The sequence below is a fragment of the Streptomyces sp. H39-C1 genome (genome assembly GCF_027158125.1).
GTDB classification, from domain to species: Bacteria; Actinomycetota; Actinomycetes; order Streptomycetales; family Streptomycetaceae; genus Actinacidiphila; species Actinacidiphila fildesensis.
Genome location: NZ_JAPVLS010000039.1, coordinates 1 through 86,800 on the forward strand (window position 1 = coordinate 1; position 86,800 = coordinate 86,800).

Here is an 86,800-nt window from a genome sequence, read left to right on the forward strand (position 1 = left end):
TGTTTCGGTGGTCATAGCGTTAGGGAAACGCCCGGTTACATTCCGAACCCGGAAGCTAAGCCTTTCAGCGCCGATGGTACTGCAGGGGGGACCCTGTGGGAGAGTAGGACGCCGCCGAACAATCATTGGCCTCAGGCCCGGGATCTCTGATCCCGGGCCTGAGGTTTTTTTGCGTTGCGATGCTGCCCGGACGGCTGACACGATCGCCCTATGGGATACGAGATACGTGCCACCCAGCCGCACGAGTGGCAGCAGCGGAGGCAGCTGAGGCTGGCCGCGCTTCTGGATCCGGCGAGCAGCGTGGCCTTCGTCAACACCTACGAGACGGAAGCGGCCTTCCCCGAGGAGACGTGGCAGCGCAGAGGGACCACCCCCGGGTTCGTGGCCGTCAACGAGGCCGGCGAATGGGTGGGTTCCGCAACCGTGCTGGTGGAGGTCGGAGCGGCGTTCCCGGTCCCGCAGACCCATATCGTCGGCGTCTACATGGCGCCGGAGGGCCGCGGCAACGGGCTGTCCGAGCGGATGCTGCGGGCCGCGATCGACTGGTCCTGGGAACTGCCCGAGAAGATCGGCCGGGTCCGGCTGTGGGTGCACGAGGACAACGCGCGGGCGCAGGCGTTCTACGCGCGGCTGGGGTTCACGAGGACCGGCGAGACGATGGCGTTCCCGCTCGACGAGTCGCAGACCGAGTACGAGATGGAGCTCCCCCGCCCTTCCTGAGCACGAGCCCACGCAACCGTGGGGCTACGCGATGCGCTCCAGGTCGGCCGCGCTGACCTCGCCCAACAGACGCTCGCCCCGGGTCCAGCGCCGTACTTCGTCGACGGCGTAGGCGCCGAGCCGGCGGACCTCGCTGCCCTGGCAGCCGGCGATGTGCGGCGTGACCAGGACGTTGGGGAGGCCGAACAGCGGGTGGCCGTGAGGAAGTGGCTCCGGTTCCGAGACGTCGAGGTAGGCCTCCAGGCGGCCGGTGGAGCATGCGCGGACCAGGGCGTCGGTGTCGATGAGCCGGCCGCGGGCGGTGTTGATGAGTGCGGCGCCGTCGCGGAGCAGGGCCAGCCGCCGGGCGTCGAGCAGATGGTGCGTCTCGGGCAGATCCGGGGCATGGACGGTGACGACGTCGGAGGACCGGCACAGGTCGTCCAACTCCACGAGCTGGACGCCGAGTTCGGCGGCCGTCTGCGCCGATACATACGGGTCGGCGAGCAGCACGCGATAGCCGGCGCTCGCGGTCGTGAGGCGGTCGATGACGCCTCGGCCGATACGGGAAGCCCCGATGACGCCGATGGTCGCACCGTCGCCCCCCTGACGTTCGCCGAAGCCCGGCAGGTCGCCGCGGGCGTACTGGGTTGCGGTGCCCAGGGTGCGGCGGGCGGCCAGCACGATGGTGGCCAGAGCGAACTCGATGACCGGGCCCGCGTTGGCGTCGGCCGCGGAGGAGACGGAGATTCCGCGCTGCCAGACGGCCGGGTGCACATGGTCCTTGACGGTGCCGGCGGCGTGGATGACGGCGCCCAGCCGGGGGGCCGCGGCGAGGGTGTCCGGGCCGATGAGGTGGCAGCCCCAGCCGGTGATGAGCAGGTCCGCGGCGCGGAGCGCCGTGCGGGCCGCGAGGGTGTCGAAGCCGCTGGTGATGACGTCGGGATGGAGTCGTACGCAGCTCTCGAGCCGGGCCCGCAGATCGGCGGGGAGTACCGCGTCGACCACGTCCGCGCGCATGGCCAGGACTGCGGTCGGTCGGTCCGGCATGACAACCCCCACAATGTAAACGGTTACTTGATGTTGATCGGAGGCTAGAACGGCCAGCCCCTCAGGTCAAGAACGACACTGGTTCAAGGTCTTGACCCTGCGTAGTAACCGGTTTAGTTTCCTCCCACCTTGACCGTCAGGGAGGACGCGATGGCGATAGCCAATCCGGGCGCCACCGACCGCAGTCATGCGGTCGTTGCGCCCTTCGAGGAGCAGGAACGGGAGGGGCGGGCGGCCGAGCCGGGTGGGCCGCCCCGCCGGGACTCGCGGTGGAAGCGGTTTCGCAAGGACAGGGTCCTGCTGCTGCTGATGCTGCCGGGACTGGCGTACTTCCTGCTGTTCCACTACGGCGCGATGGCCGGCAACGTCATCGCGTTCAAGGACTACGTGCCGTTCGACGGGCTGTGGGCCAGCCAGTGGATCGGGCCGGAGAACTTCCAGCGGATGGTCGAGGACACCGACTTCTGGGCGTCCGTTGTCAACACCCTGTGGATAGCGCTGCTGCAGCTGACGTTCTACTTCCCCGTCCCGCTCGCGCTCGCCATGCTCCTGCACAGCCTGACGAGGGACAGCGTCCGGCGTTTCGTCCAGAGCGTCGCGTATCTCCCGCACTTCCTGTCCTGGGTGATCGTCGTCGCGCTCTTCCAGCAACTGCTGGGCGACACCGGCCTGCTGAACAGCGCGCTCGGCGACGCCGGGCTGCACAGCGTCGACATCATCGGGAACCCCGACGCCTTCAAACCGCTGGTCGTGGCGCAGGTGATCTGGAAGGACGCCGGCTGGGGGACGATCATCTTCCTCGCCGCGCTCGCCCAGGTCGACGAGCAGCAGTACGAGGCGGCCGCGATCGACGGCGCCGGACCGTGGCGGCGCTTCTGGCACGTCACGCTGCCCGCCGTGCGGCCCATTGTCGTGCTGCTGCTGATCATGCGGCTCGGCGACGTGCTGTCCGTCGGCTTCGAGCAGATGCTGCTGCAGCGCCCGGCCGTGGGGCCGGAGGCGGCGGAGATCATCGACACCTTCGTCTACTACAAGGGCATCATCGGCGGCGACTTCGGGTTCGCCGCCGCCGCGGGGCTGTTCAAGGGCCTGGTCGGTGCCGCGCTGGTCTACACGGCGAACAAGATCGCCCATCGTCTCGGGGAGCAGGGGGTGTACCGATGAGCGCCGTCCGACCCAGCTGGATGGAGAAGCCGCGGCCCGTTACGCGGGCGGCGAAGGCCGTGGCGCTGACGGCGGTCGTGGCGCTGGTCCTCGTCCCGTTCCTGATCATCGTCTCGACCAGTCTGGCCTCCCACCAGGAGGTCGTGGACACCGGCGGCTGGGTGCTGTGGCCGCAGCACCCGACCCTGCGCGCCTACCACCAGATCTTCGACGGCGGGATCGTCGGCCATGCGCTGATGGTGAGCGCCGGGGTGACGATCGTCGGTACGGCTGTGAGCCTCGCGTGCACCATCGGACTGGCCTACGCGCTGAGCCGCCCCGGGGTCTTCGGCGGCCGCCCGGTGCTGCTGCTGATCCTCTTCACGTTTCTCTTCCCGCCCGGCATGATCCCCGGCTTCCTGCTGGTCAAGGGGCTGGGCATGCTGGACAGCTACTCCTCGCTGGTCGCTCCCGTGCTGATCAACGTCTTCAGTCTGATCGTGCTGCGCGGCTTCTTCCAGTCGGTGCCCGAGGAACTGTACGAGGCGGCCCGGCTCGACGGGGCGGGGGACTGGACGGTGCTACGGAAGATCGTCCTTCCGCTCTCCAAAGCGGCACTGGCCGTCGTCGGGCTCTTCTACGCGGTCTCCTACTGGAACGCCTGGTTCTACGCCTCGATCTATCTCAACTCCGACCACTGGCCGCTGCAGCAGGTGCTGCGGACGTATGTGATCAACGGCGCGCAGATCGCCGACACCGGGGTGAGCGAGGCGGGCATGGTGTCGGCGCCGCAGACGATCCAGATGGCGGTGCTCGTCGTGGCCACGGTGCCGATCCTCGTCGTCTACCCCTTCCTGCAGAAGTACTTCACCAAGGGCGTGCTCACCGGCGCCATCAAGAGCTGAGCTCCCCGCCCACCTTCGCGAGTCCTCCGTTGCGAGTCTTCCTTCCGAAAGGACACCTCCGTTGAGTTCCTCGTCGTACTCGCGGCGTACCCTGCTGCGCTCGATCGCCGCCGGTGGCGCCGCCCTCGCGGTCCCGTCCGTCCTCACCGCCTGTTCGTCCTCCGCGGGCGGGCACGACGTCTCCAACGCCGGCAAGAAGCTGGCCGCCTGGCCGACGCATCTGCCCTTCCAGGGGCCGGTGCCTGACCTGCCGGGTTCGGCGAACGGTGTGCAGGCCGGCTTCACCTCCTACCCGAAGAACCTGGTGCGGGCGGTGGCCGCCAAGCCGGGTGACGGCAGCACGATCAAGGTGCTGACGATCACGTACGGGACGCCGCCCAAGGCGGCCGCGCAGAATAAGTTCTGGACGGCCGTCAACGAGGCGCTGGGCGTGAAGATCGAGTACACGGTCGTCCCGGACTCGGACTACCCCAACAAGATGGCGACGCTGATGGCCGGCGACGACCTGCCGGACATCATCAACATCGGCGGCGGGTACGTGCTGCCGCGCGAGGCCGAGTTCGTGCAGTCCAAGTGCGCCGACCTGTCGGAGTTGCTGTCGGGCGACGCCGTCAAGCAGTACCCGAACCTGGCGAACATCCCCAGGTACGCCTGGCAGGACATGGGCCGTATCGGCGGCCGGATCTTCGGGGTGCCGGTGGAGCGCTCCAAGCCCGGCAACCAGCTGTGGATCAACCGGAACCTGTTCGCCGGGGCCGGGATGAAGGACGGCTGGACCGCGGACGACTTCCTGGCCGTGTCGAAGGCCGCGACCAAGGGCAGGACGTACGCGCTGGGTGCCTCGCAGCAGGGCGTGTTCGGGCTCAACGTGCACGCGATGGCGTTCGGTGCGCCCTACGAGTGGAAGGTGGAGGGCGGCACGTTCACCGACGCGTACGCCACCTCCGAATTCCGGGCGGCCATCGAGTACATGGCGAAGCTGCGGTCGGCCGGGGTGTTCGAGCCGAACGCCTCGGCGACCTCGCAGGTGGATCTCAAGACGCAGTTCTACAACGGCACCGTCGGCTCGATGACGGACGGTTTCGGCGCGCTGATCAGCAACGTCCAGGGCATCAAGGGGAAGTTCGACCTGGACGTCGCGCTGCCGTACGACGCGAGCGGCTCGGGCGGTGCGAAGCCGGCGATCCAGCAGGCGCGCAACATCTTCGGCTACACCGTGCTGAAGAAGGCGTCGAACGACCGGATCAAGCTCATGCTGCGGGTGCTGGACTATCTCGCCTCGCCGTTCGGCAGCAAGGAGTACGAGCTGCTGCACTTCGGCATCGAGGGCACCCACTTCAGCCGCGGTGCCGACGGGTCGCCCAAGCTGAACGACCTGGGGCTGCTGGAGGGCAACACCAACCTGCCGTTCAAGTACCTGTGCGACGCGCCGCAGGTGCTCTTCATCCCCGGCCGGCCGGAGGCGGTCCGGATCAACCACGCGTGGCAGGTCAAGGCCATGCCGATGATGGTCCGCAATCCGCGCTTCGGACTGCAGTCGGCGACGCTGAGCCGGGTCGGCGCCACTATCGACCAGTATCTGAAGGACAGCGTGATGAGCATCGTGGCCGGACGGAAGCCGATCGGCGAATGGGACGCGGCGGTCAAGAAGATGCGCAACGACGGCCGCGCGAAGATGGCCGACGAGCTGGCCAAGGACTACGCCGCCAACACCTGAGCGGGCGCCTGAGCGGGCGGGGATCCGCTCTGCGGATCAGTGGGTGTGGAGGGCGCTGCCGCCGGGCGTGGCACGACTACGCTGGGTGGCAGCGTGGGGTGGGGCGCACGGAATCGGACGGCAGGCATGCGGGCATGACGGAAGCAGCATCACGGGCCGGCGGTCAGCGTCGGGTGACCATCCGGGACGTCGCCGAGCGGGCGGGCGTATCGGTCGCGACGGTCTCGCGGGTCCTGGCCGGGAACTATCCGACGTCCGCCGCGGCGCGCGCGAAGGTGCTGCGGGCGGTGAAGGACCTGGACTACGTCATCGACGCGCGGGCGCGGGCGCTGGCCGGGACCGGTCCGAAGACCGTCGCGGTGATCGTGCAGGCCGTCGACAGCCCGTTCTACGCCGAGGTCGCCCAGGGCGTCGAGCAGGAGGCCGCGGCCCGCGGCCGGCTGTGCCTGGTGTGCAGCCACGGCGGGGACATCGCGCGGGAGCTGGCGCTCGTGCAGATGATGCGCGAGCAGCGCGCCGAGGTGGTGGTGCTGGTCGGCGGCGCCGTCGAGGACGAACCGTACCGGGCCCGGCTGAACGAGTACGCGCACGCGCTGTCGGCGGCCGGGTCCCGGCTGGTGCTGTGCGGCCGCCCGGCGCCCACCCCGGACATGCCGGTGCTCGTCGTCGAGTACGACAACGAGGCGGGCGCCTATGCGATCACCAGCCATCTGCTGTCGGCCGGGCACCGGCGGATCCTGTTCCTCGGCGGGATCCCGGGCCACAGCACCTTCGAGCCGCGCCTCTCCGGGTACCGCCGGGCGCTCGCCGACCACGGTCTGGACCCGGAGCCGGCGCAGGTCTCCGGATCGGGCATGGGGCGGGACAACGCCTATGCGGCGGTCCGGTCCATGATCGCGGTGTCGGGCGGCAGACCGGAGTTCACGGCGGTCTTCGCGGGCGACGACCTGGTCGCGGCGGGTGCGATGTCCGCGCTGCGCGACGCCGGACTGCGGACTCCCGAGGACGTGTCGGTCGTCGGCTACAACAACGAGCATTTCGCGCAGGACCTCAACCCGCCCCTGACGACCGTGCACATCCCCTCGTACGAGCTGGGGCGCGAGGCGGTCAGGATCGCGCTGTCCGAGGACGTGTCGGGCGGGCCGGCGCAGCGCCGCCATCTGCTGGGCACGCACATCGTGGTGCGCGATTCGGTGGGACGGGCGCCGCGGGGCTGATGGTCCTGCCGGCCCATCAGGAACGGTGACGGCAGGAACGGTGACGGTTCGGGTTAGCCGAGCCGGACGGCGTCCGGGATCTCGTCGGCGATCGCGCCGACCGGATCGCCCAACGACAGGCGCACGTCCGCCTGTTGCCAGAGCGCCGTCCGCCAGCGGTCCCTGGCCTGTTCCGGCGAACGGAACACCGCGAGCACCGGAAGCCCGTCGGCCTGTCCGGTGGCCAGCAGCGCGGGCAGCTCCGGGATCGGAGCAAGCGCCGCGATGTCGTCGAGGACCAGTGTGATTGGTGGGTCGAGCCGACCGGCAGATGACCTCGCAGCCATGGACCGGCCGTGCTCGACCACGCTCGATACGAGTGCGGTCAGCAGTGGCATCGCACCCGGGCGGGCTCGTGGATCCTCGATCGCTTCACCCACCACGTAGAGCGTTCCCCTCTCGGAGACGAACGACTCCCAATCGGGTGCACCGGCTCGACCGGGATTACAGGCGTCCCTGATATGGATGGAGTTGAGGCACTCCAGCCCCCGGTGTATCAGCGCTTGCGCGGCATCCCGGCGCTCGGGGTGGGCGTGGAGTATCGACTCCAACTCGCCGCTCCAGCCGGGAGCGGCCGTTCGCGCCGTACGCAGGATCCGTACCGCCTCGCCGCCCGCGGCGCCGCCCGCCGCCCAGCGGTGCACCTGACGGAACGGCAGTCCGTCGACGGCCGCCGCGTGCAGCCAGCAGCGCAGCAGCGTCTCCGCCGCCGCGAACGTCAGGGAGTCCAGGCTGCTGGTGGGCCGCAGCGGTGCGAGGAGTGCGGCGGCGCGGGTCGCCGCCTTCGGCGCGTCCTCGCAGCCGGTGTGCGGGGCCCAACGGAGGCGGCCCGGAAGGTCGATCAGATGCGCCGGATCGTAGACGGTGACCGGGCCCAGCTTGCTGCGGTTGCCGACGGTCCTGCGGTACGTCTCGGCGTCGGCGGTCGTGACGATCACCGCGCCGGCGGCGTTCAGGATCGCGGGCTCCACGGCCCGCTTGGCCTTGTCGCCGCGCGGGGCCGCGAACAGGGCGTACGTACGGGTCAGTTCACCGCCGGCGAGCGGGTCGGCCGCGGGCGGGGCGAGCGGCGGTATCCCGTGTCCCGTGGGGACGGCGGCGTTCTGCTGGCCGGGAGCGCCCTGGCCGCCCGGTACCGGGGCGAACTCCGGCTGGACGGGGGTGCCGTGGCCCTGCGGCGGCGCGGGGGCGGTGACCGGGGGCTGCGCCTCGTAGGCCGTGGGTACGGCGGGCGTCGGCTCCGGCCGCCGCTCGGGTTCGGGCTCCGGCTGACGTTCCCGCTCGCGGTCGGACTCGCGGTCGGGCTCACGTCGCCGGGGGCGGGGTACGGCGCCGATGTCCTCGGACTGTTCTCCTCCGGCGGTGTCCTGGGCGGCTTTCGCCGCCGCGCGGGCCTCGCGGCGGTTGGCGCGCACCACGCGGTACCGGGTGAGGACACCGATCAGGAAGACCGTCAGGACGAAGAGAACCATCAACTGGCCGATGAAGATGCCCCAGAAGAGCCCGGAGCCGGGGAGCTCGGGCGGCGGGGACTCCGGCCAGGCGCCGGGGATGTCGTGCGGGTCGCCGATGAGGTGGCGCATGGCCAGCGGGGTGCGGGTGAAGTGCACCGCGGTGGGCCACTGGCCGTGGGCGAACAGCCCCGCGATGCCGGTGGCCGTCCAGACCATGATGGTCATGCCCAGCAGAAAGCCGAGGATCCCGAGGATCAGCCCGTCGGGGACACCGCCCTCGGCCCGCCGCTCGGCGGTCCCGCGTCGCTCCGCCGCCACGTCAGGCCACCGCGTCGTCGGCCAACTGCTTCGCGAGCGAGACCTCCGCGGCCGCGGCCGCGTCGGCCACCGCCTCCGCCTCGACCTGGGCCGTGTGGTCGACGGACGACTGGGTCATCGCGCTGTCCGTGAAGACCAGCGGGCGTTCGGACTCGGTGATCAGGTGCTTGACGACCTGGACGTTGCCGTTGACGTCCCAGACCGCGATACCCGGGGTGAGCGTCGGGATGATCTCCACCGCCCACCGGGGCAGGCCGAGGACCAGACCCGTCGCGCGAGCCTCGTCGGCCTTCTGGGCATAGATCGTCCGCGTCGAAGCCATCTTCAGGATGGCGGCGGCCTCCTTGGCCGCTGCGCCGTCCACGACGTCCGACAGGTGGTGGACGACGGCGACGAAGGACAGGCCGAGGCGGCGGCCGAACTTCAGCAGCCGCTGGAAGAGCTGGGCCACGAACGGGCTGTTGATGATGTGCCAGGCCTCTTCGACCAGGAAGACGCGCTTGACCCGGTCGGGCCGGATCCAGGTGTGCTCCAGCCACACGCCGACGATGGCCATCAGGATGGGCATGGCGATCGAGTTGCGGTCGATGTGGGAGAGGTCGAAGACGATCAGTGGCGCGTCCAGGTCGATGCCGTTGGTCGTCGGGCCGTCGAACATGCCGCGCAGGTCACCGTCGACCAGCCGGTCCAGCACGAGGGCCACGTCCAGGCCCCATGCCCGGACGTCGTCGACGTCGACGTTCATCGCCTCGGCGGAGTCCGGCCTGGGATGTCGGAGCCGCTCGACGATGTCGGTGAGGATCGGCTGCCGCTCGGTGGTGGTCTCCGTGACATACGCGTGGGCGACCTTGAGGGCGAAGCCGGACCGCTCGTCCAGGGCGCGCCCCATCGCGACCTCGATGATCGTGCGGAGCAGCGCGAGCTGCCCGGTCGCGGCGATCGCCGGGTCCAGCGGGTTGAGCTTGATGCCGCCGTTGAGGGCGGCCATCGGGTCCAGGCGGATGGGAGTTATTCCGAGCGCCTTCGCGATCAGGTTCCACTCGCCGACGCCGTCCTCGCCCTGGGCGTCGAGCACGACGACCTGGCGGTCGCGGAAGCGCAGCTGGCGCAGCACGTACGTCTTCTCCAGCGCGGACTTGCCGTTGCCGGACTCACCGAGCACCAGCCAGTGCGGGGCGGGCAGCTGCTGGCCGTAGAGCTGGAACGGGTCGTAGATGTAGCCCTTGCCGGAGTACACCTCGCGGCCGATGATCACGCCGGAGTCGCCGAGGCCGGGGGCCGCGGTGGGCAGGTACACGGCCTGCGCCTGTCCGGTGGAGGTGCGGACGGGCAGCCGCGTCGACTCCACCTTCCCGAACAGGAAGCCGGTGAACGCGTCGGTGAGCGCGGCGAGGGGGTCCAGCATGGGCATGATGGGCCTCCTGTTAGCGGCGGATTCCGGTCGCGAACGGCAGCGTGTTCACGAACGCACGGTGGTGCTCGCGGTCGCACCACTCCAGTTTCAGATACGACTTACCCGCTGAGGCGCGGATCGTGCGCTTGTCACGCGCAAGGGCTTCGGGCGAGCGGGAGGAAACGGTGATGTAGCCGACGAGGTTCACTCCGGCGGCCCCGCTGGCGAGGTCCTCGCCGCGCTGGTCGACGCGGCCGTGGTGGGCGACGTCGCGCGGGTCGATCACCCGGTTCATCTTGGCGGCGCGGCTGGCGTCCGCGTCGTCGTTCGTCTTCTCGGTCAGCATCCGCTCGATGGCGACATCGGTCGGCTCCAGGTCCATGCAGACCGCGACCGTGCGGATCACGTCCGGGGTGTGGACGAGCAGCGGGGCGAGGAAGTTGACGCCGACGGGCGTCATCGGCCATTCCTTCACCCAGGCCGTGGAGTGGTGCCAGGGCGCGCGGGTGGACGATTCGCGGGTCTTGGCCTGCAGATACGTCGGCTCCGTCGCATCCAGCTCGGCCGGCCAGGCGTTGCGCCGGGTCATCGCCTGGATGTGGTCGATGGGGTGGTCCGGGTCGTACATCGAGTGGACGAGGGACGACAGCCGGGCCTGGCCGAGCGGCTGGCGGACCCGGATGTCCGCCTCGGCGAGCCGGGCGCAGATGTCGGTGAGCTCACGGGCCATGACGGCGGCGAGCCCCGCGTCCTTGTCGACCTCGGAGCGGCGGGTGACGGTCGCGCGGGCCAGCGCGTGGCCCTCGGCGGCCAGCTCGCGGGTGAAGTGCATACAGGCGACGAGATAGGCCCGGTGCTGCTCGGAGGAGGTCGACACCATCGACTGCAGCTGCTCGTAGGAGTCCTTGAGCCAGGACTCGGCCTGTGGGTCACCGCGCAGCGAGACGTCCTTCGCGTGCGCGTCCGGGTCGGCGGGCAGCGTACGGGCCAGCATCTGGAGGCGGGTGACGTAGCCGTCGCCGTTCGCCACGTGCTTGAGCAGCGTGCCGAACCGTTCCACCAGGGCTTCCTGGTCCTCGCTGTCGCGCAGCCCGACGCCGGGGCCCTCGATCTCGATCGCGGCGGTCACGGTCCTGCGGTCGATGTGCAGCAGTACGGCGATCTCGTCGGGGCCGAACGGCGCCGACAGCCAGTTGATCCGGCCGATGCCGGGCGGCGGCCCGACCTCGACCTCACGCCCGTCGAGCCCGATACCGGCCTCGGAGACCGCGGACCGGTAGGCGGGGGAGCGGCGCAGCGTACGGCGGTAGGTGCGGTTGATCTCGAACCAGCGGTAGAACGTCCGCCGCCGGTACGGCATGTAGACGGCGGCGAACGCCAGCAGCGGCCACCCGACGAGGGTGAGGATGCGCAACGGGAGTATCGGGACCAGCAGGCCGCACATCATGCCCAGGAACGCGCCGACGACGATCAGCGCGATCTCCCCGGTCTCCCGGTTCTTGCCGACGATCGCGTTCGGGCGGGCCTTGCCGATCAGATATGTGCGGCGCGGCTGGGTGAAGGGCTGGGACGTCACCGGCGATCACCTCCGTGCTTGTTTCCGTTGCCGTTGCTGTTGTTCCCGCGGTCCGGTGTGGTGCGGGGCGCGGGCGCCGCCGGGACACCGTTCGAACCTCCGCCACCGCCTCCGCCGCCGCTCGGGCCGGGGTTGCCGTTGCGGCTGCCGTGGGCGGCCACGCCGCCGGACACCGGGTTGGACGGCTGGCCGCCCCCACTGGTTGCCTGCTCCTGCGGACCACCGCGCGCGCTGTGCGTCTTGATGCCCTGCTTCACCAGCGCGGCGGGCGAGGAGATCACGGCCGCGGCCTGGGCGCCGCCGGCTTCCTTGCGGTTGTTCTTCAGGCTCACGACGTCATCGCCGAAGCCCGGCACGAAGCGGTAGATCATGAAGCTCGCGAAGATCGCCAGCAGGATGATCGCCAGTCCCGAGACGACGGCGGAGAACGAGTTCGGCCCGTCGGACGCGCTCAGCGCCCCCGCCAGGCCCAGCACGATCACGATCACCGGTTTGACGAGGATGACCGCGATCATGATGCCCGCCCAGCGGCGGACATGGCCCCACATGTTCTTGTCGACCAGCCCGGAGTACACCGCGGTGCCGAGCAGCGCGCCGACGTAGAGCAGCGCGGCCCTGATCACCAGCTCCAGCCACAGCACGCCGGCGGCCAGCACCGACACCATGGACACGACGATCAGCATGATCGGGCCGCCGCCGATGTCCTGGCCCTTGGCGAGGGCGGCGGAGAAGTTGCCGAAGAACGTGTTGGTGTTCGACGACGTGCCGGCCGCGATCACATCCGTCACGGCGTCCGTCGCCGACACCACCGTGTAGAGCACCAGCGGCGTGAACGCCGAGGCCAGCACCGTCAGCCACAGGAACCCCACGGCCTCCGTCAACGCTTCCGTCAGCGGCACACCGCGCACGGCCCGCTTGGCGACGGCCAGCAGCCAGAGGACGAGCGTGAGGATCGTGGAGGCGGCGAACACGACGGCGTACTGGCGCAGGAAGGTGGTGTTGGTGAAGTCCACCTGTGTGGTGGACGTGATCGCCTTGGAGAGCTTGGTGATCACCCAGGAGGCGGCGTCGGCACAGCCCTTCGCGAGGGCGCTGAGGGGGTCGAGGGTGTCGGGGAGGGGGTTGGAGGGGCCGCCTCCGCCGCCTTTGCCCTTCTCGCAGTACTCCTTGGCGGGACCCGAGATGAGCGCGCAGGGGTCGCTGCTCGCCGTGGGGGCCGGCGTCGGAGTAGGGGTCGGGGCCGCGGCGGCGCGGGTCGCCAGGAGAACGGCGGCGGTCTGGATGCCCGCCACGACTCCTGTGAGCGAAAGGGCACGTAGACGTCGGCTACCGCGCATACGTGAACCCTCCGAAACCCTTGACCGCGTCCGCGATCTCGCCAGCACCGGACACCGGATTGTCGCCGCTCACTGGGGTCGGGCCCTTCTTCTGTCCGGTATCGAGGACCTTCCAGTCCGAACCGTTCCACTTCAGCGTGAAAGTGACGGTGAACCAGTTGTTCGTCACCGGTTTGGTCGAGGCGTTGCCCGCCAGGCCGAACATGCCGGCGCACCATACCGAGACGTTCGCCGTGTCACCGTCGAACTTGTCGATCTTCGTGCCGGCCGGGATGGTGCGGTCGACGAAGGTCAGACCGGCCGGGGCGGCACCGTCGGCGCTCAGCCCGATGCCGGCCAGGAAGGCCTTCGAATAGTTGGTGTCGAAGCCTGCCTGCATCGTGCCGACCGTGCTCCTGTCCGCGATCGCGTCGATGATCGCGTGGCGGCGGTCCGTGTTGAACATCCCGTCACCCCCCAGCGCCACCGCGTAGTTCGCCGCCGCGGACTGTGCCCCCTGCTCCGACTTCGCGAAGCCCGCCGCGATCCCCGCGTTGTTGCCCGTGACCGGTTTGTCGCCGGTCGGGGCGGTGGGGTTGGCGTTGGTGCCCTTGGTGCCGCCGGAGGACGCGCCGTCGGAGGCGGTGTTGCCACCGCCCCGGTTGGCGAGGACGATCACGGCGACGAGGAGGACGACGACGCCGAGGACCGTCACCAGGGCGCGGCTCGGCTTGGTGCGGCGTGGCGCGGCGCCGTGCCCGCCGTGCCCTTCGGGCATGCGGGTGCGCGTCGGTGGGCCGTCCTGGCCGGTATCGCTGCTGGGGTGAGTGGGCATCAGCACGCAGCCTCAGGTGGGGGAGGGGGCCTGGGACGGGCTCCCGGGGACATGGGACAGGCTGGCTCTGGGCTACACGACTACACGGCCATGCCGTAGACGATGGTGAACAGCGTGCCGAGGGATCCGATGATGAACACGCCGGTCAGGCCGGCGATGATCAGACCCTTGCCCTGTTCGGCGCTGAAGGTGTCGCGGAGGGCTGTCGCGCCGATCCGCTGTTTGGCCGCGCCCCAGATCGCGATGGCGAGGCAGAGCAGGATCGCTACCGCCATGACCACTTCGATCATCACGCGTGCTTCGTTCCCGAGGGACCCGAAGGGCCCCCAGTTGGGGGCGATGCCACCGATAATGGTGTTGATGTCGCCCTTTGTGGCTGCCAAGAACATATGGAACTCACCACCCCGCTCGGTCAGTTGGAGCCCTCGCCGGGGCGCAAGGGTCCAGGGTCTATCTTGGCCGATGTGTCAACCGGTTCTTGTCGACTCGGCGACTTTCTCGACGGATCCCCCGTGTGATCCGGACCGCAGCGTCCAGAATGTTGCACGGACCGGTGTTCGATGGGACGTAGACGACTACTCTGTGTATCACGAGCGTCACCGTAGGGCAACGATTGGAACGAAGGCGCGGACGAATGCTGCGGAAAGTCTGGCGCACCGTCACCATCGGTGCCCCGCAGCCCGTGCATCACTCCTGAGAGGGCATGGCTGATGGCGAAGAAGGTCTGGCTCACCGTCACTCTCGGCTTCGGGCTGTGCCTTTCGTTCATGGCGCTGCTGGTGATCGGAACGTTCTCGGCCGCCGCCGGGCTGGCCGGCGGGAGCGGCGGGTCGGTCACGCTCGCCAAGGGTTCGGTGCCCGCGATGTACCAGTCGATCGTGCAGAAGTGGGGCAACCTCTGCCCGGAGATCAATCCGGCGCTGCTGGCCGCACAGCTGTACCAGGAGAGCGGCTGGAACCCGCGGGCGCAGAGCGCCGCCGCCGCGCAAGGTATCGCGCAGTTCATCCCGGGTACCTGGGCGTCCCACGGAGTGGACGGGAACGGGGACGGGAAGCGGGATGTGTGGGACCCGCAGGACGCGATCCCGTCGGCCGCCTCGTACGACTGCGAGCTGGCCAAGTACGTGAAGGACGTGCCGGGGGACCACAGCGACAACATGCTCGCGGCGTACAACGCGGGTGCGTACGCGGTGATCCACGCGGGCGGGATCCCGCCGTACCGCGAGACGCAGAACTACGTGAAGACGATCAGGACGCTGGAGAAGAGCTTCGCCGCGCCCGTGGGCCGCGTGGCGCCGTCCCAGCAGGCCGCGGCGGCGATCTACTACGCGCAGGGCAAGCTCGGCACGCCGTATCTGTGGGGCGGCAACGGGACGGCCGACCAGGGCGGGCGGTTCGACTGTTCCGGGCTGACGAAGGCGGCCTACGAATCGGTAGGCATCGAACTGCCGCGGGTGGCCAACGACCAGTGGAACGCGGGGCCGCACCCGAAGCGGGACGAACTGCTGCCGGGCGATCTGGTCTTCTTCGCCACCGACCTCAACGACCCCCGGTCGATCCACCACGTCGGACTGTACGTCGGGGGTGGGTACATGATTAACGCCCCGTACACCGGCGCGGTCATTCGCTTCGACAAGATCGACACACCGGACTTCATCGGCGGGACCCGCGTGACGAAGGACGGAGCGCAGGCGCTGCCGACTACGGGCGCTGCGTGAGGCTTTGGCCTGGGGATGCGCTTTCCGATCTCTCTTGGATAACTTCCTGGTGATCATCCGGTAGAGACCGGAACGCTACGTACCGTGTCCGCCGTTGCACAGGGACAATGGCGCGAAGAAACGGCGTTCATGGCCTGGAGGCCAGCAGCGGGGCCGGAGTATGGACCAGGTAAGGGGCACCACCACATGGCAGAGCACGCAACCGACGGCTCGAACCCTGACGTGGGCCTGCTGCGCGACATCAACGGCCTTGCCAAGGACTCCCCGCACTGGGTCGACCGCTCCGTGGAGTTCATCGGCGAGTACGGGCTGATCGTGCTCATGCTGCTGCTGGCCGGCTGGTGCTGGTGGCGGGTCGCGCGGCGCAGCGAGCAGGCGCCCGCCGCGGTCGCCGGGGTGGTGTGGTCCGGCCTCGCCGCCGGCATCGCGCTGCTGCTGAACATCCCGGTGCGCGGTCTCGTGGAGCGGCCCCGGCCCTTCGTGGACCATGAGGGGCTCGACGTCCTGATCAAGGGGAAGTCCGACTTCTCGTTCGTGAGCGATCACGCGACGCTCACGATGGCCATGGCCGTCGGGCTGTTCATGGTCAGCCGCAAGGTGGGTGTCGTCGCCATACTGATCGCGCTCGCCGAGGGTTTCTGCCGGGTCTTCATGGGCGTGCACTACCCGACCGACGTGATCGGCGGCTTCGCCCTCGGTACCGCCACGGCGCTGCTGCTCGCACCGCTCGCGATGGCGCTGCTGACGCCCGTCACGGCGGCGATGGGCCGGTCCCGGATGCGCGTGCTCGTCCGGTCCCCGGCGCGGCGGGGTGGGGCGTACCCGATGCCCACCGCGTACGACAAGGACCTGGCGGCCTGAGCCCGTCGGCACCGGGGCCCGCAGCGGGCCTACACGGCCTGCGGGTAGTCGAAGAGCCGGTCCGGGTCGTACTTCTTCTTCACCTCCGTCAGACGGGCCGCGGCGCTGCCGTAGTAGGCCTGGCGCCAGTCCTTCAGGGCCGGGTCGGCGTAGTTCTGGTAGGCGGCGCCCGAGGCGTAGCGGCGCATCGCCCCGTACAGCGTGTCCAGCCAGCTCGTCCGGCTGAGGGCGTCCGAGGCGATGTACTGCGCCAGGAAACGGGAACGGCGGTGCACGAACGCCGTCGCGCCGGGGTCGACCCGGTTGACCGCGCCGCCCAGGGCGGTCAGCGCCACGCTGCCGGCGCCGCCGCCGGAGAGCGAGCCGAGCCGCTCGACCTGGCCGAGCAGGGCCTGGATGCCCGCGGGCGACAGCGAGTGGTCGTAGAAGTCCGAACGGGCGGTGTACGTCTCGCGCTGCAGCCGGCCCTTGGGCGGCAGATGGCACTCGGCGGTGGTCAGGCCCGAGCAGCCGGCGTACGAGAACATCGCCTCCATGTAGGAGCGCGGGTGCGTCGAGAAGGAGGGTGATCCGCCTCCCGCGGTCCCGGCGAGCCGGTCGACGGCGTTGGCCAGATCGCTCCGCGAGCCGGTCGACAGGGTGGCGAGCGAGACCGTCGGAGAGCCGCCCGCCGGCCCCTCCAGGTGGAGCGCCGACCAGATGTGGTCCGGCTGGTCGGGTCCCCACTCCTGCCAGGCCCGGACGACGGCCGCCGCCCGGCTCCACGGCCAGGTGGCGTACCCCGTCACGACGGACGGCGCGGGGTGGGTCGCGAAGCGGAGCTCGGTGACGACCCCGAAGTTGCCGCAGCCCGCGCCGCGCAGCGCCCAGAAGAGGTCGGAGTTCGTGGTCGCGTCGCAGTCCAACTGCTTGCCGTCGGCGGTGATGATGGTGGCGCCCGTGAGGCTGTCGCAGGTCAGACCGTACGAGCGGCTGAGTACGCCATGGCCGCCGCCGAGGGTGAGACCGGAAACGCCGACCGAGGGGCAGGAGCCTGCGGGGACGGTCCTGCCGTGCTCGCCGAGGCGGGAGTACACATCGATGAGTTTCGCGCCGGCGCCGACGGTGGCGGCCGTTCCGCCGGTGCTGATCGCGTTGAGCCGGGACACGTCCAGGACGAGGTGGTCCTGGCCGCCGCCGGACCAGCCGCCGTACGAATGGCCGCCGCTCCTTACCGACAGCCGGACCGACCGGGAACGGCGTGCGAAGTCCAGGCACTCGCGGATGTCGTCCGGGCCCGAGGCGTAGGCGATGGCGGCGGGGCGCAGCCCGTCGAAGCGGGTGTTGTAGAGCCGGCGGGACGCGTCGTACGCGCTGTCGTCCGGGCGGATCAGCGCGCCGCCCAGGCCCTTGGCCAGGGCCGGCCAGTCCGGCGGTGAACCGGGGGTGGCGGAGGTGCCGGTCCCGCTCGGGGTGGTGGGGGCCGGGGTGCCGGAAGGACCCGGCGGCTTCGCGTCGGCGCTGTCGCCCGTGCTGCAGCCGGCCAGCCACGTCGACGCGGCGACGCCGTATCCGGCGCGGAGCGCATCTCGTCGGTTCACGGCCGCAGCCTCCTGCCCGGGGCCCGCCGTCGGCGGGCGACTGCTCACCCTCCTACCCGCCGCATGCGGTACGCAAGGGGCAGCAGGTGCCGGAAACGCCGCGAGTGGTGCGGGGCCGGGGAGTTCAGGTCGGGAAGATCGGGAAGATCGAGAAGATCGGGCCGGGGGACGCCGGGGGCGTCAGCCGCCGGTGTGCGCCTCGGCGTCCCGGCGGGCGCGGTCGCGGGCGCGGCGGGCGGGGCCTTTCCAACCGCAGGAACAGCGGGCGCTGGCGAAGGAGCCCTGGTCGGTGACCGTGGTGTGGTGGGTTCCGGACGGGGCGGCGGCGGACTGGATGAGCACACAACCACGGTACGGGACGGGGGAGCGGGTCGTGGAGGGGTTGCTTCCCTGCGCTCGCGGCCGGTGGCCGCTCCCCCGCGCGCTCCCGTGCGACCGGGGCGTCACCCGCGGTTCGCGGCGGGCGCCGTTACGGGGGCGGGCGGCCCGTCGTTAGTCGGGCGAGGCCGGTGGCGGGATTCCCAGGGGGTAGCGGGCGATGGTGATGCAGCGCAGGCGGATGGTGACGGCCGCCGCCGCGGCGGGGTTCGTGTGCGGGGTGACGGTGCTGACCGGCTGTGCCGGGGACGGCGCGGCGGCCGACGGACCGGGCGCGGACTCCGGCGAATCCGTGCGCCGGTCGGCCGACGCCCTGATCCGGGCCGGGAGTTCGAAGGTCAGCACGTCGATGGAGATGGCGAGCGGCGGGACCCGGGTGGTGATCACCGGGTCCGGCGGGTTCGACTACGGCAAGGGCCAGGGTGAGCTGCGGGTCACCCTCCCCAAGGACGCCGCCGGGGCCGAGGAGCACCGCCCGGTCACCGAGCTGATGACGCCGGGTTCGCTGTACATGAAGGACCGCGGCGCCGGCGTGCCCGTCGACAAGTGGGTGCGGGTGGACACCACGCAGCTGTCCGACGGCAACCTCGTGACCGGCGGTGCGACCGATCCGCTGGCGGCGGCCGAACTCCTGCGCGGGGCGCAGCAGGTGGAGCTGGTCGGCGACGAGATGTTCCACGGGGTGAGGGTGCGGCACTTCCGGGGAGTGACGGACATCGCCCGCGCGGCCCGCGGTGCCTCGCCGGCCACCCGGCAGCCGCTCGCGGCGGCGGCCAAGGGATTCTCCGTGACGCAGGTGCCGTTCGATGTGTACCTGGACGCGCAGGGGCGGCCGCGGAAGGTCAGCCAGCGCTTCACCTTCAGCGGGACGGCGGGTGCGGCGGGTGCGGCCAAGCCGTCCGCGCCGAGCGATGTGACGGTGACGTCGATCACGCTGTTCGACGCGTTCGGTACGCCGGTGACCGTCGTTCTGCCGAAACCGGCCGATATTTACAACGGGAAGATCGTTACTGCACCTCCGAAATGACGGTGGGCGAAATGGTCCTTCCGTGCCATGCGCGGACCGTGTGCGGGTGCCTACTCTGACCAGTGGCCGATGAAACCGGCCACTGCTCGAGGACGAGGAGGTGGTGCACGTGGCTTTGTCTCGCGAAACGCACATGTCTACGCATAACGGGTCGAGTCAGGACTTCGTGGCCCTCGCGGAGATCGAGCTGTGCGGCGAGCTGATGATCGCGGCTTCCGCCGCCGGTGAGGAGCGGTTGAGCTTCGCCCGGATCGACGAGGTGCTCGAAGTGGACCGGACGACGGAGCTTCAGTCGGTGCGGATCCCCGCACAGGCGGCCCGGCGCCCGAACTGAACCACCGAACGACCGCATCACCGAAGAACCGCAGCACTGAACAAGCTCAGTACCGCATGACCGCAGCACCGGACCACCGTGGAGATATTCGTCTCGGTCGCCGGCCGGGTCCGTGGGAACGCTACGGGCCCGGCTGCCGGCCGGGGCTCAGGTGCGCAGCAGCCGGGCTATGGCCGCGGTCGCTTCGGCGACCTTGTCGTCGATCTGCGGCCCGCCCTCGGCGGCGGCCGCGGCGACACAGTGCCGCAGGTGCTCCTCCAGCAGCTGGAGGGCGAACGACTGCAGGCCCTTGGTACTGGCCGAAACCTGTGTGAGGACATCGATGCAGTAGACGTCCTCCTCCACCATGCGCTGGAGCCCGCGGATCTGACCCTCGATCCGGCGGAGCCGCTTGAGGTGGGCGTCCTTGTGGTCGCTGTAGCCGTGCGGGCCGGGCGGGCTGTGCGGTGCCGAAGCGCTCGGCGCGGCCTCCGCGGTCTCGTCGGCCTGGTCGGTCTCGGTGGTCGTCATCCCGTTCTCCCTGCCCGAAAATACCCCTGGTGGGTATATCTTACCGATCGGTGCCTTATGGGGGCACCTCCCAGCGTTAGCTGGGGGAGTGGCCCCGGTGAGGGGCAGTCTGTCCGATGGGCGACACTGGGTGACGCCGGTTAGCCGTGGCCGGATGATGCGCCTAGCATCAACGAGACCTGACGAGACCGAATCCGATGCACCCCGAGGACCTCACGTGCGCTTTCGTCTGACCCCCAGGGAGACGAGCTTCTATGACATGTTCGCCGCATCCGCGGACAACATCGTCACAGGTTCGAAGCTCCTCATGGAACTGCTCGGGGCCGATTCGGCCACGCGTATCGAGATCGCCGAACGGATGCGGGCGGCGGAGCACGCGGGGGACGACGCGACCCACGCGATCTTCCACCAGCTGAACTCCTCCTTCATCACCCCGTTCGACCGTGAGGACATCTACAACCTCGCGTCGTGTCTCGACGACATCATGGATTACATGGAAGAGGCCGTCGACCTCGTCGTTCTCTACCAGGTGGACGAGCTGCCGAAGGGTGTCGAGCAGCAGATCGAGGTGCTGGCGCGGGCAGCGGTGCTGACCGCCGAGGCGATGCCGAACCTGCGGACGATGTCCAACCTCACCGAGTACTGGATCGAGATCAACCGCCTGGAGAACCAGGCGGACCAGGTCCACCGCAAGCTGCTCGCACACCTGTTCAACGGCAAGTACGACGCCATGGACGTGCTGAAGCTCAAGCAGATCGTGGACGTACTGGAAGAGGCCGCGGACGCGTTCGAGCATGTCGCGAACACCGTGGAGACCATCGCGGTCAAGGAGTCCTGACCTTCTGTGGACACCTTTGCACTGATCGTGACCATTGGCGTCGCGCTCGGATTCACGTACACGAACGGGTTCCACGACTCGGCGAACGCCATCGCCACGTCGGTGTCGACGCGCGCGCTGACGCCGAAGGCGGCGCTCGCCATGGCCGCCGTCATGAACCTGGCCGGTGCCTTCCTCGGCAGCGGCGTGGCCAAGACGGTCAGCAAGGGGCTCATCGAGACGCCGCAGGGGCGGTCCGGGATGGCCGTCCTGTTCGCGGCCCTGGTGGGCGCGATCGTATGGAACCTGGTCACCTGGTACTTCGGACTACCGTCGAGTTCCAGCCACGCGCTGTTCGGCGGGATGGTCGGCGCGGCCCTCGCGGGCGGCATCACCGTCATCTGGTCGGGTGTGGTCGAGAAGGTCGTCATCCCGATGTTCCTGTCGCCGGTGGTCGGCCTGGTGGTCGGCTATCTGGTGATGCTCGCCATCCTGTGGATGTTCCGTAAGTCCAACCCGCACAAGGCCAAGCGCGGTTTCCGGATCGCGCAGACGGTCTCGGCGGCGGCGATGGCGCTCGGCCACGGTCTGCAGGACGCGCAGAAGACGATGGGCGTCGTGGTGATGGCCCTGACCATCGCTGATGTGCAGAACGGCGACTCGATCCCGACCTGGGTGAAGTTCGCGTGCGCGGCGATGCTCTCGCTCGGCACCTACGCCGGCGGCTGGCGGATCATGCGGACGCTGGGGCGCCGCATCATCGAACTGGACCCGCCGCAGGGCTTCGCGGCCGAGACGACCGCCGCCTCGATCCTCTACACGACGTCGTACGTCTTCCAGGCCCCGGTCTCGACGACGCATGTGATCACCTCGGCGATCATGGGTGTCGGCGCGACGAAGCGGGTCAAGGCCGTGCGCTGGGGTGTCGCCAAGAACATCGTGGCCGGCTGGTTCATCACGATGCCGGCCGCGGCCGTCGTCGCCGCGGTCAGCTACTGGATCGTCGCACTGATCTTCTGAGCACTGGTCTTCTGAGTACGGGTCTTCTGACCTGCACAACCCGGAACGGCAAAAGGAATGGGCCCGCCCCCCTCACGGGGGCGGGCCCTTCGCCTTGCGGTGGCACCGCCATGCAGCACCGCAGGACGGCTCAGGTACCGGCCTAGCCGAAGCGGCCGGAGATGTAGTCCTCCGTGGCCTGGACCGACGGGTTGGAGAAGATCCGCTCGGTGTCGTCCAGCTCGATGAGCTTGCCGGGCTGGCCGATGGCCGACAGGTTGAAGAAGGCCGTGCGGTCGGAGACGCGCGCCGCCTGCTGCATGTTGTGCGTCACGATCACGATCGTGAAGCGGGCCTTCAGCTCGCCGATCAGGTCCTCGATCGCGAGGGTGGAGATCGGGTCGAGCGCCGAGCAGGGCTCGTCCATCAGCAGGACCTGCGGTTCGACCGCGATGGCGCGGGCGATGCAGAGTCGCTGCTGCTGGCCGCCGGAGAGGCCGGAGCCGGGCTTGTTGAGCCGGTCCTTGACCTCGTTCCAGAGGTTGGCGCCCTTGAGGGACTTCTCGACGACGTTCTCCAGCTCGCTCTTGCGGCGCATGCCGTTGAGCTTGAGGCCGGCCGCCACGTTGTCGAAGATCGACATGGTGGGGAACGGGTTCGGGCGCTGGAAGACCATGCCGACGGTCCGGCGGACCGCGACCGGGTCGACGCCCGACGCGTAGAGGTTCTCGTCGTCCAGCATGACCTTGCCCTCGACGCGGCCACCGGGGGTGACCTCGTGCATCCGGTTCAAGGTCCGCAGGAAGGTGGACTTGCCGCAGCCGGACGGGCCGATGAAGGCCGTCACGGAACGGGGCTCGACGGTCATCGAGATGTCGTCGATCGCTTTGTGGTTGCTGTAGTAAGCGGAGAGGCCGCTTACGTCGATGCGCTTCGCCATGGTGGGGTCTCCATCAGAGGTCGCTGGGTTGGTCGCGTCAGCGACCGGTCTTGGGGGCCTTCCAGCGGGCGATGCCGCGAGCCACCACGTTCAGGATCATGACGAAGGCGATCAGCACCAGGGCCGCGGCCCAGGCTCGGTCGTACGACGCGTCGTTGCCGTTCTGGAACTGCTCGAACACGTAGTACGACAGGGAGGACTGACCACCCTCGAAGGGGTTGTTGTTGATGATCTGGCTGCCGAAGACCAGCAGCATGATCGGCGCGGTCTCGCCGGTGATGCGGGCGACGGCCAGCATGACGCCGGTCGTGATGCCGCCGATGGCCGTGGGCAGGACCACCTTGAGGATGGTGCGCCACTTCGGGACGCCCAGCGCGAGGGACGCCTCGCGCAGCTCGTTCGGAACGAGCTTGAGCATCTCCTCGGTCGAGCGGACCACGACCGGCAGCATCAGGATCGTCAGGGCCATCGAGCCGGCGAAGCCGGACGGGCCGTTGCCGAGCATCAGGACCCACACGGTCAGGATGAACAGACCGGCGACGATCGACGGGATGCCGGTCATGACGTCCACGAAGAACGTGACGGCCTTGGCGAGCTTGCCCTTGCCGTACTCGACCAGGTAGACCGCCGTCAGCAGACCGATCGGGGTGGCGATCAGCGTCGCGATGCCGACCTGCTCGATGGTACCGATGATCGCGTGGTAGATGCCGCCGCCGGGCTGGATCGTGATGACCCCGCCCATCGAGTGGCTCAGGAAGTCGCCGTTCAGGACCTTGAGGCCCTTGGAGATCGTCGTCGCGATCAGCGAGTACAGCGGCACGATGGCCACGATGAAGCAGGCCCAGACGATGCTGGTGACGACGCGGTCCTTGGCCTGCCGGCGGCCCTCGACGGCCGTGGTCACCGCGTAGGTGCCGGCCACGAAGAGCAGCAGCGCGATCATGCCCCACTGGATCCGGCTCTCCAGCCCGGCCGCGAGGCCGATGCCGATACCGAGCAGGATCGCGGCGGCGGCGATGGCGGCCGGTGCCCAGCGGGGCATCCGGCGCTGCGACAGCCGGCGGGTCGCCGGGACCGCGGCGGGCGCCTTGTCGGCGATGGTGTGGCTCATGCGTTGGCCCCCGAGTACTCCTTGCGGCGGGCGATGATCAGGCGGGCCGCGCCGTTCACCAGCAGCGTGATGACGAACAGGACGAGGCCGGAGGCGATCAGCGCGTCACGTCCGAACGGTGACGCCTCGCCGAACTTGGCGGCGATGTTCTGCGCGAAGGTCCCGCCGACCGGGTCGAGGAGCTTCGCGGACAGCACCGGGGAGGCCGACAGGACCGTGGCCACGGCCATCGTCTCGCCCAGTGCGCGGCCGAGGCCGAGCATCGAGGCGCTGATGATTCCGGAGCGGGCGAACGGCAGCACCGACATCCGGATGACTTCCCAGCGGGTCGCGCCGAGCGCGAGCGCCGCTTCCTCGTGCATCTTCGGCACCTGCCGGAAGACTTCACGGCTGACGTTGGTGATGATCGGCAGGATCATGATCGCCAGCAGGATGCCGACGGTGAAGAGCGAACGGGCCGCGCCCTCGGGGTCGGTCTTGTCGAAGACTCCGGTCCAGCCGAGGTACTCGTCGAGCCAGAGGTTCAGGCCCTTCAGGTGCGGCACGAGGTAGATCGCGCCCCACAGGCCGTAGATGATGCTCGGGATCGCGGCGAGCAGGTCGACGACGTAGGCGAGCGGGGTGGCCAGCCGGCGCGGCGCGTAGTGCGAGATGAACAGCGCGATGCCGACCGCGATCGGGACCGCGAGGGCCATCGCGATCACGGAGCTGACGATCGTGCCGTAGATCAGGACGCCGATGCCGAAGACCGGCGGGGTCGCGTTGGCGTCCCATTCGAAGCTGGTGAAGAAGTTCGCGTGGTCCTGGGAGATGGCGTGCGTCGCGCGGATCGTGAGGAAGACCGCGATCGAGGCCATGACGACCAGGAGGAAGATGCCGGACCCGCGGGCGAGACCGCTGAACACGCGGTCCCCGATGCGGGTGACAGAACCCCGGGAGGGGGGAGGCAGTGCGCTGTCCGTCGGTGTTATGTCCATGAGGTTCTCCGGTCTGGGTGGGGGATGGCTCCCCCGGCGGCGGTGCACCGGATGTGCGGCCGGCCCCGTGGGGGACGGGGCCGGCCGCGCGTACTAGGAGAGGGTCGCGATCTGGGCGCGGACCTTGGTGGCGATCTCCGTCGGCAGCGGGGCGTAGCCGATGGAGGAGAGGCCCTTCTGGCCGTCCTCGCTCGCGATGTAGGTGAGGAAGGACTTCGCGAGCTCGAGCGTGTCGGCCTTGTTGCCCTTGTCGCAGGCGATCTCGTAGGTGACGAGGGCCAGCGGGTAGGCGCCCTCGGCCTTCGTGTCGTAGGCGAGCTTCAGCGACAGGTCGGTGCCGGTGCCGGTGACCTTGGCCTCGGCGATGGCCTTGGAGGCGTTCTCCGAGCTGGCCGCGACGGGGGCAGCGGCGCCGGTGGCGAGCTTGACCGTCTGCAGGTTGTTCGCGGTGGCGAACGACAGCTCGAAGTAGCCGATGGTGCCCTCGGCCTGCTTCACGTTCGAGGCGATGTCGGCGGAGCCGGGGGCGGACTGGCCGCCCTTGCCCTTCCAGGCCTTCGCGTGCTCGTAGGGCCACTCGGCCTTGGCCGTCGCGTTGAAGTACTTGGTCAGGTTGTCCGTGGTGCCCGAGTCCGTCGAGCGGTGGAACGCCTGGATGTTGCTGCTGGGGAGCTTGGCGGTCGGGTTGAGCTTCTTGATCGCCTCGTCGTCCCACTTGGTGATCGTCGAGTTGAAGATCTTCGCGAGGGTCGGCGCGTCCAGGACCAGGTTGTCGACGCCCGGCAGGTGGTAGCCGATCGCGATCGGGCCGCCGACCATCGGGAGGTCGATGCCCTGGCCGCCCTTGCAGATGGTCTTCGAGGCGGTGATCTCCTCGGGCTTCAGCGGGGAGTCGGAACCCGCGATGCTGACGGCACCCTGGTTGAACTGGGTGACACCCTCGCCCGAGGACGAGCTCTTGTAGTTGATGTTCGTGCCGGGGCAGGCCGCCATGTAGTTCTTGACCCACACGTCCATCGCGTTCTTCTGCGCGCTGGAGCCGGAGGCGAGCAGCTGACCGCCCTTGGCGCACGCGATGGAGCTCTTCGCGGCACCCGAGGTCTTGGTGTCGCCAGGCGAAGCGTTGTTGTCGGAACCACAGGCGGTCAGGACCAACGCGCTGGAAACCGCGACCGCGCCGACGGTCAGGGCGCGCAGTCCGCTGTTACGGGAAAGCTTCACCTTCTGTGTTCCTTCCAGGAGCCCGCCGGTGGACGGCGAAGCAGAGGTATGGAGGTCTGCATCCACCCGGCACAGCGTGATGCTCACCGGTAAGGCCGAAATTATGCAGAGGAAGTGAATCGACCAACGGGAGAGGGTGAACGCAAGGTGAACCTCGTCTATCAGTGCGGGGCGGCCTGTCGCCGACGGCGCTCCGAGGGGCGCGTGGGAGTCCTGGGACGCGTGGTGCCGGTCCGGGAAAGCCCTGGTCAGGGTGGGTCGGGCTGCCGGGTCGGCCAGGGCGTGTTGCGAAAGTCCCGCCTGGCCCACGACGCCTGGCACGCGCCCTAGCGCCGCCGGGCGGCGCCGGGCCGTACGGTCCGCAGCATGGCGTCGACGAGCGGGCGGTCGCGCTCGTGCGTGAGGCGGTTGCGCGCCGCCGCCGGGGGGAGCCAGACCAGCCGGTCGACCTCGTCGTTGACGGCGAAGGTGCCGCTGACGGCCTCGGCGGCCCAGTAGCGGACCTCCTTGGGGCGTCCGTCGGCGAGATAGCGGGCGGTCGGCAACGGCGCGCCGAGCACGCACTCCATGCCGGTCTCCTCGCGGATCTCCCGCAGCGCGGCGGCCACCGGGTCCTCACCGCGTTTGAGCTTGCCCTTCGGGTGCGACCAGTCGTCGTACTTGGGGCGGTGGATCAGCGCGATCTCCACGCCGTCGTCATGGGGCGAACGGCGCCAGAGGACCGCGCCCGCGGCCAGGACGGGGGGTTGTTCCCCCGGGGAACGCAGCATCGTGGCTCACCTCGAACCGGGGACGGCGGGGGTAACGGGGACAGCTGGGACGGTGGTGGCGGACGGTACGGAGGTGCGCTGCCAGAGCCGGGCGAAGGCGAAGCGGGCCGCCTCGACCTCCTGCCGCTGGTCGGCGTGGAGCACGCCCAGCGCGTACGCGGTCGCCGGGGCGATCCGCGGGGTGCGGGCGGCGGTCGCCACGGCATTGGCGGACTCGGCGGCCTCCCGGTGCCCCTCCAGCAGCCGGGCCGCGTCCTTGAGCCGGTCGTGCAGGCTCTCACCGGCACGGGTACCGGCGCCGGCGTCCTGATCGTCCGGGCCCTGACCGCCGTCGGAGCCGTCGGAGCCGCGGGCGCCGGGTTCGTCCGGCGGGCAGACCTCGGCGGCGTAGCGGCTGAGCCGCAGCAGGGTGCGGGCCTGGTGCCACGGTGCGTCCTGCAGGTCGCTGGACAGCTCCGGGCCGAGCGCGGCGCGCACGGCGTCGGCGTTGTACGGGTGCCCGGCCCGCGCCAGCGGCAGCGCGGCCGCCGCCTCGGCGAGCCGCTGGTGCGCCAGCCCCGCGAGCGGGGGCAGCCGCACGGTGGCGGGTGCGTCCGCCGCCGCGGACAGCGGCACCTCGGAGGCCAGTACGGCGACGGCGTCGGCCACCGCGTGGAACCGCGACGAGCCCAGCGCCTGCAGTGCGGCGGAGTGCGCCCGGGTGCGCGCCAGCGTCAGCTGCCGTTCCAGCAGCGCGCCCGCGCGGGCCGCCCCGATGGCCAGCGGCCCCTGCGAGCCGAGGGCGGGCTCCTCGGGCAGGGCGGGGTCGTCGGGGTTGCCGGGGTTGCCGGGGTCGCCGGTGTCGAGGGCCGGCCGGTCGGGCTCCGAGGCCAGCCGGTGCAGGGCGGACAGCAGCCGCGCGAGCCGGGCGGCGTACTGGTGCTCGTGGGCCAGGGACGTCGAGACCCAGCCGAGCTCGGTGCGCAGCGGATCGGCCCAGCCGGGGTCGGTGAGCGTGCCGTACGTGTGCAGGGTCGCGGCGATCCGGCGGGCGGACCGGCGCAGCAGCAGGCTGGCGGCGGCACCTTCGTCGTCGGCCTGGGCACTCTGGCTGAGCGCGCGCAGGAACGTGGACGCCTGCTCATGGAGGTAGCCGGAGACCACCTCCCCGGCGCTCAGCGCGCCGAGGGCGGCCCCGCCGGCCGGTTTCCCGTCGAGGACGATTGCCGGCTGGCCGGCCTGGGCGTACGCGGTGTCACGGTGTCGCTGGGCCACGCCGGCGCCTCCGGGCGTCGATGAGCATCTCCTGGACATTGCGCAGCGGCTGCCCGTCGGGGCCGGTGCTGTGCCGGGTCCAGTTCCCGTCCGCCGCGAGGTGCCAGGACGCGGTGTCGTCCGCGGTCCCGGTCTCCAGCAGGCGGTTGAGGGTGGCGCGGTGGGCCGGGTCGGCGACCCTGACCAGCGCCTCGATGCGGCGGTCGAGGTTACGGTGCATCATGTCGGCGCTGCCGAACCAGACTTCGGGTTCGCCACCGTTGCCGAAGATGAACACCCTGGAGTGTTCGAGGAACCGGCCCAGGGTGCTGCGGACCCGGATGTTCTCCGAGAGCCCGGCGACACCCGGCCGGACCGCGCAGATACCGCGTACCCATATGTCGACGGGCACACCGGCCTGCGAGGCGCGGTAGAGGGCGTCGATGATTCCTTCGTCGACGATGGAGTTGAGCTTCATCCGGATGTACGCCGGGCGGCCGGCCCGGTGGTGGGTGATCTCCTCCATGATCCGGGAGACCAGACCGTCGCGGAGGTTGCGGGGCGCGACGAGCAGCCGGTTGTAGACCTCGCGGCGCGAGTAGCCCGACAGCCGGTTGAACAGGTGCGAGAGGTCCGCGCCGACCTGCGGGTCGGCGGTGAGCAGCCCCAGGTCCTCGTAGAGCCGTGCGGTCTTGGGGTGGTAGTTGCCGGTGCCGATGTGGCTGTAGCGGCGCAGCGTGTCGCCCTCCTGGCGGACCACGAGCGACAGCTTGCAGTGCGTCTTCAGCCCCACCAGGCCGTAGACGACGTGGCAGCCCGCCTCCTCCAGCTTGCGGGCCCACTTGATGTTGGCCTGTTCGTCGAAGCGGGCCTTGATCTCGACGAGGACGAGGACCTGCTTGCCCGCCTCGGCAGCGTCGATGAGCGCGTCCACGATCGGGGAGTCGCCGGAGGTGCGGTACAGCGTCTGCTTGATCGCCAGTACGTCCGGGTCGGCCGCCGCCTGGTCCAGGAAGGTCTGGACGGAGGTCGAGAAGGAGTCGTACGGGTGGTGCAGCAGCACATCGCGTTCGCGCAGCGCCGCGAAGATGTCGGGCGCCGACGCCGATTCGACCTCGGCCAGGTCGCGGTGGGTGCCGGCGATGTACTTGGGGTACTTCAGCTCCGGCCGGTCCAGGCCCGCTATCGCGAACAGCCCGGTCAGGTCGAGCGGGCCGGGCAGCGGATAGACCTCGGTGTGCTTCATCTTCAGCTCGTGCACGAGCAGGTCGAGCACCCGCGGAGCAATCGATTCTTCCACTTCGAGGCGCACCGGCGGCCCGAAGCGGCGCCGCATCAGCTCCCGCTCCAGCGCCTGGAGCAGGTTCTCGGTGTCGTCCTCCTCCACCTCCAGGTCCTCGTTGCGGGTGACCCGGAACATGTGGTGGTCCAGGACCTCCATACCGGGGAAGAGCTCCTCCAGGTGCGCGGCGATGACGTCCTCCAGCGGGACGTAGCGCTGCGGGCTCGCCTCGAGGAAGCGGGAGAGGATCGGCGGCACCTTCACCCGGGCGAAGTGCTCGTGCCCGGAGACCGGGTTCCGTACGACGACGGCCAGGTTCAGGGACAGGCCGGAGATGTACGGGAACGGGTGCGCCGGGTCGACGGCCAGCGGGGTCAGCACGGGGAAGATCTGCTGCCGGAAGAGGGTGAACAGGCGGGCCTGCTCCTTCTCCGTCAGCTCCGCCCAGCGGATGACGTGTATGCCCTCGTCGGCCAGCTGCGGTGCGATGTCGTTCTGGAAGCAGGCGGCGTGCCGGGCCATGAGCTCGCGGGACCGGGTGAGGATCAGGTCCAGTACGTCGCGGGGCTGCAGGCCGGAGGCCGAACGGGTGGCGACACCGGTCGCCATGCGGCGCTTGAGGCCGGCGACCCGGACCATGAAGAACTCGTCGAGATTGCTCGCGAAGATCGCGAGGAAGTTAGCCCGTTCGAGGAGCGGCGTGGCCGGATCCTCGGCGAGTTCCAGCACGCGTTCGTTGAACGCGAGCCAGCTGCGCTCGCGGTCCAGGAAGCGGCCCTGGGGGAGATCACCGTCGGCTTCGCCCTCGGAGGCGGGGCCGACAGCGGCCTCCACGTCGGGGACGAACTGGGGTCGGAAAGCGGTGCTGACCGTGCCTGTCCCCTTGGGCTGACCGGGGACACCGGCTTGATTCATCGAGGCCATGGAGTACGAGCCCTCCTCCGGTTCCGGCACGTCGAACACGTCGTACGGCTTGCCGGGAGCCCTCGGGGAGCGCCCTGGGGCCGTCCGTTCATTGTCCCGTGCCGAACGGGAAAGCGGCAGGTCGGGCGGTGGGGGGTGCTGCGGGTTGGGGGGAGGGGCAGCGGGCTGCATTCCGTGATGCTCGCAAGCCAGTCTGAATCAGCGGTAACGAGAACATGACGGGCCGGACAGCGGGGGGCGACTCCGTGGTGCACAAAGTCTCAGTACCGGCTCGGAACGATTCCGGTCCGGTGTCGGGCGGGCCGCGTCCCCCGCGGTGAGGTACATCGGGGACGGCGTACGGTCCTTCGCGATCAGCTCTCCGTGCGGTACATCAGGTCGGTCTCGTGGGTCGTGAAGCCCAGCCGCTCGTAGACGGTGACGGCCGGGATGTTGTCCGCGTCCACGTAGAGCATCGCGGTGGGCAGCTTCTCCTGGTCCGCGAGGTGCCGCAGGCCGATCGCGGTGAGCGCCTTGCCCAGGCCGCTGCCCTGCTCGTCCGGGTGGACACCGACGACGTAGACCTCGCCGAGCCGGTCCGCGCGGTGCACCTTCGTCCAGTGGAAGCCGACGACGTCGTCCCCGCGGACGGCGAGGAAGAAGCCCGCCGGGTCGAACCACCGCTCGGCCTCGCGGTCGTCCAGGTCACGCTGGGTGAGCGAGCCCTGCTCGGGGTGGTGGGCGAACGCGGCCGCGTTCACCGCCAGCCAGGCGGCGTCGTCCTGCCCGGGGACGAAGGTCCGTACGGTGATGCCCGCCGGGATCACCGGCTCCGGCAGCGCGGGGCCGCCGTCGAGCGGGCGGCGCAGCTGCCGCAGCTCCCGGAACAGGCTCAGCCCGAGCTGTACGGCCAGGTGCCGGGCGGCCGGGTGGCCGCCGTGCGCCCACACCCGCAGCCGCTTGCCGCTGGCGTCGAGCAGCGCCCGGCCGAGCGCGTGGCCGTGGCCGTGCGCGCGGCGGGCGGCGCTGATGAGGAACTCGGCGGCGGGCGGCTCGACCGGGTCGGTGTCCTCGAGCTGCCCGTAGCCGGCCAGCTCGTCGCCCACGTACAGCAGCAGGTGCCGCACCCCGGGGCGCGCCCCGCCGCGCAGATTGAGCCGGCCCTGCTCGGAGACCGCCCACTGCCCGTCGGCCGCCGCCGCCTCGCCGAGGAGCGCGAGGACGTCCCGCGCGGTGTCGGGCGCGAGCGCGTCCACGGTCTCGATCCGGCGGGTGGGCGTGCTGGGCTGCGCGGCGTCGGTCATGAACCCGAGCGTAGAGCCTGTCCGGCGGATAGTGGGGCCCAGGCATCGCCTGGTGGACGGGCGCCCCCGCCGAAGGCGGGGAAGGCTTGCGAGGCTCCCCCGTTACCGCTGGGAGGTGTCCCCGGCACCTGCGAACGCGGTGGTATGCGCCGTGGACAGGTCCGCTCCGCCGGCCACCGGATCACGGGAGGGAACGAGGACGGCCGCGAGGCAGGCCGCGGCTCCGGCGACGGCGAAGCCGGGCCAGTAGCCGGCGCCGGTGATCAGGGCGCCGATGACGGGCGGGACCAGGGCGGCCGTCAGGTTCTGGCCGGTGTTGTGGATGCCCAGCGCGCGTCCGGACCAGGCGGGCCCGGCGCCCTCGGCGGTGGCGGTGAAGGACAGCCCGTTGGTGCTGGCCGTGATGCCGATGGCCAGGACCAGGGCGACGTCGGTGAGGGGGGACGGGAAGGCCGCGGTCAGCGCGGTGGCCCCGATGACCGCGGCGGTGATCAGGGCGAGCTGCCGCATCGGCCGCATCCGGCTGCCCACCCGGTCCGACCAGCGGCCCACGACGATCCGCGAGACCGCGCCCAGCCCCTGGCCCAGCGCCACCAGCTGCCCGGCCGCGACCGGCGACCAGCCGCGTGCGTCGACCAGCAGCACCAGCGCGAAGGCACCCGCCGTGAACTGCGGGACGACCAGCAGTGCGCCGGAGCCGTGGATGCGCCACAGCACCTTCGAACCGCGGTACGGATTGGCGGTACGGACGGCCGTCCCCGCGCTCCTCGCGGCGCGGGCCGGGTCGGCGGCGAACGCGGCGATCAGGACCGCGATCACCCCGCAGAGCGCGGCGAGGAACGCGATCGCGCCCCGCACCCCGTACGCGGCGGCGATCGGCGGCATCGTCAGCGCCGCCATGGCCATCCCGAGCGGGGTGGAGGTCTGCCGGATGCCCATGGCCAGCCCGCGCTCCCCGGCGCCGAACCAGCCCATCACCAGCCGGCCGCTCGCCGAGTAGACGGAGGCCGAGGCCGCGCCCGCCAAGGCGAGGACCAGGCCGAACGCGGTCATCGAGCCGATCGTCGTGGCCACCCCGAGCAGCACGGCCGCCAGCCCCAGCCCCGAGGAGATGACGATGCGCTCGCCCCAGCGGTCGGCGGCGGCGCCCCAGGCGATCAGGGCCAGCACCAGCCCCGCCGTCGGGCAGGCGGCCAGCAGGCCGACCTGCGTGAGGGTGAGGTGCTCCGCGGAGCGCAGCTCGTCGGCGAGGGACGGGATCGCGTAGACGAACGCGCAGGCCGAGGTCTGCGCGGCGGTTCCCAGGGCGAGCATCAGCCAGCGCTTCGCCTGCGGGGGCGTCAGCGGGGACGTCGGCGGGAGCGTCCGGGCCGGTGGCTGAGGGGAGTTGGGCGTCTGCATCGCTGGGTGCGCCTCCTCGGTCGGTGGTGGACACAACTATGCCGCCGTACTGCATGGTGAGACAGGGTGTTTCGCATTCTGGGACGGTGCGTCGGCGGGACGGTCGGCCGGCCGCTGGAGCTCCGCGGAGTTCCGCGAGTCGAAATCAGCTTTTAACCCTCGAACGCCTGTCGCGCTACGCGCGTTGACCCTAGGCTCCCCGAATCGGCCACACCTGGACGGCTCTTTACCTTGAGGACTCAGAGGGAACCCATGTCTCTGGCACGTAGATTGACCGCCGCGGCCGCGGGGCTCGCGGCCATCGGCGCGCTCGCCGCCGCCGCGCCCGCGCACAGCGGCCACGGTGGCTACGGTGGCGGTCACGGCGGCAACGGCCACGGTGGCGGCGGCCACGACAGCCGCACCGTCGACCTCCAGCTGCTCGCGCTGAACGACTTCCACGGCAACCTGGAGCCGCCCGCCGGTTCGTCCGGCCGGGTCACCGAACTCCAGGCCGACGGCACCACGAAGACCGTCGACGCGGGTGGCGTCGAGTACCTGGCGTCGAGCCTGCGCACCGCCCGCAAGGGCCACGACCGCTCGATCACCGTCGCCGCCGGTGACATCGTCGGGGCCAGCCCGCTGATCTCGGGGCTCTTCCACGACGAGCCGACCGTCGAGGCGATGAACAAGCTCGGCCTGGACGTCACCAGCGTCGGCAACCACGAGTTCGACGAGGGCAGGACCGAGCTGCTGCGCCTGCAGAGCGGCGGCTGCCACCCGACCGACGGCTGCTACGAGAAGGGCCGGAAGTTCAAGGGAGCGGACTACCCGATCCTCTCGGCGAACGTCGTCAACGAGAAGACCGGCAAGCCGCTGCTCGCGCCCTACTCGATCCAGAACGTGAACGGCGTGCGCGTCGGGTTCATCGGCGTCACGCTCAAGGGCACCCCGAACATCGTCTCCGCCGACGGCGTCAAGGGCCTCAAGTTCCTCGACGAGGCCGAGACGATCAACAAGTACACGAAGGAACTGAAGCGCAAGGGCGTCAACGCCGTCGTCGCGCTCATCCACGAGGGCGGCTTCCCCGCGTCGCCCGCGTACAACTACAACTGCGATGCGGGCGGCGCCGGTTCCGGGCTGTCCGGGCCCATCGTCGACATCGCCAAGACGACCTCGGCCGACGTGGACGCCCTCGTCACCGGCCACACCCACAACGCCTACGTCTGCACCATCCCCGACCCGGCCGGCAACCCGCGGCTGGTGACGAGCGCGTCCTCGTTCGGCCGGCTCTTCACCGAGCTGGACATGAAGTACGACCGCAGGACCCAGGACATCGTCCGCACGTCGGTCAAGGGCTCCAACCACGTCGTGGACCGCGTCCAGCCGAAGGCCGCGGACCTCACCAAGCTCGTCGACCACTGGCGCGCGCTGGCCGCCCCGGTCGCGAACCGCACGGTCGGCTACATCAGCGCGGACGTCAAGGCGAACGACGCCGACGGCAACGAGTCGCCGCTCGGCGACGTCATCGCCGACGCGCAGTTCGCCTACGGCAAGACCCGCGACCCCAAGACATCGATCGCGCTCATGAACCCCGGTGGCATCCGCACCGACCTCGTCTACGCGCCCTCGGGTACCGAGGGCCCCGGCGTCGTCACGTACGGGGAGGGCTTCGCCGTCCAGCCGTTCAGCAACACGGTGAACCTCGCGGATCTCACCGGCGCTCAGGTCATCACCGCTCTGCAGCAGCAGGTCAGCGGGGCGAACCAGGCTTCGCCGAAGATCCTGCAGGTTTCGTCGGGGCTGACGTACACGCTCGACCTGACGAAGACGGGCGCGGACCGCGTCGTCGCGGACACCGTGAAGCTCGGTGGGGTTCCGATCGATCCGGCCGGTGTCTACCGCGTCGCCATGAACTCGTTCCTGGCGGGTGGCGGGGACGGGTTCGCTGCTCTTGGCGCTGGGAAGAACCCGCTCGTCGGGGGGGACGACCTCGCCGCGCTCAATGCTTACCTGACGGCGAACTCGTCGGCTGCGGCGCCGCTTGTGCCTCCGGCGGCTGACCGGATCACGGTCGTCAAGTAGCACCGCCCAACGTGGAGTTGGGAGACGCGGGCTTAGCCGCGACAGGGGCCCGGGTCGCGGAAGGACATCCTTCCGCGACCCGGGCCTTCTGCTGCTCGGGGTCGCAGGGTTCGCGCATGGGTCAGTAAGGTCATATGACTGCAGAGTGACGTGCGCGCAACGGGACTTCGATGCACGGGGGGCATGGCATGACGAATCGTCCGACGGATTGGCACGTCCTGGATCTGGACGCCGCGCAGAACTCCCCCTTCACACTCTTCTGGTCCAGAGAGGACTGACAAGCACGTGAGCCGGTACATCGATGTGATCGAGCCGATGAGGCAAGCCTCGGATCAATCGATCGTGGCCTTCTGCGCCTCCTGCGCGGAGCAGGCGGCGTCGCTCTACAGGGGTTTGGGGAACGCCGAATTCCAGGAGAGGTTCGAGGAACTGCTCGAACTGTGCTGGGAGGCTGCCGGTGGCCGGGCGGACGAGGACGACTGCGTGGAAGCGCTGGAGGAGCTGGAGGTCGCACCGGAGCTGGATGAGGACGACTCCGACCGGCAGGAGTTCTATGCCGGACACTCCCTGGCCCTCATCGCCGGAACTCTCGCCGCCTCCATGAGACCTGACCCGGGCAAGGGCGAACTCTCAGGGCAGACGGTGGAGACGGTGCTCTCCGAATTCGACTGGGTGCTCGCCGGTAGCGTGCCGCGCGTCGTCAGAGCCGGTGACCCGCTGCCGGAAGCGGGCTCGCTGCACACCGCCGCCCTGGACGCTCAGCGCACGGTCCTCGAAGCGATCCGCGACAACGGGTCGGGAGGCACGGGCGATCTCGATCTGACCCGGCTGCGTGAGGTCAGCCGTGAGCTGGCCGCTGAGATCACCCGTGCGCTCCCCGATGTTGCCGCGCATCGGAGCTGGGATGTGGCGGAGGCCTGACGACGCCAGTGGTCGTCCCGGTTCATGTCAGGCCGGGCGGGGCCATGGGGGCGCCCGGGAGGCGGACGGTGGCCACGGTGCCGCCGCCGCCGGCCGGGCGGAGGCTCACCTCGCCGCCGGACTGCTGGACGGTGCGGGCCACGATGGACAGTCCCAGGCCGCTGCCGGGCAGGCTGCGGGCGGACGGGGAGCGCCAGAAGCGCTCGAAGACGTGCGGGAGTTCGTCCTCGGGGATACCGGGGCCGTGGTCGCGGACCGTCAGCACGCCGTGGTCCAGCCGTACTTCGACCGAGCCGGCCGGCGGGCTGAACTTCACCGCGTTGTCCAGCAGGTTCACCACCGCGCGTTCCAGAGCGACCGGCTCCGCGCGGACGTACCAGGGCGCCAGCTCGGCCCGGATCGCCAGATCGGGCCCTCGCAGCCTGGCCCGTTCCAGCGCGGCTTCCGCGATCTCGTGCAGGGCCACCACCTGGAGCGTGGGCTCCCCGTCAGGGCGGGAGAGCTCCTGAAGGTCGCCGATCAGCGCCGCCAGCTCCGTCATCTGCGCCTTCACGCTCGCCAGCAGCGCCTTACGGTCCGCCGGGGGGATGGGCCGCCCGGCGGCCTCGCTGCGCTCCAGCAGTTCGATGTTGGTGCGGAGGGAGGTGAGCGGGGTGCGGAGCTCGTGCCCCGCGTCCGCGATCAACTGCTGCTGCCGGTCGCGGGACGATGCCAGTGCGGCCGTCATCGCGTTGAACGATTCTGAGAGCCGTGCGATCTCGTCCTCCCCTTCGACGGGGATCCGGACGCTGAGGTCTTCGGTCCGTGCGATGTGCTCGACGGTCTCGGTGAGGCGGTCGACCGGCTTCAGCCCGGCCCGGGCGATCAGCAATCCGGCGGCGCCGGCCCCGAGGACGCCGATGCCGGCGACCGCGAGCAGGACCCAGGCGAGGGTGTTCAGGGGGTCGGTGATCTCGGACAGCGGGCGGGCCACGGACAGGGCGAGCGGCTGTCGGCCGAGGGCCAGGTTGGTGCCCATGGTGTAGACGCGCAGCTCGGTACCGTCCGCGGTCGTCACGTTGTGGGTGACGGCATGCGGAGTGCCATCGGGCTTGAGGGGATCAGCGGCGATGGCCTGGTCGACCTTCGTCACGGGGAAGGCTGCGGTGCCCTCGACCCAGCACGATTTGCCGTTGGGCTGGACCACTTGGGCGGATGTGTTGTTCGTGTTGATGAACGGATATCGCCCCGGGCCGACGTCCTGCACCGGCGGGGTGGCCAAGCATCCGTTCTGGTTGATCGATCGCGAGATCTGAGGAACCGCGTCGGCCTGGCGCAGCGACCGGTCCAGCTGCTCGGTGAGCTGCTGCTTCGTGATCAGCCAGCAGGAGAGTGCCACCGCGGCCACCGCCACCGCCACCGCGGCCGCCGTGAGGATCGCCAACCGCGAACGGAGTGGCAACCGCTTCATGACTTGCCGTCCGGCGCCCGCAGCGCGTAGCCGACGCCGCGGACGGTGTGGACGAGTCGGGGGAGGCCGTCGATCTCGGTCTTGCGGCGGAGGTACATGACGTAGACGTCGAGGGAGTTGGAGGAGGGCTCGAAGTCGAAGCCCCAGACGGACTTGAGGATCTGCTCGCGGGTCAGGACCTGGCGGGGGTGGGCGAGGAACATCTCCAGCAGGGTGTATTCGGTGCGGGTGAGTTCGACGGGGCGGCCGGCGCGGGTGACCTCGCGGGTGGAGGTGTCCATGCGGAGGTCGGCGAAGGTGAGGGCGTTGTCCTCGTCGGCTGCGGCCGCCGCGGCCGCGTAGGAGCTGCGGCGCAGCAGGGCGCGGAGGCGGGCGAGGAGTTCGTCGAGTTCGAAGGGCTTGACGAGGTAGTCGTCGGCGCCCGCGTCGAGGCCGGTGACGCGGTCGCCGACGGTGTCGCGGGCGGTGAGCATCAGGATGGGCACGGTCACACCCGTGGCGCGGAGCCGGCGGGCGGTGGTGAGGCCGTCCATGCGGGGCATCAGGACGTCCAGGATGATCGCGTCCGGCCGGTAGCCGTCGACCTGGTCGAGGGCCGCCATGCCGTCGGCGGCGATGGCGGTGTCGTAGCCCTCGAAGGCGAGGCTGCGCTGCAGCGCCTCGCGTACGGCGGGCTCGTCGTCGACGATCAGGATGCGGGCGGGGGCCTCGCCGTTCTCGCCGGGGCTCATGGGGGTCGCGACCTCGTGGTGGTGAAGGGGGGTGGGGACGGTTATCAGCCTCGCACGGCGGCGGGGCGGTGGCGTGCGGAGCCGCGTCGGACGGGTGCCGGGGTGGCGACTTCGGCGGCGCGGGGCGGCTGCGGGGCGGCTGCGGCGGCCGGTGTGACCGGCATTCCGTGCAGCAGGTCGAGGTCGGCGGGGCCGGTGCGGACGGCGGCGTCGGGTGCGGGGCCGCCCGCTCCCCAGGAGACGGCGGCGGCGAGGGCGTGCCGGGCACGGTTGACGTTGACGGTGATGGCGTTGGTGGTCATGGGACTGCCTCCCCTGAGGTGGAGCTCGGGTGCGGACCGCAGGTCAGTTGGTGCCGCCGCTGCGCAGTGAGTCGAGGTCGGCCTTCACGGTGTTGATCGGGATGGAGAAGCCGAGGCCGACACTGCCGGCGCCGCTGCCCGAGGAGCCGGACGAAGCGGCCGAGTACATCGCGGAGTTGATGCCGATGATCTCGCCGTTCATGTTGATCAGCGCGCCGCCGGAGTTGCCGGGGTTGAGGGACGCGTCGGTCTGGATGGCCTTGTAGGTGGTCGTGGAGTTGCCGGTGTCGCCGTTGTACTGGTTGCCGCCGAAGCTGAACGGCCACTGGTCGGAGCCGCCGCTGCCGCCCTGGCCCTGGCCCCGGCCCTGGCTCTCGTCGGTGGAGACGGTCACGTCGCGGTTGAGCGCGGAGACGATGCCGCTGGTGACGGTGCCGGTCAGGCCCTCGGGCGAACCGATGGCCACGACCTGGTCGCCGACGGCGATGCCGTCGGAGTTGCCGAGCTTGGCGGCGGTGAGGCCGCTGGCGTTGTCGACCTTGATGAGGGCGAGGTCCTTCTTGGCGTCGGTGCCGACGACCTTGGCGGTGGCCGTCCTGCCGTCGCTGTAGGTGACCTTGATGCTGGTGGCGCCGGCGATGACGTGGTTGTTGGTGATGATCTCGCCGTTGCTGGTGATGATCACGCCGGCGCCGGTGGACCGGCCGGCGTTCGAGGTCGCGCCGATCTCGACGATGCTCGGGCTGACCGCGGAGGCGACGCCGGCCACGCCGGTCTTGCTGGAGCTGGCGTTGACGGCGGCTGCCGCGGTGCTGACGGTGGGGTGCGAGGTGGTGTTGCCGATCAGCGCCACCGTTCCGCCGCCGACGACGCCCGAAGCGATCGCCACGGCGGCGAACAGGGCGATCGGCTTGCGGACCTTGCGCCGGGAGGTGGGGACGGGGGAGGGACCGGGTGAGGGCTGTGCACCGGGGGGCGGCGGCGGGTACATGCCGTCGGAACCGCTGCCCGCCGGGGGCGTCTGGTGGGTGGTGTGCGGTCCGCTGGGCCACACGGTGACCCCGGAGGGGGTCGTCACGGGCTGCTCCGGCTCGTACGCCGGCGGGGGCGGATAGGCCGCGTTCGGGTCGTAGTCGCTGTTGCTGCGCTGCGTGTGATCGGTCATGTCACTGACTTTGCGGCGGCAACATGAGAGCTTCCTGAGCGTCCGCTGAGAAGCCCGACAGAAGTAGGTATGCCCGATATAAAGGTCAGCGGCCCCAAGGGGGGCGGGCCTTTAGCGGGGCCTTACTGGCAGCCGCAGGAGGCCCGTACGACGAGCCGGGACGGGAACTGCCGCAGCCGGTCGCGACGGGTGCCGTTGACGCGCAGCGAGTCGTCCAGGACGAGGTCCACCGCGGCGCGGGCCATCGCCTCACGGTCCGAGGCGACCGTGGTGAGCGGCGGGTCGGTGAGGGCCGCTTCCTTCACGTCGTCGAAGCCGGCGACGGCCAGCCCGCCCGGTACGTCGATCCGCAGCTCGCGGGCAGCGCGCAGCACGCCGATCGCCTGGTCGTCGGTGGCGCAGAAGATGGCGGGCGGCCGGTCCGGGCCCGCGAGCAGGCCGAGGGCGACCTGGTAGGCGTCGTAGCGGTTGTAGGGGGCCTGGAAGAGCCGGCCCTCGATGGAACGGCCGGACTCCCGCATCGCGCGCCGCCAGCCTTCGACGTGGTCGGTGACGGGGTCACCCAGGACCGGGGTCTTCTCGGTGCCACCCAGGCACGCCACGTACTCGTGGCCGTGCTCCAGCAGGTGGCGGGTGGCGAGCTGCGCTCCGCCGATGTCGTCCGTGACGACCGCGTACTCGTCGATCGCCTCCGGCCGCTCGTGCAACAGGACGATCCGGGCGTCCCACGCCTCTATCTCGGCGGCGGCGTTCGCGCTCGGGCCCTGGCTGATCAGGATCAGCCCGGAGACCCGCATGCCGAGGAACGCGCGGAGGTAGTGGATCTCGCGGTCGTCCAGATAGTCGGAGTTGCCGACGAGGACCATTTTTCCGCGGTCGGACGCCGCCTGCTCGACCGCGTGCGCCATCTCGCCGAAGAACGGCTGACGGGCATCGGGGACGATCAGGCCTATGAGGTCCGTGCGGCGGCTGGCCATCGCCTGGGCCACACGGTCCGGGCGATAACCGAGCTGCGCGATGGCCGCCTGCACCCGCTCGCGGGTGGCCGGGGCGACCGGCCGGGGTCCGTTGTTGATGACATAGCTGACGACGGCGGTGGACGTACCCGCCAGCCTGGCCACATCGTCACGCGTCACCTTTGCCACGGGCCGCAGTCTACGCGGGTCCACCCCGTCCGTTACGCGGATCTGTCGGCGCTCGCACGCGCTCGGGCCTGAGCCTGGGCCTCGGCTTGCGCCTGGGCCTGGGCCTGGGCCTTCGCGGCTTCCTCGGCGGCCCGCTCGACCTTTTCCGGGGTGACGAAGCGGTAGCCGACGTTCCGGACGGTACCGATCAGGGACTCGTGCTCAGGGCCGAGCTTCGCGCGCAGTCGCCGTACGTGGACATCCACCGTCCGGGTGCCGCCGAAGTAGTCGTATCCCCAGACCTCCTGCAGCAGCTGCGCGCGGGTGAAGACCCGGCCCGGGTGCTGCGCGAGGTATTTGATCAGCTCGAATTCCTTGAAGGTCAGATCCAGCACCCGGCCCTTGAGCTTCGCGCTGTACGTCGCCTCGTCGACCGACAGGTCGCCGTTGCGGATCTCCATCGGGCTGTCGTCGACGCCGATCTGCTGGCGGCCCATCGCGAGCCGCAGCCGCGCCTCGACCTCGGCGGGACCCGCGGTGTCGAGCAGGACGTCGTCGATGCCCCAGTCGGCGGTGACGGCGGCGAGGCCGCCCTCGGTGACGACCAGGACCAGCGGACAGCCGGGGCCGGTGGAGCGGAGCAGCTGGCACAGCGAGCGGACCTGGGGCAGGTCACGGCGGCCGTCGATCAGAATGACGTCGGCGCCGGGGGTGTCCACCAGGGCCGGTCCTTCGGCCGGTGCCACGCGGACGCTGTGGAGCAGCAGTCCGAGCGCGGGAAGTACTTCGGTGGACGGCTGGAGCGCGTTCGTCAGGAGCAGGAGAGAGCTCACTTGTCGCTCCCATCGGTCGTCCGGTACTGCTGCTGCACACTTTGCTTGCCCATTTGCGAACCCTCCTCGGTCCCTGCGAGGACGTACCTGGTGAAGCGGTGTTTCAGAAAGCGGTGTCTCAACATGTGGTCGGAAAACCTGGTTCAGAAAGCACGAAAGGACCCGGGGGCGACGCTGCCCGGATCCTCTTCCCCAGGAGAATAGCCCACATGGAGAGCCTCGGTGAGTCCCTGAACGGGCCTTTGTGTGTTTCATCGATCACTTCGGGTGGTCGGCGTGCGGTTCTGTTGACGGAGGACGGCGTACGAATCGAGGCCGAACACCGGCCGTCGGACGGCGGAACTTCCGGCGCGGGGAACCCGGCGTACGAGGGCTGCGCGATCGTGGTGGCGCACGGTTTCACGGGGGCGCTGGAGCGGCCCGCGATCCGCCGGGCGGCGGAGGTGTTCGCCGAGTTCGCGGGCGTGATCACCTTCTCCTTCCGGGGCCACGGTGGCTCCGGCGGCCGGTCCACCGTCGGCGATCTGGAGGTGCTCGACCTCGACGCGGCCGTGGGGTGGGCGCGACGCCTGGGGTACCGGCGGGTGGTCACGGTCGGCTTCTCGATGGGCGGCTCCGTCGTGCTCCGGCACGCGGCGCGGTCGCCGGAGGCGCTCGCGGGGCGCACGGAGGCACCGGCCGCCGGACGGCTGGGCGGCGTCCCGGACGCGGTCGTCTCGGTGAGCGCACCGGCCCGCTGGTACTACCGGGGGACGGCGCCGATGCGGCGGCTGCACTGGGTGGTCACCCGGCCCGCGGGCCGGCTCGTCTCACGCCTCGGACTGGGGACCCGGATCCACCCGCGCGAGTGGGACCCGGTCCCGCTCTCGCCGATCGAGTCCGCGGCGCTGATCGCCCCGACGCCGCTGCTGATCGTGCACGGCGACCAGGACGCGTACTTCCCGCTCGACCACCCCAGGTCGCTGGCGGGCGCCGCAGGGGACGCGGCCGAGCTGTGGATCGAGCCCGGGTTCGGCCACGCGGAGAACGCGGCCGACGACGCTCTGCTGCGCCGGGTCGGGGCCTGGCTCGGCACGGTCTGACCGGCTCGCGCCGGGGCTCACATCCCGGCCCCCGGACGGGTGTCATCATGGACGGCGGCTGTACCTCGCAGGAGCCGCAGGGAACCCGTGAGACCGCAAAGACAACGACAAGGAGCCGCTATGGCGGCAAGCGACATTCCGGTGACGCCCGCCCCAGGCGCCGGCACGATCCGCTACTGGGCCGCGGCCAAGGCAGCGGCCGGCACGGCCGAGGAGCCGTACCGCGCCGCCACGCTGGCCGAGGCGCTCACCGCCGCGCGCGAACGGCACGCGCGGCAGCCGGAGTTCGCGCGCGTGCTCCTGAGGTGCTCGTTCCTGGTCGACGGCAACCCCGTCGGCACGCGGGACCACGCGGGCGTGGCCCTGGCCGACGGCGGCACCGTCGAGGTCCTTCCGCCGTTCGCGGGTGGGTGACATGACCTCCTCCGACTGGGACGAGAACCCGCAGCAGAACCCGCATCAGAACCATCAGCAGAACCCGAACGCGTACGAGCCGTACGACCCGTACGCGGCCGGGCAGCCGCAGGCGCACCCCGGGCCGATGCCGCCCGCCGAGCCGGTGTGGCAGAACCAGGCCCCCGGCGATCAGTACGGCCGGCAGAGCCAGCAGCAGGGCCAGCAGCAGGGCCAGCAGCAGGGCCGGCCGCAGGGGCAGCAGTACGGCGACGGTTACGCGACGCCCGGCTACGACGCTCCCGCGCAGCAGCCGTACGGCGACCAGCAGCACGACCAGAACAGCGCCCCGCAGGCTCAGTACGACCAGTACGGGCAGTACCCGCCCTACGACCCGGCGGCGGAGGGCGACCACACCGCCGTACTGCCGGCCATCGACGACTTCCCGTCCCAGCCCGCGCAGACCGTCCCGGAACCGGCGTCCGCGGAGCCGCGGGCCGGTGGCAGGCGTGCCGCCCGTGGCCGGGCCGCGGCGCCCGCCGCCGGGCAGCGCACCGGTTCGCCGATCATCGCGCCCGGGATGCAGCCGGCCGCGCTGACCGCCGTTCTCGCCCTGCTGATCGCGGGCGGGGCCGTCGTCGGCCGTCCGGGGCTCGCGCTCGTGGTGGCGGTCCTGCAGGCCGTCACCGCCGCCGGCTGGTTCCGGCTGAACGGCATGTGGCCGGCCCGGCAGGGCATCGTGCTGGCCTTCCTGGCGGGCGTCACGGCGGACGTCGCGCTGCTCGCGACGGACGGCGACAACGTGCCGGCCGTGGTCGTCGGCACGCTGGGGACCTGGCTGCTGCTGGTCCTCGTGCTGCAGATGCGCCACCGGGGGACGACGGACGAGCGGCTGTCCTCGCTGACGGCCACTTCGGCGTCGACGCTGATGACCGTCCTGGCCACCGGCTTCCTCGCGGTCGCCTGGACACCCGGCGGCAGCGATCCGGTGGTGGTCGGCGCGGTGGCGGTCGCCGTCGCGACGCTCGCCCGCGCTCTGCCGCTGCCCGGCGCCGCCTCCGTCGTGGTGGCCGTGCTCGCCGCCGCGGGCAGCGGCATCGTCACCGGCCGGCTGACCGACCTCGGCACCCAGGGCGCGCTGCTGGGCCTGGCCGCCGGTGCCTGCGCCGTCATCGGGCTGCGGGTCGCCAGCTACGACTTCCCGTCGCGCTTCGTCCACTTCACCGCGGGCGTCGCACTCCCCCTGACGGCCGCGGCTCCGGTCGTGTACGTACTGGGCCGGGTCCTCACCGGCTGACGGAAGGCCGAACGCCCCGGTGCCGGAACCCCGTTGCCCCGAGTGGGCCGCTGTCACAACCTCACGACAAACGACAGCGGTCCACCCGGGTGCCGGGGGAAGGCGGGTTAGGGTCGGTCGATCACGCCTGAACCCGGGGAGCGCCATGCGAGCCGCACGAATACTGCTGATCGTCCTCGTCGTTCTCGGCGGGCTGTTCGTCGCGGCCGACCGCATCGCCGTCTCGGTGGCCCAGGACAAGGCGGCCGAGCGCGCCCAGCTGACCCAGGGCCTGAGCTCGAAGCCCGACATCTCGATCAAGGGTTTCCCGTTCCTCACGCAGGTCGCCTCGGACAAGCTCGATGACGTCAAGATCACCGCGCACGACATCCAGGCGGGCACCGGCGCCGAGCGGCTGCGGATCGACAGCTTCACCGCCGACCTACGCGGCGTGAACCTCTCCGGCGACTACCAGCGGGCGGTCGCCGACACGGCGGACGGCTCGGCGTTCATCACCTACGCGGACCTGTCGGCCGCCGCGCCTCCCGGAGTGACGGTGGCGTACGGGGGCGAGAGCAAGGACGGCAAGGGCCGGGTCAAGGTGACCGGCAGTGTGACGATGCCGCTGATCGGGACGGTCAAGCGCAGTGTCACCAGCGTGATCAGCGTCGAGCACGGCGACACGGTGCGACTGCACGCCGACGCGATACCGGGCGCCGACTCCATCCCCGGCCTCGACAAGCTGATCCGCGAGAAGATCGACTTCACCCGGAGCCTGGTGGGACTGCCCACGGGCATCAAGGTCCAGTCGGTCGTGACGACCCCGAGCGGCATATCGGTGGCCGCGTCCGGGACGAACGTCGTTCTCGCGGGCTGAGACGGCGGCGTCCGCACCTCAGTCGGAATCGGCGGCAGAATCGCTCCCGGGCCCGCCGCGTAAGGGCCGACCCTTCCCACGTCCCAATATCCGGACAATCTTGTCTCGGTATATGACACGCTGGTGACACTTTCGGGGAGGTTTCCCTACGATCGGGGTCATGAAGCGACAGGCGGATCTTACGAAGCGGCGGGCAGTCGACCTGTGCCGCGTCGCCGCCAGTCTCTGTCGCATGCCCTAGGGGCGGCAGCCTTCTACGTACCGGACCAGGCCCGACGGCCGTTCGTGTGCGCCTGCCTCCCCGGCGTTTCTCTCACATTCTGCGCAATGTCGCGCCCCCGTTCTGGCGCATCCGTACTGCCCCGGAGGAGAACAAAATGAGCCGCAGTGACGTCCTCGTGGACGCCGATTGGGTCCAGAGCCACATCGACGACCCCAAGGTGGTGATCGTCGAGGTAGACGAGGACACCTCGGCCTACGAGAAGAACCACATCCGTAACGCCGTGCGCATCGACTGGAAGTCCGACCTGCAGGACCCGGTCCGCCGCGACTTCGTCGACCAGGCCGGCTTCGAGGCCCTGCTGTCGGCCAAGGGCATCGGCAACGACGACACCGTGGTCCTCTACGGCGGCAACAACAACTGGTTCGCCTCGTACGCGTACTGGTACTTCAAGCTCTACGGCCACGACAGCGTCAAGCTGCTCGACGGCGGCCGCAAGAAGTGGGAGCTCGACTCCCGCGACCTGGTCGTCGAGGTCCCCGAGCGGGCCGCGACCACCTACAAGGCCAAGGAGCAGGACACCTCGATCCGCGCGTACCGTGACGACGCCGTCGCCGCGATCAACACGCTGAACCTGGTCGACGTCCGCTCGCCCGACGAGTTCTCGGGCAAGCTGCTCGCCCCGGCCCACCTCCCGCAGGAGCAGTCGCAGCGCCCGGGCCACATCCCGAGCGCCCGCAACATCCCGTGGTCGAAGAACGCCAACGACGACGGCACGTTCAAGTCCGACGAAGAGCTGACCAAGCTCTACCAGGACGAGAACGTCGACCTGGCGAAGGACACCATCGCGTACTGCCGCATCGGTGAGCGCTCCGCGCTCACCTGGTTCGTGCTGCACGAGCTGCTCGACCAGCCGAACGTCAAGAACTACGACGGCTCGTGGACCGAGTACGGCTCCCTCGTCGGCGTCCCGATCGAGCTCGGCGCCAACGCCTGAGTCCGGTTCCAGACCCGTTCAAGACCACCCCTCAAAGGATCAGACATGTGTGGAGCAAAGGCCGGCGGCCCGGACTTGGCAGGAGTTGACGTGGCGAGCGAGACGATCATTCAGGGTTCGGTAACCCGTGACGGCGAGCCGATCAGCGGCTACGTCCGGCTGCTCGACGGCGGGGGCGAGTTCACCGCGGAGGTCCCGACCTCGGCGACCGGACAGTTCCGCTTCTTCGCCGCACCCGGCACCTGGACCCTGCGCGCCCTCGTCCCGGGCGCCACGGTGGACCGTACGGTCGTGGCCCAGCAGGGCGCGGCGGCCGATGTGGCCATCGCGGTCTGAGGCACTGGGTCACTGCGTCTCCGAAGCATTGAGTCACCGCCGTCGAGCCGTTCCTCGACGGCGGTGACTCAAGCACTGAACGGCCGAAGGGCCGCACCCCTGGGTTGGAGCTTTATGGGGTGCGGCCCTTCGTGCTGCCTGTTTGCGCTGCTCGGAAGTACCGTGGAGCTATGTACGCGCGCCGGCGTCGCCACTGGTATTTCGCCATGATGGGCAGCTGCATCCTGCTGTTCGTCCTGGCGTGGGCCGTGGTGCGCCTGTGGTCGGTGCCGGCCGCCGTCGCGATGTGCGTGGTCGCGATGGTGATCCCGCCCTTCGCCGCCATCGTGGGAAACCGGCGCGAGCCCGGCGACTTCTGGGACGACCCCGCCGACAGCTGGCTGGAGGACGAACCGGCGGACGACTCCTGGATCAGGGACGAGGAGGCGGCGCGGGCGAGGGCGGCCGGAAAGCGGCCGGACGACGGGGACTTCGACGACAGGGCCCGGTAGACGATCCGGCCTAGTAGACGAGGGCCTGGACGCCGTCGGCCATGACTTCCTGCACGAAGACCTGCGCACCCGCGATCCGTACGCCCTCGATGACGTCCTTCTCCCCGATGTCCCGGCGGGCCGCGCACTGCGTGCACAGCGTGATGCCGCCGCCGGCGAGGATCCCGTCGATCAGGTCCGGCAGTGGTGCGGCGTGCGGGAGTTCGAACTCCGCGGCGCGGCCCGGGAGCGCGAACCACGCGGACTCACCGGTGAGCCACAGCGAGACCTCCACACCGCTGGCCACCGCGACCGCCGCCACCGTGAACGCCTGCGAGCAGCGCTCGGGCGCGTCCGCGCCCGCTGTCACCTTGATCACGAGCTTCTTCGCCATGGGCTCAGGCTAGCGGCTCTCCCACCAGCACCGTTGGCCCCACCTGTGTCCCATGTCACGGCAAAAGGATGGGGGCGCCGACGTGTCGGCTGGACATAATGCGATTCCACTCACACTGCGACACGCGTGCGAGTGCGAGTGCGAGTGCTGAGTTTGTGCCCGGGGGGGGCTTCCTGTGGAACCTGTACGCCGTCGAGGCGCTGTCATCGCGGTGTCCGCCGGGATCGGAATGCTCGCGCTGGCCGGCGTGACCGCCGGAGTCGTGGTGGCGCTGGGCTCCTCGTCCGGCCATGCCGACGAGGCCGCTCCGTCGTCCCCGGCGCCCACCGTTTCGGTGACGGGCTCCCCGAGCGTCGATCCGTCCGCGTCGGCCACGCCCTTCCCCTCCGGCACGTCCACCGTCAAGGGCCAGGTCAGCCAGGGCACGCACACCGGTGACCTGCGCTTCTTCCTGCTGGCGCCGCCGAAGGACGCCGAGGTCTACGGCGACGAGGCGGGCAGCCCGCTCTCCGCGGCCGACCTCGCGAGCGGTACGAAGGACGAAGCGGCCATGAAGAGCGCGCTGGACCGCTACGGCTTCAGGTCCGGCGCCTACCGCACGTACCTGACCGCGGGCGGCGGCGCCGAGGTGACCGTCAAGCTCAGCCGCTTCGCGGACGCCGCTTCGGCCGCCGCGTACTACGAAGCCCACTACTACGAGGGCGACAAGCTGCCCCTGGCCGGCGGCTATCCGGCCCGCGCCTACCACCTGAAGTCCGGCTCCGAGGAGAGCACGGACTCCCTGCTGGCCATCTCGTACCAGGGCGATGTGCACATCACCATCACCGTGACCGGCGGCAAGGCCGCCGACCCGAAGCTGCTCCAGAACCTGCTGGACGCGGAGTACCAGCGCCTCAAGACCGGCCGCTGAGCTCGTCCTTCGTCCTTTCTTCCCTTTTCTCGCACCCCCCATGTGGAGATCACCATGCCCGAGGACACCCCTGCGCCCGAGCCCGCCCCGGAGCCACCACCGGAACCACAGGCGAGCCGGAGCGCAAGCCGCGTCGCCGTGGCCGCACCGCGCTGCTGATCGCCGTCGCGGCCGTCCTCGGCGTCCTCGCGGGCGCCGGCACCCCCGGGGGTGCCGGCTGACCGACCAGTAGATCGCGACGCAGCCGGACCCGTGGGCCGCCCCCGTGCTGCCCGTCGAACCGAAGAAGCCGCGCCGTGTGCTCCGTGCGGTGCTGCGCTGGACGTCGGCGGTGCTGGTCTTCGGAGCGCTCGGTGGCGGCGTCGCGTACGGAGTCACCCAGCCCGAGCGCACCAGGATCCCGGGTCTGAGGACGCCGGACGACGGACGCTGGGTCTATCAGCCGCTCGCCCTGCCCAAGCTGCCCGCGGGCAAGCCGGCCGCCCTGGACGACACGCTCAACCCCGGCGGCCGCCACTACGCGGACCCGCGGTCGCTCCTGCTGCCCGCCCCGGAGGGTGCCAGGCTCGACCCGGCGTTCCCCGGCGCCAAGGGCTGGCTGCCCACCGACCGCTACCGCAACGAACTGAGCTACACCCGGCTGGACGGCGCGCCGACGGTCGACGAGGAACGGGACCTGGGCACCAACGGCGCCGAGACCGGCGCCGTGGTGTACCAGTACGTGGAGTCCGGACCCAGCGAGGAGGCCCAGCTGCGCTACGCGTACATCTCCGCGGGCGACACCATCGGCCTCGTCGTCCTGTCCCACAAGGGCACGGTCCCCGTGGTGCCGTTCCGGCAGACGATCACGCTCCAGGCCCAGCTCCTCGGCTGAAGCGGCTGAAGCGGCTGAAGCCGCTCCCGTACCGGCCCACGGAGCGGCCATCCGGGCCCGTCCCGGCCCGCCACGGCCACGGGGACGCACCTCACAGCGCCGTCCCCGTGGCCGCCGACTAGACTCGTCCCCGGTCCCTTACCGCTTGCCTGCCCGAGGAGCACACTCGTGCGTATTGAGTACATCTTCGACGCCTTGCTCGTCCTGGTCTGCCTCGGCGTCGCCGCGTTCTCCGTCTTCGCGGTGGCGAAGCTGTACCAGGGCCAGCGCTGACCTCGGCCGCACGGACAACGGAACAGGGCACCACACCATGATCGAGATCCCGTCCGACCTTCACCCGGACCTCGTCCCGCTCGTCTTCCTCCTCGGCAGGTGGGAGGGCGCGGGCGTGTACGACTTCCCCGGGGCCGAGAAGTGCAACTTCGGGCAGGAGGTGACGTTCAGCCACGACGGCCGCTCCTTCCTGGAGTACACCTCCCACACCTGGGTGCTGGACGCCGAGGGCAAGAAGCTGCGCCCGCTGGAGAGCGAGAGCGGCTTCTGGCGGATCGACAAGGACCGCAAGGTCGATGTCACCGTCACCCGTGACGAGGGCGTCATCGAGATCTGGACCGGCGAGCTGGCCGACCAGAAGCCGCAGATCGACATCGTCACGGACGCTGTCGCGCGGCTGCCCGAGGCCCCGGAGTACTCCGGCGGCAAGCGGCTCTACGGCTACGTCAACAGCGACCTGATGTGGGTCGGCGAGAAGGCCACCCCGGCCGTGACGCTGCGCCCGTACATGTCCGCGCACCTGAAGAAGGTCGTCGACCCGCGGGAGTGGGCGAAGGACCTCAAGGACCTCCCCGACGACGGGATCGCCTTCTTCAAGTAGGACCCCCGCCGAAGCCCCGCTTCGGCCCTCGCGGCAGCCGGGATCCACAGCCCTACACTGGGGGCTGTGGTGACCACCGACTGGAAGAGCGATCTGCGGCAGCGCGGCTACCGGCTGACCCCGCAGCGGCAGCTTGTCCTGGAGGCCGTGGACGCTCTGGAGCACGCGACTCCGGACGAGCTGCTCACCGAGGTGCGTAAGACCGCCTCCGGGATCAACATCTCCACCGTCTACCGGACGCTGGAGCTGCTGGAGGAGCTGGGCCTGGTCAGTCACGCCCACCTCGGACACGGCGCCCCGACGTACCACCTCGCGGACCGGCACCACCACATGCACCTGGTGTGCCGGGACTGCGGCTCCGTCACCGAGGCCGAGGTGACGCTCGCCGCGCCGCTCACCGAGGGACTGCGCGAGGCGTTCGGCTTCGAGACGGACATGAAGCACTTCGCGATCTTCGGCCGCTGCGCCGCCTGCACCGCGAAGGCTTCCGCCGCCGAGTCGTAGGCTTATCGCCATGACCGTCATGTCGAAGAGTCCTTTGCTGTCGCTTCCCGGTGCCGTCCCCGCAGAGGGGCCGGACGAGGGTGTCGCCGGGCACTACGGCGATCTGTTCCGTGAACAGCGGGCGCTCGCCGACGGGACGGGCTTCGTGGACCTGTCGCACCGCGGTGTCCTCACCGTCAGTGGCGAGGACCGTCTCGCCTGGCTGCACCTGCTGATCACCCAGCACGTCGAGCAGCTTCCCGCCCACCACGCCACCGAGGCGCTGGTCCTCACCGCGCACGGGCACATCGAGCACGCGCTCTACCTCGTGGACGACGGCACGACGACCTGGATCCACGTGGAGCCCGGCACGCAGGGCGCCCTGCTCGCCTACCTGGAGAGCATGAAGTTCTTCTACAAGGTCGAGGCGGCCGACGCGTCGGAGCAGTACGCGGTCGTCTATCTGCCCGCGGGCGCCATCACGGCCGTCCCGGCGGGCTGGGCCGTCCGGGAGACCTCGTACGGCCGGGACGTCTTCGTGCCGCGCGCCGAGCTGGAGTCCTTCGCGGCCGGCGCGGGCCGGCCGATCGGGTCGCTGTCGCTGGAGGCGCTGCGGATCGAGGCGCACCGGCCGCGGCTGGGCCTGGAGACCGACCACCGCACCATTCCGCACGAGCTGGGCTGGCTGGAGACCGCCGTCCACCTGCAGAAGGGCTGCTACCGGGGCCAGGAGACGGTCGCCCGGGTGCACAACCTGGGCAAGCCCCCGCGCCGTCTGGTCTTCCTGCACCTGGACGGCAGCGAGGTGAAGCTCCCGCCGCACGGCTCCCCGGTCCGGATCGCCTCCGAGGGCGAGGAGAGCCGGCAGATCGGCTTCGTCACGTCCTCCGCCCGGCACTGGGAGCTGGGCCCGATCGCGCTGGCCCTGGTGAAGCGCAACACGGCGGCGGACGCGACGCTGCTGGCCGACACGACGGTCGCGTCGCAGGAGATCGTCGTAGCGCCGTAGTCCCCTGCGATGACCGCCGCGATGACGCCGCGGTGACCGCCGCGGCGATCAGATGTCGATGACCAGGGTGAACGGGCCGTCGTTCGTCAGCGAGACCTTCATGTCCGCGCCGAACCGGCCCGTTTCTACGTCCGCGCCCAGCGCGCGCAGCTGCTTCACCACCTCGTCGACGAGCGGCTCGGCGATCTCGCCGGGCGCGGCGGCGTTCCAGGTGGGGCGGCGCCCCTTACGGGCGTCACCGTAAAGCGTGAACTGGCTGATGACGAGCAGCGGGCCGCCGATGTCCGAGCAGGACTTCTCGTCCGGCAGGATGCGCAGGCTCCACAACTTGCGGGCCAGCTGCGCCGCCTTCTCCGGGGTGTCGTCGTGCGTCACCCCCACCAGAACGCACAATCCCGGCCCGGTGATCGACCCGACCGTCTCTCCGCCGACCACGACACTCGCTTCACTGACCCGTTGGGCAACCGCTCGCATACGGGCATTGTCCCGTGCATGTGCCAACACCACTCGCACGGGTGAGGGGGCGCACGCGACCGCAGGTCGTACGCCCGGTTGGACGCCAAGCACGCCCGCCGTCGGGGCCGTTCGGGTGCAGAGTCGCTGCGGGGTGTCCGCAGGCAGTGGGACCATCGGAACCTGGGCGGCTCCGGCCGCGACGAGGGGACGACAGGCATGACCACACCCGGCGCTGGAGAGACATCCGGTACCACCGCACCGATCGCACCGACCGCGCCCATCGAGAAGGGCCATCACATGCTGAAGGCCGACGCACTGGGGCCGCGGCCCCCGGGTCCGCGCAGCCCGCTCGCCGCGGACGTCCCGGAGCCCGAGATGGGGGCGCTGGGCCTCGGCGCGCTGCGCACCCTGCGACGTGACGCGCAGCAGGAGGAGGCGGATCTGTCGTATGTGCGCCGGCTGCTGCACGGCCGGATCGACATCCTGCGGGCGGAGCTGGGGCGCCGCACGGCGCCGGACGCTCCGCTGCTGGACCGGCTGCCGGAGATCCTGACCGACGCGCCGTCCCTGCACCGCTCCTCCGCCCGGCACGTGACGCTGGGCACGCCGCTCACCGAGCGGGTCCGGCGGCTGGCCGAGGAGATGCTCTCCGAGGTCGAACTGTCGGACCTCGACGCCCGGACGGACCAGGACCTGCACGAGGGGATGGGGCGCCTCGTCCGCCATGAGCAGCAGGTCTCCCGGCGCCGGCAGACCCTCCAGCGGACGGTCGACGGCTGCAGCGCGGAGATCACCCGCCGATACCGTGACGGGGAAGCAAGCGTGGACGACCTGCTCGCCGAGGGCTGACGGCGATGACGACCGGTCAACCGCAGCGGCAGGCCAGGACCCGGGTCAGGACCCGGGCCGGGGCGCGAACCGGGGCGCGGGCTTGAGCGCGGTGGAGCGTCCCCATCCGGTGCTGGCGGAAGTCGTCCGGTCGGGCTTCGTGGAGGGGCTGCACCGCGGCTCCCTTGTCGTGCTGGACGCGGACGGCCGCGTCGGGCCGACGCTCGGCGACGTGACGTCGCCGGTCTTCCCCCGGTCGTGCAACAAGCCGATGCAGGCGGCGGCGATGCTGCGGGCCGGGGTCGGTCTGGACGGCGAACTGCTGGCGCTCGCCGCGGCCAGCCACTCGGGGGAGCCGTTCCATGTGGAGGGCGTACGGAAGATCCTGGCGGGCGCGGGCCTGACGGAGTCGGCGCTGCGCAATCCCCCGGACCTGCCGCTGGACGTCGAGGCGGCGGAACAGTGGCTGCGGGACGGCGGCGGCCGCGAGCGGATCCTCATGAACTGTTCCGGCAAGCACGCCGCGATGCTCGCCGCCTGTGTGGTCAACGGCTGGCCCCTGGAGACGTATCCGGACCCCGGCCACCCCTTGCAACGCCTGGTGCTGGACGTGTTGGGCGACCTGAGCGGCGAACCGGTCGAGCGGGTGGGCGTCGACGGCTGTGGGGCGCCGGTCGCGGCGCTGAGCCTCACCGGGCTGGCGCGGGCGTTCGCCCGCTGCGTCGGCGCACCGGAGGGCACCCCCGAGCGGAAGGTCGCCGACGCGATGCGGGCCCACCCCGAGTACGTCGCGGGCACCCGGCGGGCGGACACCTGGCTGATGCGGGAAGTCCCGGGCGTACTCGCCAAGGTGGGCGCGGAGTCGGTCCAGGCGGTGGCGCTGCCGGACGGCCGGGCGCTGGCCTTCAAGGTCGACGACGGGAGCAGACGGGCGCTCGGGCCGGTGCTGGCAAGGGCGTTGGAGCTGCTGGGAGTGGATTCGCCGGTGCTCGCCCGGATCGCCGACTCGCCGCTGCTGGGCGGCGGGGAACGGGTCGGCGAGGTGCGCGCGGTCTTCTGAGGCCCGGCGGGCCAACGACGGGACGGCCGCGTCGCGCCCGGCGCACCGGTGGTCACGTCAATCGCCCCTCCTCCGCGGAAAATCCGGATGCGCGTCACCCCGCCTCCGCATACGTTCGAGAGATGAGCCCCGACCTCCGCACCCTCGCCGCATCGGATCTGCCGGAATGGCTGCGCGCGCTGAACAACGCGTTCCTGATGCCGCCCACCGTCACCCCGGAGGAGGTCACCGCCCGCAGGCCGGGGATCGACCTGGAGCGCACCCAGGGCGTGTTCGACGAGGGCCGCTGCGTGGCCACCTTCCGCAGCATGCCGCGTGAGCTCACCGTGCCGGGCGGCGAGTTGCTCGCCGCCAGTGCCGTCACCAACGTCTCGGTCACCGCGACGCACCGCAGACGCGGCCTGCTGACCCGCATGATGTCCCGCGACCTGACGGACGCCAAGGAGCGCGGCGAGGCGGTGGCGATCCTGATCGCCGCCGAGTACCCGATCTACGGCCGCTACGGCTTCGGCCCGGCGACGTGGATCAACGAGTGGGACGTCGACGTCCCCCGGTCCGGTCTCGACCGCCGCTGGGCGGGGCCCGCCGAGGGCAGGGTCGACCTGATGACGCCCGCCGAGATCCGCAAGATCGGCCCCGAACTCCATGAGCGGGTCCGGCGGCTGACGCCCGGGGCGATCGACCGCACCGACCGGTGGTGGGACATGGACACCGGCCTGCTGACGTTCCCGTCCATGCCCTGGAAGGAACCCTTCTACGCGGTGTACCGGGACGCCTCCGGCCAGGTCGACGGCCTGGCCACGTACTCGATCACGGACCACCGGTGGTCGAACAAGTTCCCCAGGGTGACGCTGGAGACGGGCAAGCTGATCGCGGCCTCCCCGGCCGCCGAGCTCGCGCTGTGGCGCTATCTGTTCTCCGTCGACTGGGTCACCGAGCTGAAGTCCGGCTATCGCGCCCCCGACGACATCATGCCCCTGCTGCTCGGCGACCCGCGCTCCGCCAAGGTCGAGACGAACGCCGACTTCATGTGGCTCCGGGTCCTCGACACCCCGCGCGCCCTGGAGGCCCGCACCTACACCGGCGCCGGTTCCCTCGTCCTGGACCTGCACGACGCCGCGGACCTGGCCGGCGGCCGCTTCCGCCTGGAGACGGACGCCGACGGCAGGGCCACCTGCACCCCGACCCGTGACGACGCCGATCTCTCCTTCGACATCGCCGAGCTGGGAACGCTGTACCTGGGCGACGAGTCCGTCCTGCGGCTGACCGCCCTGGGCCGCGTCACCGAGGAACGCCCCGGTGCGGCAACCCGCGCGGACACCCTCTTCCGCACCCCCCGCCGCCCCTGGACCCCGGACGGCTTCTGACCGCCGGGCCCCGCGGGGGCGGCCTACTGCGCCATCAGGATCGCGATCCCGGTGAGCGCGATGCAGGTGTAGGTGGTGCCCCGGTCCTTGCGGTCAAGGGCGATCAGTCCGAAGACGACAGCCCAGGCGGCGCCGTACCTCCACTGGACGAACTGCTCGAAAGCGAATCCGAGAACGGGCATGGCAGGTCCCTCCTTCGTGGCGCTGAGCGGTGGCAGAAGGCGGGTGGTGGCGGTATGTCCCGTACGCCGTTGGACGGTTGATGACGCTGACCCCCGTTGCGTCAACTTCGACAACTCATCTGCAAGTCGGAAGTCGACTGAGCTACTACTTCGTGCTTTCCCCAGTTGACTGAGATCCACAAACTCGAGTCAGTCAACTCCCATAAGTTGATGGAGAGTTGTAGCCTGGAATGCATGAGTCCGACAAGCTCGGGGCATGATGGCGCGGTGCCGCCCTTTCGGCGCATCGCGGATGAACTACGTGCCGAGATGGACAGCGGGGTGCTGGCCGCCGGCGATCAGATCCCGACCCAGGACGCCCTGAGCAGGCGGTTCAAGGTGTCCCGGGCCACCGTTCAACGGGCCCTGGACGAGCTCCGCAAGGGCGACTACATCGACTCCCAGCGCGGCCGGGGGTCGTACGTCCTGCGCGGTGGGACCTCGTCCCGGCCGGACCACGAGGGGCGGTCGCATTCGGGGCCCGGTCCGGCGGGGGTCGAGCTGGCCGAGCATCTCGAAGCCGCGTTCCGCGAGCCCCGGGTCACCCTGGACTCCTTCTCGCTCACCGCGGAGACGCTGAACTCGGCGTTGCAGGGCCCGATCCGGAGCATCCAGGCAGCTGAGATCGACCCTCCGCAGTCCGTGGCGGTGCGGCTGCTGCTGCCGGAGCCGGGCGCCCAGCTGGCCGTTCCGCGGCTCGTCGGCGACCCGGGGGACGGGCGCCCGCTGGAGCGGCTGCGGCGGCTGGCGCAGAGCCACGCAACCGGCCTGCAGAGCTCCGTCGGCCGGCTGAAGGACCTGGGCCTGGTGACCGAGGTGTCCGTCGAGATCAGATCCGTGAAGGTCAGCCCGGTGAACAAGCTCTACCTGCTCAACGGGACGGAAGCGCTCTTCGGCTACTACAAGGTTGTCGAGCGCACCGTGTCCTACCGCGGGGAGGACATGGAGATCTATGACTTCCTGGGGCTCGGGGCCACCCTCTTCCACTACTCCGCGGCCGGGGCGGGACCCGACCCGTACAGCGCCGAATACGTGAGGCGGTCGCAGGATTGGTTCGATTCCATCTGGTCAACCATTGCCGAGCCGTTGAGACTCTTCGAGTGACCTTCCGCCCGTCCTCCGCCGTTGGCCGGCGGGCCCGTCGAGAACTCATAGCCGCCGCTGGATGTGTGCTGTTCGATTTCGACGGTCCGCTGGCCAGCCTCTTCGGCAACCACAAGGCGCACGAGGTGGCCCGCGTCCTGCGGCGCAGTATCGACAGCTGGGGGCTGGCACCACCGTTGAGCGACCCGGACAACCCGCTCCAGGTGCTGCGGGACACGGCGCGGGCCTACGAGGGCACTCCTTCGGCCCATCGGGTCGCCGAACTGGACCGGCTCCTCACCACGGAGGAGATCCGGGCCGCCGGCTCCGCCGTGCCGACCGAACACGCGCACGAACTGGTCGTGTGGCTTGTCGGACACGGCAAGAAAGTCGCGGTGACGACCAACAACTCCGCCGCCGCGGCTAATCTGTATCTGAGGCGCATGGGGCTGGCCGAGTTCTTCGGCGCTCATGTGCACGGGCGGCTCGGAGACACCCTCCTGATGAAGCCCGATCCGTCCTGCCTTAAAGAGGCGATGCGGACTACGGGTGCACGGGCTCGCGACTGCCTGATGATCGGCGACTCCGCCGACGACTGCAGCGCGGCTCAAGGGGCCGGTGTCACCTTCCTTGGCTATGCGAACGACGCCAGGAAGCAGCGGGAGCTGGAGGACGCCGGAGCCAGGCACATCACCGACGCGCTCGTGCACCTCTTCGAAGAGCGTCGGCAAGAAGAGCGCCGGCAACCGTAACCGTGGTTCGTTAAGTGCGTACGGGGTCCGTTAAGGGTGACGTGGGACGGTGCTCGGCCACTACTGTCGACGCCACACACGCCGCGTGGGGCGGACGGTTCTCATCAGTATTTCTCATGAGCAGTTCTCCGACACCGTCAGACACAGCCTAGGAATCCGGTGACCACGACGACAGTGGCGAGGCTCCGTCCCCCAGCGGGAACGGACCGGGTGGAGGGCCCCTTTCCGGGCTACCACAATGTGACCTACGCGGTCAGCCCGGACGCCGTGTCCCGGCCCGGCCTGCAGTTCCACCGGCTGAAGCTGCGTGAACCGAGGCCCGGGGTCTTCTGGTTCGACCTGCGGCTGTTCCCCTCGGAGGACCAGCTGATCTCCGCGCTCCAGGGCTGCATCCCGCATATCCCGCCGGTCGCCGTCATCGACGACCACATGTCCACCACGGTCTTCATCGAGGGCCGGACACTGGGCAGTCTGCGGAGCGCGAGCGGCGGCAGAACGGTGGCTGCGGGATTCCTCGACCAGATCGAGGAGCTGTTCCAGCACCTCGTGGCGTGCGACACCGCCCGGCTTCCGAAGGAACGGCTCCGCCTCTGCACCTGTGACGACCTGCCCCGTGCGGAGAGCTCCACCGGATTCCTGCGCCGGGTCGTGCACTTCACCCTCGAACACGTCTACGCGCCCCACCGCGAGAGGTTCTCCGGTCTGCTGGCCGACCTCGACGTGCGCGAGGACGCGCTGAGCGCCTTCGAGGGCCGTCTGCCGGAACTGACCCCGCGCTCGTTCCGTCTGCTCCACGGCGACCTGCACTGCGAGAATTTCATCGTGGACAGCGCCGACGCGCTGTGGACCATCGACTGGGAACTCGCCCTGATCGGCGATCCGCTGTACGACCTCGCCACGCATCTGCACCTCATGCGCTATCCGAGTGCGCAGCGGCGCGAGATGATCGCGCGCTGGCTGCGGGCGGTGGGGGAGGAGGCCGGGCGGGGGGCCGGTGAGGATCTGCCGCACTACCTGGCCTACAAGCGCGTCCAATCCGTCATCACGGACGTCATCCGTGGGGCGACAGGTCTGGACGCCGCACTCGACTACGCGCAGCTGGGGCAGGTGGCCGCGGTCGTCGTGCGCGCGCTGCGGGACGCGCAGGAGCCACTGGGCCTGGACAAGGTCCCCTCCCGGGTGGCCGTGGAGGCCGCCTTCGAGGCGTGGCACAGCCGGCACGCCTCGCCCGTCACTGCAGGCCGAGGGCCATCCACTTGGCCGGGTCGGTGAGCGGTTCGAAGCCGATCTTCGCGTAGACGCCGTGGGCGTCGGCGGTGGCGAGGAGGATGCGGCGCAGGCCGGAGGGGGCGAGGTGGTCGCGTACGGCGGTCACCAGGGCGACGCCGAGGCCTTTGCCGCGGGTGGCCGGGTCGACGTAGACGTCGCAGAGCCAGGCGAAGGTGGTGTGGTCGGTGACGACACGGGCGTAGGCGAGCTGGGCGCCGGAGACGGTGTCGTAGAGGCCGAAGTTGAGTGAGTTCGCGATGGCGCTGTCCTGCTTCTCGCGGCTCCGGCCCAGCGCCCAGTAGGCGTCGGTGGAGAGCCAGTGGTGGATGCGGGCGGCATCCAGCCGGGCGGGGTCCGTCGAGATCTCATAGGTGTCGTCGTCCATGGCGGCGAGGCTGCCAGGCGGGGGCGGCGGCGTCGACCCAATATCCGCGTCGTCCGGGTCGGTGCCGCACATCGGTGCAGCGTTGCTTACCTATGCAGCGGAGAACTATTAACTGGACCTTTACTGTCGTTGTGCGTCACGCTCGACGGATGGACCTAGACCGGCCGCTCGGCGGCATCCACGTGCCCTTGATCACGCCCTTCGACGCCGACGGGACGGTGGCCGCCGCCGCGCTGGAAGGTCTCGCGCACAGCGCCCTCGACGGGGGCGCGGCCGGACTCGTCGCGCTCGGCACCACGGCCGAGGCCGCGACGCTCGACGCGGAGGAGCGCGGCACGGTCACCGCGATCGTCGGCAGGGTGTGCCGGGAGCGAGGGGCCTGGCTGACGGTTGGCGCCGGATCGAACGACACCCGGCGCTCCGGCGCGGAGCTGCGCGCGCTCGCGGGCACCGAGGCGGCGGCCGCGCTCGTTCCTGTGCCGTACTTCACCCGGCCCTCCGAGGCCGGGGTGGTCGCGCACGTCGAGGCGCTGGCGGCGGACAGCCCGGTGCCGTTGATCATCTACAACATTCCGTACCGCACCGGGCAGACGCTCGGCATCGAGGCGCTGCTGCGGCTGGCCGCGATCCCCGGCGTCGTCGGGGTGAAGCACGCGGTCGGCGGGATCGACCAGGACACGGTGGCGCTGCTCGGCGCCGAGCTGCCCGGCTTCGCCGTCCTCGCGGGCGACGACGTCTTCGCCCCCGCGCTGCTCGCCCTCGGCGCGGCCGGTGCCGTGCTCGCCTCCGCGCATCTGCTGACCGAGCGCTGGGTGGAGCTGGCCAGGACCGGCGACCGGGCGCTGGGGCACCGGCTGGCGGCCCTCGCGGCGGCGGTGTTCGCCGAGCCGAATCCCACCGTCATCAAGGCCGTGCTGCACGCCCACGGCCGCATCCCGGGACCCGGCGTACGGCTGCCGCTGCTGCCGGCCGGCGGCCCATCGCTTGAGACGGCTCTCCGGGCATGGGACGCGGCGGGGGATACTCGGGTCCGTACGCACGCATTGATCGGAGAGGCGTCATGAGGATCGGAATCGTCGGAGCGACCGGCCAGGTGGGCGGAGTCATGCGCAAGGTGCTCGCCGAGCGCGCCTTCCCGGTGAAGGAGCTGAGGCTGTTCGCCTCGGCCCGTTCGGCCGGGAGCACACTGCCATGGCAGGACGGCGAGATCGTCATCGAGGACGCCGCCACGGCCGACTACTCCGGGCTGGACATCGTCCTGTTCTCGGCGGGCGGCGCCGCTTCGCGGGCGCTGGCGCCGAAGGTCGCCGCGGCCGGTGCGGTCGTCATCGACAACTCCTCCGCCTGGCGGCTGGACCCCGAGGTGCCGCTGGTCGTGTCCGAGGTCAACCCGCACGCGATCGCGGACCGCCCCAAGGGCATCATCGCCAACCCGAACTGCACGACGATGGCCGTCATGCCGGTCCTGCGCCCGCTGCACGACGAGGCCGGCCTGACCGCGCTGATCGCCACCACCTACCAGGCCGTCTCCGGCTCCGGGGTGGCCGGCGTCGCCGAGCTCGACGGCCAGATCTGCAAGATCGCCGACCAGGCCGCCGCGCTCGCCTTCGGCGGCGAGAACGTCGAGCTGCCGGAGCCGGGCGTCTACGCCCGCCCGATCGCGTTCAACGTGCTGCCGCTGGCCGGCTCGATCGTCGACGACGGCAGTTTCGAGACCGACGAGGAGCAGAAGCTCCGCAACGAGAGCCGCAAGATCCTGGAGATCCCGGAGCTGAAGGTCTCGGGCACCTGTGTGCGCGTGCCGGTCTTCACCGGGCACTCGCTGCAGGTCAACGTGCGCTTCGAGCGGCCGATCAGCGTCGAGCGCGCCTACGAGCTGCTGGCCGCCGCCCCCGGCGTCGAGCGCTCCGAGATCCCCACCCCGCTGCAGGCGGCCGGCCAGGACCCGACCTTCGTCGGCCGGATCCGCCGGGACGAGACCGTGGAGAACGGCCTCGCCCTCTTCTGCTCCAGCGACAACCTCCGCAAGGGCGCGGCCCTCAACGCCGTCCAGGTCGCGGAGCTGGTCGCGGCGGAACTGACCGCCGCGCGCTGAGCCCGGCGCGGAAGGGTCCCTGAGCCCGGCACGGAAGGGTCCCCGAGCCCCACCGCGCACCCGAAGCGTCACCGCGCCGACGCCCGTACGTGCTGACCGCCGTCAGAACGCCTTGCCGGTCTCCTCGGCGATCAGCACGTACGACGTCTTCCCGTCCAGCGACTCGCGGATGATGTCCGCGTGTCCGGCGTGCCGGGCCGCCTCCTCGATGAGGTGCAGCAGCACCCAGCGGGCGTTGACCCGCATCCCGGCCGGGAACCACGGCGCCTCCGGCAGCGGGACGCTGCCCTCCAGGTCCGGCAGGCTGAGGATGGTCTCCTCGGTCTGCCGCGCCACGGCCTCGTACTCCTCCAGCACCCCGGCCACGGTCTCCTCGCCGACCAGTTGGAAGTCCTCGTGCCAGTTCGACTCATCGCGCTTGCGGGCGGGCGGCCGCCCCATCAGCGTGGTCTGGACCCAGTTGTCCTCGCAGCCCAGCGCGTGCTTGATCAACCCGCTCAGCGACAGCTCGCTCGCACTCGGCCGGGACGCGGCCTGCTCGTCGGTCAGGCCGAGGACGGCCCGGCGCAGGGCGCCGCGCTGTGCCTCCAGGAAGGCCAGCAGGGCGTCCCGCTCGCTCTGCTCGCCGGTCTTTCCCGTGTGCACCAGTGTCGGCATGACGGCCACCTCTCGCTCGGTCTCGATACCTCGACTCTAGAGATCCATGCGGTCAGATTCTGTCCGCATCCACACATGGGCAGCGGAAAGGTGTCAGGCGCCGAGCAGCCGGCGCGGCCCCGGCCCCTGCTCGCCGAGCGCGTCGTGCGGATTGGCCAGATGGCACTTGTCGATCGACAGACAGCCGCAGCCGATGCAGTCGGTGAGATGGTCCCGCAGTCGCTCCAGCTGGGCGATGCGGCTGTTGAGGTCGTCGCGCCAGCACTCCGAGACGTTCGCCCAGTCCGCGCGGTTCGGCGTCCGTCCCTCCGGCAGCAGACCGAGGACCTCGCGGATCCGCGCCAGCGGGATGCCGACCCGCTGCGAGACCCGGATGAACGCGACCCGGCGCAGCGTGTCGCGGCTGTAGCGGCGCTGGTTCCCCGAGGTGCGCCGACTGCGGATGAGCCCCTCGCGCTCGTAGAAGCGCAGCGCGGACGGGGGGACGCCGCTGCGGTCGGACAGTTCACCGACAGTGGCTTCCTTGGCGTTCCAGGGGAGTTGGGTCATGGCCGCCACAGTAGCGCCGGATATGAACCAACGTTGAGGTATTGGCCCGCGGACCCCTGTCGGGAGGAGTCCGCGGACCCCTCCCGACAGCACCCGGAAAAAACTTTCGCGGACGTGTCGATCCGGACGTCTCCCGTTCGACGCATCAGTAGGAGCAGGGTTCGCACGACGGAAAACGTACGAGAAGGAGCCACCGCGATGCGCTACATGATGATGCTGAGGATCGAAGAGAACACCGACATGGTCCCCAGCGAGCAGCTGATGGAGGACATGGGCAAGCTCATCGAGGAGATGACGAAGGCCGGGGTGCTCCTCGACACCGGCGGTCTGCGGCCGACCGCGGAGGGCACCCGCATCAAGCTCTCCGGCGGCAAGCTGACCGTGATCGACGGGCCCTTCACCGAGGCGAAGGAAGTCATCGGCGGTTACGCGATGATCGAGACGAAGAGCAAGGAGGAGGCGCTGGAATGGGCCTCGCGCTTCCTGCGGATCCACGGTGACGGCTGGGAGATCGTGTCGGAGATCCGGCAGATCGAGGGGCCGAACGACTGACCGCCTCCGGCGGCCCGCCGCACTCCTCCCGCGGAAGGTTGCCGTCGCGCTGACGAGGGTGCTCTGATGGGTCGCCATGACGGAACCCAGCGCCCACCCCGACGCCCACCGCGCGATCGAGGCGGTGTGGAGGATCGAGTCGGCGCGGCTCATCGCCGGTCTCGTACGGCTGGTGCGCGACATCGGCCTCGCCGAGGAGCTGGCGCAGGACGCCCTCGTCGCGGCGCTGGAGCAGTGGCCCGGGTCGGGCGTCCCGGACAACCCGGGCGCCTGGCTCATGGCCACCGCGAAGCACCGCGCGATCGACCTCCTGCGCCGCAAGGAACGGCTCGCCCGCAGGATCGACGTGCTCGGGCACGAGCTGGAGACCGCGGGGCACGGCGCGCCGGCCGACGTCGAGGCCGTTCTCGACGGTGACATCGAGGACGATCTGCTGCGGCTGGTCTTCACCGCCTGCCATCCGGTGCTCTCCACCGAGGCGCGCGTCGCCCTCACGCTGCGGCTGCTGGGCGGGCTGAGGACCGAGGAGATCGCGCGCGCGTTCCTCGTCCCGGAGTCGACGGTCGCCCAGCGGATCGTACGGGCCAAGAAGACGCTCGCCGAGGCCCGCGTCCCCTACGAGGTGCCGGCCGGGCCGGAGCTGGCCGACCGGCTGTCGTCCGTCCTCGAGGTCATCTACCTGGTGTTCAACGAGGGGTACGCGGCGACCGCCGGCGACGACCTGATGCGTCCCGCGCTCTGCGCGGAGGCGCTGCGGCTGGGCCGCGTGCTGGCCGGGCTCATGCCGAAGGAGCCCGAGGTGCACGGCCTCGTCGCGCTGATGGAGATCCAGACCTCACGGTCGGCGGCCAGGACGGGACCGGAGGGCGAGCCGGTCCTGCTGCTCGACCAGGACCGTTCGCGCTGGGACCTGCTGCTCATCCGCCGCGGGTTCGCCGCGCTGGAGCGGGCCGCAGTGCTCGGGGGCCCGCCCGGCCCGTACGCGCTGCAGGCGGCGATCGCCGCCAGCCACGCCCGCGCCCGCACCCCGGAGGAGACCGACTGGCGGGCGATCGCCGGGCTCTACGAACAGCTCGCCGCGCGCGCCCCGTCGCCCGTCGTGGAGCTGAACCGCGCGGTCGCCCTCGCCATGGCGTACGGGCCCGCCACCGGGCTGGAGCTCGTCGACACGCTGACCTCCGAGCCGTCCCTGGCCGGCTACCACCTGCTGCCGACCGTCCGCGGCGATCTCCTCGCCCGGCTCGGCCGCTACGAGGAGGCGGGGCAGGAGTTCACCCGTGCCGCCGCCCTTACCCGCAACGCCCGCGAGCGCACCCTGCTGGAACAGCGGGTGGCGGACTGCGCACGCCGCAGGGCCGGAACCGCCCCGACGGGGTGAGGCGTTAGGCCGTGACGGCTCTCACACGGCGCAATCGAGCCTTTTGCAAGCGATGTGCTTGCAATAGTTAGCAACGATGGTGCAGCATCGGGACATGGCTTCACTGAACGTCGGCAACGTCGGCGAGTACCTGCGGGAGCAGCGGCGCAGCGCGCAGCTGTCGCTGCGGCAGCTCGCGGACGCCGCCGGGGTCTCGAACCCCTACCTCAGCCAGATCGAGCGCGGGCTGCGCAAGCCCAGCGCCGAGATCCTGCAGCAGCTCGCCAAGGCGCTGCGGATCTCCGCGGAGACCCTGTACGTCCAGGCCGGAATGCTCGAGGAGCGCGACCGGGACGAGCTGGAGGTCCACGCGGCGATCCTGGCCGATCCGACGATCAACGAACGGCAGAAGCAGGTACTGATCCAGATCTACGAGTCGTTCCGCAAGGAGAACGCCGTGGTGGAGGAGCCGGTGCCCGCGGACCCGCTGCCGGCGGACCCGTTCCCGGCGGACCCGGTGCAGCCGAAGACCGCTTGACCGGCGCGCATGGCAGCGCGCCCAGCAGACCGTACGCATGACCACGCGCCGACAACCCCCGTCCGGGAGGACCCTCATGGCGATCACCGATGACATTGTGAAGACGCTCAAGGACCCGACTCCGCTCTACGCGGTGGCCGGTACCGCCGACCTCGCCGCCGAGAAGCTGCAGCGGGTGCCCGCGCTGATCGAGAAGATCCGCGCCGAGGCCCCCGAGCGGTTCGAGAAGATCCGCAACACCGACACGAAGGTGTTCCAGGACCGCGTCACCGCGCAGGCCAAGGAAGCCCAGACGAAGGTGACCGAGGCCTTCGGCTCCGTCGAGCTGGACCTGAAGAAGATCGGCGAGTCCGTCCAGGACTTCGCGCTCCAGGGCGTCGGCCGGGCCGCCGAGGCCGCCGTGAAGGTCCAGGAGACCTACGGCACGCTGGCCGAGCGCGGCAAGGGCGCCGTGGCGACCTGGCGCGGCGAGGTGGCCGACGAGATCGAGGAGATCGCCGTAGCGGTCGAGCCCGACCCGCGGCCGGCCGCCCAGCCCGTCGCGGCCGAGGCTTCGGTGCCCGCGCCGGCGAAGAAGCCCGTCGCGAAGAAGGCCCCCGCCAAGAAGCCGGCGGCCAAGCCGGCCGAGTAGTGGACGCTTCTCAGCAGGACGCCTCTCAGCGGGACGGGCCGGGCACGCAGCGCGTGCCCGGCCCGTTGTCCCTGCAGGACCGGTACGGTGGCGGCGACGGTTTCCCGGGCGTACGGACGAGCTCGGCCATACGGACAAGGCGGTGGACGGCGTGCTGATCACGGGGTTCTTCGGGGTTCTGGCCCTGTTGTCATGGGGGCTGTTCCTCTTCGCGCTGTTCGCGTTCATCGATTCCGCGATCCGCCGCGAGGACGCCTACCGCGCGGCGGACAAGAAGACCAAGCCGTTCTGGCTGATCGTTCTCGGGCTCGCCGCCGTGGTGATGAAGTTCTTCTCGATCTTCTCGTTCCTGCCGGTCATCGGCCTGATCGCGGTGATCGTCTACATGGTCGACGTCCGCCCGGCCCTGAAGCAGGTCTCCGGCGGCGGCCGGGGCGGCCGCCGCGGTGGCGGCAGCAGCAGCGACGGCCCGTACGGACCGTTCAGCCGCTGAAACCTGCGGGGACCGCGTTCAGCCGCTGGACCGCTGGATCTGGGCCGGCAGGCCGAGGATCCGGGCCGGGGCGACGCGGTCGAGCAGCACGACGGCCACATCGTCCGTCAGCTCCCCGCCGTTCAGCTCACGTGCCTCGGTGACGGCCGCGTCCAGCAGGTCCTCGCCGCGCAGTCCGCCGGCCAGCTGACGGGTGATCATCCCGATCATCCCGTCCTGGCCGAGCCGCTGTGTGCCCTGGCCGATCCGGCCCTCGATCAGCCCGTCGGTGTAGAGCATCAGGCTCCAGGACGCGCCCAGTTCGACCTCGATCCGGCTCCACGCGGCCTGCGGCAGCAGCCCGAGCGCTGGGCCGCCCGCCTCGTACGGCAGCAGCCGCGGCACCCCGTCGGCGCCGGTCAGCAGCGGGGCCGGGTGCCCGGCCAGATACAGATCGGCGCGCCCACCGTCCGGTGCGATGTCCAGCGTGCAGAGCGTCGCGAAGATCTCGTCGTCGGCGCGCTCGTTCTCCAGCACCTTCTGCAGGGTGCTCAGCAGCAGGTCGCCACTGAGCCCGGCGAACGTCAACGCCCGCCAGGCGATCCGCAGTTCGACACCGAGCGCGGCCGCGTCCGGGCCGTGCCCGCAGACATCGCCGATCATCGCGTGCACGGTGCCGTCCGATGTGCGCACCGTGTCGTAGAAGTCGCCGCCGAGCAGCGCGCGGCTGCGGCCCGGCCGGTACCTGGCCGCGAAGCGCAGATCCGCGCCCTCCAGCAGGGGGGTGGGGAGCAGTCCGCGTTCCAGCCGGGAGTTCTCCTGGGCGAGCAGCCGGGTCTCGGTGAGCTGGCGCTGCGCGAGGTCGGCGCGCTTGCGCTCGACGGCGTAGCGGATCGCCCGGGTCAGATGGGAGCCGTCGAGCTCGTCGCGGGAGAGATGGTCCTGCGCGCCGATCCGTACCGCCTCACCGGGCTCGCCCACCTCACCCGCACCCTCCCCGGTCAGCACCAGGACGGCCGTGGTGGGCGCGAGGCGCAGCAGCCGGCGCAGGCTCTCCAGCCCGTCGCCGTCGAGGACCAGCAGGACACAGTGCACGTCGTCGGTGAGCAGCCGCTCGGCCTCGGTGAGATTGCGGGCCCGGCGGATGCGTACCCGGTTCCCGCCGCCGTCGAACAGCTCGGGCGCGGTGAAGGTGCCCGCCGGATCGTCACCGATGACCAGCAGCGTCAGCGCCGGCACGGAGGCATCCTGGCGCTGCCGGGGTACGGGCAGCACGGCGAAGCCGTCCGCCTCACCGGCGCGCGGTACCTCTGTTGCGGTCATCGGACTGATCCTTCCCTCCCCCCGAGGGCCATTGACAGGCGACCATAGCGGCAGCGCGCGGTGTGGCGGGAGGCCACGAGGTAAACCGCCTGTGTCATATGCAGCGGTCAGGAGGGGATTTCAGCTCCGATACGACGATCCGGGCATGACAAACGTCACCCGGCCCCCGTACTTCATTCACAACATGTGCAACATCGGTCACCCGGGACGGTCACCCGGGACGGTCACCCGGGACGGTCACCCGGGACGGACCACACCCAGGATCCGCATGGAGCCCGCCCCCGCCATGGTGACGTTCCTGCCGGGCCGCGGGGCGTGCACGATCGCGCCGTCCCCGACGTAGATCCCCACATGGCTGGCGTCGTCGAAGTAGATGATCAGGTCCCCGGGACGCATCAGGTCGACCGGCACGTGCGGCAGCAGCCGCCACTGCTCCTGCGACGTCCGCGGAATGTTCCGGCCCGCCGCCGCCCACGCCTGCTGCGTCAGCCCGGAGCAGTCGTACGAGGACGGCCCGTCCGCGCCCCACTCGTACGGCCTGCCGATCTGCGCCGCCGCGAACGCCACCGCACGCCTGCCCTGCGCGCTCGCGTCGCCCGCCGCCTTGGGCAGTTGTGCCAGCTTCTTCGCCGCGTCGCTCCGCGTCCACGCCAACTGCGCCTGGTACGCGGTCTCGTCCTCCAGCCGCCGCAGCCGCAGGCGCTCCTGCTCCTTCAACGAGGCCAGCAGCGCCTTCGCCTGCGCGAGCCGTGACTCGACCTGGGCCTTGGCGGCCGCGGACTTCTTCCGGGTCTCGACCAGGGCCTCCCATTCGGCGGTGGCCGCGTGCGCGTAGCCGTCCAGCGCCGCTTTGGTGGACTTGAGGTCGCTGATGGTGGTGTTCGCGGCCCGCGCGCCGCGTTCCGCGAGGCTCGCGTCGTCCAGGAACGTGTCGGGGTCGGAGGACAGCGCGAGCTGTATCCCGTCCGGCATCCCACCGCTGCGGTACTGCGCCCGCGCCATCGCGCCCACCTGGTCGTTCAGCGTGCCGAGCCGCGTCTGGGCGTTGTCCAGCGAGATGGCGAGCGCGACCAGGTTCTTCTGCTGGACGAGCACCTTCTCCTCGGCCGCGTTGAACGACTCCGTGGCCGCTTCCGCCTGACGGTAGAGGGTGTTCACCTCGGCCTGCACCTGGGCGAGCGTCCTGGGCCGGTCGGCGTGCGCCGCCCCGGGCACCGCCAGCGTCGCTGCCGCGCAGAGCAGGGCCGTACACACGACGGTCGCGCCGCGCGATGGTTTCGCCACCATCGTCACCACCTCGTATCTGACGGATCGTCAGGATCGTCACATGGGTGGGGATGGTGCCATGAGGTGCCGCAATGCGACAGGGGCAGAAGGGAATTGGCGGCGGGTCGCGCTCGTCAGACCTGCGCTCCGCGCGGCGCCAGCGCCTCCCAGCGCACCGTGACCTCGCCCTGCCGCCAGCGGTCCGCGCGATCCGTGACGGGCCAGCCGCTCTCCGCCAGGAGGCGCACACTGCGGATCCAGCGCTGGCGCGCGCCGAGTGACGCGAACGGCGCCGCCGTCGCCCACGCCCGGTCGAACTCCGTCAGGAACGCGTGCACCGGCTCGCCCGGGACGTTCCGGTGGATCAGCGCCTTCGGCAGCCGCTCCGCCAGATCGGACGGCCGGTCCAGCGATCCCAGTCGGGTCGCGAACGTCACCGTGCGCGGCCCCTCAGGCCCGATCGCCACCCACACATGCCGGCGGCCGATCTCGTCGCAGGTGCCCTCGACGAGCAGCCCGCCGGGCGCCAGCCGGGCGCGCAGCCGGTCCCAGACGGCCGGCACCCCGGCCTCGTCGTACTGCCGCAGCACGTTCGCCGCCCGGATCAGGGCCGGCCGTCGCCGGTCCGGAAGAGGCACTTCGAACCCGCCGTGCGCGAACGTCAGCCCGTCCCGCCGGTACGGCTCCGCCGCGGCGACCCGGGCGGGGTCGATCTCCAGCCCGACCACTTCGGCATCGGGCCGGACGGTACGCAGCCGCCCCAGCAGCTCGACCGCCGTCCACGGCGCCGCCCCGTACCCGAGGTCCACCGCCACCGGATCGGCCGCCCGCCGCAGCTCGGCCCCGAGCGCGCACGCGATCCACCGGTCCATCCGGCGCAGCCGGTTCGGATTCGTGGTGCCACGGGTGATGGTGCCGACGGGTCTCGCCATGGTTCGACTGTAGGTGCTGGCACCACGGGCGCAGGCGCGGGTGCATCGGCCCCGGCCCCCGCACCCCACGGAAAAAGTTCGGCAAAGCGGAAATGGGAACGGTCGGTTCCGGCGTTCCACGGTTGAACGGACCCGTCCGGCCGAATGGAGAGCGGCGTGACCCAGCACATGGCACGGCTCGGTGCCCTGCGCGGCTACGCGCAATCGCGCGGTCACGCGCAGTCGCGCCGACTGCGCTGGCCCGCCCACGGCCGCAACGCTCCACGCCGCGTGGCGATGCTCAGCGTGCACACCTCGCCCCTCGACCAGCCCGGCACCGGCGACGCCGGCGGGATGAACGTCTACATCGTGGAGCTCGCGAAGCGCCTCGCCGAGATCAACATCGAGGTCGAGATCTTCACCCGCGCCACTACCGGCGCCCTCCCGCCCACCGTGGAGCTCGCTCCCGGCGTCCTCGTCCGGCACATCGACGCCGGCCCCTACGAGGGACTGGCCAAGGAGGAGCTGCCCGCCCAGCTCTGCGCCTTCACTCACGGGGTGATGCAGGCCGAGGCCGGCCACCGCCCCGGACACTACGACCTCGTGCACTCGCACTACTGGCTGTCCGGCCATGTCGGCTGGCTCGCGGCCGAGCGCTGGGGCGTCCCCCTCGTACACGCCATGCACACCATGGCGAAGGTCAAGAACGCCGCGCTCGCCGAGGGCGACACCCCCGAGCCGGCCGCCCGCGTCATCGGCGAGACCCAGATCGTGGAGGCCGCCGACCGGCTGATCGCGAACACCGACGAAGAGGCGGACGAACTGGTCCGGCACTACGGCGCGCAGCCCGCCAAGGTGGCCGTCGTCCATCCGGGGGTGAACCTGGACCGGTTCCGCCCGGCCGACGGCCGCGCCGCCGCCCGGGGCCGCCTCGGTCTGCCGCAGGACGCCGTGATCCCGCTGTTCGCGGGCCGCATCCAGCCGCTCAAGGCCCCTGACGTGCTGCTCCGCGCCGTCGCGGTCCTCCTGGACGAGGACCCGTCGCTGCGCGAGCGGCTGGTCGTCCCGGTGGTCGGCGGTCCCAGCGGCAGCGGCCTCAGCAAGCCGGAGCGGCTGCACAAGCTGGCCGCGCGGCTCGGCGTGAGCGACGTCGTACGGTTCCAGCCGCCGGTCGACCAGCAGCGGCTCGCGGACTGGTACCGGGCCGCGACCGTGCTGGTGATGCCCTCGTACAGCGAGTCCTTCGGGCTGGTCGCCATAGAGGCGCAGGCCTGCGGCACACCGGTGATCGCCGCGGCCGTCGGCGGGCTATCGGTGGCGGTCAGGGACGGCGAGACCGGTTTCCTGATCCCCGGCCACGACCCGGCCGACTACGCGCGGGCGCTGCGCCGCTTCATCGACCAGCCGCACCTCGGCGAGCAGCTGGGGGAGGCCGCCGCCCGGCACGCCCGGGCGTTCGGCTGGGGGAGGGCGGCGGCGTCGACCGCCGACGTCTACACCGACGCGATGCAGGAACACCGCCGTCACCTACGATCGGCTCATGGCTGAGCAGGGGCAGACAGCACGAGCGGGACAGGCCGAGCAGGCCGCCCGCGACACCGTCGAGCAGGCGCTCAAGGAGGCCGGGCTGGAGTGGGAGAGCCCGCAGCCCGGCACCTTCGTCGCCAAGATCCCCGGCACGCGCAAGCTGTCCACCACCTGCTCGCTGATCGTCGGCAAGCACACGCTCTCCCTCAACGCGTTCGTCGTCCGGCACCCCGACGAGAACCAGGAAGCGGTCTACCGCTGGCTGCTGGAGCGCAACCTCCGGCTGTACGGGGTGAGTTACGCGATCGACCGGCTCGGCGACGTCTATCTCACCGGCCGGATCCCGCTCGCCGCCGTGACCGCCGACGAGGTCGACCGGCTGCTCGGCGCGGTCCTGGAGAACGCGGACGGCTCGTTCAACACGCTTCTCGAACTCGGATTCGCGGCCTCGATCCGCAAGGAGTACGCCTGGCGCGTGTCGCGCGGTGAGTCGACGCGCAACCTGGACGCGTTCACGCATCTGACCGGCGCGGACAAGCCGGCGGCGACCGACGACTGACCGCACAGCGACGAACGAGCTGCAGCTCCACCACCTAATACGGTCCGACCCCTTCCCGCCGCCAGCCGGGACATGGCACCCTCATGCCGTCGCACATCTGAATAGCGTTCAGATACGTGAAAGGCGGGGTCATGACGATCAGTCGCAGGAGACTGCTCACGGGAGCAATTCAGGTCAGCACGGCGGCGGTGGCCGCCGGCGCGCTCGGCAGCCGCACCGCCTTCGCGGCCGCACCGGCCGCACCGCCGTCGACCAGCGTGCCGTCCCCCCTCTGGGCGGAGTTCAAGGCCGCGCCTTACACCCACCCGCAGATCCCGAACGTCGCCCGCGCGGGCTACAACGGCGGCGAGCGGAACTTCCCCCGCCGCCCCGTCCGCGCCAACGTCCTGCACTACGGCGCCAAGCCGGACGGCTCCGCCGACGCCGCGCCCGCCATCAACCGGGCCATCGCCGAGGTCGGCAAGCGCGGCGGCGGCACGGTCCTGCTGCCGCGCGGCACCTACCGGATCGACGACGTCATCCAACTCGGCTGGAGCAACGTCACCCTGCGCGGTGAAGGCAGCGGCACCACCAAGCTCTTCGCGACGCGCTCGCTCACCGAGATCATCGGCGCCTACGGCAGCCGCTACGGCGGCAACAAGTCGTCCTGGTCCTGGGCCGGCGGCCTGGTCTGGGTCTGCCCGCGCGAGCGTTACCGCACCCTCACCGACGCGATCAAGGCCAAGGCCTGGCCGTTCGAGGGCTGGACCGGCAACAAGCGCGACGAATGGCAGACCTTGGCCGCCATCACGGCCGTCGCGAAGCAGGGCGACTTCACCGTCACCGTCGACGACCCGTCCCGCCTCCGGCGCGGCGACCGCGTCCTGCTCCAGCTCGCGGACGACGCCGGACACACCCTGCTCGACCACATGGCGGGCGACGTGGACGGCGCCGCCACCTACGACTGGTCCGACAAGACCAAGGTGCTCTCGTACGTCCCCTACGAGTGGCCGGCCCGCGTCACCGGCATCCGCGGCCACCGCGTCACCCTCGACCGGCCGCTGCCGCTCGACACGCGCCTCGGCTGGGCGCCGAAGCTGACGACGCTCATCGACCCCGTGGTCAACTCCGGTGTCGAGGGCCTCACCATCGAGATGGTGGAGACCCCGCAGGCCCAGCATCTGCTCGACACGGGCTACAACGGCCTGGTCCTGCAGTGCGCGTGGGACTGCTGGGCGGACGACGTGCACGCCGTCAACGTCGACAACGGCTTTCTGCTCGTCGCCGCGAAGGGCTCCACACTCCGCCGCACCCGCGTCTCCGGGCGCGGCAGCCACCACCCGTACTGCTGCCGCGAGGGGTCCCACGACAACCTGATCGAGGACTTCGCCATCGACCAGCGCACCGTCATCCCCGCCCCGGCGGGCACCCAACTGCACGGCATCAACGTCGAGGGCCTGTCCAGCTACAACGTCTGGTCGCGCGGGCGGATGGACATGGGGACGTTCGACACCCACCGCGGACTGCCGTTCGCCAACGTCCGCACCGAGATCACCGTTTTCAACGACGGCTCGCACGGCGGCGACGCCAGCGCCGGGCCGCTCTACGGCGCCCGCTTCACCCACTGGAACATCACCGTCGCCAACGGCCGCGCGGGCTGCGTCAGGATCGACGACATCGCCCCGTACAGCGCCACGGTGGGCATCTCCGAGGTCACCCCGTTCGGCCAGATCGACGTCCCGGACTTCACCGGCCCGCTCCACTCCCGCCTGGAGTCCTACGGCACCCCGGCGGTCACCCCGCCGAACCTCTACGAGGCCCAGCGCCACCTCAACGGCTGCTCCTGACGGCAGCAGCGGATGCCGGTGCCGGCCCGGAGGCCGGCACCGGCCCCTCCATCTCCACCGCTTCCACCAGTACTTCCGCGCTCTGCACCGTTCCCCGCGTCCGCAGCAGCGTCCAGTACCCGGCGGCGGCGACCGTGCCGACGACCGCGCAGGCTCCCCACGCCGCGCTGCCGCCCCAGTGGTCGAGGGCGAAGCCGCCGGCCAGCGGGCCGACGAAGGAGGCGGCGGACCAGGAGAGCGAGAACATGCCCTGGTAGCGGCCGCGGGCCCGTGCCGGCGCGAGGTCGGCGACGACCGACATCGAGGCGGGGGCGTGCACGATCTCGCCGAGCGTCCACACCGTGACGGTGAGGGCGTAGAAACCGACGGAGCCGGCGAACGCGGTCAGGCCGAAGCCCCAGCCCATCAGCAGGGTGCCGGCCGCGAGCAGCGCGGCCGGGCTGCGGCCGGTCATCATGCGGGTGACCGGGATCTGGAGCAGTACGACCAGCAGTCCGTTGAGGCCGATGACCAGCCCGTACTGGCTCGCGGTGAACCCGGAACGGCCCATGTCGACCGACAGGGTGGTGGCCCCCTGCTGGCCCACGGTCCCGAGCAGGAAGGTCAGCCCGACCAGAGCCATGAACCGCCGGTCGCGCAGTACCTGGCCGAGCCCGGCGGGCTCCTCGTCCACGGTCGCCGAGGCCTCGACGGCCGGCAGCGTCTCCTTGACCTTCCAGAAGACGACGACCGCGCACAGCAGGGTCATCAGCGCGTCGCCCAGGAAGAGCCAGACATAGCCCTGGGCGGCGATGAGCCCGGCGACGCCCGCCGAGACCCCGAAGCCGATGTTGATCGCCCAGTAGTTGAGGGCGAAGGCCCGCACCCGGTCCTTGGGCGGCACGAGGTCGGCCAGCATCGCCTGGAGGGCCGGCCGGGAGGCGTTGCTGGTGACGCCCACGAGCCCGGCGACCGCCGCGATCGCCACGGGGTGGGTGACGAAGCCGAGCAGGGCGGTGACCGCGGCCGTGCCGAGCTGGGCGACGAGCATGGTGGCGCGCCGCCCGACGCGGTCCGCGAGAACGCCGCCGACGACGGACGCGACCGATCCGCCGAGCCCGTAGAGGGAGGCGACGAGACCGGCGTAGGAGGCGGAGAAGCCCCGGTCGACGGTCAGGTAGAGCGCGAGGAAGGTGACGACGAATCCGCCGAGCCGGCTGACCAGTGTGCTGGTCCACAGCCACCAGAACTGGCGCGGAAGCCCCGACATGGTCTCGCGCACAGCCCGTCTGACGTCCGGCACTCAGGCCCCCCTGTGTAATGGTCACTTGCGACCGGAGGAGGTTACCGTGGACAGGTGGGGAGGCGCCAGAGGATTTCCATTAGGCTCGGGCCATGGCTGCTGCGTACAAGCTGATCCTCCTCCGCCACGGCGAGAGCGAATGGAACGCTAAGAACCTGTTCACCGGCTGGGTGGACGTCAATCTGAACGAGAAGGGTGAGAAGGAGGCGGTCCGGGGCGGCGAGCTGCTCAAGGACGCCGGCCTGCTCCCCGACGTCGTCCACACCTCGCTGCAGAAGCGTGCGATCCGCACCGCGCAGCTCTCCCTCGAAGCCGCGGACCGGCACTGGATCCCGGTGCACCGCTCCTGGCGGCTCAACGAGCGGCACTACGGTGCGCTCCAGGGCAAGGACAAGGCGCAGACCCTCGCGGAGTTCGGCGAGGAGCAGTTCATGCTCTGGCGCCGGTCCTACGACACCCCGCCGCCGCCCCTCGAGGACGGCACGGAGTTCTCGCAGAGCGACGACCCGCGCTACGCGTCGATCCCGAGCGAGATCCGTCCGCGCACCGAGTGCCTCAAGGACGTCGTTGAGCGCATGCTGCCGTACTGGTACGACGGCATCGTCCCGGACCTGCTGGCCGGCCGCACCGTCCTGGTCGCCGCGCACGGCAACAGCCTGCGCGGTCTGGTAAAGCACCTCGACGGCATCTCCGACGCCGACATCTCCGGTCTGAACATCCCGACCGGCATCCCGCTCTCCTACGAGCTCGACGCCGACTTCCGCCCGCTGAACCCGGGCGGCACTTACCTCGACCCGGACGCCGCGAAGGCCGCCATCGAGGCCGTCAAGAATCAAGGCAAGAAGAAGTAGCGACGTACGCAGGACGCGCGAAGGGCCCCACCCGGATCCGGGTGGGGCCCTTCGTCCCGCAAGGGGTGGTCGTCAGGGTCTCAGGAGGTGCAGCCGCCGCATTGGCAGGCGCCGCCGGACTGGCATCCGCACCCGCAGCTCGCACCGCAGCCGCACGCTCCGAGCACGGGCAGCTGTACCCGCACGAGCTGCGGGGGACGGTCGAGTGACGGCTGGTCCCGGATGGTCGACGGGGTGGGGGAATCCTGCATAAGTACCCTCCTCGGCTGGGCTACCGCACGCAGTCGAAGCCGCCACGTGCGGGCGCATCAGCACCCATTGAACGCGCCCGGAGGCAGGCGCATCAACGGCGCGCGGAGGCACGACAGGGCGCGGGCCGGGACCGTTCGGGCCCCCCGCCCGACAGATCCCGAACCCTGATCCCGTTGGCCGCCGGACTCCGTCAGACCCCGTCCACCTGCGTCGCGGGCGGCGTCAGCTCGTCGGCGTGCTCGCCGGTGACCAGGTAGACGACGCGCTTGGCGACCGATACGGCGTGGTCGGCGAACCGCTCGTAGTAGCGGCCGCACAGCGTCACGTCGACCGCCGTCTCGATGCCGTGCTTCCAGCGGTCGTCCAGCAGGTGCTGGAAGAGCGTGCGGTGCAGCTCGTCCATGCGGTCGTCGTCCGCCTCCAGCTGCAGCGCGTCGTCGACGTCCTTGGTGACGATGACCTCGGCGGCCTTCGCCATGAGGCGCTGGGCGAGCTGGCCCATCTCCAGGATGGTGCTGTGCAGGTCGTTCGGTACGGCCGACTCGGGGAAGCGCAGCCGGGCCACCTTCGCGATGTGCCGGGCGAGGTCGCCCGACCGCTCGATGTCCGCGCTCATCCGCAGGCTGGTGACGACAATGCGCAGGTCGGTGGCGACCGGCTGCTGCCGGGCCAGCAGGGTGATCGCCCGTGCTTCCAGGTCGCGCTGCAGGGCGTCGACCTTCTCATCGGCCGCGATCACGCTCTCGGCGATGTTCAGGTCCGCGTCCAGCAACGCGGTGGTGGCCCGGCCGATGGCGGATCCGACGAGCCGGGCCATCTCGACCAGCCCTTCACCGATCGAGTCGAGCTCCTCGTGATATGCGTCCCGCATCGCTGTCCTTCCGTCCAAACAGAGGCGTCTCCTCCACGCTCCCACGCTGATGGGCGTACGCGTACCGCTCGAGCATCCCGAGTGAATCAGCGCCTACGTCAAGGTGAACTCTTGGCAACGGGCGTTCGAGAGGTAGCTCTCAAGGCTGTGGAGCACCCCTTATGGCCGCCTAACCTGGGGGTATGGACGTGAACGCGGCTCTTGCCGCAGCCAGTGCGATAGCCGGTCTGTGTACCGGTGTGATCGCTGTGCTCGCGTTCCGCTGGAGTGAGCGGGAACAAGCCCGCCCCACCCGCACGGCCCTGCGACCCGATGGCGCCGGCGTACTGCCGCCCGGAGTGGACACCGTCCTCTCCGTACTGCGTTCCTCGGCCGTCGTCCTCGATGAGGGCGACACGGTGGTCAAGGCCAGCTCGGCGGCGTATGCCCTCGGACTGGTCCGCGGCGGCCGCCTGGCCGTCGACCAGATGCTGCAGATGGCCCGTGAGACCCGGCGGGACGGCGAGATACGCCAGGTCGAACTGGATCTGCCACGAAGAGGAGCCGGCCGCGGCGAGGGCCTGGCGGTCTCCGCCAGAGTCGCACCGCTCGGCTCCCGGCTGGTCCTCCTCCTCGTGGAAGACCTGACCGAGGCCCGCAAGATCGAGGCCGTACGCCGTGACTTCGTCGCGAACGTCAGCCATGAGCTCAAGACCCCGGTCGGCGCGCTGTCACTGCTCTCCGAAGCCGTGATGGACGCTTCCGACGACCCTGAGGCCGTCATCCGCTTCGCAGGGCGGATGCAGATCGAGGCGACCCGCCTCACCAGCCTCGTCCAGGAGATCATCGATCTCTCCCGGGTCCAGAACGACGACCCGCTGGACGACGCGGAACCGGTCGACGTCGACGATCTCGTCGCCGAGGCCATAGACCGCTGCCGCCACCAGGCGAACGCCAAACAGATCACCATGGCCACCGGATCAGCCCCTGACCTGCACATCTGGGGCAACCGCGGCCAGCTCGCGGCAGCTCTCGGCAACCTCGTCGAGAACGCCGTCAACTACAGCCCGGCCCGCACCCGCGTAGGGATAGCCGGCCGCCGGATCCCCTCCCCGGGCGGCGACCTCATCGAGATCTCGGTCACCGACGCCGGCATCGGCATCTCGGAGAAGGACCGGGACCGGATCTTCGAGCGGTTCTACCGCGTCGACCCGGCGCGCTCCCGCGCCACCGGCGGCACGGGTCTGGGCCTGTCCATCGTCAAGCACGTGGCCGCCTCGCACGGCGGGGAAGTCACCGTGTGGAGCGCAGAAGGACAGGGCTCCACCTTCACCCTGCGGCTGCCCGAGGCCGGCATGGCACGCGATCACGCCCTGCTCGGCACCGAACCGGAGGACGACGAGTCCCCCGGTGGCGGGGGCGGCCCCGCCGGAGACCAGCAGTTCTACGAGAACTATTCCGATCACATCCCTGCCCCGGAGGTCCTTCCGTGACCCGTGTACTCGTCGTAGAGGACGAAGAGTCCTTCAGCGACGCGCTGTCGTACATGCTCCGCAAGGAGGGCTTCGAGGTCGCCATAGCAGCGACCGGGCCCGACGCGCTGGACGAGTTCGAACGCAACGGCGCCGACCTGGTACTGCTCGACCTCATGCTGCCGGGCCTGCCCGGCACCGAGGTCTGCCGCCAGCTCAGGCTCAAGTCCAATGTCCCGGTCATCATGGTGACGGCCAAGGACAGCGAGATCGACAAGGTCGTCGGCCTGGAAATAGGCGCAGACGACTACGTGACCAAGCCCTTCTCCTCCCGCGAGCTGGTGGCCCGTATCCGGGCCGTCCTGCGCCGCCGCGGGGAGCCCGAGGAGCTGTCCCCGGCCGCCCTGGAGGCCGGCCCGGTACGGATGGACGTCGACCGCCACGTGGTCACCGTCTCCGGCGGAAAGGTCGACCTCCCGCTCAAGGAGTTCGACCTGCTGGAGATGCTGCTGCGCAACGCGGGCCGCGTGCTGACCCGTATGCAGCTCATCGACCGGGTGTGGGGCGCCGACTACGTGGGCGACACCAAGACGCTCGACGTCCACGTCAAGCGGCTGCGCGCCAAGATCGAGCCGGACCCGGGCGCGCCGCGCTACCTGGTCACGGTGCGCGGCCTGGGCTACAAGTTCGAGCCGTAACCCCGCCGGCGGGCCGTTCCGCGGACCCGCCCGCTTCCCCGCACAGCACGACGGGCCCGGCAGCACACGCTGCCGGGCCCGTCGTCGTGCGCGGATCGCGCGGTCAGCTCTTCTTGGTCGGCGTGGCCGTACCGGTCGGCGTGCCCGTCCCGCTGGGGGTGGCCGTGTCGGTCGGGGTGGCCTTCCCGCCGTTCTCCGGGGTCCCGGTGGCCGTCGGAGTGGTCTTGGCGGGCGGCTCGGCGGCCGGCGACGGGGCGCTGCTGGGGCCGTACTTCTCGTAGTAGCCCGCGGCGGGCAGCACGTTCGCCTCGAGGGCGACCTCACCGGTCGCGCTGAACGTCAGCGCGATGCGCTGGAAGTCGCCGTCCTTGAACGCCTCGTTGTTGTTCGGGATCGTCGCGGCGGCGTTGCCCTCCCCGCCGAGCAGCACCGAACCGTGCGCCGGGACGGTGACGGTCTTGCTGCCGGCGGTGCCGGACAGGGTCGCCGTCAGGGCGTCGCCGACCTTCAGCGACTGGAGCGTCTGGTCACCGTTTCCGTTGTTGTAGATGCGGGCCGAGACCGACGCGGGGCCGGAACCGGCCTTCTCCGTCAGGATCACGGCGTTCTGCACCTGGATGTCGCCGACGGTGGTCGCGGCATTGTCGGGGCGGACCTCGTGCGTCTGCGCGTTGTTGCCGGCGCCGCAGGCGGCGAGCGGGGCAATCGAGAGCGCGAGGGCGGCGGCGAGGGCACCGCGTCGAAGGCTGCTGCTCACGGCGGCGGCATCTCCTAGACAGGTAGGGAAGATCTTCCAGCGGGCTTACATTACTCAGCCTTCGTCCCGCCTCCGCACCGGGCCGCCCCTCGGCGGGGCGGTCTCACCCGACCGGGGTGGCCGGGATTGCATTCCGGCATTCCGCCACGGGATTCCGGCGGACCGGGCAAGATCCATTTATCGTGCACCGATCGCCTCCGTTCCGCGACTTCGGAAAATTGGATCATCGCGTCAACGAGGTCCGAACGGAGTAGCGAAGATCCACTCTTCGGAGATCGACAAATGGGGACGTAACACCCCTTCCGCTGGCGCGCCGTTGGGTGTAACGGGCGCGTTTCACCTCTGTCGTATACCGGCTCCGACCTGCGAATACCCCTGCTCGGTACGCCCCTCCAGCACGTTCCGGTAGGGGTTGTCAAGCCCTGAGATATGCCCTGACCTGCGAAAACACCATTCAGAAGAGGCCGTTCACGTGTTACCCTGGATAGCCACGGAAGGGGTACCTGTCACATGACGTTCAAGGTTGGCGACACCGTGGTCTATCCCCATCACGGGGCCGCGCTGATCGAGGCTATCGAAATTCGCCAGATCAAAGGCGTGGACAAGACCTACTTGGTGCTCAAGGTCGCCCAGGGCGACTTGACGGTACGCGTACCCGCGGACAATGCGGAGTTCGTCGGCGTGCGCGACGTGGTTGGTCAGGAGGGGCTGGACCGGGTCTTCGAGGTGCTTCGCGCGCCGTACACCGAAGAGCCGACCAACTGGTCCCGCCGCTACAAGGCAAATCTGGAAAAGCTCGCCTCCGGCGATGTCATCAAGGTCGCAGAGGTGGTCCGCGACCTGTGGCGTCGTGAGCGTGAGCGCGGGCTGTCCGCCGGCGAGAAGCGCATGCTCGCCAAGGCGCGGCAGATCCTGGTCAGCGAGCTCGCGCTCGCTGAGAACACCAACGAGGACAAGGCCGAGGCTCTGCTCGACGAGGTCCTCGCGTCCTGACGCGAGTTCTGCCGCGGTACCCGGTTCCGGCCGGGTGCTGCGGCATGCTTGTGTCCTGACGCAGATCGTTGATCGTTCTGTTCTGCTGTTACCGCTGTTTACCGTCTTCTGCTTTTGTTCTGCTCCGACGTCTCGGCGTGCACAACCCTGCGGACTTCTCACGGAAGGGGTCCGCAGCGTCACACGTTGAGCCGATACCCACCTCGGCCAAGGACACAAACCTCTGAGTACCGCAGCTGTCATCCCCGCCGCCGGACGAGGCGTCCGGCTCGGCCCCGGCACCCCCAAGGCGCTGCGCTCCCTCGGCGGCATCCCGATGCTGGTGCACGCCGTGCGCGCCATGACCCGCTCCCGGGCCGTCTCCCTCGTCGTCGTGGTCGCGCCGTCCGACGGTGTGGCCGAGGTCCAGGCCATGCTCGACAGCCACGGGCTGCCCGAGGGCAAGGACATCAGGGTCGTCGCCGGCGGCGGGACCCGCCAGGAGTCGGTCCGGCTCGGTCTGGCCGCGCTCCCCGAGGACGTCGACATCGTCCTCGTCCATGACGCCGCCCGCCCGCTGGTGCCCGTCGAGATCGTCGACGCGGTCGTCGCGGCCGTACGGGACGGGGCCCCGGCCGTCGTCCCCGGCCTGCCGCTGGCCGACACCGTCAAGCAGATCGACCCCGGCACGAACATCGTCACCGGCACGCCCGAGCGCGCCCTGCTGCGCGCCGTGCAGACCCCGCAGGGCTTCCGGCGGGACGTGCTGGCCACGGCGCACGCGACGGTGCCGGGCGACGGCGAGGGCGCCACCGACGACGCGGGCATGGTCGAGCGGACCGGCGTCCAGGTCGTGGTGGTACCCGGCCACGAAGAGGCCTTCAAGGTGACCAGGCCGCTGGACCTGGTGCTCGCCGAGGCCGTACTCGCCCGCAGGAGGGCCACCGATGGCTTCTGACGCTTCTCCGTCCTCGTCCATGCGTCTGCCGCTCGTCGGCATCGGCACGGACGTGCACGCCTTCGAGGCCGGCCGCGAGCTGTGGTGCGCGGGCCTGCACTGGCCGGACGCCGGTGACGGCCTGGCCGGCGACTCGGACGCCGACGTCGCCGCGCACGCGGCCTGCGACGCGCTTTTCTCCGCGGCCGGGGTCGGCGACCTCGGCGCGCACTTCGGCACCGGACGGCCCGAGTGGGCCGGAGCGTCCGGCGTCACGCTGCTCGCCGAGGCGGCCCGCATCGTCCGCGAGGCCGGCTTCGAGATCGGCAACGTGGCGATCCAGGTGATCGGCGTCCGCCCGAAGATCGGCAAGCGCCGCGACGAGGCCCAGAAGGTTCTCTCCGAGGCCATCGGCGCCCGCGTCTCGGTCTCCGGCACGACGACCGACGGGCTCGGCCTCACCGGCCGCGGCGAGGGACTGGCGGCCATCGCCACCGCGCTCGTGCTGCCGGCGGCTCCGGCCCCGGCTGCCTGAACCCGCCCTCCACCAGCCTTCCCCGGGGCCGATTCCGGACCGGATCCATGGCTGATTCGGTGCCGATCCGGAGCCGATTCGGGCCCGATCCGGAGCCGATTCGGGCCCGATTCGGAGCCGGATTCCGAGTCCGACCGGGGCTTGAGGGGGTTACCCCCGCAGGCAGGAGCCACGCCCGGAAGATCGTCCGGCCCGCTCCCCCCTGCAACCCGAGCGGAGCGCACTTGGCACGGCGTTTCGCCCACTACCCTTGTTGGCGTGACTATTCGCCTGTACGACACCAGCGCTCGGCAGATCCGTGATTTCACCCCGCTCACGCCGGGCTGTGTCTCGATCTACCTCTGCGGTGCCACCGTGCAGGCGGCCCCGCACATCGGGCACATCCGGTCGGGCCTGAACTTCGACATCATGCAGCGGTGGTTCGCCTACCGCGGCTACGACGTCACCTTCATCCGGAACGTCACCGACATCGACGACAAGATCATCACGAAGTCGGCCGAGCAAGGCCGCCCGTGGTGGGCGATCGGCTACGAGAACGAGCGGGCCTTCAACAACGGCTACGACGTGCTCGGCTGCCTGCCGCCCACCTACGAGCCGCGGGCGACCGGCCACATCCCCGAGATGGTCGAGATGATGCGCGAGCTCATCGACCGGGGCCACGTCTACGTCGCCGACGGCAACGTCTACTTCGACGTGCGCTCGTTCCCCGGCTACCTGGAGCTGTCCAACCAGGAGCTCGACAACCTGCGCCAGCCCAGCGGCGAGGGCGAGACGGGCAAGCGCGACCAGCGGGACTTCGCCATGTGGAAGTCGGTCAAGCCCGGCGAGCCGTCCTGGGAGACCCCCTGGGGCCGCGGCCGCCCCGGCTGGCACCTGGAGTGCTCGGCGATGGCCCACAAGTACCTGGGCTCCGCCTTCGACATCCACGGCGGCGGCATCGACCTGATCTTCCCGCACCACGAGAACGAGATCGCCCAGGCGAAGGCGTTCGGCGACGACTTCGCCGGCTACTGGGTGCACAACGCCTGGGTCACCATGAGCGGCGAGAAGATGAGCAAGTCGCTCGGCAACTCGGTGCTCGTCTCCGAGATGGTCCAGCGCTGGCGCCCCATCGTGCTGCGCTACTACCTCGGCACCCCGCACTACCGCTCGATGATCGAGTACAGCGAGGAAGCACTGCGCGAGGCGGAGTCCGCGTTCGCGCGCATCGAGGGCTTCGCGCAGCGGGTCGTCGAGAAGTGCGGTCCTGTCGCGCCGGCCGCCGAGGTGCCGATCTCCTTCGCCGAGGCGATGGACGACGACCTCGGCGTCCCGCAGGCGCTGGCCATCGTCCACACCTCCGTCCGGCAGGGCAATTCGGCCCTCACGGCGGACGACAAGGAAACCGCGATCGCGCGTCTCGCCGAGGTCCGTGCGATGCTCGGTGTACTGGGACTGGACCCGCTCGACGAGCAGTGGGCCGGCGGCGGGCACGGTGACGACCTGCACGGCGTCGTGGACTCACTCGTCCGGCTGGTGCTGGAACAGCGGCAGGCGGCCCGGGAGCGTAAGGACTACGCGACCGCCGACGCCATCCGCGACCAGCTCCAGCAGTCGGGGCTGGACATCGAGGACACCGCGTCCGGACCCCGGTGGTCGCTCGGCTCGCGCTGAGCGCGTCACCGTGCCGTCCGCCGGCGTACCAGACCCGTCCGCCGTACCAGCTCCGCCCGAACAGCCCAGTCCCCCTATACGTCAGTACATTTTCAGCAGCGAAGAAGTGAGAGTGCCCCATGGCCGGGAACAGCCAGCGCAGGAACCGCCGTACCTCCAACAAGAAGGGCATGAAGGTCGGCACCGGCGGTCACCGGCGTAAGGCTCTGGAGGGCAAGGGCCCGACCCCGCCCGCCTCGGACCGCAAGGGCCACAAGAAGAACCGCGTCGCGAAGGCCGTGGCCAAGCGGACCGTCTCCTCGCAGTCGCGCCGCCCGTCGGGCCGCGGCGCGAAGTCCACGGCCGAGCTGGTCGTCGGCCGTAACTCGGTGGTCGAGGCGCTGCGCGCCGAGATCCCGTCGACCGCGGTCTACGTCCAGCAGTACATCGACACCGACGACCGGGTGCGCGAGGCGATCAAGCTCGCGACCGACCGCGGTGTCCCGCTCATGGAGGCCGCGCGCCCCGAGCTGGACCGGATGACGAACGGCCTGAACCATCAGGGCATGGTCCTGCAGATCCCGCCGTACGAGTACGCGCACCCGGAAGACCTGCTGGAGACCGCCGCCAACAGCCACGAGGCCCCGCTGATCATGGCGCTCGACGGCATCACCGACTCGCGCAACCTCGGTGCGGTCGTCCGCTCCATGGCCGCGTTCGCCGGTCACGGCGTCGTCGTCCCCGAGCGCCGCGCGGCGGGTATGACCGCCGGTGCGTGGAAGACCTCGTCGGGCGCCGCCGCCCGCGTCCAGGTCGCCCGCGCCACCAACCTGACCCGGACGCTGGAGGCCTACCAGAAGGCCGGTCTGGTCGTCGTCGGCCTCGCCGCCGACGGTGCGACGGACCTGCACGAGCTGGACGCGCTCGCCGGCCCCGTCGTGATCGTCGCCGGTTCCGAGGGCAAGGGGCTGTCCCGCCTCGTCGGCGAGACCTGTGACTTCCTGGTGCGCATCCCGATGCCGGGTGGCGCGGAGTCCCTCAACGCGGGCGTCGCCGCCGGCATCGTCCTGTACGAGGCGGCCCGCCGCCGCGCGTGACCCCTTGGCGGCCGCGCGCCACCCCTTGTGCGTGACGCCTTGCGCGTGACTTCTTGTGGGTGACGTCGGGTGCGCGGTTGTTCGTGTGTGACCGACCTCCGTGGACGCTGACGAGGACCCGGACCGGATCACTTCCGGTTCGGGTCCCGATCCTTTCGGAGTCGGCCCCGCATCGTTCCCGGCCAGCGCCCCGATGCTGTTGATCTTGACGGGTCTCGGACATCCATCGGTGCGTCGGCAGTGTCCTAAACGTCTGTCACTCGGTTAGTGGAGTGTGGACACCAGAACACCCCGCACTCCTACGGGGGGTGGGACGCCCGGGTTCGACGAACCTGCCCTGAGCATGCTCAAGGTCCCGAGCGACCCGGCCCAGGTCATCGTCAACCACGCGAGTTTCCGCGTCCGGCTCGGCGTGACCTCGGCCCGTGCCCTGAGCCTCGACGAGACCGCGCGGATCCCCGTCATTCCCAGCTCCGTCAGGCGACGGGCCGCACCAGTGGTGTGGTCCGGCCGGACCGAGCCCGGCGACCCGGCTGCCGGCCGGCTCCTGCAGGCGGTCCGCCACGCGGGCCACGCGGGCGCGGAATCCGGCTCCGGACGCTCCGGCCCCGACACGCCCGCCGGCTCGACGCAGCTGCTGCCGCGGATCGACATCGACGAGGCGGCGACGCCCGGCGTCGTCGGCCCGCGCATGCCGGAACCCGAGCTGCTGCGCGGCGTCCGGCCCGCCCGTGGCGCCTTCGACGACGACTACGACGGCTACGACGACGAGTTCGGTGACGGGCGCGATGACCGCCGCGGCAAGGGCCTCGCGGCCGGACCGGGCGAGAAGAACGGGATCCGGCGCGGCCGCAACGCCGAACCGATCCGGCACGCCTGGTACCCCGGGCACCGGATGAACCTCGGCGTCGTCCTGCTCCCGCTGCGCGTCTTCCTCGGCTTCATCTCGGTCTACGCCGGCATGAGCAAGCTGTGCGACCCCGTGTACTTCGACGGCGGCGAGCGCGGCTCGATGGTCAAGTGGCTCACGTCACTGCACCCGTGGGCCGCCGCGGCGCCGCTGCGCGATCTCGCGCTCACGCACCCCGTGGGCGCCGGGCTGACCATCGCCTTCCTCCAGGTCATCGTCGGCGTGCTGACGATCTGCGGGCTGTGGCAGCGGGTCGCCGCGTCCCTCGCCGCCGCGCTCTCCGTGGCGCTGCTGGTGACGGTGACCTGGCGCACGGTCCCGGTCTACGACGCCCCGGACTTCATCTACCTCGCCGCCTGGAGCCCGCTGATCATCGCGGGCGCCCCCGTCTACTCCGTGGACGGCCGCCTCGCGGGCGAGGCGTGGCGGCGGCTCGGGCCGCGCGCCGAACTGTGGGACCTGCGCAGGCGGGTGCTGCGCCGGGGTGTGGTGCTGGCCACGATCTTCGTCGGCCTGACGCTGCTGTGCGGATCGGTGCTGGGTGCCGCGGTGCGGTCCTCCAGCACCCACACGGACGTGCCGACCCCGGCGCGCATCCCCGTCAACAACCTGCCGGGCACCCCGCTGCCCGAGGTGTCGGGGACGGCCACACCCGGCAAGCCCAAGCCCACCCCGAAGTCGTCGAAGTCCGCCGGCGCCAAGAAGAAGCCGACCACGTCGCCCTCGGCGTCGCCGAGCGGCACCCACAAGAGCGGCAGCACGGGCAGCGGCAGCAGCAGCAGCAAGCCCCGCGAGTCCTCCTCGCAGCCGACGCAGCCCAGTTCCCCGCACCAGTCGCACCGTCCGACGACGTCCCCGACGACCAGCAGCGGCACCGTGCACGACCCGATCGGCGGCCTCCTGGGCAGCGGATCGCCCGCCGGCCTGCTGCTCGGCCGGTCGGGACCGTCCGGCGACACCGGAGGCACCGGCGGGTCGGCCTGACGGGTCGGGTCGGGTCGGCAGGATGACATGGCGGTGGCCCGCCCCCTGCGGGGGGGCGGGCCACCGGCCTGTGC

General features: G+C 70.7%; 88 protein-coding genes and 1 rRNA gene. 52 read left to right on the forward strand and 37 right to left on the reverse strand.

Annotated elements, in window-relative coordinates; genetic code table 11:
* Positions 1-3 precede the first annotated feature (3 nt).
* Positions 4-120: ribosomal RNA gene (gene rrf, locus O3W51_RS24610) — 5S ribosomal RNA — on the forward strand.
* 90 nt (positions 121-210) lie between these two features.
* Positions 211-720: a GNAT family N-acetyltransferase gene (locus O3W51_RS24615; RefSeq protein WP_138358447.1), complete on the forward strand. Its 510-nt coding sequence runs from the start codon at positions 211-213 to the stop codon at positions 718-720.
* Between the two features lie 24 nt (positions 721-744).
* Here the strand turns inward: O3W51_RS24615 and O3W51_RS24620 are convergent, their stop codons facing one another.
* On the reverse strand, positions 745-1,749 hold the full coding sequence (locus tag O3W51_RS24620) for a hydroxyacid dehydrogenase (protein ID WP_269287349.1): 1,005 nt from the start codon (positions 1,747-1,749) through the stop codon (positions 745-747).
* 309 nt (positions 1,750-2,058) lie between these two features.
* Between O3W51_RS24620 and O3W51_RS24625 the strand changes: the two genes are divergently transcribed.
* The 4 genes from O3W51_RS24625 to O3W51_RS24640 all read left to right on the forward strand — a co-directional run bounded on the left by O3W51_RS24625 (position 2,059) and on the right by O3W51_RS24640 (position 6,731).
* On the forward strand, positions 2,059-2,913 hold the full coding sequence (locus tag O3W51_RS24625; protein ID WP_269287381.1) for an ABC transporter permease: 855 nt from the start codon (positions 2,059-2,061) through the stop codon (positions 2,911-2,913).
* Positions 2,910-3,797 carry a carbohydrate ABC transporter permease gene (locus O3W51_RS24630; protein ID WP_269287350.1) on the forward strand — a complete coding sequence of 296 codons (888 nt, stop codon included), beginning with the start codon at positions 2,910-2,912 and terminating at the stop codon, positions 3,795-3,797. Before O3W51_RS24625 ends, O3W51_RS24630 begins: the two co-directional genes overlap by 4 nt.
* 61 nt (positions 3,798-3,858) lie before the next feature.
* Complete coding sequence (locus O3W51_RS24635) at positions 3,859-5,514, forward strand: extracellular solute-binding protein (protein WP_269287351.1); 1,656 nt, start codon at positions 3,859-3,861, stop codon at positions 5,512-5,514.
* A 134-nt stretch (positions 5,515-5,648) separates the two neighbouring features.
* Entirely contained in the window at positions 5,649-6,731 is a 1,083-nt protein-coding gene (locus O3W51_RS24640; protein WP_138358453.1) for a LacI family DNA-binding transcriptional regulator, read from the forward strand.
* A gap of 53 nt (positions 6,732-6,784) precedes the next feature.
* Here the strand turns inward: O3W51_RS24640 and O3W51_RS24645 are convergent, their stop codons facing one another.
* The 6 genes from O3W51_RS24645 to O3W51_RS24670 all read right to left on the reverse strand — a co-directional run bounded on the left by O3W51_RS24645 (position 6,785) and on the right by O3W51_RS24670 (position 14,051).
* A complete protein-coding gene (locus O3W51_RS24645) occupies positions 6,785-8,449 on the reverse strand; it encodes a type VI secretion protein (protein ID WP_269287382.1) in 1,665 nt (554 codons plus the stop codon).
* A 94-nt stretch (positions 8,450-8,543) separates the two neighbouring features.
* A complete protein-coding gene (locus tag O3W51_RS24650; RefSeq protein ID WP_138358497.1) occupies positions 8,544-9,947 on the reverse strand; it encodes an ATP-binding protein in 1,404 nt (467 codons plus the stop codon).
* A gap of 19 nt (positions 9,948-9,966) precedes the next feature.
* Positions 9,967-11,511, reverse strand: a complete 1,545-nt coding sequence (locus O3W51_RS24655; RefSeq protein ID WP_138358457.1) for an SCO6880 family protein — start codon at positions 11,509-11,511, stop codon at positions 9,967-9,969.
* Positions 11,508-12,848: a hypothetical protein gene (locus O3W51_RS24660; RefSeq protein WP_138358459.1), complete on the reverse strand. Its 1,341-nt coding sequence runs from the start codon at positions 12,846-12,848 to the stop codon at positions 11,508-11,510. Before O3W51_RS24660 ends, O3W51_RS24655 begins: the two co-directional genes overlap by 4 nt.
* Entirely contained in the window at positions 12,838-13,662 is an 825-nt protein-coding gene (locus O3W51_RS24665; protein WP_138358461.1) for a hypothetical protein, read from the reverse strand. The genes O3W51_RS24660 and O3W51_RS24665 overlap by 11 nt, the downstream gene beginning before the upstream one ends.
* An 80-nt stretch (positions 13,663-13,742) precedes the next feature.
* A complete protein-coding gene (locus O3W51_RS24670; RefSeq protein ID WP_138358463.1) occupies positions 13,743-14,051 on the reverse strand; it encodes a hypothetical protein in 309 nt (102 codons plus the stop codon).
* A 321-nt stretch (positions 14,052-14,372) separates the two neighbouring features.
* Between O3W51_RS24670 and O3W51_RS24675 the strand changes: the two genes are divergently transcribed.
* Positions 14,373-15,380 carry a C40 family peptidase gene (locus O3W51_RS24675; RefSeq protein ID WP_138358465.1) on the forward strand — a complete coding sequence of 336 codons (1,008 nt, stop codon included), beginning with the start codon at positions 14,373-14,375 and terminating at the stop codon, positions 15,378-15,380.
* Positions 15,381-15,566: 186 nt separating this feature from the next.
* Positions 15,567-16,241 carry a phosphatase PAP2 family protein gene (locus O3W51_RS24680; protein WP_269287353.1) on the forward strand — a complete coding sequence of 225 codons (675 nt, stop codon included), beginning with the start codon at positions 15,567-15,569 and terminating at the stop codon, positions 16,239-16,241.
* A gap of 29 nt (positions 16,242-16,270) precedes the next feature.
* Here O3W51_RS24680 and O3W51_RS24685 read toward each other — a convergent pair whose 3' ends face one another.
* Both O3W51_RS24685 and O3W51_RS24690 read right to left on the reverse strand, forming a co-directional pair.
* On the reverse strand, positions 16,271-17,821 hold the full coding sequence (locus tag O3W51_RS24685) for an FAD-binding oxidoreductase (RefSeq protein WP_269287354.1): 1,551 nt from the start codon (positions 17,819-17,821) through the stop codon (positions 16,271-16,273).
* 180 nt (positions 17,822-18,001) lie between these two features.
* A complete protein-coding gene (locus O3W51_RS24690) occupies positions 18,002-18,163 on the reverse strand; it encodes a hypothetical protein (protein ID WP_187144964.1) in 162 nt (53 codons plus the stop codon).
* A 196-nt stretch (positions 18,164-18,359) separates the two neighbouring features.
* On the opposite strand from O3W51_RS24690, the gene O3W51_RS24695 reads away from it, so the two are divergent.
* The gene (locus tag O3W51_RS24695; RefSeq protein WP_269287355.1) at positions 18,360-19,226 is read left to right on the forward strand and encodes a hypothetical protein; all 867 of its coding nucleotides are present in this window, start codon (positions 18,360-18,362) and stop codon (positions 19,224-19,226) included.
* A gap of 133 nt (positions 19,227-19,359) precedes the next feature.
* Positions 19,360-19,560 (forward strand): hypothetical protein, encoded by a 201-nt coding sequence (locus O3W51_RS24700; RefSeq protein ID WP_138358473.1) that lies wholly within the window; start codon positions 19,360-19,362, stop codon positions 19,558-19,560.
* Between the two features lie 147 nt (positions 19,561-19,707).
* Here O3W51_RS24700 and O3W51_RS24705 read toward each other — a convergent pair whose 3' ends face one another.
* Positions 19,708-20,070 (reverse strand): metal-sensitive transcriptional regulator, encoded by a 363-nt coding sequence (locus O3W51_RS24705; RefSeq protein WP_138358475.1) that lies wholly within the window; start codon positions 20,068-20,070, stop codon positions 19,708-19,710.
* Between the two features lie 217 nt (positions 20,071-20,287).
* On the opposite strand from O3W51_RS24705, the gene O3W51_RS24710 reads away from it, so the two are divergent.
* Together O3W51_RS24710 and O3W51_RS24715 are read left to right on the forward strand one after the other, a co-directional pair.
* Entirely contained in the window at positions 20,288-20,908 is a 621-nt protein-coding gene (locus tag O3W51_RS24710) for a DUF47 domain-containing protein (protein WP_138358477.1), read from the forward strand.
* Between the two features lie 6 nt (positions 20,909-20,914).
* Positions 20,915-21,907, forward strand: a complete 993-nt coding sequence (locus O3W51_RS24715; protein WP_138358479.1) for an inorganic phosphate transporter — start codon at positions 20,915-20,917, stop codon at positions 21,905-21,907.
* Between the two features lie 142 nt (positions 21,908-22,049).
* Here O3W51_RS24715 and pstB read toward each other — a convergent pair whose 3' ends face one another.
* The 9 genes from pstB to O3W51_RS24760 all read right to left on the reverse strand — a co-directional run bounded on the left by pstB (position 22,050) and on the right by O3W51_RS24760 (position 33,028).
* Complete coding sequence (gene pstB / locus O3W51_RS24720; RefSeq protein ID WP_138358481.1) at positions 22,050-22,826, reverse strand: phosphate ABC transporter ATP-binding protein PstB; 777 nt, start codon at positions 22,824-22,826, stop codon at positions 22,050-22,052.
* A gap of 37 nt (positions 22,827-22,863) precedes the next feature.
* Positions 22,864-23,937, reverse strand: coding sequence for a phosphate ABC transporter permease PstA (gene pstA, locus O3W51_RS24725; protein ID WP_138358483.1), 1,074 nt, complete (start codon positions 23,935-23,937; stop codon positions 22,864-22,866).
* Positions 23,934-24,914, reverse strand: coding sequence for a phosphate ABC transporter permease subunit PstC (gene pstC / locus O3W51_RS24730; RefSeq protein ID WP_138358485.1), 981 nt, complete (start codon positions 24,912-24,914; stop codon positions 23,934-23,936). Before pstC ends, pstA begins: the two co-directional genes overlap by 4 nt.
* 93 nt (positions 24,915-25,007) lie before the next feature.
* Positions 25,008-26,135, reverse strand: a complete 1,128-nt coding sequence (pstS, locus tag O3W51_RS24735; protein WP_138358487.1) for a phosphate ABC transporter substrate-binding protein PstS — start codon at positions 26,133-26,135, stop codon at positions 25,008-25,010.
* 326 nt (positions 26,136-26,461) lie between these two features.
* Complete coding sequence (locus O3W51_RS24740; RefSeq protein ID WP_138358489.1) at positions 26,462-26,905, reverse strand: NUDIX hydrolase; 444 nt, start codon at positions 26,903-26,905, stop codon at positions 26,462-26,464.
* Between the two features lie 6 nt (positions 26,906-26,911).
* Entirely contained in the window at positions 26,912-28,159 is a 1,248-nt protein-coding gene (locus O3W51_RS24745) for a CHAD domain-containing protein (protein ID WP_381587305.1), read from the reverse strand.
* Positions 28,140-30,344 carry an RNA degradosome polyphosphate kinase gene (locus tag O3W51_RS24750; protein WP_381587313.1) on the reverse strand — a complete coding sequence of 735 codons (2,205 nt, stop codon included), beginning with the start codon at positions 30,342-30,344 and terminating at the stop codon, positions 28,140-28,142. Before O3W51_RS24750 ends, O3W51_RS24745 begins: the two co-directional genes overlap by 20 nt.
* 353 nt (positions 30,345-30,697) lie before the next feature.
* On the reverse strand, positions 30,698-31,627 hold the full coding sequence (mshD, locus tag O3W51_RS24755; protein WP_138354039.1) for a mycothiol synthase: 930 nt from the start codon (positions 31,625-31,627) through the stop codon (positions 30,698-30,700).
* 102 nt (positions 31,628-31,729) lie between these two features.
* Positions 31,730-33,028 carry an MFS transporter gene (locus O3W51_RS24760; RefSeq protein WP_138354040.1) on the reverse strand — a complete coding sequence of 433 codons (1,299 nt, stop codon included), beginning with the start codon at positions 33,026-33,028 and terminating at the stop codon, positions 31,730-31,732.
* Positions 33,029-33,280: 252 nt separating this feature from the next.
* On the opposite strand from O3W51_RS24760, the gene O3W51_RS24765 reads away from it, so the two are divergent.
* Positions 33,281-35,092 carry a bifunctional metallophosphatase/5'-nucleotidase gene (locus O3W51_RS24765; protein WP_269287360.1) on the forward strand — a complete coding sequence of 604 codons (1,812 nt, stop codon included), beginning with the start codon at positions 33,281-33,283 and terminating at the stop codon, positions 35,090-35,092.
* A 285-nt stretch (positions 35,093-35,377) separates the two neighbouring features.
* Positions 35,378-36,013 carry a hypothetical protein gene (locus O3W51_RS24770; protein WP_269287361.1) on the forward strand — a complete coding sequence of 212 codons (636 nt, stop codon included), beginning with the start codon at positions 35,378-35,380 and terminating at the stop codon, positions 36,011-36,013.
* 22 nt (positions 36,014-36,035) lie between these two features.
* On the opposite strand, the gene O3W51_RS24775 is transcribed toward O3W51_RS24770, so the two are convergent.
* The 6 genes from O3W51_RS24775 to O3W51_RS24800 form a co-directional block, all read right to left on the reverse strand.
* A complete protein-coding gene (locus O3W51_RS24775; RefSeq protein ID WP_138354043.1) occupies positions 36,036-37,463 on the reverse strand; it encodes a sensor histidine kinase in 1,428 nt (475 codons plus the stop codon).
* Positions 37,460-38,194: a response regulator transcription factor gene (locus tag O3W51_RS24780; protein WP_138354044.1), complete on the reverse strand. Its 735-nt coding sequence runs from the start codon at positions 38,192-38,194 to the stop codon at positions 37,460-37,462. The genes O3W51_RS24775 and O3W51_RS24780 overlap by 4 nt, the downstream gene beginning before the upstream one ends.
* Before the next feature lie 44 nt (positions 38,195-38,238).
* Complete coding sequence (locus O3W51_RS24785) at positions 38,239-38,496, reverse strand: hypothetical protein (protein WP_138354045.1); 258 nt, start codon at positions 38,494-38,496, stop codon at positions 38,239-38,241.
* A gap of 43 nt (positions 38,497-38,539) precedes the next feature.
* Positions 38,540-39,661 (reverse strand): S1C family serine protease, encoded by a 1,122-nt coding sequence (locus O3W51_RS24790; protein ID WP_269287363.1) that lies wholly within the window; start codon positions 39,659-39,661, stop codon positions 38,540-38,542.
* Positions 39,662-39,783: 122 nt separating this feature from the next.
* Positions 39,784-40,806, reverse strand: coding sequence for a LacI family DNA-binding transcriptional regulator (locus tag O3W51_RS24795; RefSeq protein WP_138354047.1), 1,023 nt, complete (start codon positions 40,804-40,806; stop codon positions 39,784-39,786).
* 32 nt (positions 40,807-40,838) lie between these two features.
* Positions 40,839-41,618 (reverse strand): response regulator transcription factor, encoded by a 780-nt coding sequence (locus O3W51_RS24800; protein ID WP_138354048.1) that lies wholly within the window; start codon positions 41,616-41,618, stop codon positions 40,839-40,841.
* A gap of 209 nt (positions 41,619-41,827) precedes the next feature.
* On the opposite strand from O3W51_RS24800, the gene O3W51_RS24805 reads away from it, so the two are divergent.
* From O3W51_RS24805 to O3W51_RS24835, 8 genes are all read left to right on the forward strand, one after another.
* On the forward strand, positions 41,828-42,700 hold the full coding sequence (locus O3W51_RS24805; RefSeq protein ID WP_138354049.1) for an alpha/beta hydrolase: 873 nt from the start codon (positions 41,828-41,830) through the stop codon (positions 42,698-42,700).
* Positions 42,701-42,820: 120 nt separating this feature from the next.
* Positions 42,821-43,114: a MoaD/ThiS family protein gene (locus tag O3W51_RS24810; RefSeq protein ID WP_138354050.1), complete on the forward strand. Its 294-nt coding sequence runs from the start codon at positions 42,821-42,823 to the stop codon at positions 43,112-43,114.
* A 1-nt stretch (position 43,115) separates the two neighbouring features.
* Positions 43,116-44,390, forward strand: a complete 1,275-nt coding sequence (locus O3W51_RS24815; RefSeq protein WP_269287364.1) for a hypothetical protein — start codon at positions 43,116-43,118, stop codon at positions 44,388-44,390.
* Positions 44,391-44,535: 145 nt separating this feature from the next.
* A complete protein-coding gene (locus tag O3W51_RS24820; RefSeq protein ID WP_269287365.1) occupies positions 44,536-45,246 on the forward strand; it encodes an LmeA family phospholipid-binding protein in 711 nt (236 codons plus the stop codon).
* Positions 45,247-45,406: 160 nt separating this feature from the next.
* Complete coding sequence (locus O3W51_RS48925; RefSeq protein WP_358789501.1) at positions 45,407-45,487, forward strand: Ms5788A family Cys-rich leader peptide; 81 nt, start codon at positions 45,407-45,409, stop codon at positions 45,485-45,487.
* Between the two features lie 136 nt (positions 45,488-45,623).
* Complete coding sequence (locus O3W51_RS24825) at positions 45,624-46,463, forward strand: sulfurtransferase (protein WP_138354053.1); 840 nt, start codon at positions 45,624-45,626, stop codon at positions 46,461-46,463.
* Between the two features lie 45 nt (positions 46,464-46,508).
* Positions 46,509-46,799 carry a DUF1416 domain-containing protein gene (locus O3W51_RS24830; protein WP_138354054.1) on the forward strand — a complete coding sequence of 97 codons (291 nt, stop codon included), beginning with the start codon at positions 46,509-46,511 and terminating at the stop codon, positions 46,797-46,799.
* 170 nt (positions 46,800-46,969) lie between these two features.
* Entirely contained in the window at positions 46,970-47,290 is a 321-nt protein-coding gene (locus tag O3W51_RS24835) for a DUF3099 domain-containing protein (RefSeq protein ID WP_138354055.1), read from the forward strand.
* A 10-nt stretch (positions 47,291-47,300) separates the two neighbouring features.
* On the opposite strand, the gene O3W51_RS24840 is transcribed toward O3W51_RS24835, so the two are convergent.
* Positions 47,301-47,663: a DsrE family protein gene (locus O3W51_RS24840; protein WP_138354056.1), complete on the reverse strand. Its 363-nt coding sequence runs from the start codon at positions 47,661-47,663 to the stop codon at positions 47,301-47,303.
* A 211-nt stretch (positions 47,664-47,874) separates the two neighbouring features.
* Here O3W51_RS24840 and O3W51_RS24845 point away from each other — a divergent pair, with 211 nt between their 5' ends.
* From O3W51_RS24845 to ygfZ, 5 genes are all read left to right on the forward strand, one after another.
* A complete protein-coding gene (locus O3W51_RS24845; protein WP_138354057.1) occupies positions 47,875-48,573 on the forward strand; it encodes a hypothetical protein in 699 nt (232 codons plus the stop codon).
* 298 nt (positions 48,574-48,871) lie between these two features.
* Positions 48,872-49,447 carry a hypothetical protein gene (locus O3W51_RS24850; protein WP_244809334.1) on the forward strand — a complete coding sequence of 192 codons (576 nt, stop codon included), beginning with the start codon at positions 48,872-48,874 and terminating at the stop codon, positions 49,445-49,447.
* Positions 49,448-49,757: 310 nt separating this feature from the next.
* On the forward strand, positions 49,758-50,321 hold the full coding sequence (locus tag O3W51_RS24855) for an FABP family protein (protein ID WP_138354058.1): 564 nt from the start codon (positions 49,758-49,760) through the stop codon (positions 50,319-50,321).
* Between the two features lie 66 nt (positions 50,322-50,387).
* Entirely contained in the window at positions 50,388-50,825 is a 438-nt protein-coding gene (locus O3W51_RS24860; RefSeq protein WP_138354059.1) for a Fur family transcriptional regulator, read from the forward strand.
* Positions 50,826-50,844: 19 nt separating this feature from the next.
* On the forward strand, positions 50,845-51,813 hold the full coding sequence (gene ygfZ / locus O3W51_RS24865) for a CAF17-like 4Fe-4S cluster assembly/insertion protein YgfZ (protein ID WP_269287385.1): 969 nt from the start codon (positions 50,845-50,847) through the stop codon (positions 51,811-51,813).
* A 48-nt stretch (positions 51,814-51,861) separates the two neighbouring features.
* On the opposite strand, the gene dtd is transcribed toward ygfZ, so the two are convergent.
* Entirely contained in the window at positions 51,862-52,287 is a 426-nt protein-coding gene (gene dtd / locus O3W51_RS24870; RefSeq protein ID WP_138354060.1) for a D-aminoacyl-tRNA deacylase, read from the reverse strand.
* Between the two features lie 198 nt (positions 52,288-52,485).
* Between dtd and O3W51_RS24875 the strand changes: the two genes are divergently transcribed.
* The 3 genes from O3W51_RS24875 to O3W51_RS24885 all read left to right on the forward strand — a co-directional run bounded on the left by O3W51_RS24875 (position 52,486) and on the right by O3W51_RS24885 (position 55,524).
* The gene (locus O3W51_RS24875) at positions 52,486-53,118 is read left to right on the forward strand and encodes an RsiG family protein (RefSeq protein WP_381587296.1); all 633 of its coding nucleotides are present in this window, start codon (positions 52,486-52,488) and stop codon (positions 53,116-53,118) included.
* Positions 53,119-53,200: 82 nt separating this feature from the next.
* The gene (locus O3W51_RS24880) at positions 53,201-54,157 is read left to right on the forward strand and encodes an asparaginase (protein ID WP_187145376.1); all 957 of its coding nucleotides are present in this window, start codon (positions 53,201-53,203) and stop codon (positions 54,155-54,157) included.
* Positions 54,158-54,279: 122 nt separating this feature from the next.
* Positions 54,280-55,524, forward strand: a complete 1,245-nt coding sequence (locus O3W51_RS24885; RefSeq protein ID WP_269287369.1) for a GNAT family N-acetyltransferase — start codon at positions 54,280-54,282, stop codon at positions 55,522-55,524.
* A 23-nt stretch (positions 55,525-55,547) separates the two neighbouring features.
* Here the strand turns inward: O3W51_RS24885 and O3W51_RS24890 are convergent, their stop codons facing one another.
* Positions 55,548-55,706, reverse strand: a complete 159-nt coding sequence (locus O3W51_RS24890; RefSeq protein WP_187144965.1) for a hypothetical protein — start codon at positions 55,704-55,706, stop codon at positions 55,548-55,550.
* 267 nt (positions 55,707-55,973) lie between these two features.
* Here O3W51_RS24890 and O3W51_RS24895 point away from each other — a divergent pair, with 267 nt between their 5' ends.
* From O3W51_RS24895 to O3W51_RS24905, 3 genes are all read left to right on the forward strand, one after another.
* Positions 55,974-56,849 (forward strand): GntR family transcriptional regulator, encoded by an 876-nt coding sequence (locus tag O3W51_RS24895; RefSeq protein WP_269287371.1) that lies wholly within the window; start codon positions 55,974-55,976, stop codon positions 56,847-56,849.
* Positions 56,850-56,914: 65 nt separating this feature from the next.
* The gene (locus O3W51_RS24900) at positions 56,915-57,580 is read left to right on the forward strand and encodes an HAD family hydrolase (RefSeq protein ID WP_187144967.1); all 666 of its coding nucleotides are present in this window, start codon (positions 56,915-56,917) and stop codon (positions 57,578-57,580) included.
* 210 nt (positions 57,581-57,790) lie between these two features.
* Positions 57,791-58,852, forward strand: coding sequence for a phosphotransferase (locus O3W51_RS24905; RefSeq protein ID WP_138354065.1), 1,062 nt, complete (start codon positions 57,791-57,793; stop codon positions 58,850-58,852).
* On the opposite strand, the gene O3W51_RS24910 is transcribed toward O3W51_RS24905, so the two are convergent.
* Positions 58,812-59,234, reverse strand: a complete 423-nt coding sequence (locus O3W51_RS24910) for a GNAT family N-acetyltransferase (protein ID WP_138354066.1) — start codon at positions 59,232-59,234, stop codon at positions 58,812-58,814. The genes O3W51_RS24905 and O3W51_RS24910 overlap by 41 nt on opposite strands.
* 149 nt (positions 59,235-59,383) lie before the next feature.
* Between O3W51_RS24910 and O3W51_RS24915 the strand changes: the two genes are divergently transcribed.
* Together O3W51_RS24915 and O3W51_RS24920 are read left to right on the forward strand one after the other, a co-directional pair.
* Complete coding sequence (locus O3W51_RS24915) at positions 59,384-60,298, forward strand: dihydrodipicolinate synthase family protein (RefSeq protein WP_138354067.1); 915 nt, start codon at positions 59,384-59,386, stop codon at positions 60,296-60,298.
* Positions 60,295-61,329 (forward strand): aspartate-semialdehyde dehydrogenase, encoded by a 1,035-nt coding sequence (locus O3W51_RS24920; RefSeq protein ID WP_138354068.1) that lies wholly within the window; start codon positions 60,295-60,297, stop codon positions 61,327-61,329. The genes O3W51_RS24915 and O3W51_RS24920 overlap by 4 nt, the downstream gene beginning before the upstream one ends.
* A 102-nt stretch (positions 61,330-61,431) precedes the next feature.
* Here O3W51_RS24920 and O3W51_RS24925 read toward each other — a convergent pair whose 3' ends face one another.
* Together O3W51_RS24925 and soxR are read right to left on the reverse strand one after the other, a co-directional pair.
* Positions 61,432-61,986, reverse strand: a complete 555-nt coding sequence (locus O3W51_RS24925) for a DinB family protein (protein ID WP_138354069.1) — start codon at positions 61,984-61,986, stop codon at positions 61,432-61,434.
* A gap of 93 nt (positions 61,987-62,079) precedes the next feature.
* Positions 62,080-62,535, reverse strand: coding sequence for a redox-sensitive transcriptional activator SoxR (gene soxR / locus O3W51_RS24930; RefSeq protein WP_269287372.1), 456 nt, complete (start codon positions 62,533-62,535; stop codon positions 62,080-62,082).
* Between the two features lie 198 nt (positions 62,536-62,733).
* Between soxR and O3W51_RS24935 the strand changes: the two genes are divergently transcribed.
* The 5 genes from O3W51_RS24935 (at position 62,734) to O3W51_RS24955 (ending at position 66,106) form a co-directional block, all read left to right on the forward strand.
* A complete protein-coding gene (locus O3W51_RS24935) occupies positions 62,734-63,087 on the forward strand; it encodes a YciI family protein (RefSeq protein WP_138354071.1) in 354 nt (117 codons plus the stop codon).
* A 76-nt stretch (positions 63,088-63,163) separates the two neighbouring features.
* Positions 63,164-64,465, forward strand: a complete 1,302-nt coding sequence (locus tag O3W51_RS24940; protein WP_138354072.1) for an RNA polymerase sigma factor — start codon at positions 63,164-63,166, stop codon at positions 64,463-64,465.
* Positions 64,466-64,559: 94 nt separating this feature from the next.
* Positions 64,560-64,982, forward strand: a complete 423-nt coding sequence (locus O3W51_RS24945) for a helix-turn-helix domain-containing protein (RefSeq protein WP_232485410.1) — start codon at positions 64,560-64,562, stop codon at positions 64,980-64,982.
* 76 nt (positions 64,983-65,058) lie between these two features.
* Positions 65,059-65,613 carry a hypothetical protein gene (locus O3W51_RS24950; protein WP_138354073.1) on the forward strand — a complete coding sequence of 185 codons (555 nt, stop codon included), beginning with the start codon at positions 65,059-65,061 and terminating at the stop codon, positions 65,611-65,613.
* Positions 65,614-65,764: 151 nt separating this feature from the next.
* On the forward strand, positions 65,765-66,106 hold the full coding sequence (locus O3W51_RS24955; protein WP_164295096.1) for a DUF2516 family protein: 342 nt from the start codon (positions 65,765-65,767) through the stop codon (positions 66,104-66,106).
* 18 nt (positions 66,107-66,124) lie between these two features.
* Here O3W51_RS24955 and O3W51_RS24960 read toward each other — a convergent pair whose 3' ends face one another.
* From O3W51_RS24960 to O3W51_RS24970, 3 genes are all read right to left on the reverse strand, one after another.
* Positions 66,125-67,408: a PP2C family protein-serine/threonine phosphatase gene (locus tag O3W51_RS24960; protein ID WP_269287373.1), complete on the reverse strand. Its 1,284-nt coding sequence runs from the start codon at positions 67,406-67,408 to the stop codon at positions 66,125-66,127.
* A 237-nt stretch (positions 67,409-67,645) separates the two neighbouring features.
* Positions 67,646-68,695 (reverse strand): C40 family peptidase, encoded by a 1,050-nt coding sequence (locus O3W51_RS24965; protein WP_269287374.1) that lies wholly within the window; start codon positions 68,693-68,695, stop codon positions 67,646-67,648.
* A gap of 113 nt (positions 68,696-68,808) precedes the next feature.
* Complete coding sequence (locus O3W51_RS24970) at positions 68,809-69,606, reverse strand: class I SAM-dependent methyltransferase (protein ID WP_138354076.1); 798 nt, start codon at positions 69,604-69,606, stop codon at positions 68,809-68,811.
* Positions 69,607-69,762: 156 nt separating this feature from the next.
* On the opposite strand from O3W51_RS24970, the gene mshA reads away from it, so the two are divergent.
* From mshA to O3W51_RS24985, 3 genes are all read left to right on the forward strand, one after another.
* A complete protein-coding gene (gene mshA / locus O3W51_RS24975; RefSeq protein WP_443048332.1) occupies positions 69,763-71,133 on the forward strand; it encodes a D-inositol-3-phosphate glycosyltransferase in 1,371 nt (456 codons plus the stop codon).
* Entirely contained in the window at positions 71,126-71,671 is a 546-nt protein-coding gene (locus tag O3W51_RS24980) for a YbjN domain-containing protein (RefSeq protein ID WP_138354077.1), read from the forward strand. Before mshA ends, O3W51_RS24980 begins: the two co-directional genes overlap by 8 nt.
* A 131-nt stretch (positions 71,672-71,802) precedes the next feature.
* Positions 71,803-73,497: a glycosyl hydrolase family 28-related protein gene (locus O3W51_RS24985; RefSeq protein ID WP_269287375.1), complete on the forward strand. Its 1,695-nt coding sequence runs from the start codon at positions 71,803-71,805 to the stop codon at positions 73,495-73,497.
* Here O3W51_RS24985 and O3W51_RS24990 read toward each other — a convergent pair.
* Entirely contained in the window at positions 73,481-74,746 is a 1,266-nt protein-coding gene (locus O3W51_RS24990) for an MDR family MFS transporter (protein ID WP_138354149.1), read from the reverse strand. The genes O3W51_RS24985 and O3W51_RS24990 overlap by 17 nt on opposite strands.
* Positions 74,747-74,871: 125 nt before the next feature.
* On the opposite strand from O3W51_RS24990, the gene O3W51_RS24995 reads away from it, so the two are divergent.
* Positions 74,872-75,630 (forward strand): phosphoglyceromutase, encoded by a 759-nt coding sequence (locus tag O3W51_RS24995; RefSeq protein WP_138354079.1) that lies wholly within the window; start codon positions 74,872-74,874, stop codon positions 75,628-75,630.
* 442 nt (positions 75,631-76,072) lie between these two features.
* Here O3W51_RS24995 and phoU read toward each other — a convergent pair whose 3' ends face one another.
* Entirely contained in the window at positions 76,073-76,753 is a 681-nt protein-coding gene (gene phoU, locus O3W51_RS25000; protein WP_138354080.1) for a phosphate signaling complex protein PhoU, read from the reverse strand.
* A 182-nt stretch (positions 76,754-76,935) separates the two neighbouring features.
* Between phoU and O3W51_RS25005 the strand changes: the two genes are divergently transcribed.
* Both O3W51_RS25005 and O3W51_RS25010 read left to right on the forward strand, forming a co-directional pair.
* Entirely contained in the window at positions 76,936-78,225 is a 1,290-nt protein-coding gene (locus tag O3W51_RS25005) for a sensor histidine kinase (protein WP_138354081.1), read from the forward strand.
* Complete coding sequence (locus tag O3W51_RS25010) at positions 78,222-78,902, forward strand: response regulator transcription factor (RefSeq protein ID WP_138354082.1); 681 nt, start codon at positions 78,222-78,224, stop codon at positions 78,900-78,902. The genes O3W51_RS25005 and O3W51_RS25010 overlap by 4 nt, the downstream gene beginning before the upstream one ends.
* A gap of 103 nt (positions 78,903-79,005) precedes the next feature.
* Here the strand turns inward: O3W51_RS25010 and O3W51_RS25015 are convergent, their stop codons facing one another.
* On the reverse strand, positions 79,006-79,659 hold the full coding sequence (locus tag O3W51_RS25015) for a DUF461 domain-containing protein (protein WP_269287377.1): 654 nt from the start codon (positions 79,657-79,659) through the stop codon (positions 79,006-79,008).
* 510 nt (positions 79,660-80,169) lie between these two features.
* Here O3W51_RS25015 and O3W51_RS25020 point away from each other — a divergent pair.
* The 6 genes from O3W51_RS25020 to O3W51_RS25045 all read left to right on the forward strand — a co-directional run bounded on the left by O3W51_RS25020 (position 80,170) and on the right by O3W51_RS25045 (position 86,726).
* Positions 80,170-80,652: a CarD family transcriptional regulator gene (locus tag O3W51_RS25020; protein ID WP_033174074.1), complete on the forward strand. Its 483-nt coding sequence runs from the start codon at positions 80,170-80,172 to the stop codon at positions 80,650-80,652.
* 223 nt (positions 80,653-80,875) lie between these two features.
* Positions 80,876-81,589, forward strand: a complete 714-nt coding sequence (ispD, locus tag O3W51_RS25025; RefSeq protein WP_138354084.1) for a 2-C-methyl-D-erythritol 4-phosphate cytidylyltransferase — start codon at positions 80,876-80,878, stop codon at positions 81,587-81,589.
* Positions 81,579-82,103: a 2-C-methyl-D-erythritol 2,4-cyclodiphosphate synthase gene (ispF, locus tag O3W51_RS25030; RefSeq protein WP_138354085.1), complete on the forward strand. Its 525-nt coding sequence runs from the start codon at positions 81,579-81,581 to the stop codon at positions 82,101-82,103. The genes ispD and ispF overlap by 11 nt, the downstream gene beginning before the upstream one ends.
* Positions 82,104-82,361: 258 nt before the next feature.
* A complete protein-coding gene (gene cysS / locus O3W51_RS25035) occupies positions 82,362-83,756 on the forward strand; it encodes a cysteine--tRNA ligase (RefSeq protein ID WP_269287379.1) in 1,395 nt (464 codons plus the stop codon).
* Between the two features lie 119 nt (positions 83,757-83,875).
* Positions 83,876-84,832 (forward strand): 23S rRNA (guanosine(2251)-2'-O)-methyltransferase RlmB, encoded by a 957-nt coding sequence (rlmB, locus tag O3W51_RS25040; RefSeq protein WP_138354087.1) that lies wholly within the window; start codon positions 83,876-83,878, stop codon positions 84,830-84,832.
* Positions 84,833-85,175: 343 nt separating this feature from the next.
* Positions 85,176-86,726, forward strand: coding sequence for a DoxX family membrane protein (locus O3W51_RS25045; RefSeq protein ID WP_269287380.1), 1,551 nt, complete (start codon positions 85,176-85,178; stop codon positions 86,724-86,726).
* Positions 86,727-86,800: the final 74 nt, after the last annotated feature.

Excerpts from the sequence above, each read along its gene's own strand:
- O3W51_RS24615 (WP_138358447.1), top strand. The coding sequence starts at position 211 with ATGGGATACGAGATACGTGCCACCCAGCCGCACGAGTGGCAGCAGCGG.
- O3W51_RS24620 (WP_269287349.1), bottom strand. The coding sequence starts at position 1,749 with ATGCCGGACCGACCGACCGCAGTCCTGGCCATGCGCGCGGACGTGGTC.
- O3W51_RS24625 (WP_269287381.1), top strand. The coding sequence starts at position 2,059 with ATGCTGCCGGGACTGGCGTACTTCCTGCTGTTCCACTACGGCGCGATG.
- O3W51_RS24630 (WP_269287350.1), top strand. The coding sequence starts at position 2,910 with ATGAGCGCCGTCCGACCCAGCTGGATGGAGAAGCCGCGGCCCGTTACG.
- O3W51_RS24640 (WP_138358453.1), top strand. The coding sequence starts at position 5,649 with ATGACGGAAGCAGCATCACGGGCCGGCGGTCAGCGTCGGGTGACCATC.
- O3W51_RS24645 (WP_269287382.1), bottom strand. The coding sequence starts at position 8,449 with ATGACCATCATGGTCTGGACGGCCACCGGCATCGCGGGGCTGTTCGCC.
- O3W51_RS24650 (WP_138358497.1), bottom strand. The coding sequence starts at position 9,947 with ATGCTGGACCCCCTCGCCGCGCTCACCGACGCGTTCACCGGCTTCCTG.
- O3W51_RS24660 (WP_138358459.1), bottom strand. The coding sequence starts at position 12,848 with ATGCGCGGTAGCCGACGTCTACGTGCCCTTTCGCTCACAGGAGTCGTG.
- O3W51_RS24665 (WP_138358461.1), bottom strand. The coding sequence starts at position 13,662 with ATGCCCACTCACCCCAGCAGCGATACCGGCCAGGACGGCCCACCGACG.
- O3W51_RS24670 (WP_138358463.1), bottom strand. The coding sequence starts at position 14,051 with ATGTTCTTGGCAGCCACAAAGGGCGACATCAACACCATTATCGGTGGC.
- O3W51_RS24675 (WP_138358465.1), top strand. The coding sequence starts at position 14,373 with ATGGCGAAGAAGGTCTGGCTCACCGTCACTCTCGGCTTCGGGCTGTGC.
- O3W51_RS24680 (WP_269287353.1), top strand. The coding sequence starts at position 15,567 with ATGGCAGAGCACGCAACCGACGGCTCGAACCCTGACGTGGGCCTGCTG.
- O3W51_RS24695 (WP_269287355.1), top strand. The coding sequence starts at position 18,360 with ATGGTGATGCAGCGCAGGCGGATGGTGACGGCCGCCGCCGCGGCGGGG.
- O3W51_RS24700 (WP_138358473.1), top strand. The coding sequence starts at position 19,360 with ATGTCTACGCATAACGGGTCGAGTCAGGACTTCGTGGCCCTCGCGGAG.
- O3W51_RS24705 (WP_138358475.1), bottom strand. The coding sequence starts at position 20,070 with ATGACGACCACCGAGACCGACCAGGCCGACGAGACCGCGGAGGCCGCG.
- pstB (WP_138358481.1), bottom strand. The coding sequence starts at position 22,826 with ATGGCGAAGCGCATCGACGTAAGCGGCCTCTCCGCTTACTACAGCAAC.
- pstA (WP_138358483.1), bottom strand. The coding sequence starts at position 23,937 with ATGAGCCACACCATCGCCGACAAGGCGCCCGCCGCGGTCCCGGCGACC.
- pstC (WP_138358485.1), bottom strand. The coding sequence starts at position 24,914 with ATGGACATAACACCGACGGACAGCGCACTGCCTCCCCCCTCCCGGGGT.
- O3W51_RS24740 (WP_138358489.1), bottom strand. The coding sequence starts at position 26,905 with ATGCTGCGTTCCCCGGGGGAACAACCCCCCGTCCTGGCCGCGGGCGCG.
- O3W51_RS24750 (WP_381587313.1), bottom strand. The coding sequence starts at position 30,344 with ATGGCCTCGATGAATCAAGCCGGTGTCCCCGGTCAGCCCAAGGGGACA.
- mshD (WP_138354039.1), bottom strand. The coding sequence starts at position 31,627 with ATGACCGACGCCGCGCAGCCCAGCACGCCCACCCGCCGGATCGAGACC.
- O3W51_RS24760 (WP_138354040.1), bottom strand. The coding sequence starts at position 33,028 with ATGCAGACGCCCAACTCCCCTCAGCCACCGGCCCGGACGCTCCCGCCG.
- O3W51_RS24765 (WP_269287360.1), top strand. The coding sequence starts at position 33,281 with ATGTCTCTGGCACGTAGATTGACCGCCGCGGCCGCGGGGCTCGCGGCC.
- O3W51_RS24775 (WP_138354043.1), bottom strand. The coding sequence starts at position 37,463 with ATGAAGCGGTTGCCACTCCGTTCGCGGTTGGCGATCCTCACGGCGGCC.
- O3W51_RS24780 (WP_138354044.1), bottom strand. The coding sequence starts at position 38,194 with ATGAGCCCCGGCGAGAACGGCGAGGCCCCCGCCCGCATCCTGATCGTC.
- O3W51_RS24785 (WP_138354045.1), bottom strand. The coding sequence starts at position 38,496 with ATGACCACCAACGCCATCACCGTCAACGTCAACCGTGCCCGGCACGCC.
- O3W51_RS24790 (WP_269287363.1), bottom strand. The coding sequence starts at position 39,661 with ATGACCGATCACACGCAGCGCAGCAACAGCGACTACGACCCGAACGCG.
- O3W51_RS24805 (WP_138354049.1), top strand. The coding sequence starts at position 41,828 with ATGGAGAGCCTCGGTGAGTCCCTGAACGGGCCTTTGTGTGTTTCATCG.
- O3W51_RS24810 (WP_138354050.1), top strand. The coding sequence starts at position 42,821 with ATGGCGGCAAGCGACATTCCGGTGACGCCCGCCCCAGGCGCCGGCACG.
- O3W51_RS24815 (WP_269287364.1), top strand. The coding sequence starts at position 43,116 with ATGACCTCCTCCGACTGGGACGAGAACCCGCAGCAGAACCCGCATCAG.
- O3W51_RS24820 (WP_269287365.1), top strand. The coding sequence starts at position 44,536 with ATGCGAGCCGCACGAATACTGCTGATCGTCCTCGTCGTTCTCGGCGGG.
- O3W51_RS48925 (WP_358789501.1), top strand. The coding sequence starts at position 45,407 with ATGAAGCGACAGGCGGATCTTACGAAGCGGCGGGCAGTCGACCTGTGC.
- O3W51_RS24825 (WP_138354053.1), top strand. The coding sequence starts at position 45,624 with ATGAGCCGCAGTGACGTCCTCGTGGACGCCGATTGGGTCCAGAGCCAC.
- O3W51_RS24830 (WP_138354054.1), top strand. The coding sequence starts at position 46,509 with ATGTGTGGAGCAAAGGCCGGCGGCCCGGACTTGGCAGGAGTTGACGTG.
- O3W51_RS24835 (WP_138354055.1), top strand. The coding sequence starts at position 46,970 with ATGTACGCGCGCCGGCGTCGCCACTGGTATTTCGCCATGATGGGCAGC.
- O3W51_RS24840 (WP_138354056.1), bottom strand. The coding sequence starts at position 47,663 with ATGGCGAAGAAGCTCGTGATCAAGGTGACAGCGGGCGCGGACGCGCCC.
- O3W51_RS24855 (WP_138354058.1), top strand. The coding sequence starts at position 49,758 with ATGATCGAGATCCCGTCCGACCTTCACCCGGACCTCGTCCCGCTCGTC.
- ygfZ (WP_269287385.1), top strand. The coding sequence starts at position 50,845 with ATGTCGAAGAGTCCTTTGCTGTCGCTTCCCGGTGCCGTCCCCGCAGAG.
- dtd (WP_138354060.1), bottom strand. The coding sequence starts at position 52,287 with ATGCGAGCGGTTGCCCAACGGGTCAGTGAAGCGAGTGTCGTGGTCGGC.
- O3W51_RS24875 (WP_381587296.1), top strand. The coding sequence starts at position 52,486 with ATGACCACACCCGGCGCTGGAGAGACATCCGGTACCACCGCACCGATC.
- O3W51_RS24885 (WP_269287369.1), top strand. The coding sequence starts at position 54,280 with ATGAGCCCCGACCTCCGCACCCTCGCCGCATCGGATCTGCCGGAATGG.
- O3W51_RS24890 (WP_187144965.1), bottom strand. The coding sequence starts at position 55,706 with ATGCCCGTTCTCGGATTCGCTTTCGAGCAGTTCGTCCAGTGGAGGTAC.
- O3W51_RS24910 (WP_138354066.1), bottom strand. The coding sequence starts at position 59,234 with ATGGACGACGACACCTATGAGATCTCGACGGACCCCGCCCGGCTGGAT.
- O3W51_RS24915 (WP_138354067.1), top strand. The coding sequence starts at position 59,384 with ATGGACCTAGACCGGCCGCTCGGCGGCATCCACGTGCCCTTGATCACG.
- O3W51_RS24920 (WP_138354068.1), top strand. The coding sequence starts at position 60,295 with ATGAGGATCGGAATCGTCGGAGCGACCGGCCAGGTGGGCGGAGTCATG.
- O3W51_RS24925 (WP_138354069.1), bottom strand. The coding sequence starts at position 61,986 with ATGCCGACACTGGTGCACACGGGAAAGACCGGCGAGCAGAGCGAGCGG.
- soxR (WP_269287372.1), bottom strand. The coding sequence starts at position 62,535 with ATGACCCAACTCCCCTGGAACGCCAAGGAAGCCACTGTCGGTGAACTG.
- O3W51_RS24935 (WP_138354071.1), top strand. The coding sequence starts at position 62,734 with ATGCGCTACATGATGATGCTGAGGATCGAAGAGAACACCGACATGGTC.
- O3W51_RS24940 (WP_138354072.1), top strand. The coding sequence starts at position 63,164 with ATGACGGAACCCAGCGCCCACCCCGACGCCCACCGCGCGATCGAGGCG.
- O3W51_RS24945 (WP_232485410.1), top strand. The coding sequence starts at position 64,560 with ATGGCTTCACTGAACGTCGGCAACGTCGGCGAGTACCTGCGGGAGCAG.
- O3W51_RS24950 (WP_138354073.1), top strand. The coding sequence starts at position 65,059 with ATGGCGATCACCGATGACATTGTGAAGACGCTCAAGGACCCGACTCCG.
- O3W51_RS24960 (WP_269287373.1), bottom strand. The coding sequence starts at position 67,408 with ATGACCGCAACAGAGGTACCGCGCGCCGGTGAGGCGGACGGCTTCGCC.
- O3W51_RS24965 (WP_269287374.1), bottom strand. The coding sequence starts at position 68,695 with ATGGTGGCGAAACCATCGCGCGGCGCGACCGTCGTGTGTACGGCCCTG.
- O3W51_RS24970 (WP_138354076.1), bottom strand. The coding sequence starts at position 69,606 with ATGGCGAGACCCGTCGGCACCATCACCCGTGGCACCACGAATCCGAAC.
- O3W51_RS24980 (WP_138354077.1), top strand. The coding sequence starts at position 71,126 with ATGGCTGAGCAGGGGCAGACAGCACGAGCGGGACAGGCCGAGCAGGCC.
- O3W51_RS24985 (WP_269287375.1), top strand. The coding sequence starts at position 71,803 with ATGACGATCAGTCGCAGGAGACTGCTCACGGGAGCAATTCAGGTCAGC.
- O3W51_RS24990 (WP_138354149.1), bottom strand. The coding sequence starts at position 74,746 with ATGTCGGGGCTTCCGCGCCAGTTCTGGTGGCTGTGGACCAGCACACTG.
- O3W51_RS24995 (WP_138354079.1), top strand. The coding sequence starts at position 74,872 with ATGGCTGCTGCGTACAAGCTGATCCTCCTCCGCCACGGCGAGAGCGAA.
- phoU (WP_138354080.1), bottom strand. The coding sequence starts at position 76,753 with ATGCGGGACGCATATCACGAGGAGCTCGACTCGATCGGTGAAGGGCTG.
- O3W51_RS25005 (WP_138354081.1), top strand. The coding sequence starts at position 76,936 with ATGGACGTGAACGCGGCTCTTGCCGCAGCCAGTGCGATAGCCGGTCTG.
- O3W51_RS25020 (WP_033174074.1), top strand. The coding sequence starts at position 80,170 with ATGACGTTCAAGGTTGGCGACACCGTGGTCTATCCCCATCACGGGGCC.
- ispF (WP_138354085.1), top strand. The coding sequence starts at position 81,579 with ATGGCTTCTGACGCTTCTCCGTCCTCGTCCATGCGTCTGCCGCTCGTC.
- rlmB (WP_138354087.1), top strand. The coding sequence starts at position 83,876 with ATGGCCGGGAACAGCCAGCGCAGGAACCGCCGTACCTCCAACAAGAAG.
- O3W51_RS25045 (WP_269287380.1), top strand. The coding sequence starts at position 85,176 with ATGCTCAAGGTCCCGAGCGACCCGGCCCAGGTCATCGTCAACCACGCG.